General features: G+C 61.9%; 99 protein-coding genes, 6 tRNA genes, 4 rRNA genes and 3 pseudogenes (1 of these 112 running past the window's edge). 58 read left to right on the top strand and 54 right to left on the bottom strand.

Features of this window, described 5'->3' with window-relative positions; all coding sequences use genetic code 11:
* Nucleotides 1–378 carry the 3' portion of a non-ribosomal peptide synthetase gene (locus DK261_RS27595; RefSeq protein WP_110177041.1) on the top strand. 3,054 nt of this gene lie to the left of the window's left edge, so only the last 378 of its 3,432 coding nucleotides appear in the window; its start codon lies off the left edge, out of view; the stop codon is at nucleotides 376–378.
* Nucleotides 379–401: 23 nt separating this feature from the next.
* The gene (locus tag DK261_RS27590; protein ID WP_041989197.1) at nucleotides 402–866 is read left to right on the top strand and encodes an SRPBCC family protein; all 465 of its coding nucleotides are present in this window, start codon (nucleotides 402–404) and stop codon (nucleotides 864–866) included.
* 155 nt (nucleotides 867–1,021) lie between these two features.
* Here DK261_RS27590 and DK261_RS33995 read toward each other — a convergent pair whose 3' ends face one another.
* Nucleotides 1,022–1,807: a methyl-accepting chemotaxis protein gene (locus tag DK261_RS33995; RefSeq protein WP_370686837.1), complete on the bottom strand. Its 786-nt coding sequence runs from the start codon at nucleotides 1,805–1,807 to the stop codon at nucleotides 1,022–1,024.
* Nucleotides 1,808–1,876: 69 nt separating this feature from the next.
* Nucleotides 1,877–2,902, bottom strand: a pseudogene (locus DK261_RS33990) (cache domain-containing protein); the annotation flags it as partial.
* 313 nt (nucleotides 2,903–3,215) lie between these two features.
* Between DK261_RS33990 and DK261_RS27580 the strand changes: the two are divergent.
* The 5 genes and pseudogenes from DK261_RS27580 to DK261_RS27560 form a co-directional block, all read left to right on the top strand.
* Entirely contained in the window at nucleotides 3,216–3,716 is a 501-nt protein-coding gene (locus DK261_RS27580; protein ID WP_016705108.1) for a sigma-70 family RNA polymerase sigma factor, read from the top strand.
* Between the two features lie 5 nt (nucleotides 3,717–3,721).
* Nucleotides 3,722–4,732, top strand: coding sequence for a FecR domain-containing protein (locus DK261_RS27575; protein ID WP_110177039.1), 1,011 nt, complete (start codon nucleotides 3,722–3,724; stop codon nucleotides 4,730–4,732).
* A 103-nt stretch (nucleotides 4,733–4,835) separates the two neighbouring features.
* On the top strand, nucleotides 4,836–7,331 hold the full coding sequence (locus DK261_RS27570; protein WP_110177037.1) for a TonB-dependent siderophore receptor: 2,496 nt from the start codon (nucleotides 4,836–4,838) through the stop codon (nucleotides 7,329–7,331).
* A gap of 63 nt (nucleotides 7,332–7,394) precedes the next feature.
* Complete coding sequence (locus DK261_RS27565; RefSeq protein WP_110177035.1) at nucleotides 7,395–8,570, top strand: PepSY domain-containing protein; 1,176 nt, start codon at nucleotides 7,395–7,397, stop codon at nucleotides 8,568–8,570.
* 20 nt (nucleotides 8,571–8,590) lie between these two features.
* Nucleotides 8,591–8,743, top strand: a pseudogene (locus tag DK261_RS27560) (PepSY domain-containing protein); the annotation flags it as partial.
* A gap of 185 nt (nucleotides 8,744–8,928) precedes the next feature.
* Here DK261_RS27560 and rrf (DK261_RS27555) read toward each other — a convergent pair.
* The 12 genes from rrf (DK261_RS27555) to DK261_RS27495 form a co-directional block, all read right to left on the bottom strand.
* Nucleotides 8,929–9,044, bottom strand: a 5S ribosomal RNA gene (rrf, locus tag DK261_RS27555).
* 110 nt (nucleotides 9,045–9,154) lie between these two features.
* Nucleotides 9,155–9,270 (bottom strand): 5S ribosomal RNA (rrf, locus tag DK261_RS27550).
* 147 nt (nucleotides 9,271–9,417) lie between these two features.
* Nucleotides 9,418–12,309 (bottom strand): 23S ribosomal RNA (locus tag DK261_RS27545).
* 239 nt (nucleotides 12,310–12,548) lie between these two features.
* Nucleotides 12,549–12,624, bottom strand: a tRNA-Ala gene (locus tag DK261_RS27540).
* 26 nt (nucleotides 12,625–12,650) lie between these two features.
* Nucleotides 12,651–12,727: transfer RNA gene (locus tag DK261_RS27535), tRNA-Ile, on the bottom strand.
* A 65-nt stretch (nucleotides 12,728–12,792) separates the two neighbouring features.
* A 16S ribosomal RNA gene (locus tag DK261_RS27530) occupies nucleotides 12,793–14,329 on the bottom strand.
* Together the 16S, 23S and 5S rRNA genes with 2 tRNA genes alongside form the textbook arrangement of a ribosomal RNA operon.
* A gap of 543 nt (nucleotides 14,330–14,872) precedes the next feature.
* On the bottom strand, nucleotides 14,873–15,493 hold the full coding sequence (gene msrQ, locus DK261_RS27520) for a protein-methionine-sulfoxide reductase heme-binding subunit MsrQ (protein WP_009050874.1): 621 nt from the start codon (nucleotides 15,491–15,493) through the stop codon (nucleotides 14,873–14,875).
* Entirely contained in the window at nucleotides 15,493–16,506 is a 1,014-nt protein-coding gene (gene msrP, locus DK261_RS27515) for a protein-methionine-sulfoxide reductase catalytic subunit MsrP (RefSeq protein WP_028683401.1), read from the bottom strand. Before msrP ends, msrQ begins: the two co-directional genes overlap by 1 nt.
* A gap of 63 nt (nucleotides 16,507–16,569) precedes the next feature.
* Entirely contained in the window at nucleotides 16,570–17,427 is an 858-nt protein-coding gene (gene pssA, locus DK261_RS27510; RefSeq protein WP_009050877.1) for a CDP-diacylglycerol--serine O-phosphatidyltransferase, read from the bottom strand.
* A 145-nt stretch (nucleotides 17,428–17,572) separates the two neighbouring features.
* Nucleotides 17,573–18,589 (bottom strand): ketol-acid reductoisomerase, encoded by a 1,017-nt coding sequence (ilvC, locus tag DK261_RS27505; RefSeq protein ID WP_007959661.1) that lies wholly within the window; start codon nucleotides 18,587–18,589, stop codon nucleotides 17,573–17,575.
* 45 nt (nucleotides 18,590–18,634) lie between these two features.
* On the bottom strand, nucleotides 18,635–19,126 hold the full coding sequence (gene ilvN / locus DK261_RS27500; protein ID WP_007924620.1) for an acetolactate synthase small subunit: 492 nt from the start codon (nucleotides 19,124–19,126) through the stop codon (nucleotides 18,635–18,637).
* Nucleotides 19,127–19,128: 2 nt separating this feature from the next.
* The gene (locus tag DK261_RS27495; RefSeq protein WP_007924621.1) at nucleotides 19,129–20,853 is read right to left on the bottom strand and encodes an acetolactate synthase 3 large subunit; all 1,725 of its coding nucleotides are present in this window, start codon (nucleotides 20,851–20,853) and stop codon (nucleotides 19,129–19,131) included.
* A gap of 403 nt (nucleotides 20,854–21,256) precedes the next feature.
* Between DK261_RS27495 and DK261_RS27490 the strand changes: the two genes are divergently transcribed.
* The gene (locus DK261_RS27490) at nucleotides 21,257–21,679 is read left to right on the top strand and encodes a DUF4124 domain-containing protein (RefSeq protein WP_101283575.1); all 423 of its coding nucleotides are present in this window, start codon (nucleotides 21,257–21,259) and stop codon (nucleotides 21,677–21,679) included.
* An 18-nt stretch (nucleotides 21,680–21,697) separates the two neighbouring features.
* On the opposite strand, the gene DK261_RS27485 is transcribed toward DK261_RS27490, so the two are convergent.
* From DK261_RS27485 to mrcB, 3 genes are read right to left on the bottom strand one after another with little or no spacing between them, the layout of a single operon-like run.
* Nucleotides 21,698–22,033, bottom strand: a complete 336-nt coding sequence (locus DK261_RS27485; RefSeq protein WP_016703655.1) for a YqcC family protein — start codon at nucleotides 22,031–22,033, stop codon at nucleotides 21,698–21,700.
* Complete coding sequence (locus tag DK261_RS27480; protein WP_016703656.1) at nucleotides 22,033–22,764, bottom strand: M48 family metallopeptidase; 732 nt, start codon at nucleotides 22,762–22,764, stop codon at nucleotides 22,033–22,035. Before DK261_RS27480 ends, DK261_RS27485 begins: the two co-directional genes overlap by 1 nt.
* A 16-nt stretch (nucleotides 22,765–22,780) precedes the next feature.
* Complete coding sequence (gene mrcB, locus DK261_RS27475; RefSeq protein WP_009050881.1) at nucleotides 22,781–25,105, bottom strand: penicillin-binding protein 1B; 2,325 nt, start codon at nucleotides 25,103–25,105, stop codon at nucleotides 22,781–22,783.
* A 117-nt stretch (nucleotides 25,106–25,222) separates the two neighbouring features.
* Between mrcB and DK261_RS27470 the strand changes: the two genes are divergently transcribed.
* The 4 genes from DK261_RS27470 (at nucleotide 25,223) to DK261_RS27455 (ending at nucleotide 28,515) form a co-directional block, all read left to right on the top strand.
* Nucleotides 25,223–26,779, top strand: coding sequence for a bifunctional aminoglycoside phosphotransferase/ATP-binding protein (locus DK261_RS27470; protein ID WP_053269940.1), 1,557 nt, complete (start codon nucleotides 25,223–25,225; stop codon nucleotides 26,777–26,779).
* Nucleotides 26,780–26,869: 90 nt separating this feature from the next.
* The gene (locus tag DK261_RS27465; protein ID WP_009050883.1) at nucleotides 26,870–27,214 is read left to right on the top strand and encodes a pentapeptide repeat-containing protein; all 345 of its coding nucleotides are present in this window, start codon (nucleotides 26,870–26,872) and stop codon (nucleotides 27,212–27,214) included.
* A gap of 212 nt (nucleotides 27,215–27,426) precedes the next feature.
* Nucleotides 27,427–27,699 carry a TfoX/Sxy family protein gene (locus DK261_RS27460; protein WP_009050884.1) on the top strand — a complete coding sequence of 91 codons (273 nt, stop codon included), beginning with the start codon at nucleotides 27,427–27,429 and terminating at the stop codon, nucleotides 27,697–27,699.
* Nucleotides 27,700–27,714: 15 nt separating this feature from the next.
* Complete coding sequence (locus DK261_RS27455) at nucleotides 27,715–28,515, top strand: Crp/Fnr family transcriptional regulator (RefSeq protein ID WP_009050885.1); 801 nt, start codon at nucleotides 27,715–27,717, stop codon at nucleotides 28,513–28,515.
* Between the two features lie 235 nt (nucleotides 28,516–28,750).
* Here the strand turns inward: DK261_RS27455 and DK261_RS27450 are convergent, their stop codons facing one another.
* The 4 genes from DK261_RS27450 to DK261_RS27435 are packed head-to-tail and all read right to left on the bottom strand — an operon-like array spanning nucleotide 28,751 to nucleotide 32,324.
* Nucleotides 28,751–29,614, bottom strand: coding sequence for a ChaN family lipoprotein (locus tag DK261_RS27450; protein WP_110177033.1), 864 nt, complete (start codon nucleotides 29,612–29,614; stop codon nucleotides 28,751–28,753).
* A gap of 21 nt (nucleotides 29,615–29,635) precedes the next feature.
* The gene (locus DK261_RS27445) at nucleotides 29,636–30,403 is read right to left on the bottom strand and encodes a heme ABC transporter ATP-binding protein (protein WP_016703660.1); all 768 of its coding nucleotides are present in this window, start codon (nucleotides 30,401–30,403) and stop codon (nucleotides 29,636–29,638) included.
* Nucleotides 30,403–31,386, bottom strand: a complete 984-nt coding sequence (locus DK261_RS27440) for an iron ABC transporter permease (protein ID WP_164485215.1) — start codon at nucleotides 31,384–31,386, stop codon at nucleotides 30,403–30,405. The genes DK261_RS27445 and DK261_RS27440 overlap by 1 nt, the downstream gene beginning before the upstream one ends.
* Before the next feature lie 50 nt (nucleotides 31,387–31,436).
* Entirely contained in the window at nucleotides 31,437–32,324 is an 888-nt protein-coding gene (locus DK261_RS27435; protein ID WP_110177031.1) for a hemin ABC transporter substrate-binding protein, read from the bottom strand.
* Between the two features lie 213 nt (nucleotides 32,325–32,537).
* Here DK261_RS27435 and DK261_RS27430 point away from each other — a divergent pair, with 213 nt between their 5' ends.
* Nucleotides 32,538–32,855 carry a Rieske (2Fe-2S) protein gene (locus DK261_RS27430; RefSeq protein ID WP_009050890.1) on the top strand — a complete coding sequence of 106 codons (318 nt, stop codon included), beginning with the start codon at nucleotides 32,538–32,540 and terminating at the stop codon, nucleotides 32,853–32,855.
* Here the strand turns inward: DK261_RS27430 and sfsA are convergent.
* Nucleotides 32,852–33,565, bottom strand: coding sequence for a DNA/RNA nuclease SfsA (gene sfsA, locus DK261_RS27425; RefSeq protein ID WP_009050891.1), 714 nt, complete (start codon nucleotides 33,563–33,565; stop codon nucleotides 32,852–32,854). The two genes, DK261_RS27430 and sfsA, sit on opposite strands and share 4 nt — an antisense overlap.
* Entirely contained in the window at nucleotides 33,565–34,737 is a 1,173-nt protein-coding gene (locus DK261_RS27420; protein ID WP_009050892.1) for a pyridoxal phosphate-dependent aminotransferase, read from the bottom strand. The genes sfsA and DK261_RS27420 overlap by 1 nt, the downstream gene beginning before the upstream one ends.
* A 336-nt stretch (nucleotides 34,738–35,073) precedes the next feature.
* On the opposite strand from DK261_RS27420, the gene dksA reads away from it, so the two are divergent.
* The 16 genes from dksA to DK261_RS27335 all read left to right on the top strand — a co-directional run bounded on the left by dksA (nucleotide 35,074) and on the right by DK261_RS27335 (nucleotide 56,719).
* Nucleotides 35,074–35,514 carry an RNA polymerase-binding protein DksA gene (gene dksA / locus DK261_RS27415; RefSeq protein ID WP_007924645.1) on the top strand — a complete coding sequence of 147 codons (441 nt, stop codon included), beginning with the start codon at nucleotides 35,074–35,076 and terminating at the stop codon, nucleotides 35,512–35,514.
* Nucleotides 35,515–35,658: 144 nt separating this feature from the next.
* Nucleotides 35,659–36,555 carry a tRNA glutamyl-Q(34) synthetase GluQRS gene (gene gluQRS / locus DK261_RS27410; protein WP_009050893.1) on the top strand — a complete coding sequence of 299 codons (897 nt, stop codon included), beginning with the start codon at nucleotides 35,659–35,661 and terminating at the stop codon, nucleotides 36,553–36,555.
* Nucleotides 36,556–36,632: 77 nt separating this feature from the next.
* Nucleotides 36,633–36,809 carry a hypothetical protein gene (locus tag DK261_RS27405; protein WP_003176118.1) on the top strand — a complete coding sequence of 59 codons (177 nt, stop codon included), beginning with the start codon at nucleotides 36,633–36,635 and terminating at the stop codon, nucleotides 36,807–36,809.
* Nucleotides 36,793–39,747: a sensor histidine kinase gene (locus tag DK261_RS27400; RefSeq protein WP_009050894.1), complete on the top strand. Its 2,955-nt coding sequence runs from the start codon at nucleotides 36,793–36,795 to the stop codon at nucleotides 39,745–39,747. The genes DK261_RS27405 and DK261_RS27400 overlap by 17 nt, the downstream gene beginning before the upstream one ends.
* A gap of 22 nt (nucleotides 39,748–39,769) precedes the next feature.
* Nucleotides 39,770–41,206, top strand: a complete 1,437-nt coding sequence (locus tag DK261_RS27395; RefSeq protein ID WP_009050895.1) for a sigma-54 dependent transcriptional regulator — start codon at nucleotides 39,770–39,772, stop codon at nucleotides 41,204–41,206.
* A 734-nt stretch (nucleotides 41,207–41,940) separates the two neighbouring features.
* The gene (locus DK261_RS27385) at nucleotides 41,941–43,344 is read left to right on the top strand and encodes a polynucleotide adenylyltransferase PcnB (RefSeq protein ID WP_009050896.1); all 1,404 of its coding nucleotides are present in this window, start codon (nucleotides 41,941–41,943) and stop codon (nucleotides 43,342–43,344) included.
* Between the two features lie 4 nt (nucleotides 43,345–43,348).
* Complete coding sequence (gene folK, locus DK261_RS27380) at nucleotides 43,349–43,828, top strand: 2-amino-4-hydroxy-6-hydroxymethyldihydropteridine diphosphokinase (protein WP_016703665.1); 480 nt, start codon at nucleotides 43,349–43,351, stop codon at nucleotides 43,826–43,828.
* Nucleotides 43,829–44,064: 236 nt separating this feature from the next.
* Nucleotides 44,065–44,865: a 3-methyl-2-oxobutanoate hydroxymethyltransferase gene (gene panB, locus DK261_RS27375; RefSeq protein ID WP_016703666.1), complete on the top strand. Its 801-nt coding sequence runs from the start codon at nucleotides 44,065–44,067 to the stop codon at nucleotides 44,863–44,865.
* A complete protein-coding gene (gene panC, locus DK261_RS27370; RefSeq protein WP_110177029.1) occupies nucleotides 44,862–45,716 on the top strand; it encodes a pantoate--beta-alanine ligase in 855 nt (284 codons plus the stop codon). The genes panB and panC overlap by 4 nt, the downstream gene beginning before the upstream one ends.
* A 109-nt stretch (nucleotides 45,717–45,825) precedes the next feature.
* Complete coding sequence (gene panD, locus DK261_RS27365) at nucleotides 45,826–46,206, top strand: aspartate 1-decarboxylase (protein WP_007924662.1); 381 nt, start codon at nucleotides 45,826–45,828, stop codon at nucleotides 46,204–46,206.
* A 239-nt stretch (nucleotides 46,207–46,445) separates the two neighbouring features.
* Nucleotides 46,446–48,110, top strand: coding sequence for a glucose-6-phosphate isomerase (gene pgi, locus DK261_RS27360; protein ID WP_009050900.1), 1,665 nt, complete (start codon nucleotides 46,446–46,448; stop codon nucleotides 48,108–48,110).
* 172 nt (nucleotides 48,111–48,282) lie between these two features.
* A complete protein-coding gene (gene acs / locus DK261_RS27355) occupies nucleotides 48,283–50,220 on the top strand; it encodes an acetate--CoA ligase (protein ID WP_053269947.1) in 1,938 nt (645 codons plus the stop codon).
* Between the two features lie 39 nt (nucleotides 50,221–50,259).
* Nucleotides 50,260–51,126 (top strand): oxygenase MpaB family protein, encoded by an 867-nt coding sequence (locus DK261_RS27350; RefSeq protein ID WP_009050902.1) that lies wholly within the window; start codon nucleotides 50,260–50,262, stop codon nucleotides 51,124–51,126.
* 151 nt (nucleotides 51,127–51,277) lie between these two features.
* Nucleotides 51,278–52,456 (top strand): acetyl-CoA C-acetyltransferase, encoded by a 1,179-nt coding sequence (locus DK261_RS27345; protein ID WP_110176206.1) that lies wholly within the window; start codon nucleotides 51,278–51,280, stop codon nucleotides 52,454–52,456.
* A gap of 214 nt (nucleotides 52,457–52,670) precedes the next feature.
* Nucleotides 52,671–53,687: a class I SAM-dependent rRNA methyltransferase gene (locus tag DK261_RS27340; RefSeq protein ID WP_016703669.1), complete on the top strand. Its 1,017-nt coding sequence runs from the start codon at nucleotides 52,671–52,673 to the stop codon at nucleotides 53,685–53,687.
* Between the two features lie 113 nt (nucleotides 53,688–53,800).
* Nucleotides 53,801–56,719 carry a DUF748 domain-containing protein gene (locus tag DK261_RS27335; protein WP_177411736.1) on the top strand — a complete coding sequence of 973 codons (2,919 nt, stop codon included), beginning with the start codon at nucleotides 53,801–53,803 and terminating at the stop codon, nucleotides 56,717–56,719.
* A 202-nt stretch (nucleotides 56,720–56,921) separates the two neighbouring features.
* Here the strand turns inward: DK261_RS27335 and DK261_RS27330 are convergent, their stop codons facing one another.
* Together DK261_RS27330 and DK261_RS27325 are read right to left on the bottom strand one after the other, a co-directional pair.
* Entirely contained in the window at nucleotides 56,922–57,278 is a 357-nt protein-coding gene (locus DK261_RS27330; RefSeq protein WP_009050906.1) for a BON domain-containing protein, read from the bottom strand.
* Between the two features lie 287 nt (nucleotides 57,279–57,565).
* A complete protein-coding gene (locus DK261_RS27325; protein WP_009050907.1) occupies nucleotides 57,566–57,982 on the bottom strand; it encodes a pilin in 417 nt (138 codons plus the stop codon).
* 364 nt (nucleotides 57,983–58,346) lie between these two features.
* Here DK261_RS27325 and DK261_RS27320 point away from each other — a divergent pair, with 364 nt between their 5' ends.
* From DK261_RS27320 to yacG, 4 genes are read left to right on the top strand one after another with little or no spacing between them, the layout of a single operon-like run.
* A complete protein-coding gene (locus tag DK261_RS27320) occupies nucleotides 58,347–59,564 on the top strand; it encodes a type II secretion system F family protein (RefSeq protein ID WP_110177025.1) in 1,218 nt (405 codons plus the stop codon).
* Between the two features lie 2 nt (nucleotides 59,565–59,566).
* Entirely contained in the window at nucleotides 59,567–60,439 is an 873-nt protein-coding gene (locus DK261_RS27315; RefSeq protein WP_009050909.1) for an A24 family peptidase, read from the top strand.
* The gene (gene coaE, locus DK261_RS27310) at nucleotides 60,436–61,059 is read left to right on the top strand and encodes a dephospho-CoA kinase (protein WP_009045669.1); all 624 of its coding nucleotides are present in this window, start codon (nucleotides 60,436–60,438) and stop codon (nucleotides 61,057–61,059) included. The genes DK261_RS27315 and coaE overlap by 4 nt, the downstream gene beginning before the upstream one ends.
* Nucleotides 61,056–61,259 carry a DNA gyrase inhibitor YacG gene (gene yacG / locus DK261_RS27305; protein ID WP_009045670.1) on the top strand — a complete coding sequence of 68 codons (204 nt, stop codon included), beginning with the start codon at nucleotides 61,056–61,058 and terminating at the stop codon, nucleotides 61,257–61,259. The genes coaE and yacG overlap by 4 nt, the downstream gene beginning before the upstream one ends.
* A 4-nt stretch (nucleotides 61,260–61,263) precedes the next feature.
* Here yacG and DK261_RS27300 read toward each other — a convergent pair whose 3' ends face one another.
* The 3 genes from DK261_RS27300 to DK261_RS27290 form a co-directional block, all read right to left on the bottom strand.
* Nucleotides 61,264–61,479: a hypothetical protein gene (locus tag DK261_RS27300; protein WP_009050911.1), complete on the bottom strand. Its 216-nt coding sequence runs from the start codon at nucleotides 61,477–61,479 to the stop codon at nucleotides 61,264–61,266.
* Nucleotides 61,480–61,544: 65 nt separating this feature from the next.
* Nucleotides 61,545–62,234: an energy-coupling factor ABC transporter permease gene (locus tag DK261_RS27295; RefSeq protein WP_110177023.1), complete on the bottom strand. Its 690-nt coding sequence runs from the start codon at nucleotides 62,232–62,234 to the stop codon at nucleotides 61,545–61,547.
* Nucleotides 62,231–62,698 (bottom strand): hypothetical protein, encoded by a 468-nt coding sequence (locus tag DK261_RS27290; RefSeq protein ID WP_009050913.1) that lies wholly within the window; start codon nucleotides 62,696–62,698, stop codon nucleotides 62,231–62,233. The genes DK261_RS27295 and DK261_RS27290 overlap by 4 nt, the downstream gene beginning before the upstream one ends.
* 455 nt (nucleotides 62,699–63,153) lie before the next feature.
* On the opposite strand from DK261_RS27290, the gene DK261_RS27285 reads away from it, so the two are divergent.
* From DK261_RS27285 to DK261_RS27200, 18 genes are all read left to right on the top strand, one after another.
* Nucleotides 63,154–64,590, top strand: coding sequence for an undecaprenyl-phosphate glucose phosphotransferase (locus DK261_RS27285; protein ID WP_009050914.1), 1,437 nt, complete (start codon nucleotides 63,154–63,156; stop codon nucleotides 64,588–64,590).
* A complete protein-coding gene (locus DK261_RS27280) occupies nucleotides 64,590–66,050 on the top strand; it encodes a mannose-1-phosphate guanylyltransferase/mannose-6-phosphate isomerase (RefSeq protein WP_009050915.1) in 1,461 nt (486 codons plus the stop codon). Before DK261_RS27285 ends, DK261_RS27280 begins: the two co-directional genes overlap by 1 nt.
* On the top strand, nucleotides 66,050–66,961 hold the full coding sequence (locus DK261_RS27275) for a glycosyltransferase family 2 protein (protein WP_016703673.1): 912 nt from the start codon (nucleotides 66,050–66,052) through the stop codon (nucleotides 66,959–66,961). Before DK261_RS27280 ends, DK261_RS27275 begins: the two co-directional genes overlap by 1 nt.
* 6 nt (nucleotides 66,962–66,967) lie before the next feature.
* Complete coding sequence (locus DK261_RS27270) at nucleotides 66,968–67,792, top strand: polysaccharide biosynthesis/export family protein (RefSeq protein ID WP_009050917.1); 825 nt, start codon at nucleotides 66,968–66,970, stop codon at nucleotides 67,790–67,792.
* A gap of 67 nt (nucleotides 67,793–67,859) precedes the next feature.
* Nucleotides 67,860–69,842 (top strand): LPS biosynthesis protein, encoded by a 1,983-nt coding sequence (locus tag DK261_RS27265; protein WP_016703675.1) that lies wholly within the window; start codon nucleotides 67,860–67,862, stop codon nucleotides 69,840–69,842.
* Nucleotides 69,842–71,023 (top strand): glycosyltransferase, encoded by a 1,182-nt coding sequence (locus tag DK261_RS27260; RefSeq protein ID WP_110177022.1) that lies wholly within the window; start codon nucleotides 69,842–69,844, stop codon nucleotides 71,021–71,023. The genes DK261_RS27265 and DK261_RS27260 overlap by 1 nt, the downstream gene beginning before the upstream one ends.
* Nucleotides 71,020–72,369, top strand: a complete 1,350-nt coding sequence (locus tag DK261_RS27255) for a cellulase family glycosylhydrolase (RefSeq protein WP_110177020.1) — start codon at nucleotides 71,020–71,022, stop codon at nucleotides 72,367–72,369. Before DK261_RS27260 ends, DK261_RS27255 begins: the two co-directional genes overlap by 4 nt.
* 25 nt (nucleotides 72,370–72,394) lie before the next feature.
* Nucleotides 72,395–73,609: a glycosyltransferase family 4 protein gene (locus DK261_RS27250; RefSeq protein WP_016703678.1), complete on the top strand. Its 1,215-nt coding sequence runs from the start codon at nucleotides 72,395–72,397 to the stop codon at nucleotides 73,607–73,609.
* On the top strand, nucleotides 73,600–74,703 hold the full coding sequence (locus tag DK261_RS27245; RefSeq protein WP_009050922.1) for a glycosyltransferase family 1 protein: 1,104 nt from the start codon (nucleotides 73,600–73,602) through the stop codon (nucleotides 74,701–74,703). Before DK261_RS27250 ends, DK261_RS27245 begins: the two co-directional genes overlap by 10 nt.
* Entirely contained in the window at nucleotides 74,703–76,100 is a 1,398-nt protein-coding gene (locus DK261_RS27240; RefSeq protein WP_028683410.1) for an O-antigen ligase, read from the top strand. The genes DK261_RS27245 and DK261_RS27240 overlap by 1 nt, the downstream gene beginning before the upstream one ends.
* Nucleotides 76,097–76,918 carry an acyltransferase gene (locus DK261_RS27235; protein ID WP_028683409.1) on the top strand — a complete coding sequence of 274 codons (822 nt, stop codon included), beginning with the start codon at nucleotides 76,097–76,099 and terminating at the stop codon, nucleotides 76,916–76,918. Before DK261_RS27240 ends, DK261_RS27235 begins: the two co-directional genes overlap by 4 nt.
* Nucleotides 76,918–78,324, top strand: coding sequence for a lipid II flippase MurJ (locus DK261_RS27230; protein WP_016703681.1), 1,407 nt, complete (start codon nucleotides 76,918–76,920; stop codon nucleotides 78,322–78,324). Before DK261_RS27235 ends, DK261_RS27230 begins: the two co-directional genes overlap by 1 nt.
* Nucleotides 78,325–78,439: 115 nt before the next feature.
* A complete protein-coding gene (locus DK261_RS27225) occupies nucleotides 78,440–79,069 on the top strand; it encodes a DUF1780 domain-containing protein (RefSeq protein WP_007924708.1) in 630 nt (209 codons plus the stop codon).
* A 210-nt stretch (nucleotides 79,070–79,279) separates the two neighbouring features.
* Complete coding sequence (locus DK261_RS27220; protein WP_037006010.1) at nucleotides 79,280–79,453, top strand: DUF3094 family protein; 174 nt, start codon at nucleotides 79,280–79,282, stop codon at nucleotides 79,451–79,453.
* Between the two features lie 60 nt (nucleotides 79,454–79,513).
* Nucleotides 79,514–80,812 (top strand): NAD(P)/FAD-dependent oxidoreductase, encoded by a 1,299-nt coding sequence (locus DK261_RS27215; RefSeq protein WP_110177018.1) that lies wholly within the window; start codon nucleotides 79,514–79,516, stop codon nucleotides 80,810–80,812.
* Nucleotides 80,813–81,463: 651 nt separating this feature from the next.
* Complete coding sequence (locus tag DK261_RS27210; RefSeq protein WP_110177017.1) at nucleotides 81,464–82,057, top strand: fimbrial protein; 594 nt, start codon at nucleotides 81,464–81,466, stop codon at nucleotides 82,055–82,057.
* Nucleotides 82,058–82,107: 50 nt separating this feature from the next.
* Complete coding sequence (locus DK261_RS27205) at nucleotides 82,108–82,839, top strand: molecular chaperone (protein WP_110177015.1); 732 nt, start codon at nucleotides 82,108–82,110, stop codon at nucleotides 82,837–82,839.
* Nucleotides 82,840–82,951: 112 nt separating this feature from the next.
* Entirely contained in the window at nucleotides 82,952–85,444 is a 2,493-nt protein-coding gene (locus DK261_RS27200; protein WP_110177013.1) for a fimbria/pilus outer membrane usher protein, read from the top strand.
* Between the two features lie 158 nt (nucleotides 85,445–85,602).
* Here DK261_RS27200 and DK261_RS27195 read toward each other — a convergent pair.
* From DK261_RS27195 to rluD, 8 genes and pseudogenes are all read right to left on the bottom strand, one after another.
* A pseudogene (locus DK261_RS27195) lies at nucleotides 85,603–85,824 on the bottom strand (hypothetical protein); the annotation flags it as partial.
* Nucleotides 85,825–85,904: 80 nt separating this feature from the next.
* Nucleotides 85,905–85,981 (bottom strand) — tRNA-Pro (locus DK261_RS27190).
* A gap of 93 nt (nucleotides 85,982–86,074) precedes the next feature.
* A tRNA-Lys gene (locus DK261_RS27185) sits at nucleotides 86,075–86,150 on the bottom strand.
* A gap of 5 nt (nucleotides 86,151–86,155) precedes the next feature.
* Nucleotides 86,156–86,232 (bottom strand) — tRNA-Pro (locus DK261_RS27180).
* Between the two features lie 9 nt (nucleotides 86,233–86,241).
* A tRNA-Asn gene (locus DK261_RS27175) sits at nucleotides 86,242–86,317 on the bottom strand.
* A 314-nt stretch (nucleotides 86,318–86,631) separates the two neighbouring features.
* On the bottom strand, nucleotides 86,632–89,196 hold the full coding sequence (clpB, locus tag DK261_RS27170) for an ATP-dependent chaperone ClpB (protein WP_009050931.1): 2,565 nt from the start codon (nucleotides 89,194–89,196) through the stop codon (nucleotides 86,632–86,634).
* Between the two features lie 130 nt (nucleotides 89,197–89,326).
* A complete protein-coding gene (gene pgeF / locus DK261_RS27165; RefSeq protein ID WP_110177012.1) occupies nucleotides 89,327–90,052 on the bottom strand; it encodes a peptidoglycan editing factor PgeF in 726 nt (241 codons plus the stop codon).
* The gene (rluD, locus tag DK261_RS27160) at nucleotides 90,049–91,011 is read right to left on the bottom strand and encodes a 23S rRNA pseudouridine(1911/1915/1917) synthase RluD (protein ID WP_009050933.1); all 963 of its coding nucleotides are present in this window, start codon (nucleotides 91,009–91,011) and stop codon (nucleotides 90,049–90,051) included. Before rluD ends, pgeF begins: the two co-directional genes overlap by 4 nt.
* Nucleotides 91,012–91,163: 152 nt before the next feature.
* Between rluD and DK261_RS27155 the strand changes: the two genes are divergently transcribed.
* From DK261_RS27155 to DK261_RS27145, 3 genes are all read left to right on the top strand, one after another.
* Entirely contained in the window at nucleotides 91,164–92,186 is a 1,023-nt protein-coding gene (locus DK261_RS27155; RefSeq protein ID WP_009050934.1) for an outer membrane protein assembly factor BamD, read from the top strand.
* 134 nt (nucleotides 92,187–92,320) lie between these two features.
* The gene (locus tag DK261_RS27150) at nucleotides 92,321–92,554 is read left to right on the top strand and encodes a PP0621 family protein (protein ID WP_110177010.1); all 234 of its coding nucleotides are present in this window, start codon (nucleotides 92,321–92,323) and stop codon (nucleotides 92,552–92,554) included.
* A 273-nt stretch (nucleotides 92,555–92,827) separates the two neighbouring features.
* Nucleotides 92,828–94,156 carry a sigma-54 dependent transcriptional regulator gene (locus tag DK261_RS27145; RefSeq protein WP_009050935.1) on the top strand — a complete coding sequence of 443 codons (1,329 nt, stop codon included), beginning with the start codon at nucleotides 92,828–92,830 and terminating at the stop codon, nucleotides 94,154–94,156.
* Here DK261_RS27145 and thiO read toward each other — a convergent pair.
* Genes thiO through DK261_RS27110 form a run of 7 tightly spaced genes read right to left on the bottom strand, consistent with a single transcriptional unit; the run spans nucleotide 94,153 to nucleotide 100,898 of the window.
* Entirely contained in the window at nucleotides 94,153–95,253 is a 1,101-nt protein-coding gene (thiO, locus tag DK261_RS27140; RefSeq protein WP_103330734.1) for a glycine oxidase ThiO, read from the bottom strand. The two genes, DK261_RS27145 and thiO, sit on opposite strands and share 4 nt — an antisense overlap.
* Nucleotides 95,254–95,307: 54 nt before the next feature.
* Nucleotides 95,308–95,709: a type IV pilin protein gene (locus DK261_RS27135; RefSeq protein ID WP_009050937.1), complete on the bottom strand. Its 402-nt coding sequence runs from the start codon at nucleotides 95,707–95,709 to the stop codon at nucleotides 95,308–95,310.
* A gap of 13 nt (nucleotides 95,710–95,722) precedes the next feature.
* The gene (locus DK261_RS27130) at nucleotides 95,723–98,794 is read right to left on the bottom strand and encodes a pilus assembly protein (RefSeq protein ID WP_110177009.1); all 3,072 of its coding nucleotides are present in this window, start codon (nucleotides 98,792–98,794) and stop codon (nucleotides 95,723–95,725) included.
* Nucleotides 98,781–99,257 (bottom strand): PilX N-terminal domain-containing pilus assembly protein, encoded by a 477-nt coding sequence (locus DK261_RS27125; protein ID WP_231999306.1) that lies wholly within the window; start codon nucleotides 99,255–99,257, stop codon nucleotides 98,781–98,783. The genes DK261_RS27130 and DK261_RS27125 overlap by 14 nt, the downstream gene beginning before the upstream one ends.
* An 11-nt stretch (nucleotides 99,258–99,268) precedes the next feature.
* Nucleotides 99,269–99,979 (bottom strand): PilW family protein, encoded by a 711-nt coding sequence (locus DK261_RS27120; RefSeq protein WP_028683446.1) that lies wholly within the window; start codon nucleotides 99,977–99,979, stop codon nucleotides 99,269–99,271.
* Nucleotides 99,976–100,431, bottom strand: a complete 456-nt coding sequence (gene pilV, locus DK261_RS27115) for a type IV pilus modification protein PilV (RefSeq protein ID WP_009050941.1) — start codon at nucleotides 100,429–100,431, stop codon at nucleotides 99,976–99,978. Before pilV ends, DK261_RS27120 begins: the two co-directional genes overlap by 4 nt.
* On the bottom strand, nucleotides 100,428–100,898 hold the full coding sequence (locus tag DK261_RS27110) for a GspH/FimT family pseudopilin (RefSeq protein WP_028683445.1): 471 nt from the start codon (nucleotides 100,896–100,898) through the stop codon (nucleotides 100,428–100,430). Before DK261_RS27110 ends, pilV begins: the two co-directional genes overlap by 4 nt.
* 133 nt (nucleotides 100,899–101,031) lie before the next feature.
* Between DK261_RS27110 and DK261_RS27105 the strand changes: the two genes are divergently transcribed.
* Entirely contained in the window at nucleotides 101,032–101,556 is a 525-nt protein-coding gene (locus DK261_RS27105) for a GspH/FimT family protein (RefSeq protein WP_009050943.1), read from the top strand.
* Here the strand turns inward: DK261_RS27105 and ispH are convergent, their stop codons facing one another.
* The 6 genes from ispH to murJ all read right to left on the bottom strand — a co-directional run bounded on the left by ispH (nucleotide 101,557) and on the right by murJ (nucleotide 109,051).
* The gene (ispH, locus tag DK261_RS27100; protein ID WP_028683443.1) at nucleotides 101,557–102,504 is read right to left on the bottom strand and encodes a 4-hydroxy-3-methylbut-2-enyl diphosphate reductase; all 948 of its coding nucleotides are present in this window, start codon (nucleotides 102,502–102,504) and stop codon (nucleotides 101,557–101,559) included.
* A 139-nt stretch (nucleotides 102,505–102,643) separates the two neighbouring features.
* Nucleotides 102,644–103,081 (bottom strand): FKBP-type peptidyl-prolyl cis-trans isomerase, encoded by a 438-nt coding sequence (fkpB, locus tag DK261_RS27095; RefSeq protein ID WP_172833189.1) that lies wholly within the window; start codon nucleotides 103,079–103,081, stop codon nucleotides 102,644–102,646.
* 7 nt (nucleotides 103,082–103,088) lie between these two features.
* Nucleotides 103,089–103,601: a signal peptidase II gene (lspA, locus tag DK261_RS27090; protein WP_009045705.1), complete on the bottom strand. Its 513-nt coding sequence runs from the start codon at nucleotides 103,599–103,601 to the stop codon at nucleotides 103,089–103,091.
* Nucleotides 103,594–106,425, bottom strand: coding sequence for an isoleucine--tRNA ligase (gene ileS / locus DK261_RS27085; RefSeq protein ID WP_110177007.1), 2,832 nt, complete (start codon nucleotides 106,423–106,425; stop codon nucleotides 103,594–103,596). Before ileS ends, lspA begins: the two co-directional genes overlap by 8 nt.
* A gap of 13 nt (nucleotides 106,426–106,438) precedes the next feature.
* Nucleotides 106,439–107,383, bottom strand: a complete 945-nt coding sequence (ribF, locus tag DK261_RS27080) for a bifunctional riboflavin kinase/FAD synthetase (RefSeq protein ID WP_016703694.1) — start codon at nucleotides 107,381–107,383, stop codon at nucleotides 106,439–106,441.
* Between the two features lie 129 nt (nucleotides 107,384–107,512).
* Nucleotides 107,513–109,051 carry a murein biosynthesis integral membrane protein MurJ gene (gene murJ / locus DK261_RS27075; RefSeq protein ID WP_009050948.1) on the bottom strand — a complete coding sequence of 513 codons (1,539 nt, stop codon included), beginning with the start codon at nucleotides 109,049–109,051 and terminating at the stop codon, nucleotides 107,513–107,515.
* A gap of 253 nt (nucleotides 109,052–109,304) precedes the next feature.
* On the opposite strand from murJ, the gene rpsT reads away from it, so the two are divergent.
* Nucleotides 109,305–109,583, top strand: coding sequence for a 30S ribosomal protein S20 (gene rpsT, locus DK261_RS27065; RefSeq protein WP_009050949.1), 279 nt, complete (start codon nucleotides 109,305–109,307; stop codon nucleotides 109,581–109,583).
* A 154-nt stretch (nucleotides 109,584–109,737) separates the two neighbouring features.
* Here rpsT and DK261_RS27060 read toward each other — a convergent pair whose 3' ends face one another.
* The 5 genes from DK261_RS27060 to rplU form a co-directional block, all read right to left on the bottom strand.
* Nucleotides 109,738–110,202, bottom strand: a complete 465-nt coding sequence (locus DK261_RS27060) for a CreA family protein (RefSeq protein ID WP_053280991.1) — start codon at nucleotides 110,200–110,202, stop codon at nucleotides 109,738–109,740.
* Nucleotides 110,203–110,212: 10 nt separating this feature from the next.
* Nucleotides 110,213–111,331, bottom strand: coding sequence for a glutamate 5-kinase (proB, locus tag DK261_RS27055; RefSeq protein WP_110177006.1), 1,119 nt, complete (start codon nucleotides 111,329–111,331; stop codon nucleotides 110,213–110,215).
* A 150-nt stretch (nucleotides 111,332–111,481) separates the two neighbouring features.
* Nucleotides 111,482–112,705: an Obg family GTPase CgtA gene (gene cgtA, locus DK261_RS27050; RefSeq protein WP_007924745.1), complete on the bottom strand. Its 1,224-nt coding sequence runs from the start codon at nucleotides 112,703–112,705 to the stop codon at nucleotides 111,482–111,484.
* 195 nt (nucleotides 112,706–112,900) lie between these two features.
* Nucleotides 112,901–113,158, bottom strand: coding sequence for a 50S ribosomal protein L27 (gene rpmA, locus DK261_RS27045; RefSeq protein ID WP_003228360.1), 258 nt, complete (start codon nucleotides 113,156–113,158; stop codon nucleotides 112,901–112,903).
* 35 nt (nucleotides 113,159–113,193) lie between these two features.
* Nucleotides 113,194–113,505, bottom strand: coding sequence for a 50S ribosomal protein L21 (gene rplU / locus DK261_RS27040; protein ID WP_007924746.1), 312 nt, complete (start codon nucleotides 113,503–113,505; stop codon nucleotides 113,194–113,196).
* Between the two features lie 241 nt (nucleotides 113,506–113,746).
* Here rplU and DK261_RS27035 point away from each other — a divergent pair, with 241 nt between their 5' ends.
* On the top strand, nucleotides 113,747–114,715 hold the full coding sequence (locus DK261_RS27035; RefSeq protein WP_009045711.1) for a polyprenyl synthetase family protein: 969 nt from the start codon (nucleotides 113,747–113,749) through the stop codon (nucleotides 114,713–114,715).
* Nucleotides 114,716–114,861: 146 nt separating this feature from the next.
* Complete coding sequence (locus DK261_RS27030) at nucleotides 114,862–115,203, top strand: zinc ribbon domain-containing protein YjdM (RefSeq protein ID WP_007924748.1); 342 nt, start codon at nucleotides 114,862–114,864, stop codon at nucleotides 115,201–115,203.
* The last annotated feature ends 140 nt before the right edge of the window (nucleotides 115,204–115,343 follow it).

Here is a 115,343-nt window from a genome sequence, read left to right as displayed (position 1 = left end):
GTGGACTTCCTCGCCCGCTTCATCGCCTTCCACGCCAGCCGTTATCAGCCGGCCCACGCGGTGTTCAACCTGCACAACCCGCAGCCTTTGAGCTGGGAGGCCTATGTCGCCTCGTTCCGCGAGGCCGGGCGCGAGTTCCGCATGGTCAGCGTCGCCGACTGGCAGCGCCAGCTGGGCCGGGTCGACCGCGACAACGCGCTGTTCGGCGTCCTCGGCTTCTACCTCAATGGCTTCGAGGAAGACATCGGCGACATCTCGCTGATCGGCCACGCCAACGCCGAGGCCGGGGTGCGACGCATGGGCGCCGACTACCCGGCCAAGGACCCGGCGCTGCTGCGCAAGGGCTGCCAGTACCTGAAAGACATCCGCTTTATCTGAACCCACCCACGCTGGAGAACAGCATGAAAAACCTGCAACCCGACACCCTGATCAAGAACCCGAACGCCTGCGAGGTCCTGTCCACCGTGGACATCGGCGCCGATGCCCAAAGCGTCTGGGCCATCGTCGGCAACTTCGCCGGCTTCCCGGCCTTCATTCCCGCGCTGTCGCACATCGAGATGACCGGCGAGGGCGTGCGCTCGGTGCGCAAGAAGTTCTTCCACGACGGCAACATCGTCATCGAACAACTCAACTCACGGGACGACCAGGCGCTGTACATGACCTGGAGCCTGATCTACGACACCCTGGGCATCGGCAACCTGTGGGCGGCCATGAGCGTCGAGGCCCTGCCCGGCGAACGGGCGCGCGCCACCTGGCGCATCGTCGCCGACCCGGCCGAAGGCGGTGCCGAGGTCGCGGCCTTCCAGAAGTTCCTGCAGGGGTTTGCCGATGAGGCAATGGGGAATGTGCGGAGGATGTTCAAGTAAGGCGCTGAAACGCCTGCGCGGGTGCGGGCGCTATCGCGAGCAAGCTCGCTCCTACAGAGGGATCGTGGCTTTCTGTAGGAGCGAGCTTGCTCGCGAAAAAACCAAACGCGATGCGGTCAGGTAGACCGCATCGCGTTTTTTATGTCGCTCGCCGATCAGATCTTGAAGCTGTCCACCAGTTGCTTCAGGCGGTTGGCCTGCAGCGACAGGGCGTCGCAATCCTTCAGGGTTTCGTTGAGGTTGGCCACGCCCTGCTGGTTCAGCAGGTTGATCTGGCTGATGTCGACGTTGAGGGTTTCCACCACAGCGGTCTGCTCTTCGGTGGCGGCGGCCACCGACTGGTTCATGCCGTCGATCTCGGTGATGCGCTGGGTCACGCTGACCAGCCGCGCACCGGCCTGGTTGGCCACTTCAACGCTCTCTTCGCTGGACGCCTGGCTGGCGTTCATGGTCGATACCGCTTCGCGGGAGCCGATCTGCAGCGAGGTGATCATCTTGTGGATCTCCTCGGCCGATTCCTGGGTGCGATGGGCCAGGTTGCGGACCTCGTCGGCCACCACCGCGAAACCGCGACCGGCCTCACCGGCGCGCGCCGCTTCGATGGCCGCGTTGAGCGCCAGCAGGTTGGTCTGCTGGGAGATGCCTTTGATCACATCGAGGATGTGGCCGATGTTGTCGGTGCTGGCGTTCAGGGTTTCGATCTGGGTGCAGGACAGGCTGATCTTCTGCGACAGCTCGGTCATGGCCAGGATGGTTTGCTCCACCACCTGGCGGCCATCGTCGGCCTGCTCGCTGGCGCCGCTGGCGTGCTGCGACGCATCGGCGGCGTTACGGGCGATTTCCTGGGTGGCGGCGCCCAGCTGGTTGATCGCCGCGGCCACGCTGTTGGTGCGCGCGCTTTGCTCGTCGGAACCGATGATCGAAGCGTTGGACGACGCCATCACACGCTGGGACAGGTCGTGCACCTGGCGGGTGGCCGAGGACACTTCGGAAATCGACGCGTGAATACGCTCCACGAACTGGTTGAACGAGCCGCCCAGTACGCCGAATTCGTCCTTGCTCTCCACCACCAGGCGACGGGTCAGGTCGCCCTCGCCCTGGGCGATGTCCTGCATCGCGCGGCCCATGGTGGTCAGCGGACGCATCAGCACCTGGATCAGCAGGCTGAGCAGCACGGCAATCGCGGCCACGGCGATGAACATCGCCAGCAGCGCCGAGGTGCGGAACTTGCTCAGCGGGGCGAAAGCCTTGTCACGGTCGATGGACAGGCCGATGTACCACTCGGCATTCGGCAGGCCGGTCACCGGGGTGAACGACAGGATGCGTTCCTGGCCTTTGAGCTGCACCTCCTGGGTGCCCTTCTGGATGTGTACGTTGTCGCCCGGGTAGATATCCTTGAGGTTCTTCATCACCTGGTCTTTGTCCGGGCTGACGATCACCTGCCCGTCCGCGCTGACCAGGAAGGCATGGCCCAGGCCGCCGAAGTCCACCGAGTTGATGATCTTCACCAGGGTTTCCAGGCTCAGGTCGCCCCCCACCACGCCCAGCAGCTGGCCGTCCTTTTTCACCGGCATGGCGATGGTCACCACCAGACCGCCAACGGCCGCCATGTAGGGCGGGGTCAGCATGGTCTTGTCGGCCGCCACGGCCTGCTTGTACCAGGGACGCTGACGCGGGTCGTAGCCGTCGGGCATCTTCGCGTCAGGCCGCTGGGTGAACACACCGTTGGCCTGGCCCACGTAGGTGAACTGGAAGTTCGTGGTGAACGCCGGCTGGTCCACCAGCCCCGGGAAGTCAGCGTTGGCGCCCTGGTGGGCGACGTTCTGCGAGAGGTTCTCGAGCACCAGGATGCGTCCGCTCATCCAGTTCTGGACGCTGCTGGAAGTGAGGTCACCCGCCTGCTGGATCGACGATTCGAGGTTCTGGCGAATGGTGTTTCGCTGCAGATAGTCGTTGTACAAAGTGAACAACGCGAATGCCAGAACCACTACACCGGAGGCGGCCAAAAGGATTTTATGGCTGAACTTGAGATTCATGTCATGGGACTTCTTATGCCGAAAGTGGGGATGCGTACGGGATGCAACTTTCCATGTAACAGCGCAGGCGGCGTTCTACGACCGCTCTACTTTGGTGCACGCATGGGTCTCACTGTCTGTCGGCACGAGTCGGATAAATCTTAGCGATTTGTCAGAAATGTACGTGTTATCTGCAAAAAACCCGCTGAACGGCAGGCTAGAGCGGTCGCATCAGACTTTTCCATAGCCGGGCGCCCTGCGGCTGTTGCAAAATCCGAAACCCTTGATGACAATGCGACTAATTATCATTTGTGACACCCGGGCAGTCGCATCCATGTCATCACCTGAGTTCGCGGTACAGGCGCTTTACAGCCATCACCATGGCTGGCTCAACACATGGTTGCGCAGCCGGCTGGGCAATGCCGCCGATGCGGCCGACCTGGCGCAGGACACCTTCGTGCGCCTGTTGCAGCGCACCGAACGCCTCGAACTCAAGGCCCCGCGCGCTTTCCTGCGGACCATCGCCCGCGGCCTGGTGATCGACCACTGGCGCCGCGAGGAAATCGAACGCGCCTACCTGGAAACCATCGCCCATCTGCCAGAAGCCGAAGCCCCCAGCGAGGAAGCCCGTGCCCTGGTACTGGAGCTGCTGGAAAGCATTGCGCGCATGCTCGAAGGCCTGAAGCCGAAGGTGCGCAAGGCGTTCCTGCTGGCCCAGTGCGAAGGCCTGACCCACAAGCAGATCGCCGAACAGATGGGGCTGTCCCTGCGTTCGGTGGAGCGTTACGTGGCCGACGCGCTGTTCCACTGCTACCTGCTGCGCTATGAGGCGTGAGGGCTGTGGATAACCCTTCGATCAATCTGCGCCGGCCCGTGGACCCCAGGCACCTGGTGGTCAAGCAGGCCATCAACTGGATGCTGCGCCTGCGCAACAACGCCGGTAATCCCCGGCTGCTGCAGCAATGCGATACCTGGCGCGCAGCCCATCACGAACATGAGCTGGCCTGGCAACGGGTGCAATCGCTGCAACAGGAACTGCACAGCAACCTGCGGGCCGTACCCGGAGCCCAGGTGGCCTTCGATACCCTGGAAAACAGCGCCCAGCGCCTCGGCCGACGCCAGGCCCTGAAGCTGCTCGGCGGCGTCATGCTGGTGGGCTGCGCCGCGTGGCTGGGCAAGGAGCAACTGGCCTGGCAGCAATGGAGCGCCGACTTCGCCACCGCCACCGGCGAACGCCGCGGCTTCCAGTTGCCGGACGGCTCGCGCCTGGAGCTCAACACCGACAGCGCCGCCGACCTGGACTTCAATGCCCAGCAACGGCTGATCCGGCTCAGCCGTGGGGAAATCATGCTGACTTGCGGGCCAGACCCGCAGGCGAGCCCTTCCAGGCCGCGGCTGGTACGGACTCGCCATGGCCTGTTCGAAGGGTTCGACGCCAGTTTCGTGGTGCGCATGGAAGGCGGCTGCACGCGCCTGAGCGTCACCGCCGGCAGCGTCGCCATTCACTCGCCACACACCGCCGATGGCATCTCGGCCCGGGTACAGGCCGGGCAAAGCTATCTGGTCAGTGCGTCCCAGGCACTGCCGGTGCCACCGCTGGACATGGACGTGGGCGCCTGGGCCGATGGCCTGATCGTCACCCGCAACATGCGGCTGGCGGACTTCATCCACGAGGTCGGGCGTTATCGCCACGGTTACCTGGGCTGTGCCGACGAGATCGGCGACCTGCGCCTGTCCGGCGTGTTCCGCCTGGAGGACACCGACAAACTGCTGGCGATCCTCCCGCAAACCCTGCCCGTGCGCCTGCGTTATCGCACCCGCTGGTGGGTCACCCTGGAGCGCCTGGCCTGAGGCGCTGCAACTCGTTGAAATTTTTTTGGCGGCTTTTTCCCGTGAGTCCGGCTTAGACAGTAAGCACTTCCATCTGCCTTCAGCGACTCAACGGAACCCTTCCATGATTGTGCACTTGCACCACTTCTCTTCTGCACGGCCCGCCCTCGGCCTGCGCCATGCCGTGCGCGTGGCCCTGCTTTCCTCGGCGCTGGGCGTCGCCGCCCTGCCTGGCCTGGCCCAGGCGGTCGAGACGGGCGCGGCCAGCCTCAGCCACAGCTACAACATTCCTGGCGGCACCCTGAGCGACGTACTCAACCGCTTCGCCCGCGAGGCCGGCATCACCCTGTCGATGACCCCGGCGCAGCTCCAGGGCCGTCAGTCCGCCGGCCTGAAGGGCGAGTACTCCACCGACCAGGCCCTGGGCCAGTTGCTCAACGGCTCCGGCCTGGAAGCGCTGAGCCAGGACGGCAGCCGCTATGTGCTGCGGGCCTTGCCCGAGACCGGCGCCCTGGCGCTGCCGACCACCGACATCAAGGGTTTCGCCCTGGGCAATGCCTTGGGCAGCATGGAAGGCTACAACGCCACCCACAGCCAGATCGCCACCAAGACCAGTACCGCGCTGCTGGAAACCTCGCAAAGCGTGTCGGTGGTGACCCGCGAGCAAATGGACGACCAGGGCTCGCAAACCGTTTCCCAGACCATGCGTTACACCCCCGGCGTGCTGACCAACCCCTACGGCGCGACCCACAGGTACGACTACGTGGCCATGCGCGGCTTCAACGACGGCTCGGTGGACAACATCTACCTCGACGGCCTCAAGTCCATGGGCGACAGCGGCACCTACAGCACCATGCAGGTCGACCCGTACTTCCTGGAGCGGGTGGACATCCTCAAAGGACCTTCATCGGTGCTGTATGGCCGCAGTTCCCCCGGCGGCCTGGTGGCGCTGACCAGCAAGAAACCGCTGTTCGAGCCCTACCATCAGATCCAGGCCACGGTCGGCACCCAGGGCCAGCGCGGCATGGGCTTCGACTTCAGCGGCCCGGTGGACGACGACAAGCGCATCGCCTATCGCCTGACCGGGCTGGCGGACCGCTCCGACACCCAGTTCGACCACAACAAGGAAAAACGCTACGCCCTGGCACCGACCCTGAGCATCGACTTCACCGATGACACCTCGCTGACCCTGCAGGCGTACCTGCAACACGATCCGGATGGCGGCTACCACAGCGGCATGCCGGCCGACGGCGCGCTGCACCAGCGCAACGGCCAGCGGATTTCCGAGAATTTCTTCGAAGGCGAACCGGGCATCGATCGTTATGAGCGCGATCAGCAGTCATTCGGTTATCAGTTCGAACATCGCTTCAACGATGTCTTCACCGCGCGGCAGAACTTCCGCTACCTCGACTCCAAGGTGAAGCTGGATCAGGTCTACGGCTACGGCTGGACTACCCCGACCAGCAACGAGCTGAACCGCTACTACACCGGTGGCGACGAGAAGCTGCATGCGTTCATCGTCGACAACATGCTGCAAGCCGAATTTCTCACTGGCGCGACCAAGCACACGGTGCTGATGGGCGCGGATTACCAACGGCGCAAGACGGTGGTGGACTGGACCAGCGGCTCGGTGGCGCCGATCAATGCGTTCGATCCGGTCTATGGCAACTCGGCCATCACTTACTACGACCCGCTCAGCTATCTGCGTCGCCTCGAGCAGACTGGCGTCTACCTGCAAGACCTGATCGAGATGGACCAGTGGCGCTTCTCCCTGGGCCTGCGCCAGGACTGGGTGGAGACTTCGGACGAGAACCGCCTGGCCGAAGCCTCGCGCCCGGTGGGCACCGAGATCAATGACAAGCGCACCAAGCTGACGGGCCGCGCCGGGGCGCTGTACCTGTTCGATAACGGGCTGGCGCCTTATATCAGCTACTCCGAGTCCTTCAATCCCAACTCCTACGCGGACAGCGCCGGCAACCCGCTGGCGCCTACCGATGGCACCCAATGGGAACTGGGCCTGAAGTACCAGCCACCGGGCACGGATGACCTGTACACCGCGTCCCTGTTCCGCATCGACCAGGAAAACCTGGCCACCAAGCTGCCCCAGGAAAACTTCTATCGCGCGGTCGGCGCCGTGCGCTCCCAGGGCCTGGAACTGGAAGCGCACATGCAGTTGAACGACAACCTCAAGCTGCTCGGCAGCTACACCTTCACCGATATCGAGTACTCGAAGTCGATGATCAGCACCCTGAGCACCGCCACCGATATCATCGAAAACAAGGGTAACTCGCCGACCCAGGCGCCGCGGCACATGGCTTCGCTGTGGGCTGACTACAAGTTCGACAGCGGGTCGCTCGACGGCCTGCGCCTGGGTGGCGGTGTGCGGTATGTGGGCTACAGCTGGGCGGATGCGGAGAACACCATGAAGGTGCCGTCCTACACGTTGTTCGATGCCTCCATCGGCTACGACCTGGGCAAGGTCGGCCTGAAGGGCGTGGATGTCCGGCTCAATGCCAACAACCTGACCAACGAATCCTACATCGCTTCCTGTGCCAGCCTGAGCTTCTGCTACATGGGCGAGGAGCGGAACGTCGCCGCCACGGTCAGCTACCAATTCTAATTATTTGTCGTTCCCCCGAAGCCAGCGCACGCGCTGGCTTTGTCGTCTCTATGGGAAAATTCCATGCGCGCAATTCTGGTTCTACTGCATCGTTATATCGGCCTGGCCACCGCGGTGTTTCTGCTGTTGGCGGGGCTGACCGGCAGCCTGCTGGCCTTCAATCACGAGCTGGACGAGTGGCTCAACCCGGGGTTCTACGAGGCCCCTGCCGAGGGTCAGGCATTGCCGCCTGGAACCCTGGTCGACCAGGTGCAGGCGCAGCATCCACGCTTGCAGGTCTGGTACATGGAGTACCCCAACGAGCCCGGGCATACCGCGCTGCTCGCCGCAGTGCCGCGTAACGATCCGGCCACAGACAAACCGTTCAACGAACCCAACCAGGTGTTCTATCTGGACCCGGTCAGTGGCGAGCAGACCGGCAAGCGGTTCTGGGGCGCCTGCTGTTTTCAGCGGGAGAACCTCATCCCCTTCATTCTCGAGTTCCACTACAACCTGACGCTGCCGGGTAATTGGGGACTGGTGTTGATGGGGCTGGTGGCGATCTTCTGGGTCGTCGATTGCTTCATTGCGCTGTTCCTCACCCTCCCCCGTGGCCGGCCGTTCTGGAAGAAGTGGTCGACCGCCTGGAAGATCAAGGGCGGGCACGCCTATCGTCTCAACATGGATCTGCATCGGGCGGGCGGGTTATGGCTGTGGTTACTGCTGCTGCCGATCGCCATCAGCAGCGTGGCGATGAACCTGCCGAGCCAGGTGTTCAAGCCGGTGGTATCCCTGCTCTCGCCAATCGAACCGAGCGTCTATGAAGCCCGTGGGCGTATGCCCAGCGATCAGTTGGGAGTCACCCGACTCACCTATCAACAGGCTTATGAACGGGCCCAGGAAGAAGGCAAACGGCTGGGCCTGACGGCGGCGATCGGCGAGCTGTATTACAGCTTCGAATACAACTTTTATGGCGCCGGTTTCGGCCAGCACGATACCGAGGCCCATGGTAAGTCGTGGCTGTTCTTTCATGGCACGGATGGCCGCCTGCTGGGGCAGGAGATCGCCGGGCAAGGCACCTTGGGCGAACGCTTCTATCGGCTGCAACTGCCGATCCATGGTGGCCGGATCATCGGTTTTACCGGGCAGGTGCTGATTGCGGTGTTGGGGTTGGTGATTGCGGTGTTGTCCGTCACCGGGATCTATATCTGGTGGCGTAAATGGCTGGCTCGCAGAAGCAGCAAGATGCGTCAGCGGTGAAGTGAGAGGCGCTTCACTAACTGCCGATCCATGGTGGCCGGATCATCGGTTTTACCGGGCAGGTGCTGATTGCGGTGTTGGGATTGGTGATTGCGATGTTGTCCGTCACCGGGATCTATATCTGGTGGCGTAAATGGCTGGCTCGCAGAAGCAGCAAGATGCGTCAGCGGTGAAGTGAGAGGCGCTTCACTCTGTTCTGATGTTCTGATGTTCTGGAGTGGAGGTTGGGAGCCGGTGGGGGATTCAGGTCCCCCGCTGGGAAGCCTGGAGGCCTGACTCAGGTGTAAGCCCAGAGGCTTTCAGGCGTACAAAAACAAAACCCCTGTCTGCGTCAGCAGACAGGGGTTTCGGAATTCAATCTTGACGATGACCTACTCTCACATGGGGAAACCCCACACTACCATCGGCGATGCATCGTTTCACTGCTGAGTTCGGGATGGGATCAGGTGGTTCCAATGCTCTATGGTCGTCAAGAAATTCTGTGGCCGGACCGTTGGCTCAAGGGCCGAACGTGCCAGCAAAATCGGGAACTTCTACAAAAACAAAACCCCAATTGCTTTCGCAATTGGGGTTTCGGAATTTAATCTTGACGATGACCTACTCTCACATGGGGAAACCCCACACTACCATCGGCGATGCATCGTTTCACTTCTGAGTTCGGGATGGGATCAGGTGGTTCCAATGCTCTATGGTCGTCAAGAAATTCGGTGTGCCGAGTCGTCTTTCGACGCTTCAGCAAATTGGGTATGTAATAGCTTTGTGGTGCTTTTGTGAGCAGCGCAAACTTTCGGTTCGTTTCGTCTTCACACACCGCAACTCGCTCTTAAGCAAATTGCTTGGGTGTTATATGGTCAAGCCTCACGGGCAATTAGTATTGGTTAGCTCAACGCCTCACAGCGCTTACACACCCAACCTATCAACGTCGTAGTCTTCGACGGCCCTTCAGGGAACTCAAGGTTCCAGTGAGATCTCATCTTGAGGCAAGTTTCCCGCTTAGATGCTTTCAGCGGTTATCTTTTCCGAACATAGCTACCCGGCAATGCCACTGGCGTGACAACCGGAACACCAGAGGTTCGTCCACTCCGGTCCTCTCGTACTAGGAGCAGCCCCTCTCAAATCTCAAACGTCCACGGCAGATAGGGACCGAACTGTCTCACGACGTTCTAAACCCAGCTCGCGTACCACTTTAAATGGCGAACAGCCATACCCTTGGGACCGGCTTCAGCCCCAGGATGTGATGAGCCGACATCGAGGTGCCAAACACCGCCGTCGATATGAACTCTTGGGCGGTATCAGCCTGTTATCCCCGGAGTACCTTTTATCCGTTGAGCGATGGCCCTTCCATACAGAACCACCGGATCACTAAGACCTACTTTCGTACCTGCTCGACGTGTCTGTCTCGCAGTCAAGCGCGCTTTTGCCTTTATACTCTACGACCGATTTCCGACCGGTCTGAGCGCACCTTTGTACTCCTCCGTTACTCTTTAGGAGGAGACCGCCCCAGTCAAACTACCCACCATACACTGTCCTCGATCCGGATAACGGACCTGAGTTAGAACCTCAAAGTTGCCAGGGTGGTATTTCAAGGATGGCTCCACGCGAACTGGCGTCCACGCTTCAAAGCCTCCCACCTATCCTACACAAGCAAATTCAAAGTCCAGTGCAAAGCTATAGTAAAGGTTCACGGGGTCTTTCCGTCTAGCCGCGGATACACTGCATCTTCACAGCGATTTCAATTTCACTGAGTCTCGGGTGGAGACAGCGCCGCCATCGTTACGCCATTCGTGCAGGTCGGAACTTACCCGACAAGGAATTTCGCTACCTTAGGACCGTTATAGTTACGGCCGCCGTTTACCGGGGCTTCGATCAAGAGCTTCGCGTTAGCTAACCCCATCAATTAACCTTCCGGCACCGGGCAGGCGTCACACCCTATACGTCCACTTTCGTGTTTGCAGAGTGCTGTGTTTTTAATAAACAGTCGCAGCGGCCTGGTATCTTCGACCGGCATGGGCTTACGGAGCAAGTCCTTCACCCTCACCGGCGCACCTTCTCCCGAAGTTACGGTGCCATTTTGCCTAGTTCCTTCACCCGAGTTCTCTCAAGCGCCTTGGTATTCTCTACCCAACCACCTGTGTCGGTTTGGGGTACGGTTCCTAGTTATCTGAAGCTTAGAAGCTTTTCTTGGAAGCATGGCATCAACCACTTCGTCACCTAAAAGGTAACTCGTCATCAGCTCTCGGCCTTAGAACCCCGGATTTACCTAAGATTCCAGCCTACCACCTTAAACTTGGACAACCAACGCCAAGCTGGCCTAGCCTTCTCCGTCCCTCCATCGCAATAACTAGAAGTACAGGAATATTAACCTGTTTTCCATCGACTACGCTTTTCAGCCTCGCCTTAGGGACCGACTAACCCTGCGTCGATTAACGTTGCGCAGGAAACCTTGGTCTTTCGGCGTGGGTGTTTTTCACACCCATTGTCGTTACTCATGTCAGCATTCGCACTTCTGATACCTCCAGCAAGCTTCTCAACTCACCTTCACAGGCTTACAGAACGCTCCTCTACCGCATCACTTACGTGATACCCGTAGCTTCGGTGTATGGTTTGAGCCCCGTTACATCTTCCGCGCAGGCCGACTCGACTAGTGAGCTATTACGCTTTCTTTAAAGGGTGGCTGCTTCTAAGCCAACCTCCTAGCTGTCTAAGCCTTCCCACATCGTTTCCCACTTAACCATAACTTTGGGACCTTAGCTGACGGTCTGGGTTGTTTCCCTTTTCACGACGGACGTTAGCACCCGCCGTGTGTCTCCCATGCTCGGCACTTGTAGGTATTCGGAGTTTGCATCGGTTTGGTAAGTCGGGATGACCCCCTAGCCGAAACAGTGCTCTACCCCCTACAGTGATACATGAGGCGCTACCTAAATAGCTTTCGAGGAGAACCAGCTATCTCCGAGCTTGATTAGCCTTTCACTCCGATCCACAGGTCATCCGCTAACTTTTCAACGGTAGTCGGTTCGGTCCTCCAGTCAGTGTTACCTAACCTTCAACCTGCCCATGGATAGATCGCCCGGTTTCGGGTCTATACCCAGCGACTAAACGCCCTATTAAGACTCGCTTTCGCTACGCCTCCCCTATTCGGTTAAGCTCGCCACTGAATATAAGTCGCTGACCCATTATACAAAAGGTACGCAGTCACAGAACAAAGTCTGCTCCCACTGCTTGTACGCATACGGTTTCAGGATCTATTTCACTCCCCTCTCCGGGGTTCTTTTCGCCTTTCCCTCACGGTACTAGTTCACTATCGGTCAGTCAGTAGTATTTAGCCTTGGAGGATGGTCCCCCCATATTCAGACAAAGTTTCTCGTGCTCCGTCCTACTCGATTTCATGACTAAGAGACTTTCGCGTACAGGGCTATCACCCACTATGGCCGCACTTTCCAGAGCGTTCCGCTAATCTCAAAGCCACTTAAGGGCTAGTCCCCGTTCGCTCGCCACTACTAAGGGAATCTCGGTTGATTTCTTTTCCTCAGGGTACTTAGATGTTTCAGTTCCCCTGGTTCGCCTCTTGCACCTATGTATTCAGTACAAGATAACCATCTTATGATGGCTGGGTTCCCCCATTCAGACATCTCCGGATCAAAGTCTGTTTGCCGACTCCCCGAAGCTTTTCGCAGGCTACCACGTCTTTCATCGCCTCTGACTGCCAAGGCATCCACCGTATGCGCTTCTTCACTTGACCATATAACCCCAAGCAATCTGGTTATACTGTGAAGACGACATTCGCCGAAAATTCGCGATTAAACTCACAAATTTTACCTTAGCCTGAATAAACACCAGTGAAAGTGCTATCCAGTCTATCTTTCTATCACATACCCAAATTTTTAAAGAACGATTCTGATAAAGATCAGAAATCAACATTCATCGCCTATCAGCGGAATGCTCATTTCTAAGCTTTAAACGATGGACACCAATCTGTAATGGTGGAGCCAAGCGGGATCGAACCGCTGACCTCCTGCGTGCAAGGCAGGCGCTCTCCCAGCTGAGCTATGGCCCCGTATCGCTACAGGGTGCACCAGTAATTGGTGGGTCTGGGCAGATTCGAACTGCCGACCTCACCCTTATCAGGGGTGCGCTCTAACCAACTGAGCTACAGACCCAATCGTCTTCTTCAATGAATCAAGCAATTCGTGTGGGAGCTTATGAAGCAGCTGATGTCGTCGATTAAGGAGGTGATCCAGCCGCAGGTTCCCCTACGGCTACCTTGTTACGACTTCACCCCAGTCATGAATCACACCGTGGTAACCGTCCTCCCGAAGGTTAGACTAGCTACTTCTGGTGCAACCCACTCCCATGGTGTGACGGGCGGTGTGTACAAGGCCCGGGAACGTATTCACCGCGACATTCTGATTCGCGATTACTAGCGATTCCGACTTCACGCAGTCGAGTTGCAGACTGCGATCCGGACTACGATCGGTTTTATGGGATTAGCTCCACCTCGCGGCTTGGCAACCCTCTGTACCGACCATTGTAGCACGTGTGTAGCCCAGGCCGTAAGGGCCATGATGACTTGACGTCATCCCCACCTTCCTCCGGTTTGTCACCGGCAGTCTCCTTAGAGTGCCCACCATGACGTGCTGGTAACTAAGGACAAGGGTTGCGCTCGTTACGGGACTTAACCCAACATCTCACGACACGAGCTGACGACAGCCATGCAGCACCTGTCTCAATGTTCCCGAAGGCACCAATCCATCTCTGGAAAGTTCATTGGATGTCAAGGCCTGGTAAGGTTCTTCGCGTTGCTTCGAATTAAACCACATGCTCCACCGCTTGTGCGGGCCCCCGTCAATTCATTTGAGTTTTAACCTTGCGGCCGTACTCCCCAGGCGGTCAACTTAATGCGTTAGCTGCGCCACTAAGAGCTCAAGGCTCCCAACGGCTAGTTGACATCGTTTACGGCGTGGACTACCAGGGTATCTAATCCTGTTTGCTCCCCACGCTTTCGCACCTCAGTGTCAGTATCAGTCCAGGTGGTCGCCTTCGCCACTGGTGTTCCTTCCTATATCTACGCATTTCACCGCTACACAGGAAATTCCACCACCCTCTACCATACTCTAGCTCGCCAGTTTTGGATGCAGTTCCCAGGTTGAGCCCGGGGATTTCACATCCAACTTAACGAACCACCTACGCGCGCTTTACGCCCAGTAATTCCGATTAACGCTTGCACCCTCTGTATTACCGCGGCTGCTGGCACAGAGTTAGCCGGTGCTTATTCTGTCGGTAACGTCAAAATACTCACGTATTAGGTAAGTACCCTTCCTCCCAACTTAAAGTGCTTTACAATCCGAAGACCTTCTTCACACACGCGGCATGGCTGGATCAGGCTTTCGCCCATTGTCCAATATTCCCCACTGCTGCCTCCCGTAGGAGTCTGGACCGTGTCTCAGTTCCAGTGTGACTGATCATCCTCTCAGACCAGTTACGGATCGTCGCCTTGGTGAGCCATTACCTCACCAACTAGCTAATCCGACCTAGGCTCATCTGATAGCGCAAGGCCCGAAGGTCCCCTGCTTTCTCCCGTAGGACGTATGCGGTATTAGCGTCCGTTTCCGAACGTTATCCCCCACTACCAGGCAGATTCCTAGGCATTACTCACCCGTCCGCCGCTCTCAAGAGAAGCAAGCTTCTCTCTACCGCTCGACTTGCATGTGTTAGGCCTGCCGCCAGCGTTCAATCTGAGCCATGATCAAACTCTTCAGTTCAAACATCTTTGGGTTTTGAGAAAACCCTAAACTTGGCTCAGCAATCGTTGGTTACATCTTTGATTTCTCGCGGAGTAACTTGTGATGCTGATAATCTTTCTGACTATCAGTCTGACTCCACAAGCACCCACACGAATTGCTTGATTCAGTTGTTAAAGAGCGGTTGGTTAAGTCTTTCGTCTCAACCGAGGCGCGCATTCTACAGCAGCCTCTGTATCTGTCAAGCGGTTATTTTAAGAAGTTTTCAAAGTTTCCTTTGCAACTTCAACCACTTGCGCTTCCGATCTCTCGTCAGCGGGAGGCGAATTCTACAGCGTTACACGCTGCTGTCAACACCTCTTTTTCTCCGCTTTCGACCGAGAAGATCGAACCGTCAATCCGGCGAAAACACACTGCCGAACCGACTCCTTCGGGCTTCGATGAACTGAAGCGTAACCGCTGTCGAAAACCGCGTAACTCGTTGAATCTCAAGGAGTTTTCCGTTTCGACTGCGCCGGAAGTGGGGCGAATTATAGACTTCCAGAATCTGCCGTCAACCCCTAATTACGCTTTTGTTGCAGAAGATGGTTTTTTCACCATTAAACGGGGGATTCGACGTGTCACCGGCGGTAGCCGCAGCAGTAATAACAATGCGCCGATAGAAGCATAGATAGCCCATTCTTTAAGATCAGCCCGAACAATCCAGAGCATATGCAGTAGCCCCAGCCCAAGAATTAGATAGACCAACCGATGCAGTTTCTTCCAACGACTGCCCAGGCGACGCTGGCTGTATCTATTGGAAGTCACCGCCAAGGCCAACAACCCGAGAAAGCCCAGGCTTCCAACAATAATGTAGGGCCGCTTACGCAACTCCACTCCCAGCTGTGACCAGTCAAGCCCGAGGATAAATACGGCGTAGGCACTTAAATGCAGCACCACATAAGCAAAGCACCACAAACCGAGCTGTCGGCGTACCGCGATCCATCCCGCCCACCCCGTCAGTTTCTGCAGGGGGGTCATACTCAGGGTGATCAGCAAAAAGATCAGCGTCCCCAGCCCCAGACGATCGACCAGCACCTTCCCCGGATCGGGCCCGAGAGCAGAGGCCCAAGCCTGGTACAACCAGAGCAAAGGCCAGATGGCAGCAACGATGAAGACGCCAAGGCGCCAGAATGGATAGCGCATCAGTAGTTCTTCCGCAGATCCAGGCCGGTATATAAAGAAGCGACTTCATCCGCGTAGCCGTTGAACATCTGCGTCTCACGCACATTGGGACTGAACAGGCCACTAGGCAGGCGACGCTCGCGCGCCTGAGTCCAGCGAGGGTGATCAACCGTAGGATTCACGTTCGCGTAAAAGCCGTACTCATTGGCGGCGATGCTTTGCCAGGTGGTTTTCGGCTGCTCCTCCACCAGACTGATGCGCACGATGGACTTGATGCTCTTGAAGCCGTACTTCCAGGGCACCACCAAACGCAATGGCGCGCCGTTCTGGTTAGGCAGCTCGCGGCCATACATCCCCACGGCCAGAATCGCCAGCGGGTGCATCGCCTCATCCAGGCGCAGGCCTTCTACATAAGGCCAGTCGATCAGGGCAAAACCCGAACGCTGACCGGGCATGCTTTTAGGGTCCTGAAGGGTTTCGAAGCGGATGTACTTGGCCTTCGAAGTTGGCTCGACCTGCTTGAGCAACTCGGAAATCGGGAAACCGATCCAGGGAATCACCATGGACCAGGCCTCGACACAACGCAGCCGGTAGATCCGCTCTTCCAACCGATAAGGCTTCATGAAGTCTTCCAGCGCATAACGCCCTGGCTTACCCACCTCCCCGTCCACCACCACGCTCCAGGGTTCGGTTTTCAGCGCGCCGGCATTGGCAGCCGGGTCGCCCTTGTCGGTACCGAACTCATAGAAGTTGTTGTAGTGGGTGGCGTCCTTGAACGGGGTGATCGCCTCATCCTTGACGTTGACCGCCTGCCATTTTGTTTCCGGTAGTTTTTGCACAAACCATGACGGTGCCTTGCCAGGCTCGACATCCGGATAGCGCCCCGCGTCTTCGGCACTGGCCCAACGCGGCAGCGCACAGGCAGCCAGACCGGCAATGGCCCCGCCCAACAGGCTACGACGAGAGACATAAAGGGATTCAGGCGTGACATCCGACTCTTTGCAGTCAGACGACTTGGGGACTTTGATCAACATGGCAACTCCGCAGCATTGGAGGACTGATGCACCAATAGACTGCGGAGTATGGGGGAAATTACATTAAGGCAACGTTTTGCGCCGACGAAGATGCAACAAGTACTGAATCGGGCCAGAGGCCGCGTAGGCGAGGAAAACCAGCAGCAAAATCCGCGGCGGATCACTGAAGACCACGGCGAATACCAAAACCACGGCGAGGATCGCCACGAAAGGTACGCGCCCCTTCAGATCCAGCTCCTTGAAGCTGTTGTACTTGATGTTGCTGACCATCAGCATGCCGGCCGCCGCGACCATCAGCGCCACCAGGAACGACATCTTCGAACCCTGGATACCGTAATCGCTGAATGCCCAGACGATACCGGCCACCACACCCGCCGCGGCCGGACTGGCCAGGCCGATGAAGTAACGCTTGTCGGCAGTACCCACCTGGGTGTTGAAACGGGCCAGACGCAACGCCGCACCAGCTACATAGATGAAGGCGACCATCCAGCCGACCTTGCCCATGTCGCCCAGCGCCCAACCGAAGGCCAGCAAGGCAGGCGCAACGCCGAAGGCAACCATATCGGACAGCGAGTCATACTCAGCGCCAAAAGCGCTCTGGGTATTGGTCATGCGGGCTACGCGCCCGTCCAGGCCATCGAGCACCATGGCGACAAAGATCGCGATGGCCGCGAACGCGAAATACTTGCTCGCTCCTGCCGCGTCACCGGCGCTCAACGCGCTCTGGGCACTCATGGAATTGATGATCGAGTAGAAACCGGCGAACAGGTTCGCGGTGGTGAAGAGGTTCGGCAGCAGATAGATACCACGATGCCGGACTTTACGGCCTTCAGCGTCATGCCCCTCTTCGACATGCTCATCGATGGGTAGCAGGCTATCGGCGTCAGAGGCCTGGTTTGGCTCTTCGGGACGTTCGCTCATGGACATTACCTTGCAACGGTGTGAAAAGTTTCGACGATACCCAGGGTCATGATTGGACCACAAAGGATCCAGCTTTATACCAGAACCTGTCTATCCAAACGAAAAAACGCGGCCTAGGCCGCGTTTTCCCTGACAAGACTCGAACTTAGTTCTTGGCTTTGTCGACGATTTTGTTGGCACCGATCCACGGCATCATCGAACGCAGTTGTTCACCGATGATTTCGATACCGTGAGCGGCGTTGTTACGACGCTTGGCGGTCATCGATGGGTAGCCGGTGGCGCCTTCGCTGATGAACATCTTGGCGTATTCGCCGTCCTGGATGCGCTTCAGAGCGTTGCGCATGGCCTGACGGGATTCGGCGTTGATCACTTCAGGGCCGGTCACGTACTCGCCGTACTCGGCGTTGTTGGAGATCGAGTAGTTCATGTTGGCGATACCGCCTTCGTACATGAGGTCAACGATCAGCTTCAGTTCGTGCAGGCATTCGAAGTAGGCCATTTCTGGCGCGTAGCCAGCTTCGACCAGGGTTTCGAAACCGGCTTTGACCAGCTCGACGGTACCGCCACACAGAACAGCCTGCTCGCCGAACAGGTCGGTTTCAGTCTCGTCCTTGAAGGTGGTCTCGATGATGCCGGTACGGCCGCCGCCCACGCCAGCGGCGTAGGACAGAGCAACGTTCTTGGCGTTGCCGGAAGCGTCCTGGTAGATAGCGATCAGGTCAGGGATACCGCCGCCCTTGACGAACTCGGAACGCACGGTGTGACCCGGGGCCTTCGGCGCGATCATGATCACGTCGAGGTCGGCGCGCGGAACAACCTGGTTGTAGTGGATCGCGAAGCCGTGGGAGAAGGCCAGGGTGGCGCCCTTCTTGATGTTCGGCTCGATTTCGTTCTTGTACAGCTGGGACTGGAACTCGTCCGGGGTCAGGATCATGACCAGGTCGGCGCCGGCAACGGCCGCGGCAACGTCGGTCACTTTCAGGCCATGGGCTTCAGCCTTGGCAACGGTAGCCGAGCCTTTACGCAGGCCAACGGTCACGTCGACGCCGGAGTCTTTCAGGTTGCACGCTTGAGCGTGGCCCTGGGAACCGTAACCGATGATGGCAACTTTCTTGCCCTGGATGATCGAGAGGTCGCAGTCTTTATCGTAGAAAACTTTCATGAATTTCCCCTATATCAGGCCGTTCAGGCCGTTCGCTAATTTGAGTTAGATGCTGAGTACTTTATCGCCACGGGCAATGCCGGTGACGCCACTGCGTACGGTTTCCAGAATCGAGGCGGTGCCGATCGACTGGATGAAACTGTCGAGCTTGTCGCTGGTACCGGTCAATTGAACGGTATACACGCTGGCACTGACGTCGACGATCTGCCCACGGTAAATATCGGTAGTGCGCTTGACCTCGGCGCGCTGGGCGCCGGTGGCCTTGACCTTGACCAGCATCAGCTCGCGCTCGATGTGAGCGCTTTCCGACAGGTCGACCAGCTTGACCACTTCAACCAGCTTGTTCAGGTTCTTGGTGATCTGCTCGATGATTTCATCGTGCCCCACGGTGGTCAGCGTCAGACGCGACAGGGTCGGGTCTTCGGTCGGCGCCACGGTCAGGCTTTCGATGTTGTAGTTGCGCTGCGAAAACAGGCCAACCACACGAGACAAGGCGCCCGGTTCGTTTTCCAGAAGCAAGGAGATAATGTGCCGCATGATTAAGTACGCTCCGTCTTGCTCAGCCACATATCGCGCATGGAGCCGTCTTTGATCTGCATCGGGTAGACGTGCTCGCTGGTATCGACCTGGATGTCGAGGAACACCAGACGATCTTTCATGGCGAATGCTTCTTCCATCTTCGGCTTCAGGTCCTTCAGGTCCGTGACGCGAATGCCCACGTGCCCATAGGCTTCGGCCAGCTTGACGAAATCAGGCAGCGATTCCATGTAGGAATGCGAGTGACGGCTACCGTAGTTCATGTCCTGCCACTGACGCACCATACCCAGCGCACCGTTGTTCAGGTTGATGATCTTGACCGGCAGGTCGTACTGCAGGCAGGTCGACAGTTCCTGAATGTTCATCTGGATACTGCCCTCGCCCGTTACACAGGCAACGTCAGCATCAGGGAAACTCAACTTGACGCCCATGGCCGCAGGGAAACCAAAGCCCATCGTGCCCAGGCCACCGGAGTTGATCCAGCGATTGGGCTTGTTGAACCGGTAGTACTGCGCCGCGAACATCTGGTGCTGACCCACGTCGGAAGTCACATAGGCGTCGCCCTTGGTCACTTCGCAGAGGGTCTCGATCACGGTCTGCGGCTTGATGATGCTGCCGTCGCCCTTGTCGTAAGGGAACAGGCCGCGATCACCGCGCCACTCCTCGATCTGCTTCCACCAACTGGCGACTGTGTCCTTGTTCGGGGTTTCGCCGATTTCCTTGAGGGCCGCGACCATTTCGGTCAGGACGCTCTCTACCGGCCCCACGATCGGCACGTCTGCCTTGATGGTCTTGGAGATGGACGCCGGGTCGATGTCGACATGGATGATCTTGGCGTTCGGGCAGAATTTCGCCGGGCCGTTGATGACACGGTCGTCGAAACGCGCGCCGACTGCCAGGATCACATCGGCATGGTGCATGGTCAGGTTGGCGGTGTAGCTGCCGTGCATGCCGAGCATGCCAACGAACTGACGGTCGGTGCCAGGGTAGGCACCCAAGCCCATCAGGGTATTGGTGACCGGCAGGTTGAGCATTTGTGCCAGTTCAGTCAGCGGCGCGGAGCCGCCACCGAGGATCACGCCGCCGCCTGCGTACAGCACAGGACGCTTGGCCGCCAGGAGCATTTCTGCCGCCTTGCGGATTTGCCCGGAGTGACCGCGCACAGCCGGGCTGTAGGAGCGCAGCTTCGCTTTTTTAGGGAAAACGTATTCGAACTTTTCAGCCGGATTGGTCATGTCCTTAGGGACATCGACCACGACTGGACCCGGACGACCGGATTGCGCCAGGTAGAACGCCTTCTTCATGACTTCCGGGATTTCCGAAGCGTGCTTGATCATGAAGCTATGCTTCACGATCGGCCGGGAGATACCGATCATGTCGGTTTCCTGGAACGCGTCGGTACCGACCATGGTGCTAGGCACCTGACCGGAAATGATCACCATTGGAATGGAGTCCATATAGGCAGTGGCGATACCGGTGATGGCATTGGTCGCGCCAGGGCCGGAAGTCACCAGTACCACACCGGCCTTGCCGGTGGCACGGGCGTAGCCGTCAGCCATATGGGTAGCCGCTTGCTCGTGACGAACCAGGATGTGGGTCACTTCCGGTTCTTTGAACAGGGCATCGTAGACATGAAGGAGAGCACCACCCGGGTACCCATAGATATATTTGACGCCTTCGTCACGCAAAAAGCGGACGAGCATCTCACCGCCAGATAAAAGCTCCACGTTGTTCACCTCTAAAACGCCAGAATACCGCCCTCTTGAAAGGGGACGGGTCTTAATAGGTTTACTTCTCAGCAGAGCATGAGCGACGGTGGTCGCCGACTACGTCAGCACTGACTGAGCAAGTATTGGGAGTGCCCCAAGTGTTGCGGGGTTTTCCCACCCAGCGCGAGGTAACGCGTTGCGGGTGTAGCAGGTCGGCGCGGATGTGCGCCTCATGTTCTGCCGAGTGGGTCTGCTTCTGGCAGTCCCTCTACAGCGGACTTTGGATTCTTCTGTTTCGCCCTCTGCAAGTCAAGACGTCAATGTGCTTTATTCGAACTAAGCGCATGAGAACGCAAGAAAAAACCTGTAAACCGCGAGTGTCTGCGCTTCAATTGCGCAATCCTGGATAAGGAATTCAAAAATGCGAACCTTCGCCATGACCGCCGGCCTGCTGCTCGCCATGACTCTCCCGTGCCAGGCCGGGCAGATTTACAAATGGGTCGACGCCCAGGGAGTCACCCATTTCGACGCCCAGCCACCCCAAGGCGTGGCCAGCACCGTCATCACCCTGCCGAAAAACCCGAAAGGTGCGTCCCGTACGCCGTCACCCGACAAGCCGGGCACCCAGCAACAGGTCATGGACAACCAGGCCAAGCAACAGCTCGCCAGGCAGGAAGCCGAGCGCAGGCGTTTTTGCACACAGGCACGGGCCAGCCTGGCGCAGTTGCAGAACAACCCGCGCCTGAGCGAGAACACAGAGAAGGGAACGCGCCGCCTGACCGAGGAACAGCGTCAGCAGCGCATCGTGGAAACGCAGAAGGCGATAGACAACCACTGCCGCTAGGCAGTGGTTGCAGAGGGTTTAGCGGGTGGCGACGATCAGTTGGTCGAACTCTTTGAGCAGGATCTGCAACTGAAGATCCCGGCCCTGCATCGGGCGACCGGCGAATACCACTTCGGCCATTTCCTGGATGCCCGAGGCGCTGGGCAGCGGCAGGTCCTGTTCAAGAATCGCCTTCATCCGCGGCAGGAAGATCCACTGCAGCCATTGCTCGAACTCCAGTGTGTCCACGGCAAACGGCTCGATACTGGCCAGGGCCTCGGTGCTCGGTGGGGTGTCATCCCACAACCCCTGCAACCGCAGCTCACGCTCGATCAACAGCAACTGCTCGGCAATCTTTGGAAAACGCGCATCCATCACAGAGACACCTTGGCTTTCTGTCGGGCCTGAGCGGCACCGGCGGCATCGCCCTGTTTCTCGCGCGCCTGGGCGATCAATGCCCACAGGCTGGCCTGCAGGTCAGGACGACCGTTGGCGAAGCTCAGGCCGCGACGGGCAAACTGTTCAGCCTGCGCTGCATCGCCCTGGGCCATGCGTACCTGGGCCAGGCGATACAGCACCTGCGGCTCACGCGGTGCTACACGCTGGGCGCGCTCGAGGCTGGAGGAAGCACCGTTCAGGTCGCCACTCGCCTGTTGCTGCTGGGCCGTGGTCAACAGCGCCAGCACCGGACCGTCCAGTTGCTCATCGGCGGACAGCCCGCCAGAGCTGGCCGAAGGCACTCCGCTCGGCGTCGGCGGCAGGCTGTAGCTGCCCTGATTGATCGGCGCAGACTGGATCGGTGAGGTATCGATAGGTCCAGGCGTGATCGGGCCCGGGGTAATCGGCGCGCTGCTGATTGGCGCGGCAGTGGCCGCAGCCCCGCCCGGCACCATCACCACCACGCCCGAGTCCTGCGGAATACTTTGAGTCTGTGCCTGCGCCGGACGCTTGATGGTCGTCTGACGGAAGCCACCATTGGCCGAAATGCGCTCGCTATTGGACACGGCGGTACCGGAGTCCACCACCGGAATCGAGCCACGCTGCACGCTGGCGCAACCATTGAGCAAAGCCAGAGCTGTAATAGCTGGAATCCACCACTTGTTCACGTCAAACCCTCTTCGCTTAATTCATCCAGCCCTTGACCCAATCCATCACCGACTCGACAGGCGCCGGGACATCGCCGCCGCATGCAGGACCGGGTGGGGGTTCACTGCCGCGAATATACGGCATCTGCACGGCACCCGGACAGTTGGCATCCGAGCCTTGCCCGGTCCGCGAGTCGACCCAGGCCTGCACCACGTTATCCGGTTGCGGCATATCCAATGGCAGCGGGTCGGCCTTGCGCATGAAACTGGTCCAGACCTGCAACGCGCCAGTGGCGCCGGTGAACGGTGTCTTGCCGTTGTCATCACGCCCCAGCCAGACCACCGCCAGCAGATCCTGGCTGAAACCGGCGAACCAGCTGTCGCGGGAATCGTTACTGGTACCGGTCTTGCCCGCCAGCGCCAGGGAACGCGGCAACACGTTGTAGACCGAGCTGCCGGTGCCTTCGCGCATGACGCGCTGCATCGCGCTCTGGATCAGGTAGATCGAACCCGGGTCGAAACGTTGCTGGATCTGGAACGGATAACGCTTCAGCGGCTCGCCTTCGGCGGTCAGCACACTACGGATCCCGCGCATCGGGGTGTTGAAACCGCCGTTGGCCAGGGTCTGGTACATGGTGGCGACTTCCATCGGGCTCAAGCCCCCCGCCCCCAGCAGCATCGAAGGGAACGCCGGGAATTCGCGGGTGACGCCAAGGCGTCCCAGGGTCTTCAGCACGTTCGGCACACCGACTTCCAGGCCCAGGCGCGCGGTCGACAGGTTATAGGAATGGGCCAGCCCCTGATAAAGGAAGACCGTGCCATGGGAACGACGGTCGTAGTTCTGGGGTTTCCACACTTGCCCGTCGCCGCCTTTCACCGAGAAGGCCTCGTCGGAGAGCCAACTGGTCAGGGTGTACTGGCTGGGTTTCTCCAGTGCCGTCAGGTAAACCGCAGGCTTGATCAGGGAGCCGATCGGCCGCACCGCATCCAGCGCCCGGTTGAAACCGGCAAAACCGGCCTGACGGCTGCCGATCATGGCCTGGACTTCGCCGGTTTCCGGATTGGTCACCACCATCGCCGCTTCGACTTCATCCGATCCCTTGCGCCCGGCCAGACGCTTGAAAGTGTCACTGACCGAAGCCTCGGCCTTCATCTGCAGAATCGGGTCGAAACTGGTGAAAATCCGCAGGCCTTCCTCGGTCAAGTCTTCGTCGCGGTAATCCTCACGCAACTGACGCTTCACCAGGTCCAGGAAGCCGGGGAACGAGCTGTCCGCCAGGCTGCCGCGCTTGGTCACGCCCAAGGGCATTTTCTTCGCCGCTTCGACCTGCTCCGGCGTCGCCACACCCTGCTGCGCCAGCAGATCGAGCACCAGGTTACGCCGTTCCAGCGCGCGCTCCGGATAACGACGCGGGTTGTAATAGGACGGGCCCTTGACCATCCCTACCAGCAAGGCGATCTGATGCAACTTCAGTTCAGCCAGCGGCTGGCTGAAGAAGAACTGGCTGGCCAGGCCGAAACCGTGCACCGCACGCTGGCCGTCCTGACCGATGAAGACCTCGTTGAGGTACGCCTCGAGGATCTCGCGCTTGTCGTAATGCAGCTCAAGCAGCAGGGCCATCATCGCTTCGGTGAGCTTGCGGCTCAGGCTGCGCTCGTTGGTCAGGTAGAAGTTCTTGACCAACTGCTGGGTCAGGGTACTGCCGCCCTGGCGCATGGCACCGGACGAGGTATTGACCCACACCGCCCGGGCGATCGACTTCGGCGACACGCCAAAGTGGCTGTAGAAATCCCGGTCCTCGACCGCTACCAGGGTTTCCAGCAGATAAGGAGGCACCTGATCGATCTTGATCAGGATCCGGTCTTCAAGATTCTTCGGATACAGGCCGCCAATCAGCAGCGGCTCCAGGCGCACCACGGCCAGTTTCGAGCCTTTGCTGCCCGACAGCTCGGCCACGTAGTCGCCGGAGAAACGCACCCGCACCGGTTGCGCCTGTTCCATGCCTTCATAGAACTGGAAACCGCGGGTATTGAGTTCAACGGTGTTGCCACTGACCGACGCAGCACCAGGGCCGTTGACCACACTTTCGCGGCGATAGCCAAGTGCGTCGAGCTCGGTGAGGAAATCGTCCTTGCTGAGCTTCTGTCCGACGAACAGCTCCAGCGGGCGCGCATAGACCTTGGCCGGAATGGTCCAGCGCTTGCCGGAGAATTTCTCCTGGACCACGGCATCGAGATAAACCGCAAAGCCGGCGAGCACCACCAGAGCGACCAGACCGAGCTTCAAGGCCCAGCCCAGCCAGGGGCGCGGGCCACTAGACGGACGTTTTTTAGCGGAACGGGGGGATCGAGTACGAGTCATGGCGGCGGATTATACGCACTTTATTCATAGTCAACAGGAGCCGCCCGAGGTTTGCGTTAGCCCTGTCAGCGGCCATAATGACGCCCTTGAATTTTCCCCGACTCTGAAGGATCGCCTGTGAGCCAATCCCTGATCGCCGCCCTGCAAAACCCGGCCCTCTACCCGCATCCCGTAGACGGATTCCAGGTCATCGAGACCCATATTTCCTGGGTCCTGCTCACCGGCCCCTATGCCTATAAGCTGAAAAAGCCGGTCAACTTCGGCTTTCTCGATTTCACCGGCCTTGAAGCGCGTGGGCACTTCTGCGGTGAAGAGCTGCGTCTCAACCAGCGCCTGACCGATGATTTGTATCTGGAAGTGTTGCCGATCACCGGCACTGTCGACGCGCCGCAGATCGCAGGCGACGGCCCGGTCATCGAATACGCGCTGAAAATGCGCCAGTTCCCGCAAAGCCAACTGCTCAGCACCCTGCAAGCCAATGGCGAACTGACCACCGCGCACATCGACGAAATGGCCCGGCAGATTGCCAGGTTCCACCTCGACGCCCCGCGAGTTCCCGCAGCCCACGTAGCCGGCACCCCGGAAAGCGTAATGGAACCGGTACGTCAGAACTTCGAGCAGATCCGCCCGTTCCTCAGCGACAAGGCCGACCTGCAGCAACTTGAAGCCCTGCAAGCCTGGGCCGAAAGCAGCTTCGAACGCCTCAAGCCGCTCTTCGCCCAGCGCAAGGCCGAGGGCTTCATCCGCGAATGCCACGGCGACATCCATCTGGGTAACGCAACGCTCATCGACGGCAAGGTAGTGATCTTCGATTGCATCGAGTTCAACGAGCCGTTCCGCTTCACTGATGTCTATGCCGACGCCGGCTTCCTCGCCATGGACCTGGAAGACCGCGGCCTGAAATGCCTGGCACGCCGCTTCATCAGCCAGTACCTGGAACAGACCGGTGACTATCAGGGCCTGGAGCTGCTGAATTTCTACAAAGCCTACCGCGCCCTGGTACGGGCCAAGGTCGCCCTGTTCAGCATGCCGGCCGACGCCAGCCCGATGCAGCGCGCCACGGCCCTGCGCCAGTACCGCAACTACGCCAACCTGGCAGAGAGCTACAGCACCATTCCATCGCGTTTCCTGGCGATTACTTCTGGCGTTTCCGCCGTTGGCAAAAGCCATGTGGCCATGCGCCTGGTGGAGGCTTTGGGCGCCGTTCGCCTGCGTTCCGATGTCGAGCGCAAACGCCTGTTCGGCGAGCAGCAGGTACAGAACGATCCGAATGTCGGCATTTATAATGCCCAGGCCAACACCGCGACCTATGACCGCCTGCATGAACTTGCCGGTATCGTCCTGCGCGCCGGTTTCCCGGTGGTCATCGACGCCACCTACCTCAAGCGCGACCAGCGTGATGCTGCGGCCAAGGTTGCCGAAGCGACCGGCACCCCTTGCCTGATCATCGACTGCAACGCCCCGCAGGCCGTCATCGCCAGCTGGCTGGCGCAGCGCCAGGCCGATCGCAACGACCCGTCGGACGCAACCCTGGCCGTGATCGAACAGCAGCAAGCCAATCGCGAAGCCCTGAGCGCCGAAGAAGTACTGCGCAGCAAGCGCGTCGAGACCAATGAAAGCGGGAGCCTCGACGCCCTGGTCGCGAATATTCGCCAGCGTCTCCCAGGCTTGTAATCAACTATTTCAGCCGTGAAACCGCAAAGGCTTCACGGCTGAAAAATAGTGGCACTATACTGGCGTCATAATTCCAGCAGGTGACGCCCCATGAGTCAGCCCAAACTTCTCGACACCCCCCTTTACGCTTTGCTGCACAAAGACGACATCGACGGCTTTAACCGGGAGCGCCCGAAAGACCAGACTGTCGACATGCGCGGCGGCGATTTTCGTGGGCTCGACCTACGTGAACTGAACGCCGACGGCATCGACTTCACCGACGCCTACTTCCGCTCTGCCGACCTGCGCGGCCTCGACCTGCGCAATTCCGCCATGGAAGGCGCCAGCCTGGCCCATGCGCAAATCTCCGGCGCCTACTTCCCGCCCGAACTGACCGCCGATGAAATCCTGATGTCCGTCAATTTCGGCACTCGCCTGCGCTACCGCACCAAGTAATCGCCGTTTTTGCTCCAAGGTCCGGCGCTCTCTGCCTTACGCTGGACTTGGCCTGCCTCCTTCCCTCCCCTCCCTCTGCTTCTGACGTACTTTCCTCTGTCGCCTTAGAAGCTTTTGCGCCAAAGCCGACCAAAGAACAGCGCTTTTCCTACTGAGCGCTACACTCCTTTGAGACTTGCCCACGCACCATTCGGCCGTCGCAAGGAGGCTTGATGAATGATGAATTGCAACACCTTAAGAACCTTGGCAAGACGTCGGCACAATGGCTGCATGCGGTGGGCATCCATAGCGCTTCGGACTTGCGCCGCCTGGGGGCGGTGGACGCCTATCGAGCCGTGCGGACCCGAGGTTTTCGAGCCTCGAAGGTGCTGTTGTACGCCATCGAAGGCGCCCTGATGGATGTGCACTGGAATGACATTCCGGCAGAACGCAAGGAAGCACTCAATAAACAGCTGGACGCCATTTCTTCACGCCACAAGAACTGACCTGGCAGGCTTTTCATGTATCTACTGGGGGAACAACCGGCTTACGCCGACGCCTTGATCAATCGGCTGCAAAGCATCCCGCCGCGCCTGCTGGAAGGCCTGCTGCCGTCCGGCGACGTAATGGAAGTGGCCCCTTCCAAGGACCTCTCCAGCAGCCTTGCCGACAGCCAGCTGTTCCTGCTCGAAAGCGGCCAGGTACAAGCCAGTATCGATGAGCGCCCACTGTTTTATCTGCATGAAGGCGATCTACTCGGGCTACGTCGAGGAGCCGAGTTGCCGCGCTGGCAACTCAGCAGCGAGCAGCCGTTGAGCCTGATCCCCTATCAGCGTTCCGCGGTGTTCCAGCATCTGTATGCCGACGAACAGCGTTCCGAACTGTTTCTGCAGTACCTGATCGGACAAACCGCCCTGCTGTCCGATGCCGTTGCCCGCCTCAAGCAGCCCGAGTTGCGCAACAGCAACGGTTTTCAACGCGTGGCCAAGGGCGAGGTGCTGATCCGCCAGGGCGATGACGCCGATCATGTGTTCGTCATTATCGAAGGGCACGCCGAAGCCTTTGTCGACGGACACAAGGTCGGAGACGTGCCCAAGGACGAGATCTTTGGTGCGATGGCCATTTTCACCGGGGAGAAACGCAACGCCAGCGTGATTGCCAGCGAGCCATGCACCCTGATGCTGATCCCCAAGAGCCAGTTTCTCAGCCTGACTCAGAGCAATCCACGTATCGCCCATAGCCTGATCGAAAGCATGGCGCGGCGAATCGACCTGTTGAACAAGGAAGTCAGCCGCTTGCACAGCATGAGCGCCAACCTTTAAAGCCCCGTACTTACGGGCAATCCAAACGAGCGTTTGGCGGAATTCGCAGAAACAGGAAAAACCTTGTTGACTTGGAAATGAGAATCGTTATGATTATCACAACTGATCGCGAGATCAGTCGATAACCTGGAAGACCAGTGGTTCGGACTCTCAGATTATCTCCTCATCAGGCTAATCACGGTTATTTGACCCGGCTCTTGCCGGGTCTTTTTTTGGCCTGAAAAAAGCCATCCGCCTACTGGCGCATCTCGGCGCAGTAATCCTTCTCCGGCAGCCGCGCGCTGTACCACACATAATCCGCGCTTTGCGGCGATACCTGCGCGCCCTTCTGCGCCAGCATCAGCACCACGGCGCCGTTCGAGGCGCCAAGGTCCTGCAGGTGAACCGGCACCCCGACATCCTTGCGCGCATGAAAGGCCCCGGCAAAAAGCAGCGCCGGCGTCGGTGCCGCCAGCAAGCGCTCGGCCATGCGTCGGTCACGCTGCTGCTGAACCGCCAGCATCGCCGGCATCTGGCTTTCAGGGAGCAGGCCACAATGGGAGTCTCGGACTTGCTGCAACAACTCGTTACGCACCGACGCGGCATTCGAGTGTTCACCACTCAAGGCCGGTGCCTGGCGATAGATAGTGCGAACTTCGGAGCTGTCCAGATTGGCGGCCAGCAATGGATAAGGCTGGAATAACGCATAACGCACGATAGGTCCGTACAATGCCCAGGCCCAACCCGGCGACCAGGCCAGCGCGCCAGGCAGGTCATCAGGCAGCCCCTGCGTCGCCCGGTGTTGACGGAGTGAATCGACCCGCGGTTGCTGGTCCGGCGTGAGCATTTCCAATAGCAGGCTGCCTTGCGCGCGCTGGGTCGCCATCGCCTGCAACAGCCATAGCTGCAAGGCGTGATGTTCGGGGTGGCCATGCTGTTCGCCGACAATCACCCGAGATGCCCGGGACAGACGAATGACCAGCTCCTCCGGGGTCAGGGCCTTTCCACTGCGCAGGTCCAGAATCGCCGCGCTATCAGCCTGGACCGGAAGTTCAGGCATGACCGGCACGCCCTGGCAGGCGCCCAGCAGCAACACACTCAGGATCAATAGCACACGCATCTGGCGTCTCCGCGAATCGCCTCAGCGGGCGATGATCAAAGGGTGGCCGCGCTCGGGATGCGCCTGCACCAACACCTCCAGCCCAAACACGGCCTTGAGCGGTTCGGGCCGCAGCACCTGCGCCGGACTGTCCAGCGAGTGGGGCCGCCCGCCTTCGAGCAGCAACAGGCGATCACAATATCGCGCGGCGAGGTTCAGATCATGCAGGATCACCAGGACCGCGACCCCACGATCGGCAAACTCGCGGATGGCCTGCAAGGTGACATGTTGATGCAAAGGGTCGAGGGCCGAGGTCGGCTCATCGAGCAACAGGGTCTGGCCGGCCGCGCCCGGCCATAGCTGCGCCAACACCCGGGCCAGGTGCACGCGCTGACGTTCGCCGCCCGACAAGGCCACATAGCTGCGACCGTGCAGATGCCCGGCATCCGCCGCTTGCAGGGCTTGCATGACGATCTCGTCATCCCGTGCCCGGCCGCTTTGATAAGGCAGGCGTCCCAGGCCGACGACCTCCTCGACCCGGAAAGCGAACTCGAGTGTCGAACTTTGCGGCAGTACCGCCAGCCTTTGCGCCTTTTGCCCGCCGTCCCATCTGCAGAGTTCGCACTGATCCAGCCAGACCTGGCCGTGATCGGGTTTCAACTCGCCACACAAGGCCGCCAGCAAGGTGCTTTTACCTGCGCCATTGGGGCCCAGCACTCCCAGCACTTCACCGGGCTTGAGTTCAAGGTCGATCCCCTCCAGCACGGTTTTCCTGCCACGGCGCACCGCCAGATTTTCCGCTCGCAGCATCAGGCACGCCCTCGCAACAACAGAAACAAAAAGAAGGGCGCACCGATAAAGGCGGTCACGATGCCGATGGGCAACTCCGCAGGCGCCAGCGCCAGGCGCGCCACCAGATCGGCCAGCAACAGCAGGCTGGCGCCGGCCAGTATCGACGCTGGCAACAAGGTCCGGTGGTCAGGCCCCGCCAGCAGGCGCACCAGATGGGGTACCACCAGCCCGACAAAGCCGATCAGCCCGGCAGCGGCGACAGCCGCACCGACCCCCAGCGCAGTACAGAACACCAGTTCTCGCTTCAGCCGTTCGACATCGATCCCCAGGTGACCGGCCTCGGACTCGCCCAGCAGCAAGGCATTCAAGGCCTTGGCCCGGCGTGGCAGCCACAGTGCCACAGCCGCGCTGACCAGCAGCAGTGGCCACAATCTCGAATAACTGGCGCCGTTGAGACTGCCCAGGTTCCAGAACGTCAGGGTACGCAAGGTCGCATCGTCGGCCAGGTAGGTGAACAGGCCCACCGCCGAGCTGGCCAGCGCCGTCAACGCAATCCCGGCCAACAGCATGGTCGCCACATGGGTCTGGCCGTTGCGCCGCCCCAGGCGGTAGACCAGCCACGCCACCACCAGACCACCGAGAAAGGCGCAGAACGACAGCAGGTAAGGACCGATCGCTTCCGGCACGCCGCCCAGCAGCGAGCCACCGACGATGGCAAAGGCCGCGCCCAGCGCCGCGCCACTCGAGACGCCTACCAGCCCCGGGTCGGCCAAGGGATTGCGAAACAGCCCTTGCATCGCCACGCCGGACAGCGCCAGGACGCCCCCTACCGCCAACCCCAGCAAGGTGCGAGGCAAGCGAATCTGCCCGAGGATCAGTTCGGCCTGCTCCAGCCCCTGCCCCTCAATGGGCAAGCCCAGCAAACGCAGGGCGGCACGCAGGGTATCGAACAGCGGCAGGCTGACCGGCCCGAGCGCCAGGGACAACCAGATCGCCAACAGGCACAGCAGGCTCAGGCCAATGAACAACGCACGGGGTTTAAGCAAAGGGGTCATTGGGCGGTGCTGGCCTGGCCCGGCGCGGCTGGGTAGAAATCGGCTGACAGCCTTTTCAGGTTCTGTGGCAAGCGTGGCCCCAGGCCTCCCACCAGCAAGGTCGGATCAATCTCGAAGACCCGGCCGGCCTTCGCCGCACCGCTGGAGGCGAGAATCGGGTTTTCCTTGAACAGCGCGGCGCGGGCCGCCTCACCGCTCAGGCTGCGATCGGCAAACACCAGCACCTCGGGGTTGAGTTCGGCCAACGACTCCGTGGAAAAGGGTTTGTACCCCATGTGGGTGGCAAGATTGCGTCCACCCGCCTGCTGCAATAGCCAGTCGGCAGCGGTGTCCTTGCCGGCAATCAGAGGTTTGCCACCCGCATGCCCGAGCAACAGCAGCACACCCGGCGGCGCCTGCTTTTTCCGGGCCTGGCTGACCCAGGCCTGCTGCTGATCCAGTTGCTGCTTATATTGCTCAAACAGTTGCGTCGCCTTGTCTTCGCTGCCCAGCAACTTGCCCAGATGCTGCAGATTGCCCTGTAGGGTCGGCAGGTCGGCCTGGGCCGAGAACAGCTCGACCTGCACCCCGGCGCTGCGCACCTGCGAGAGCACCGGTGGTGGCCCCATCTCTTCGGTGCCCAGCAGAATCTGCGGACGCAGGCTGAGAATGCCTTCCGCCGACAGCTGGCGCTGATAACCGATGCTCGGCAGCTTCTTCAGGGATTCGGGATGCTGGCTGGTGGTGTCCACGCCCACCAGCTTCGACTCGGCGCCCAGCGCGCTCACCCATTCGGACAAGGCGCCACCGGCGCTCACCCAGCGTTGTGGCAACTCGGCCGCCACAGCGGCATGGCTGGCCAGAAGTCCGACACAGAGCGCGATTGCGCGGGCACTCGAACGCATAAAGGTATTCCTTCAGAGAGTGGGCCCACGGAAGCCGCCGTGCATGTGACATGCCCTGCAACCCAGGCATCGAAATAAGCAAGCGCCCCACAGGCGAAGCGGCCATTTGATAATTGTTTGCATTTGACCGTCAAGCACAGACATGTTTCATCAAGCGCCCGCAGGAAAACTGTGACAGCCTGAGCCCAGAGCCGTCGGTTACCGAGGATAGACATGAAGTTTCTTTGCCCCCCCGGCGATCTGCCGGAGGCTTCCAGCCGAGGTTTCAACCTCGAAGGCCAGCCACTTTTCGCGGTGCGCCGCGATCGAAAGGTCTACGTCTACACCAACCGCTGCCCCCATCGCGGGGTCGCCCTGGAGTGGCAGCCCGATCAGTTCCTCGATCCCAGCGCCAGCCTGATTCAGTGCGCCACCCACGGCGCGCTGTTTCTGATCGAAAACGGCGAATGCGTGGCCGGCCCTTGTGCCGGGCAGTCCCTGACGGCCATCCCCTGTCGGGAAGACAGCCAGGGCATCTGGGTTCAGATCTAGCCGTTGAGCAATACGTCCAGACGACGGTCGATACACACTTCCTCGGCAGTCAAGCGTACCCCATAGGCCAGTACCTCGACCCCGGACGCTACCGCCTCACGCAGCGCCGCGGCATAACCGGGGTCGATCTCTTCGGCCGGCCGCACCGCCTCGACACCCGACAGGTTGACGCAATACAACTGCACCGCCCGGATACCGTCACGCGCCAGGCAGGCCAACTCCCGCAAATGCTTGGCGCCACGCTGGGTCACCGCATCCGGAAACGCCGCGACCGCGGAGCCGTCGAAGCCCAGGGTGACGCTTTTGACCTCGACAAACGCCGGGACGTCCAAATAGTCCAGGCGAAAGTCGATACGGCTGTTTTCCTGGCCGTAGGACACTTCCCGCTTGAGCGCGGTAAAACCGTTCAACTCAGTGATCACCCCGGCGCGCAAGGCTTCTTCCACCAGCGTGTTGGCCCGCGCCGTGTTGACGCAAGCCAGCCGGCCCTGGGGCGTCTCGCTGATTTCCCAGGTCCCGGGCAATTTGCGCTTGGGGTCATTGGAACGGCTGAACCAGACCTGCCCGCCCTCGACCATGCAATTGAACATGGAACCGGTGTTGGGGCAGTGAATGGTCAGCAACTCGCCGCCAATGGTCTCGATATCGGCGAGAAAGCGCTTGTAACGACGCACCAGGCGACCTTCTTCGAGGGGAGGATGAAAACGCATCAGCCTTGCCAGCTCCGCAGGCCACGGGCAATCCGCTCCACCGCTTCCTGCAGGCGCGGCAGGCTCTGGGTGTAGGCGAACCGGACGTGGTGCCCGGCCTGATGGCGACCGAAATCCAGCCCCGGGGTAAAGGCAATGTGTTCGGTTTCAAGAAAGTGCCGGCAGAAGGCAAAGGCATCGCCGCCGAAGGCGCTGATATCGGCATACAGGTAGAACGCCCCTTCCGGCTCCACGGCGATGCCAAAACCCAGCTCGCGCAGGGCTGGCAGGAGGAAGTCGCGACGCCGCTGAAACTCGTTGCGACGCTCTTCCAGGATACTGATGGTGCCTGGCTCGAAGCAGGCCAGAGCGGCGTACTGGGCCATACTCGGGGCACTGATATAGAGGTTCTGCGCCAGTTTCTCCAACTCGCCGACCGCCGCCTGCGGCGCCACCAGCCAACCCAGGCGCCAGCCGGTCATGCCGAAATATTTGGAAAAGCTATTCAGGACAAAGGCGCCGTCATCGACTTCCAGCACGCTGGCGGCATCGCAGCCGTAGGTCAGGCCGTGGTAGATCTCGTCCACCACCAGATGGCCATTACGCGCCTTCACCGCGGCCGACAGCCCTGCCAGCTCGTCGCGGGTGAGCAAGGTGCCGGTCGGGTTGGCTGGCGATGCCACCAGGGCGCCGACGCTGTCCTGATCCCAGTAACGCTCCAGCAGATCCGGCGTCAGTTGATAACGCACGTCCGGTCCGACCGGCACCAACTGCGCCGCACCTTCCACCAGGCGCAGGAAGTGCCGGTTGCAGGGGTAGCCCGGGTCCGCCAGCAGCCAGTGCTTGCCGGGGTCGACCAGCAGGCTGCTGGCCAGCAACAACGCACCGGAGCCACCGGGCGTGATCATGATGCGCTCGGGGTCGATGTCCAGCCCGTAGCGCTGCCGATAGAAGCCGGAGATGGCCGTGCGCAGCTCGGGAATCCCGCGGGCGGCGGTGTAGCGAGTCTTGCCCGCCTCCAGCGCGGCCTGCCCGGCCTTGATGATCGGCTCAGCCGTGGTGAAGTCCGGTTCACCGATTTCCAGGTGAATCACATCGTGCCCGGCCGCTTGCAGCTCATTGGCGCGGGCCAGCAGGGCCATCACGTGGAAAGGTTCGATAGCGCGGCTGCGCGCACTGTAGGGCTGAGCCATTAGCCTTCCTTCATTGAAGTGAGCAAAAAAACGATTCTACCCAACCCCGGGGACAAGGGAGAGCCCAAAGCCTTCGAGCACCCGCCATCCCCCCAATAAAGAAGACGAACGCAAGGCCCAGGCTTGGCTAAAATCATTAATTGACCAGGCCCCCGAACTGACCAGGCCAGACGGCATCGACCTTTGCAAGCGCCGTGGGACGCGGGCTCGACAACCGGGAGTAGCGCCGTCCGATTTGATCTGGTAAGTTCGCCCGCTTGCAGTCGCAGGGCCGGCATGTGTCGGTGATGGAGCAATCCTGCGCAATGGATTACATGAGTAGAGGCGGTCCATTTCATGCCCACCCAAGCAAAGCAACAGAATCAATCGATCAGCGGCTTCGAGCCCTATGTTGAAACCGCGGGCGAAGAGTACATGGGCAAGCCCATGCGCGAGCACTTCACCAAGATCCTGAACAAGTGGAAACAGGACTTGATGCAGGAAGTCGACCGCACTGTTGATCACATGAAAGACGAAGCAGCCAACTTCCCAGATCCGGCCGACCGTGCCAGCCAGGAAGAAGAATTCAGCCTGGAACTGCGCGCCCGCGACCGTGAGCGCAAGCTGATCAAGAAGATCGACAAGACGCTGCAACTGATCGAAGACGAAGAATACGGCTGGTGCGAATCCTGCGGCGTCGAGATCGGTATTCGCCGCCTGGAAGCCCGCCCTACCGCCGACATGTGTGTCGACTGCAAGACCCTGGCGGAAATCAAGGAAAAACAAGTCGGCAAGTAATCGCCAGCTTGAATGAAAAACGGAGCGTGCGAACGCTCCGTTTTTGTTTCTGCCGCCTCCCCCCTGTAGGAACGAGCTTGCTCGCGATGGCGATCCTCCAGATGCCATCGTCACCTTGGGACCGAACGAAGTAACATCCTCTCCATGACCGCCTCTCACGCCTCTTCCTACATCGGGCGCTTTGCCCCAACCCCCAGCGGGCACCTGCATTTCGGCTCGCTGGTCGCCGCCCTGGCCTCCTACCTCGATGCCCGCGCCGCTGGCGGCCGCTGGCTGTTGCGCATGGAAGACCTCGATCCGCCTCGGGAAGAGCCCGGCGCCCAGGCAGCCATTCTCAAGGCCCTGGAAAGCTACGGCTTCGAGTGGGACGGCGAAATGGTCCGCCAGAGCGAGCGGCACGCGGCCTACGCCGAAGTCCTCGACCGCCTGTTCAACCAGGGCCTGGCTTACGCCTGCACCTGCTCGCGCAAGCAACTGGAGCCCTACCACGGCATTTATCCGGGCCTGTGCCGCAATGCCGGACACAGCCAGGAAGATGCCGCCATCCGTTTGCGCGTGCCGGAGCTGGAATATCGCTTCACCGACCGGGTCCAGGGCGAATTCCGCCAGCACCTGGGGCGAGATGTCGGCGACTTCGTGATCCGCCGCCGCGACGGCCTCTACGCCTATCAACTGGCGGTGGTGCTCGACGACGCCTGGCAAGGGGTGACCGATATCGTGCGCGGCGCCGACCTGCTGGACTCCACCCCCCGCCAGCTGTACCTGCAGGAACTGCTCGGCCTGCCGCAGCCGCGTTACCTGCATGTGCCGCTGATCACCCAGCCGGATGGGCATAAACTGGGCAAATCCTACCGCTCCCCGCCGCTGGCCGAGGACCAGGCCACACCACTGCTGCTGCGCGCCTTGCGCGCCCTGGGGCAGAAAACCGACAGCGAAATGGTCCATGCCAGCCCTCGGGAAGTGCTGAGCTGGGGCATCGAACACTGGGATGCTTTACTGATCCCACGCACACTGAGTGTGCCCGAAGCGCAAATACGCTGACGCCCCTTGCAGGTTGGCGCCCATCCGTTACCATCGCCGCACGTTTTCGGGCACGCACACAATAAAGAGAGGCCGAGATGTACATCTATCGCTTGGTCCTGCTGCTGGTAGTGGGGATCTATCTGTTCTCCCCCGCCATCATGGATTGGTGGATCGATGCTACGGGCGCCTGGTATCGCCCGTATCTGCTCTGGCTGATCCTGATCGTCGTGACCTTCATCCTGCAGAGCCAAAAAGATGCCGATGAGCTTTAGCCTGACCCAGATGATCCTGATCAGCGCCGCGTACCTGCTGGTGCTGTTCGGGGTGGCCTGGATCAGCGAACGCGGCATGATCCCGCGCTCGATCATCCGCCACCCGCTGACCTACACCCTGTCTCTGGGGGTCTACGCCAGCGCCTGGGCCTTTTACGGCACGGTTGGCCTGGCCTATCAGTACGGCTACGGTTTTCTTTCCAGCTATCTCGGGGTTTCCGGCGCCTTCCTGCTGGCGCCGGTGCTGCTTTACCCGATCCTGAAAATCACCCGCACCTATCAACTGTCGTCGCTGGCCGACCTGTTCGCCTTCCGTTTTCGCAGCACCTGGGCCGGTGCGCTGACCACGGTGATCATGCTGGTCGGCGTATTGCCCCTGCTGGCCTTGCAGATCCAGGCGGTCGCGGACTCCATCGGCATCCTCACCCGCGAACCGGTGCAGCACCGGGTTGCCCTGAGCTTCTGTGCGCTGATCACTCTGTTCACCATCTTCTTCGGCTCCCGGCACATTGCCACCCGGGAAAAACACGAAGGCCTGGTGTTCGCCATCGCCTTCGAATCGGTGATCAAGCTGATCGCCATCGGCGGTGTCGGCCTCTATGCCCTGTACGGCGTGTTCGATGGGCCACAACAGCTGGAACTCTGGCTGCTGCAGAACCAAACCGCCCTCGCCGCCCTGCATACACCGCTGCAGGAAGGGCCGTGGCGCACCCTGCTGCTGGTGTTCTTCGCCTCGGCGATCGTGATGCCGCACATGTACCACATGACCTTCACCGAGAACCTCAACCCGCGCTCGCTGGTCAGTGCCAGCTGGGGCTTGCCGCTGTTCCTGTTGCTGATGAGCCTGGCGGTGCCGCTGATCCTCTGGGCCGGCCTGAAACTGGGCGCCACCACCAACCCCGAGTACTTCACCCTCGGCATTGGTATCGCCGCCAACAAACCGGCATTGGCCTTGATGGCCTACATTGGTGGGCTTTCCGCCGCCAGCGGCCTGATCATCGTCACCACCCTGGCGCTGTCGGGGATGGCCCTCAACCATCTGGTGCTGCCGCTGTATCAGCCACCAGCCGAAGGCAACATCTACCGCTGGCTGAAATGGACCCGCCGCGCGCTGATCGTGGCCATCATCATGGCTGGCTATGCCTTCTACCTGCTGCTGGGGGCCGAGCAGGACCTGGCCAACCTCGGCATCGTGGCCTTTGTCGCGACCCTGCAGTTCCTTCCCGGCGTGCTCTCGGTGCTGTACTGGCCGACCGCCAACCGGCGCGGCTTCATCGCCGGGCTGATGGCCGGGACGCTGGTATGGCTGGTGACCATGCTGCTGCCGCTGATCGGCAACCTGCAGGGCTTCTATATACCGCTGCTGAACATGATCTACGTGCTGGACGATACCAGCTGGCACATGGCGGCCATCGCCTCGCTGGCCGCCAACGTCCTGATGTTCACCCTGATTTCGCTGTTCACCAACGCCAGTTCCGAAGAAGCCAGCGCCGCCGAAGCCTGTGCGGTGGACAACGTGCGCCGGCCGCAACGTCGCGAACTGCATGCCGCCTCGCCCCAGGAGTTCGCCACCCAACTGGCCAAGCCCCTGGGCGCCAAGGCCGCGCAGAAGGAAGTCGAGCAGGCGCTGCGCGACCTGTACCTGCCCTTCGACGAGCGCCGCCCCTATGCCCTGCGCCGTTTGCGCGACCGCATCGAAGCCAACCTGTCCGGCCTGATGGGCCCCAGCGTGGCCCAGGACATGGTGGAAACCTTCCTGCCCTACAAGGCCGGCGGCGAAAACTACGTGACCGAAGACATTCACTTCATCGAAAGCCGGCTCGAGGACTACCACTCGCGCCTGACCGGCCTGGCCGCCGAGCTCGATGCCTTGCGCCGCTACCACCGCCAGACCTTGCAGGAACTGCCGATGGGCGTCTGTTCCCTGGCCAAGGACCAGGAAATCCTCATGTGGAACAAGGCCATGGAAGAGCTGACCAGCATTCCGGCGCAGCATGTGGTCGGTTCGCGCCTGAGCACCATCGCCGATCCCTGGAGGGAGCTGCTGCAAGGTTTCATCAACGTCCCCGATGAACATCTGCATAAACAGCACCTGGCCCTCGACGGCCAGACCCGCTGGCTGAACCTGCACAAGGCCGCCATCGACGAACCCCTGGCCCCGGGCAACAGCGGCCTGGTGCTGCTGGTGGAAGACCTGACCGAAACCCAGATGCTCGAAGACAAGCTGGTGCATTCCGAGCGGCTGGCCAGCATCGGCCGCCTGGCCGCCGGCGTGGCCCACGAAATCGGCAACCCGATCACCGGTATCGCCTGCCTGGCGCAGAACCTGCGCGAAGAGCGCGAAGAAGACGGCGAACTCACCGAAATCAGCGGCCAGATCCTCGAACAGACCAAACGCGTGTCACGCATCGTCCAGTCGCTGATGAGCTTCGCCCACGCCGGCAGCCACCAGCACAACGACGAAGCCGTGTGCCTGGCCGAGGTGGCGCAGGATGCCATTGGTCTGCTGGCGCTGAATCGACGCAATTTCGAGGTGCAGTTCTTTAACCTGTGCGATCCGGACCACTGGGTCGACGGCGACCCGCAGCGGCTCGCCCAGGTACTGATCAACCTGCTATCCAATGCCCGCGACGCCTCACCGGCGGGCAGCGCGGTACGGGTCAAGAGCGAGGCCGGCGAACACACGATCGACCTGATCGTCGAAGACGAAGGCAGCGGTATCCCGTCGAGCATCATGGATCGACTGTTCGAACCCTTCTTCACCACCAAGGATCCTGGCGAGGGTACCGGACTGGGCCTTGCACTGGTCTATTCCATCGTTGAAGAGCATTATGGACAAATCACCATCGACAGCCCGGCTGACACCGAAAGCCAACGCGGCACCCGTATCCGGGTGACTTTACCGCGTCATGTCGAAGCGACGTCCGCTGTGAACTGAGACCGTCGAGAGAATCGAATCAATGCCGCACATTTTGATCGTCGAAGACGAAACAATTATCCGCTCCGCCTTGCGCCGCCTGCTGGAACGCAACCAGTACCAGGTCAGCGAAGCCGGTTCCGTGCAGGAAGCACAAGAGCGTTTCAGCATTCCCACGTTCGACCTGATCGTCAGCGACCTGCGCCTGCCAGGCGCCCCCGGCACCGAACTGATCAAGCTCGGCCAGGGCACCCCGGTGCTGATCATGACCAGCTACGCCAGCCTGCGCTCGGCGGTCGATTCGATGAAGATGGGCGCGGTGGACTACATCGCCAAGCCTTTCGATCACGACGAAATGCTCCAGGCCGTGGCGCGCATCCTGCGCGACCGCCAGACCGCGCAGAGCAGCCCCAACGAGCGTCCGGCCGCCAAGTCGGGCAACGGCGCGGACAAGGCCGGTGCCAACGCCAGCAACGGCGAAATCGGCATCATCGGCTCCTGCCCACCGATGCAGGACCTGTACAGCAAGATCCGCAAGGTCGCCCCGACAGACTCCAATGTACTGATCCAGGGTGAATCCGGGACCGGCAAGGAACTGGTGGCCCGCGCCCTGCACAACCTGTCCAAGCGCGCCAAGGCGCCGATGATTTCGGTGAACTGCGCGGCCATTCCGGAAACCCTGATCGAGTCCGAGCTGTTCGGTCACGAAAAAGGCGCCTTCACCGGTGCCAGCGCCGGGCGCGCCGGCCTGGTGGAAGCGGCGGACGGCGGCACCTTGTTCCTCGACGAAATCGGCGAATTGCCACTCGAAGCCCAGGCCCGCCTGTTGCGCGTGCTGCAGGAAGGCGAGATCCGCCGGGTCGGCTCGGTGCAGTCGCAGAAGGTCGATGTGCGCCTGATCGCCGCGACCCACCGCGACCTCAAGAGCCTGGCCAAGATCGGCCAGTTCCGTGAAGACCTGTATTACCGCCTGCACGTGATCGCCCTGAAACTGCCAGCCCTGCGCGAACGCGGCGCCGACGTCAACGAAATCGCCAATGCCTTCCTCGCCCGCCAGAGCGCGCGTGTGGGCCGCACGGACCTGAAGTTCGCCCCGGACGCCGAGCAAGCCATTCGCCACTACTCTTGGCCAGGTAACGTTCGCGAACTGGAAAACGCCGTCGAGCGCTCGGTCATCCTGTGCGAAAGCCCGGAAATCTCCGCGGAGCTGCTGGGTATCGATATTGAACTGAGCGACCTGGAGGACGACGAATTCATCGGCCTGGCGCCCCAGGCCGCCAACGCCAACAACAGCAGCCATGAGCCGACCGAAGACCTGTCGCTGGAAGACTACTTCCAGCATTTCGTTCTCGAGCACCAGGACCACATGACCGAGACCGAACTGGCCCGCAAACTGGGCGTCAGCCGCAAATGCCTGTGGGAACGTCGCCAGCGCCTGGGCATCCCACGGCGCAAGACCGGGGTCGCCAGCGAAAGCTGAAGTCCGGCGGTAACGGGTTGCGGGTAACACGCGATCTTGTGAAAAAACTGTTACCTCAGTCATTTCACGTAACAAAAGCCGGGGCTTACGGTAACGAAGCCCCGGCTTTTTTTCGCCTGGAGAAACCTCATAACCGCGCCTAACCCCTTGTTTTACTGGGCCTCGCAAAAGTTGGCACGGCACCTGCTATATGTTTGGTACAAGAACAATAACAAGCAATGCATAAGACAATAAAAATAAGACGAATCGACTCACGCACAATAAAAACAACACGGCGGAGGCGCAGCTAACTGATTCTTTTGGAGAGGCGTTGTCATTGGGGCTTGCCCCACAACCAGGCCGAGAACAACAAAAACTGCCCTAAGGCAGAGCCTGAACTGGTTGGATCACTGATCATTGCAACACAGCGACCAAAGCAATCCGTTTGCTCTTGGCTCCCGATTGGGAGGGTCACTCTGGGTTAACCAGGTGACAAGGGCGTTAAACAAAAACAAGAAGCCCGAAACCAATAATAAAAATAGAGCACGCAAACACTTCTGGGGGAGCTTCGGCTCCCCTTGTGGTTTCCGCGATTGCGATTTTACTGGCGAAAAGCCCCGCCAACCCGCGTCCCAAAGCGCCGCGCACGACTCGCCGCAGCTTCCTACACCATCCCCCGACTAAATGCTAGAATCCCCGCCCATCATGCGGTCATTCTTCGTTATGGCCGAACATTCCTTCAAACAGTGCATCCCATGCTGAAGAAGTTGTTCCAGTCATTCCGTTCTCCCTTGCGTCGTACGCAACACAAACGCAGCACGCCTGAAGTGCTCAACAGCAGCCAACACTCGCTGCAACGCGCCCAGTTCAGCCGTTATGCGGTGAACATCGTCGAACGCCTGCAGAACGCCGGCTACCAGGCCTACCTGGTCGGCGGTTGCGTGCGCGACATGCTGCTCAATATCACCCCCAAGGATTTCGACGTCGCCACCAGCGCCACGCCGGAACAGGTGCGGGCCGAATTCCGTAACGCCCGGATCATCGGTCGTCGGTTCAAGCTGGTGCATATCCACTTCGGCCGCGAAATCATCGAGGTCGCGACCTTCCGCGCCAATCACCCGCAAAACGATGAAGAGGAAGACAGCAACCAGTCCTCGCGCAACGAAAGCGGGCGCATCCTGCGCGACAACGTGTACGGCACCCTCGAAGAGGACGCCCAGCGCCGCGACTTCACCATCAATGCTCTGTATTACGATCCGGTCAGCGAGCGCATCCTCGACTACGCCAACGGCGTACACGACATCCGCAATCACCTGGTCCGCCTGATCGGCGATCCGCGCCAGCGCTACCAGGAAGATCCGGTACGCATGCTGCGGGCCGTGCGCTTCGCCGCCAAGCTGGATTTCGGCATCGAGAAACACACCGCCACGCCGATCCGCGACCTGGCGCCCATGCTGCGGGAAATCCCTTCGGCACGGCTGTTCGAGGAAGTGCTCAAGCTGTTCCTGTCCGGTCATGCCGCCGACACCTTCGAGATGCTGGTCGACCTGCAACTGTTCGATCCGCTGTTCCCGGCCAGCGCCGAGGCACTGGAGTACAACCCGACCTACACCCATACCCTGATCAGCGAAGCCCTGATCAATACCGACCTGCGCATCAAGCAGAACAAGCCGGTCACCCCGGCTTTCCTGTTCGCCGCGCTGCTGTGGCCTGCCCTGCCGGCTCGCGTGCTGCGCCTCCAGGAACGCGGCATGCCGCCGATTCCGGCGATGCAGGAAGCCGCTCACGAATTGATCAGCGAACAGTGCCAGCGCATCGCCATTCCAAAACGCTTCACCATGCCGATCCGCGAAATCTGGGACATGCAGGAACGCCTGCCACGTCGCAGCGGCAAGCGCGCCGACCAGTTGCTGGACAACCCGCGGTTCCGCGCCGGTTATGACTTCCTGCTGCTGCGCGAAAGCGCTGGCGAGCAGACCGATGGCCTGGGCGAATGGTGGACCGACTATCAGGACGCCAACGATGCCGGTCGCCGCGACATGATTCGCGATCTGAGCGGCAAGGACGAAGCCGGCACAGGTCCGCGCAAGCGTCGTCGCAGCAGTGGCGCCAAACGCAAGCGCGCCACCGCCGGCGCACCGAGCGCTTCCGGCGAATAACCCGATGGAACGCATCTACATTGGCATGGGCAGCAACCTGGCTGCCCCGGCAGAGCAATTGCGCAGTGCGATCGACGCGCTGGCGCAGTTGCCACACAGCCAACTGGCAGGCGTCTCGGCCTTCTATCAAAGCGACTCCCTGCTGCCCGGCCAACCGCGCTACACCAACGCCGTGGCCGCCCTGGACAGCAGCCTCGCGCCTCTCGAACTGCTGGACGCGCTGCAAGCCATCGAAAACGGCCAGGGCCGCGAGCGCCTCGAGCGCTGGGGGCCGCGCACCCTGGACCTGGACATCCTGCTGTTCGGCGATCGCCTGATCGACGAACCGCGGCTCAAGGTCCCGCATTACCACATGCAGGCCCGGGCCTTTGTCCTCTATCCCCTGGCCGAACTGGCCCCCGCCGACCTGCAACTGGCCGACGGTCGTCACCTGCACGATCTGCTCGCCGCCTGCCCATTTGTCGGCCTGGAACGTCTGGCCTGACTGCTGAAACGCATCAGTTACGGCGGTAACACTCACGCCGTAACAATGCGGTAACACATGCAATTGACTTCCCGAGTTCTCCTCACGACTATAGGCGTCCCGTTGCCGCCAACACGGCGTTACAGGGCGCAATCCAGGCCTTATAAGCACGACAACAGACCGTGCGCCTGTATAGATAAGAATCACGCGCGTTACTCGCAGCAGTTTCCAGAGCGCCTGAATGAGGACCCTTTTTCATGCCAGACATCACCCTGACCACCCTGCAAGGCCTCAAGCAGAAAGGTGAGAAAATCACCATGCTGACCTGCTATGACGCGACCTTCGCCCACACCTGTTGCCAGGCCGGCGTTGAAGTACTGCTGGTGGGCGACTCCCTCGGCATGGTCTTGCAAGGGCACGACAGCACACTGCCAGTCACTACCGACGAGATGGCCTACCACGTCGCCGCAGTCAAACGCGGCAACAGTGGCGCCCTGATCCTCGCCGACCTGCCGTTCATGGCCTACGCCACCACCGAACAGGCCCTGAACAACAGCGCCCAGTTGATGCAGGCCGGTGCGCACATGATCAAGGTCGAAGGCGCGTTGTGGCTGGCCGAATCCATCCGCCTGCTGGCCGAGCGCGGTATCCCGGTCTGCGCCCACATGGGCCTGACCCCGCAATCGGTGAACATCCTCGGCGGCTACAAGGTTCAGGGACGTAACGAAAACCAGGCCCGGCAGATGCGTGCCGACGCCATCGCCCTGGAAGCGGCCGGCGCGGCGATGCTGCTGCTCGAATGCGTGCCGAGCGAACTGGCGGCGGAAATCACCCAGGCGGTGAATATTCCGGTAATCGGCATCGGTGCCGGCAGCGCCACCGACGGTCAGGTGCTGGTTCTGCACGACATGCTGGGCCTGTCCCTGAGCGGTCGCGCACCGAAGTTCGTGAAGAACTTCATGGCCGGCCAGGAAAGCATCCAGGCCGCCCTGAGCGCCTATGTCAGTGAGGTCAAGGCCGTGACCTTCCCAGGCGCCGAACACGGGTTTTCTGCATGAATACTGTAAAAACCGTACGTGAACTGCGTGCCGCCGTGGCCCGTGCCCGCAGCGAGGGCAAGCGCATCGGCTTCGTGCCAACCATGGGCAACCTGCACAGCGGTCATGCCGCCCTGGTGACCAAGGCGGCCCAGCGAGTGGATTTCGTGGTGGCGAGCATCTTCGTCAACCCGCTGCAATTCGGCGCCGGCGAAGACCTCGACAAGTACCCGCGAACCCTGGCCGCCGACCAGGAAAAGCTCCTGCAAGCCGGTTGCCATCTGCTGTTCGCCCCTAGCGTCGAAGAGATGTACCCCGACGGCATGGACGGCCAGACCCGGGTCAGCGTGCCGCAACTCTCCGAAGGCCTGTGCGGCGCCAGCCGTCCCGGGCATTTCGAAGGGGTGGCCACGGTGGTCAGCAAGCTGTTCAACATGGTGCAGCCGGACCTTGCGGTCTTCGGCCAGAAGGACTTCCAGCAACTGGCGGTGATCCGTGCCCTGGTGCATGACCTGAACATGCCGATCCAGATCATCGGCGAGCCCACCGTGCGCGCCGCCGACGGCCTCGCGCTGTCGTCGCGCAACGGCTACCTGAGCGAAGAACAACGTGCCATCGCCCCGGCGATCTATCGTGGCCTGACCCAGATCGCCCAGGCCATCAGCCAGGGTGAGCGGGACTATCCAAAGCTGCTGGACGAACAGAAACAAGTGCTCGAAGCCGCCGGCTTCCGCCCGGATTACCTGGAAATCCGCCACGCCCGGACCCTGCGCCCGGCCACCGCGCAAGACCGCGACCTGGTGATTCTGGCGGCGGCCTATCTGGGCGCTACCCGCCTGATCGACAACCTGCATCTGGACCTCGACGCCTAGGTCCCAAAGGCCGATTGCCCGAAGCCCGACCTTCGGGCAAACTGCCGCCGCCCGGGGCCTGCAGCGATGCTGCGGGCCCTGTTCAAGGATCCGACCGAGAGAACCACTCATGCACGCCATCATGCTCAAGGCCAAGCTGCATCGCGCCGAAGTCACCCACGCTGTGCTCGACTACGAAGGCTCCTGCGCCATCGACGGCGAATGGCTGGACTTGTCCGGTATCCGTGAGTACGAACAGATCCAGATCTACAACGTCGACAATGGCGAACGCTTCACCACCTACGCCATTCGTGGCGAGGAAGGCTCGCGCATGATCTCGGTCAACGGCGCCGCCGCGCACAAGGCCAAGGTTGGCGACCGGGTGATCATCTGCGCTTACGCTCACTACAGCGAAGCCGAACTGCTCAACTTCAAGCCGCGCATGCTCTATATGGCGCCGGGCAACGAGCTGAGCCACACCAGCCATGCCATTCCGGTTCAGGTCGCCTGAGCCCCAGTCATTCTCACCCCTGAAATCCTGCTCGTTGCGCGGCTCTGAGGCGCCGGTATAAAAAAGTACCGGCCGCAGGTCAGACAAAGCCAAGACAGATCAGCACGCGAGAGTTACTGTAATCGCCCTGCGTGCTTAATCGTGTCAGCGCAGGTTTGACCGAACGTTATTCTTCAAGCAGGACGTTCCGGGCTTTTCAGTGTCCAACAGGCAGTTCAAGTAAAAGGAAAACCGCAGCGATGGCGTACTACCGCACTCCTCACGACGTTACCGCTCTGCCCGCCTGGCAAGCGTTGAATGACCACCGCCAAGCCATGCAGGATTTCAGCATGCGCGAGGCCTTCAATGCCGACCCGCAGCGCTTTCATCAATTCAGCCTCAGCGGCTGTGGGCTTTTTCTCGATTACTCGAAGAACCTGATCACCCCCGAAACCCGCAACCTGCTGGTGGGCCTGGCCAATGAAGCCGGTCTGCAGGATGCGATCAAGGCGCTGTTCGCCGGTGAGCTGGTCAACTCTTCCGAAGGCCGTCCGGCCCTGCACACCGCCCTGCGCCGTCCAGTGGGCGACAAGCTGTCGGTCAACGGCGTCAACGTGATGCCGGAAGTGCACAAGGTGCTGAACCAGATCACCGAACTGGTCGGGCGCATCCATGACGGCCTGTGGCGCGGCTACACCGAGAAGCCGATCACCGACGTGGTCAACATCGGCATCGGCGGTTCGTTCCTCGGCCCCGAGCTGGTGTCCGAAGCCCTGTTGTCCTACGCCCAGAAAGGCGTGCGTTGCCATTACCTGGCCAATATCGACGGCAGCGAATTCCACGAACTGTCGTCGAAGATCCGCGCCGAAACCACGCTGTTCATCGTCTCGTCGAAATCCTTCAACACCCTGGAAACCCTGAAGAACGCCCAGGCCGCACGCGCCTGGTACCTGGCTCAGGGCGGCTCCGAGGCCGAGCTGTATCGCCACTTCATCGCGGTATCGAGCAACAACGCCGCCGCCGTGGCCTTCGGCATCCGCGAAGAGAACATCTTCCCGATGTGGGACTGGGTCGGCGGTCGTTATTCGCTGTGGTCGGCCATCGGCCTGCCGATCGCCCTGGCCATCGGCATGTCCAACTTCAAGGAACTGCTGTCCGGCGCCTACACCATGGACCAGCACTTCCAGACCGCGCCGTTCGAGCAGAACATGCCGGTCCTCCTGGCCCTGCTGGGCGTGTGGTACGGCAATTTCTGGGGCGCGCAAAGCCACGCGATCCTGCCGTACGACCACTACCTGCGCAACATCACCAAGCACTTGCAGCAGCTGGACATGGAATCCAACGGCAAGAGCGTGCGCCAGGACGGCACGCCGGTTTCCACCGACACCGGTCCGGTGATCTGGGGTGGCGTGGGCTGCAACGGTCAGCACGCGTATCACCAACTGTTGCACCAGGGCACCCAGCTGATCCCGGCCGACTTCATCGTGCCGATCGTCAGCTTCAACCCGGTCGCCGACCATCACCAGTGGCTGTACGCCAACTGCCTGTCGCAAAGCCAGGCGCTGATGCTCGGCAAGACCCGCGCCGAAGCCGAGGCCGAGCTGCGTGAAAAAGGCATGAGCGAGGCCGAAGTCCAGAAGCTGGCACCGCACAAGGTGATCCCGGGCAACCGTCCGAGCAACACCCTGGTGGTCGAGCGCATCAGCCCGCGCCGCCTGGGCGCGCTGGTGGCGATGTACGAACACAAGGTTTTCGTGCAGAGCGTGATCTGGGGCATCAACGCCTTCGACCAATGGGGCGTGGAGCTGGGCAAAGAGCTGGGCAAGGGCGTCTACAACCGCCTGGTCGGCAGCGAAGAAACCCCGGCCGAGGATGCTTCGACCCAGGGCCTGATCAACTACTTCCGCGGTCGCCACCGCGGCTGATAGCCCGCTGAAATCCCCCTTCGCGAACCGGCCCGCTGCTACGCAAACCCCATCCATTGCGTAGCGGCGGGCCGATTTGCGATCGGTCGCCCAAGACCGCCCTCCCCTTGAACCCCTTCCGATCAAGGCGCATCTTTATTACTTGTCGCTAAAACAAGAATAAGGAACCGTCATGTTCGATATCAGCATGTTCCCCCAAGCCGATGCCGTCCGCCGGGCTGCGCAATTGAGTCAGGACGACTACCAGCGGCTGTACCGCGAATCCATCGAGCACCCCAGCACCTTCTGGGCCGAACAGGCCACCCGCTTTCTCGACTGGAGCGCCCCCTGGCAAACCGTGCAGCGCTATGACCTGAAAACCGGCGCCGCCAGCTGGTTCGCCGGCGGCCAGTTGAACGTCAGCTACAACTGCATCGACCGCCACCTGGAAAAACGCGGCGATCAGGTGGCGATCATCTGGGAAGGCGACGACCCCGCCGAGTCGCTGCAAATCACCTACAAAAAACTCCATCACTACGTCTGCCGCCTGGCCAACGTCCTGAAAAGCCGCGGCGTGAAAAAAGGCGACCGGGTCTGCATCTACATGCCGATGATTCCCGAGGCGGCCTACGCCATGCTCGCCTGCACCCGTATCGGCGCAGTGCACTCGGTGGTCTTTGGCGGATTCTCTCCGGACGCGCTGCGTGACCGCATTCTCGATGCCGACTGCCGCACTGTGATCACCGCTGACGAAGGGGTACGCGGCGGCAAGTTCGTGCCCTTGAAAAACAACGTCGACAAGGCCCTGCAAAGCTGCCCGAACGTCAGCACGGTGGTGGTGGTCGAGCGCACCCAGAACCCGGTGAACTGGGTCGAAGGCCGCGACCTCTGGTATCACCAGGCCCTGCGCGGCGTCGAAGACGACTGCCCGCCGCAACCGATGGACGCCGAAGACCCGCTGTTCATCCTCTACACCTCCGGCAGCACCGGCAAACCCAAAGGCGTGCTGCACACCACCGGCGGCTACTTGCTGCAAGCGGCGATGACCTTCAAATACGTACTGGACTACCGCGAAGGCGAAGTCTTCTGGTGCACCGCCGATGTCGGCTGGGTCACCGGCCACAGTTACATCGTCTACGGCCCGCTGGCCAATGGCGCGACCAGCCTGATCTTCGAGGGCGTGCCCAGCTACCCAAGCAGCTCGCGCTTCTGGGAAGTCATCGACAAGCACCGGGTGAACATCTTCTACACCGCCCCCACCGCCTTGCGCGCACTGATGCGCGAAGGCCCCGAGCCGCTGCAGCACACCTCGCGCAGCAGCCTGCGCCTGCTGGGCAGTGTCGGCGAGCCGATCAACCCGGAAGCCTGGGAGTGGTATTTCAATAGCGTCGGCGAGCAGCGCTGCCCGATTGTCGATACCTGGTGGCAGACCGAAACCGGCGGCATCATGCTCAGCCCGCTGGTCAGCGCCAGCCACATCAAGCCGGGCTGCGCTACCCGCCCGATGTTCGGTGTGCAGCCGGTGCTGCTGGACGAGCACGGCAAGGAAATCAGCGGCGCCGGCAGCGGCATCCTGGCGATCAAGGCCAGTTGGCCGGCGCAGATCCGCAGTGTCTACGGCGACCCGCAGCGCATGGTCGAGACCTATTTCAAACCCTACCCGGGCTACTACTTCACCGGCGACGGCGCGCGGCGCGATGAAGACGGCGATTACTGGATCACCGGACGCATCGACGACGTGATCAACGTCTCCGGGCATCGCATCGGTACCGCCGAGGTCGAGAGCGCCCTGGTCCTGCATGACAGCATCGCCGAGGCCGCGGTGGTCGGTTATCCCCATGACCTCAAGGGCCAGGGCATCTATGCCTTTGTCACCCCGATGAACGGCGTCGAGCCCAGCGGCGAGTTGAAGAAGGAGCTGTTGAGCCTGGTCAGCCGCGAGATCGGCAGTTTCGCCAAGCCGGAGTTGATCCAGTGGGCGCCGGCCTTGCCGAAAACCCGCTCGGGCAAGATCATGCGGCGTATCCTGCGCAAGATCGCCTGCAACGAACTCGACAGCCTGGGCGATACCTCGACCCTGGCCGACCCGAGCGTGGTCGAGGGCCTGATCGATAAACGCCTGAACCTCTGAGCGAGGCCTCGGGCCTCAACCAAGGAACAGCCAAGCGGTATGGAATTCATTCGCAGTCGTATCGAAACCCAGGTGATGAGCCTGGGTGGCCTGTCACTGGGTCAGCTCGACCTGGACAACCCCAAGGGCGACCCGGGCCTGTTCGGTCCGGACGCTATCTGCTGGCAGGTACATGGCGATTTCAGCAGCATGCTGATCGGCGGCATCAGCGCCTTGTTGATGCAGGCCCTGCACCCGCTGGCCCTGGCCGGGGTCTGGGATCACTCGAATTTCCGGGAAGACATGATCGGGCGCCTGCGGCGTACCGCACAGTTCATTTCCGGCACCACCTTCGGCTCGCGGCAGGATGCCGAATGGCTGATCGACAAGGTGCGCACCATTCACCTGCAGATCGTCGGCCACGCGCCAGACGGCCGGCCCTATGCCGCCAGCGATCCGCAGTTGCTGACCTGGGTGCATGTGGCCGAGGTCAGCAGCTTTCTGGCGGCGCATCTGCGCTATCGCAATCCGCAGCTGTCGCCTGCCGACCAGGACCGTTACTACGGGGAAGTCGCGCTGATCGCCGAGCGTCTTGGCGCCAGTGATGTGCCGCGCTCGCGCCGGGCCGTGGCGGCTTACCTGGCCGGGATGCGCCCCCAGTTGCTTTGCGATGAACGCAGCCGCGAAGTGCTGCGTTTGCTCTTGGCGGCACCTGCCCCAAGCCGCCTGGCCAAGCCATTCGGCTCGTTGATGATGCAGGCCGGCATCGACCTGCTGCCCGACTGGGCCAGCGACATGCTGGGCGTCAACCAGGGTCTGCTGCAACGCCAGCTGATCCGCGCCAGCGTCAACCGCAGTGCGCCGATGCTGCGCTGGGCGGTGCGCAATGGCTCGATACATCGCGCACGCCGGCGCATGGGCCTGTAATACCCGACCGGGCGAACAGAACGCGACCCATCGGTTCGCGATTGGCGGCGTCGCGACCTTCTATGCAACCATGATTTTCCAAGTTCTCGCGCATCGGTCCCCTGTCCATAGCCACCGACCGATGCCGCCCATAGCAATGAGGATTCGCGCCATGCAAGACGTCGTAATCGTTGCCGCCACCCGCACCGCGGTCGGCAGTTTCCAGGGTTCGCTGGCCAATATCCCCGCGGTCGATCTCGGCGCCGCGGTGATCCGCCAGCTGCTGGCCCAGACCGGCCTGGACGGCGCCCAGGTCGATGAAGTGATCATGGGCCAGGTGCTCACCGCCGGCGCCGGGCAGAACCCCGCACGCCAGGCCGCGATCAAGGCCGGCCTGCCCCACGCCGTGCCGGCGCTGACCCTGAACAAGGTCTGCGGCTCCGGCCTCAAGGCCCTGCACCTGGGCGCCCAGGCGATCCGCTGCGGCGACGCCGAGGTGATCATCGCCGGCGGCCAGGAGAACATGAGCCTGGCCAACTACGTGTTGCCCGGCGCCCGCACCGGCCTGCGCATGGGCCACAGCCAGATGATCGACAGCATGATCAGCGACGGTCTGTGGGACGCCTTCAACGACTACCACATGGGCATCACCGCCGAGAACCTGGTGGACAAATACGGCATCAGCCGCGAAGCCCAGGACGCCTTTGCCGCCGCCTCGCAGCAGAAGGCCGTGGCCGCCATCGAGGGCGGGCGTTTTGTCGATGAGATCACCCCGATCCTGATTCCCCAGCGCAAGGGCGACCCTGTGGCCTTCGCCACCGACGAGCAGCCGCGCGCCGGCACCACCGCCGAATCCCTGGGCAAGCTCAAGCCAGCCTTCAAGAAAGACGGCACGGTCACCGCCGGCAACGCCTCGTCGCTGAACGACGGCGCTGCCGCGGTGATCCTGATGAGCGCCGCCAAGGCCAAGGCCCTGGGCCTGCCGGTGCTGGCGAAGATCGCCGCCTACGCCAACGCCGGCGTCGACCCGGCGATCATGGGCATCGGCCCGGTGTCGGCCACCCGTCGCTGCCTGGACAAGGCCGGCTGGTCCCTGGAGCAACTGGACCTGATCGAAGCCAACGAAGCCTTCGCCGCCCAGTCGCTGTCGGTGGGCAAGGAACTGGGTTGGGATGCGAGCAAGGTCAACGTCAACGGCGGCGCCATCGCCCTCGGCCACCCGATCGGCGCCTCGGGCTGCCGGGTGCTGGTGACCCTGCTGCACGAAATGCTCAAGCGCGATGCCAAGAAAGGCCTGGCGACCTTGTGCATCGGTGGCGGCCAGGGCGTGGCATTGGCCATCGAACGCTAAGCCCATCTGTAGGAGCGGCCGGTCGACGCTCGATTGCCCGCGAAAGAAACGTCATGACACCTCAGTGTTACAGACATGACGCGTCATCGTTGACGATTTATCGCGGGCAAGCCTCGCTCCTACAGAACCATGCCCCACTCCTCGACCGGCCGTGCCTACAGGGGGTTGCCGAAGCTGGTAAACTGCCCCGCCCAATCATCCGCAAGGCGCCCGCATGTCTTCCTTGAATCAGGCGCTGCGCGCCGCCCTCGATCATCGCCAGGACCTGCTCGCCGAGCTGCATCAACAAGGCACCGACTGCTATCGGCTGTTCCATGGCAGCCAGGAAGGCGCCGGGGGCCTGACCATCGACCGTTACGGCCCACAGCTGCTGGTGCAGAGTTTTCACCAGACGCTGGAACGCGAGGCCTTGCTGCAATTGCACGAGACCGTCCAGAAGCAGCTGGGCCTGGACACCCTGCTGGTCTACAACGACCGCTCCCGGGGCAATTCACGCATCGACCGCGAAGACCCGGTTTACCGCGCCGAAGAACAGGCGCTGCAAGACCTGGTCGGCCACGAATGGGGCTTGAACTATCGGGTACGCGGTCGCCATGCCGGCCAGGACCCGCTGCTGTTTCTCGACCTGCGCAACGCCCGTGGCTGGGTCAAGGCCCACAGCGCCGGCAAGAGTGTGCTGAACCTGTTCGCCTATACCTGCGGCGTCGGCCTGAGTGCCGCGGCAGGTGGCGCCCGCGAGGTGTGCAACCTGGACTTCGCCGAGGGCAACCTGGCGGTCGGCCGCGAGAACGGCCAGCTCAATCCGCAATTGCCGGCCATGCAGTTCGTGCAATCGGATTACTTCCCGGCGATCCGGCAACTGGCCGGCCTGCCTATCACCCAGCGCCGTGGGCAAAAGCTGCCCGGCTACCCACGCCTGGAACAGCGCCAGTACGACCTGGTACTGCTCGACCCGCCGGCCTGGGCCAAGAGTGCATTCGGCACCGTCGACCTGCTGCGTGACTATCAGAGCCTGCTCAAGCCGGCCCTGCTGGCTACCGCCGACAATGGCGTGCTGATCTGCTGCAACAACCTGGCGAAAGTCACCCTGGACGACTGGCGCGAACAGGTGCTGCGCTGCGCCGAAAAAGCCGGGCGCCCGGTACGCGAATGGCAGGTGCTGACACCCGGTCGCGACTTCCCCTCCATGGACCAGCAACCGCCGCTCAAGACCCTGATCCTGCATCTCTGATCTCCCGCGAGGAATCTGAACAATCCTGTTTGCGACAGTCATGGGATTGTTTCGGAACCGGAAACGCATGCCATACTCCAACGCACTTCCGATTCAGATAGATGAAGCCTCGCATGTCCAAAGGATTGATCCGCGCTATCGGCGCCTTGTTGACCGCTCTCGCCCTGTACAGCCTGCTGGGCTTTCTGATTTTGCCGGGCATCGCCCTGCGGGTGGCCAATCAACAGTTGGCCAACTACGCGACGGTACCGGCAAAGATCCAGCGCATCGAACTCAACCCGTTCAGCCTCGAACTGACGCTCTGGGGCCTGAACATCGGTGAGCCGGGCAAGGAGCAGGTGGCCTTCGAGCGTCTCTACGCCAACCTGCAACTGGACAGCCTCTGGACCCGCGCGCTGCACCTGGCCGATATCGAGCTGGACAAACCCAAGAGCGAGATCCTGTTCGCCAAAGACGGCAAGCTCAACCTGCTGGGCCTGTTCAACCTGCCCGCCAGCGAACCGACTCCGGACGACCCCGAGGCCAAGCCGTTCCCGCTGCGTATCGAGCGCATCAAACTGGCGGGCGGTTATGTGCACTTCCAGGACACGCGGCCCAGCGAGCCCATCGATTTCCTCTACGACAAACTCGATCTCGAGCTGAAGAACCTCAGCACCCTGCCCGATGACAGTGCCGACATGACTCTGGTCGCCGCGGGCCCCGCGGGCGGTCAGATCGATTGGAGCGGTAATTTCAGCCTGACCCCGATCGCCTCCGAAGGCACCCTGAAAGTCACCGACGGCCAGATGAAAGCCTGGTGGCCCTATGTCCGCGATGCCTTGCCCCTGGTCCTCGAAGACGGCGTGCTGAACCTCAACACCCGCTACAAGCTGAACCTGTCCAAGGAAACCGAACTGCTGCTCAGCGATGCTTCGGTAAGCGTCGCGCCTTTTGCCATCAAGACCCCGGACGGTCGGCCACTGGCCCGCCTGGAGCGCCTGGACGTCAGTGAGACCACGGTCGACCTGGCCAAGCAGCAAGTGGTGGTCGGCAAGATCCGCAGCCAGAAACTGGAAACCTGGGCAGCCCTGGAAGCCGATGGCCAACTGGACTGGCAGAAACTGTTCGCCAGCCAGCCGGCCAAACCGGCGGCCAAGCCCGCTCCGGCCGCCGCCGATAGCCCGCAGCCGGCGCCCCCGGCGCCAGGCAAACCCTGGCAGGTGCTGCTCAAGGACGTGCAACTGCGCAATTACCAGGTGCACCTGGCGGACCGCCAGGCCAAGCCGGCGGTGGCGCTGGAGGTCGGGCCGCTGAACGTCGACGTGCAGAACTTCGACAGCCTCAACCAGTCGCCCTTCAACCTCAAGCTCGACACCGGGGTGGGCAAGCAGGGCAAGATCCTCGCCAGCGGTGTGGTCAACCTGCAACCGGTCACCGCCAAGCTGGCGGTGCAGACCAAGGACATCGACCTGCGGGTCGCGCAGTCCTACATCAGCCCGTTCATTCGCCTGGAGCTGCGCAGCGGCATGCTCGGCAGCGACCTGGCGGTGGACCTGAAAAACATCGATCCCCTGACATTCAGCGTGACCGGCCGCGCCCAGGTCGACCAGTTGCACACCCTGGACACCCTGAAAACCCGCGACTTCGTGAAATGGCAGCAACTGGTGCTCGAAGGCCTGAACTATCAGCACGGCGACAGCCTGACGATCAACAAGGTCAACCTGCTGCAGCCCTATGCGCGCTTCATGATCAACGATGACCGCACCACCAACATCGATGACTTGCTGATCCCGCAACCGGCCGACAGCGCACCGAAAAGTGCCGCCAAGCCGGCCGCCAAGGAAAAACCCCTGGGCATCCATATCGGCCAGATCGCCATCAACGATGGTTCGGCCAACTTCGCCGACTTCAGCCTGACCCCCAACTTCGCCACGGCCGTCCAGCAACTCAACGGCCAGATCGGCACCATCGACAGCCGCCAGGCCAAACCGGCCAGTGTCGATATCAAGGGTAAGGTCGATCGTTATGCGCCGGTCACCATCAAGGGCAGCGTGAACCCGTTCGATCCAATGGCCGCGCTGGACATCGCCACCAGTTTCAAACGCGTCGAACTGACCACCCTGACCCCCTACTCCGGCAAGTTCGCCGGCTACCGTATCCGCAAGGGCCGGCTCAACCTCGACCTGCACTACGTCATCACCAACGGCCAGCTCAAGGCCGAAAACAAAGTGGTGGTCGAACAACTGGAGCTGGGGGAAAAAGTCGACAGCCCGGATGCCGTGAGCCTGCCCCTGAAACTGGCGGTCGCCCTGCTCAAGGATGTCGACGGCAAGATCTCCATCGAACTGCCGGTGACCGGCGACCTCAACAACCCGCAATTCAGCGTCATGCCGATTGTCTGGCAGACCCTGCGCAACCTGATCGTCAAGGCTGCCGCCGCGCCCTTCAAACTGATTGGCGGGCTGGTCGCGGGCAGTGGTTCGGAAGACCTGGGCAGCGTCTCGTTCGCCCCGGGCTCGAGCGAGTTGAGCCCGGAATCGGAAGCGGCGCTGGTCAAGCTGTCCAACGCGCTCAAGGAGCGTCCGGCCCTGCGCCTGGAGATCGAAGGTACCGCCGCGCAGAGCAGCGATGGCCCGCTGATCGCCGAGCAACGCCTGGAGCGGGAATACCAGTACAACTACTACAAGATGCTCCAGCGTCGCGGCGACAAGGTGCCGGCCCAGGCATCCTTGCTGAAGGTGCCGGAAGGCGAGAAAGGTCCGCTGCTGGAAGGCATCTATCGCACGCGCCTCAAGACCCAGCCACCGGCCGAATGGAAGGATCTGGGCAAGGAAGAACGCACCGCGAAAATGCGTGAAGGCGTGATCCAGTTCTGGAGTGGCAGCGATGCGCTGTTGCGCCAGCTGGGCCAGGAACGGGCCAGCAGCATCAAGGACTTCCTGGTGGACAAGGGCCAACTGGCGGACGACCGGGTCTACTTCATCGACGCCAACCTCGGCCAGGCCGAAAGCGACGGTCGGGTCATTACCCCCATGCACCTGGACGCCGAATAACCACCCTCCCCGCCGACCCGGAAACGGGTCGGCCCTGCGGTTCTCCCCGCCATAAACAGAACAGGCCCCGACACACTGTGCCGGGGCCTGTTCTGTCTACAAAAGGAGCCACCTCCCTGTGGCCATTCGCATGAACCTTCAAGGAAGCGGTAGATGAACCATCTACCGCCTCTTCTCCCTGTCCAGGAAAGACGCTTGCGGCTTACTCGGTTTTCAAACCGTCAGCCGATACCGCCTTCACGCCCTTGATATTCTTGGCGATGTTGACTGCGGTTTCTTTTTGCGCCGCGGTCAGAGCAGTGGTGGAGGACAGGGAAACCACACCCTTGTTGGTTTCGACCTTGATGTCGGTGCCAGGAATGCCTTTTTCAGTTACGAGATCCGCTTTGACTTTGGTGGTGATCCAGGTGTCGGAAGTGGCTTCCTTGGCCTTGGTCACTTCACCCGCCGCGAGCACCATTGGCGCCTGAGTAGCTTGAGTGGTCTGGGCAAATGCAACGTTAGCCATGGTCAGGGTCAGAGCGGTAGCAGTTGCAGCAGCGATAGCGAACTTCTTCATACGAGTAACTCCTGTTCTTCTGGAAAACCTGCTCCAAGTCCTGGCAGCAGGGTTACTTAAGTAGATTGCAGGCGTTATGCCAAGTTCAGAAAAACAACAAAACCCTTAAATATCAATTACTTATAAAAATAACGAAACACTCGCGATCATGCAAAATGCATGATCGGCAAGTAATCTGCATGCAAGTTGCATTTCCAGTGGCGAGCTAACCTCCTGAATTTCCGACACTTTCCCAGAAGGCGCCGTGGCGCGTGGTGTTTCACGCGCCGAGCAGGCAAGCACCGACCTCAACTGCCACTGGCGGTGCAGCCCTTGGGGGAGTAATCGGCGGGGACAGTGGTGGTGCAGACCCAGCCATCGGCCGTGGTGCGAGTCAGGGTGACGGTCTTGTTCAGCACCGGCGCCGGTGCATTGAGGATGGTGCAGCCAATGCTTCCCGCTCCTGTCGAGGCGGAGCCCGCGGCGGTCATGGTGCAGTTCGACGTCGCCGCCTTGCCCCCCACCAGCTCCAGGGTCGGGTCGCTGCCCTGGTTCAGCACGTCCTCGAAGTTGACCTTCAGCGCCGAGGCTTCGGCCAATGCCGCGGTGACCTTGGCCCGCGCCTGGTATTTGGAATACAGCGGCATGGCAAAGGTGGCCAGGATGCCAATGATCGCCACGACGACCAGCAACTCGATCAAGGTAAAACCTTTCTGATACTTCATTTATCTGCTCCAAGCAGGGGATATCCAGGGGTCTGGGCACTCACCAGACAGCCATAGCACAGCCTGTGCCAGCGCCTGCGGCCCCGGGCGAACGGGGTTTTGGCGACACCGACCTGCGGCAGTGAGCGCCAGAAGTCGCACTATCTGACACTTTTTGTCAGCCGAGTGCCCTGGGCCGGTCGTCGTGACGGGCTACGCTGTCACTCGACCCTCGATTGCATTCACTGCCCGCCGCCGTCCAAGGAACGTATCGGGCCATTCAAACTCTATGAGCCGGACGCCGCGCCCCGCGCAGCGGTCCACTCGCTAACGCACAGGGCATTGCCGGCCCTGAGGACATCCATCACAACCGGGACTCGACACCATGGCGGTCAAAGCAGCAAAAGTCAGTGTTTACCTGTGGGAAGGCACCGACAGGCAAGGCAGCAAACTGCGCGGCGAATTGAGCGGCCATACCCCCTCGCTGATCAGGGCCCAGTTGCGCAAGCAAGGCATCAGCCCAGCCAGGGTCAGTAAGAAATCCAGCTCGCTGTTCCAGCGCACGCCCCCGATCAAGGCTCGCGACATCAGCCTGTTCACCCGGCAGTTGGCGACCCTGATCAAGGCCGGCGTACCGCTGCTGCAATCGTTCGACATCATTGCCGAGGGCTTCGATAACCCGAACATGCGCAAACTGCTGGGCGAGCTGAAACAGGACATCGCCGCCGGCAGCAGCTTCACCAGCGCACTACGCAAGAGGCCGCGGTATTTCGACGAGCTGTACTGCAGCCTGGTGGATGCCGGCGAGCAGGCCGGCGCCCTGGAAACCCTGCTGGAGCGGGTGGCGACCTACAAGGAAAAAAGCGAAAACCTCAAGACCCGAATCCGCAAGGCCATGACCTATCCCCTGGCGGTGATCTGCGTGGCGCTGGTGGTCACGGGGATCCTGCTGGTCAAGGTGGTGCCGCAATTCCAGTCGATGTTCCAAGGCTTCGGCGCGCAACTGCCGGTGTTCACCCAACTGGTCATCGCCCTCTCGGAATTCGTGCAGCACTGGTGGTGGCTGCTGGCGGGCGCTCTGTTGCTCAGCGTGTTCGGCCTGCGTCATGCCCACCGGCGCTCACCGCGCTTTCGCCACTGGCTGGACGCGGCCCTGCTGAAACTGCCGTTGGTAGCGCCGCTGCTGTACAAGTCCGCGGTGGCCCGCTACGCCCGCACCTTGTCCACCACCTTCGCCGCCGGGGTACCGCTGGTGGAGGCCCTGGGCTCGGTGGCCGGGGCCACCGGCAACCAGGTATTCAAGCATGCGGTGAACCGCATCAGGCAGGACGTGGCGACCGGCATGCAGTTGCACTTTTCCATGCGCGCATCCGGCATTTTTCCCGGCATGGCGATCCAGATGACCGCCATCGGCGAAGAATCCGGGGCCCTGGACGGCATGCTGGAAAAAGTCGCGATCCACTACGAGGAAGAAGTCGATACCCTGGTCGACACCCTGAGCAGTCTCATGGAGCCCGTGATCATGGTAGTTTTGGGCACCCTCGTCGGCGGCCTGGTGGTCGCCATGTACTTACCCATCTTCCAACTCGGCACAGCGATCTGAACATGTCATTGACTGAGGTCCTGGCCAGCTACCCGCTGGTCTTCGTAGCATCGATGCTGGTCCTGGGCCTGATTGTCGGCAGCTTTCTCAATGTGCTGATCTGGCGTCTGCCAAAGATGCTCGAGCGCGACTGGCACGCCCAGGCCCGTGACATCCTGGGGCTGCCCGTCGAACCTGCCGGGCCGACCTACAACCTGCTGCTCCCGCATTCCCAGTGCCCTCACTGCGCACATTCGATCCGCCCCTGGGAAAACATCCCGGTGTTCAGCTACCTGCTGCTGCGCGGACGCTGCTCCGCGTGCCAGGCACCGATCGGCCGGCGCTACCCGCTGGTGGAGCTGACCTGCGGCCTGGCCTCGGCGTTCGTGGCCTGGCATTTCGGCTTTGGCTGGCAGGCCGTCCTGATGCTGCTGCTGAGCTGGGGCCTGTTGGCGATGAGCCTGATCGATGCCGATCATCAGCTGTTGCCCGACGTGCTGGTGCTGCCGCTGTTGTGGCTGGGCCTGATCGTCAATGGCTTCGAGCTGTTCGTCAGCCTCCACGATGCGCTGTGGGGCGCCGTGGCCGGCTACCTGTGCCTGTGGTCGGTTTACTGGTTGTTCAAGCTGCTGACCGGCAAGGAAGGCATGGGGCACGGTGATTTCAAGCTGTTGGCCATGTTCGGCGCCTGGGGCGGCTGGCAGATTCTGCCGATGACCCTGCTGCTGGCCTCACTGACGGGAGCCCTGGCGGGGATCGCCCTGCTGCGCCGCAACCGTGCGCAAATGTCCACGCCTATCCCTTTCGGTCCCTTTCTGGCCATTGCCGGCTGGATTGCCTTGCTCTGGGGTGGTCAAATAACCGGCTCCTATTTGCAGTTTGTCGGTTTCAGATGACCAAGCCTGTTTTCAAACCCTGGATCCTCGGCCTTACCGGCGGTATCGGCAGTGGCAAAAGTGCTGCGGCCCAGCACTTCATCGACCTGGGCATCCATGTGGTGGATGCCGATCACGCTGCCCGCTGGGTGGTGGAACCCGGCCGTCCGGCCCTGGCCCGCATTGCCGAGCATTTCGGCGACAGCGTGCTGCAGGCCGATGGCCAGTTGGACCGCGCGGCGCTGCGCAAGCTGATCTTCGAGGTGCCGCAACAACGCCTCTGGCTGGAGGCCTTGCTGCATCCGTTGATTGCCGATGAAATCGCCGCGCACCTGGCCCGCGCCGAGTCGCCCTACGCGATTCTGGTGTCACCGCTGCTGATCGAATCCGGACAATACGCGATGACCCAACGGATCCTGGTGATCGATGTGCCGCAACAACTGCAGATCGAGCGGACCCTGCAACGCGACCGGATCAGCGAACAGCAGATCCAGGCGATTCTCAAGGCCCAGGCGACTCGCGAAGATCGCCTGAGCCATGCCGACGATGTGCTGGTCAACGACCGCGACCTCGCCTGGCTGCACAGCGAGGTCGAACGCCTGCATCACTTTTACCTTACCTTGCGTGGAGGCCAGTCATGAGCCAACCCCTGACCGTGGAATGTCCAACCTGCGGTGCGCCCGTGGAGTGGACCGCGAGCAACGTCAACCGTCCGTTCTGCTCGGACCGCTGCAAACTGATCGACCTCGGCGCCTGGGCCGCCGAAGAACACAAGATTCCGGTCAGCCCGGATGCCGAGGACGATCTGTTTTCCGACGACCTGCCGCCTCGCGCCCACTGAAGCCTCAAGGCCGCATGAAACCGTAGTCCTGCGTATCGTCGAGGTTCTCCGCGAGAAACTGCAACTCGTCGGCCAGATCCTCGGCGCTGCGCACCCGCCGACTCTCCTGCACCACCGCGCTGAGCAGGGCGCGCAGGCTCAAGCCCGGTTCGAAACCCTCTTCCTGCGCAGTATCCAGACTCCTGCGTATTTCCTGCCGCGCCCATTCATACACACTCATGACCCTGCTCCCGAACGGTTTTTGCCGAGCATGGGACCGCGTCTGCCGAACGTGTTTGATATGGATCAAGAACGCGGATCGTCGTCCTTCCAGGGCGCCGAGAGGTAACGAGTGCGGTTGAAGGTTTCCAGCCATTCGGGGCAGAACACCACCAGGGCGCTGATCACCATGCCGTTGATGAAAGCCTCGGGAAAGATGATCAGCCACAGGTAGCCGATGAAGTCTTCCAGCCATTCCGGCATGGCAAAACGCCCGTCGAACCACAGCAGCCCCAGGCCCACCAACAGGCACAGCAAGGCCGACAGCGCGGCGGCAAAAAAACCGGAACAGAAGATATACACAAAGGGATTACGCGGCTGCGCGCGCTCCACCAGGATCGCGCAGCATTCGGTGACCAGCACCGGCAGCAGGATCAGCAAGGCGCCGTTGATGCCGACCGCAGCCAGGTCCTGGCGGCCCAGCGCGACCAGGCCCACCTGGGCAATCAGCCCGCCGACGATCGCCAGCGGCCAGTCCAGCAACAGGGTCACGGCCGTCATGCCGATGAAGTGATAGGACACGCCGGTATCGAAATCCCGGCGCACCAACCACAGCATGAACAAGGCGAACACCGTACCGAACAGCAGATGCTGGCGTCGGCTGTCGCTGAACAGCTCGACCCAGGGCGCGCGCCAGGCGGCCCAGACCAGCACCGGCACATAGATCAGCCAGCCGACGCCGAGGGTGAGCGGCGACAGCAGCGCGGCGCTGATCATGGCTGCGCCTGCTCCAGCGCCGCACGCAGTTCGGCGGCCGTGCCGTACTCCCGTTGAGCCACCAGCCGGCCATTGTCGAGTTGCAGCCACAGGACTTTATCCACAGCCCCGGCGTAGCGCGGCGCTACCCGCCCGTCACGGTCGAGCATGATCCGGTAGCCATAATCACGCATCGCCGGCACCGCAAACATCCTGGCGATCACCGCCGGCATACGCTGGATGTCCGCGACAAATACCGTGTGTCGCGCCTCCAGATAACCCGCAGGACGATCCTGCAAGGCGGTGTTGACCAGCTTGGCGCCGTCCATGCTGCGCGCCACCAGCAGGGTCCGGGTCTGCCCGTCGAGGCTATAGGCCCGGTCGAATTGATCGAGCAAGGTCCAGGGCGCCAGACGCTCGCCGACTTCCACTGCATGCGCCAGCAAGGGCATGCAACCCAGCAACAGCAATGACCAATACCTCACAGTTTTTCCCCTGCCTTTGGTTAGTCCACAAGCGTTCAGTCTACACCGCCAGGGCATCCGCCCGAGGGCTGCGCCAGCTTTCAGGAAGCCCGCAATCCCGGGCGAAAAGGAATAAATCGCCACGGGTTGGACAAGAGTCCCCCCCTGAACAACACTCCATTTTATCCGTCACGCCTCGCTCACGAATGAGCCAACTTCGTGACACATGCCCAGGCTGCCATTCGTCCTGGATGCGCAAAACCGTCAAAAAACCGATGCATAATGCAAAAAAAAGGTTAATCTGCCAGAATTAGTCAATTACTTGACCATCAAAGCAGAAAAGCAGTATTGTTTGGCCATCATAGGCCGCCAAAAAACAGACTTTTTTTGCAGTAAGCCTTAGTTTTTTCAGCCTGCCTCTGTAGTGGCTTCACCCTTAACAGAGCTGGGTTTTTACCTGGCAGCGACGGGATTCGATGCTTACGAAATCGATTGATAGCAGGTTTCTGACCCGAACCGGATTCATGGAACTCTTCATTTCGGGGGTGAAACTGACGCACGCCCTGTCCGCCGCCCTGCCTGGAATCCTGCTGCTCCTGAGTCTTGAATCCGCCAGTGCGGATGTCTGGCCAACCGTCCTTGGCCTGCTGCTGTTCTTTGCCGTGATCACCGTCATCCTGTTCCAGGCCCAGGGGGTCTACTCCGAAGAGTTCTTCAGCAATCGCCTGCGCCTGCGCACGATGCTGGTGGCCTGGACCTCCGCCTTCTGCATCCTGCTGGTCATGTACCTGGGGCTGCACCTGCTGCCGGTCTTCAGCCTACAGGACCTGGCTGTCTGGTTCATCGCCAGCCTCGTGCTGTTTGGTATCGAGCGTCTGTTCCTGCTGCGCCTGTTCCACTCGTGGATGGCCAGCGGCAAATACCTGCAACGCACGGTGATCCTCGGTTTCAGCGAGAGCGCGCTGTTCCTTGCCGAACACATGCAGCGCCACGGCGATATCCGCTCCGGCCTGATCGGTTTCATCGACGATCGCAGCGACCGCGTGCCCAAGGCCTTCTGCGACCTGCCCTTTCTGGGCAACACCCAGAACCTGGAAGAGCTGATCCGTTCCGAGCAGGTCAACCAGGTCCTGATCGCCCTGCCCTGGGCCGCGCACGCGCGCATCGGCGAGCTGGTGCAGCGGCTGCGGCAGTTGTCAGTGAATGTCGCGCTGGTGCCCGACATCACTACCCTGCGCTTCGGCCACAACCGCATGACCGATGTCGGCGGCATCCTGATGTTCAACACCTCGGAGTTGCCGTTGCGCGGCTGGGCGCCGCTGATCAAGCGCTGCGAGGACATCATCCTCGCCCTGCTGGGCCTGGTGCTGCTGTCCCCTGTGCTGCTGGCCACCGCCGTGGCGGTGAAACTCGATTCCAAGGGCCCCGTGCTGTTCCGGCAAAAGCGCTACGGCTACAACGACCGGCTGATCCGCGTGTTCAAGTTCCGCTCGATGTATGTCGAGCAGGCGGACCTCAATGCCGAACGGCAGACCACCCGCGAAGACCCGCGGATCACCCGGGTCGGACGCTTCATTCGCAAGACCAGCATTGATGAGTTGCCCCAGCTGTTCAATGTGCTGATGGGCAACATGTCGATTGTCGGGCCTCGCCCCCATGCCACCGCCACCAAGGCGGCGGGCGTGCCGTTCGAACAGGCGGTGCGCGAATACAGCTCGCGCCACCGGGTCAAGCCCGGTATCACCGGCTGGGCGCAGATCAATGGCTACCGGGGAGAAACCGACACCCTGCAGAAAATCCAGAAACGAGTGGAGTACGACCTCGATTACATCTCCAAGTGGTCGGTCTGGCTGGATCTGTACATCGTTTTCATGACGGTTCCGGCCGTCCTTTCGACGAAGGAAGTCTACTGATGAGCGCATTCACTGGATTGATCCCTTGCATTATTTCCGGCGGCTCGGGCTCGCGCCTGTGGCCTGTCTCTCGACAGAACATGCCCAAGCCATTCATCCGCATGCGCGATGGGCAGAGCCTGCTGCAAAAAACCTTCGTCCGCGCCAGCAACCTGGCGGACGTCAGTTGCGTGGTCACGGTGACCAACCGCGAGCTGTTGTTCCGCTCGCTGGACGAATACCGCAACGTCAATCAGGGCAAGCTGGACCTCGACCTGCTGCTCGAGCCGTTCGGGCGCAATACCGCCGTGGCCATTGCCGTGGCGGCCCTGCATGTGCGCGAGTACTGGGGTGACGAGGCACAGCTGCTGATCCTTCCGGCCGACCATCTGATCCTCGACCAGGATGCCTTCGCCGCCGCCGTGAGCAAGGCGCGCAGCCTCGCCGAAGACGGTTACCTGGCGACCTTCGGCATTCAACCCGACAAACCCGAGACCGGTTTTGGCTACATCGAACAGGGCCCGGCGCTGAAGGAAGGTTTCCAGGTCGCGCGCTTCGTCGAAAAACCCAACCTGGCCACCGCCCAGGCCTATGTCGACAGCGGCAACTACCTGTGGAACGCCGGGATGTTCTGCTTCCGCGCCGATACCCTGCTGCAGGAACTGACCCTGCACGCCCCCGAAGTGCTGAGCGCCGCCCAGGCCTGCCTGGAACAAGGCATGACCCTGGACAACAAGCACTGCCGCCAGCGCGAACTCGATGCCGATAGCCTGGCCCGCGCCCCGGACGTTTCGATCGACGTGGCCCTGATGGAACGCTCCGAGCGGGTCGCCGTGGTGCCTTGTGACCTGGGCTGGAGCGACATCGGTTCCTGGGATGCGTTGCGCCAGCTGACCCCGAGCGACGCCGCCGGCAACCAGGTCAACGGCGAAGCCATCCTGCATGACGTGAGCAATTGCTATATCGACTCGCCCAAGCGTGTGCTCGGCGCTGTTGGCGTCAGCGACCTGATCATCGTCGACACCCCGGACGCGCTGCTGGTGGCCGACGCCTCGCGGACCCAGGACGTGCGCCATATCGTCACCGAACTCAAGCGCCTGGGCCACAGTGCCTACAGCCTGCACCGCACGGTCACCCGGCCATGGGGGACCTACACCGTGCTGGAGGAAAGCAGCCGCTTCAAGATCAAGCGCATCATGGTCAAGCCCAAGGAGTCGCTGTCGCTGCAGATGCACCATCACCGCAGCGAGCACTGGATCGTGGTCAGCGGTGCCGCCCTGATCACCAATGGCGACCTGGAGGTCCTGCTCAACAGCAACGAATCCACCTATATCCCCGCCGGCCATAAACACCGCCTGAGCAACCCCGGGATCATCGACCTGGTGATGATCGAAGTGCAAAGCGGCGAGTACCTGGGCGAAGACGACATCGTGCGTTTCGAAGACGTCTATGGCCGTGCCCCGGCGCAGGTCAAACCATGATGAAGGTGGCGCTGATCATTCCCGCCCGCAACGCCGGAGCGCACCTCGATCGGTTGCTGCCGGCGCTGGCCGCCCAGACGCTGCAACCGGACACCGTGCTGGTGGTCGACAGCAGCTCGACGGACGACACCGTCAGCCGCTTCCGGCAGTTCGGTGCCCGGGTGGAGGTCATCGCCGCCCAGCAGTTCAACCATGGCGGCACCCGCCGCTGGGCGAGCGAACAGGTGGACGCCGACGCGCTGATCCTGCTGACCCAGGATGCGATTCCGGCCACGCCCCAGACCTTCGCCAACCTGATCCAGGAACTGGAAGAAGACCCGCGGATCGGCCTCGCCTACGGTCGTCAGTTGCCGCACCCCGGCGCCGGGATTCTCGAAGCGCAGTCGCGCCACTTCAACTACAGCCCGCAGAGCCGCAGCAAAAGCCTGGCCGACGCCGGGGAGCTGGGGATCAAGACCTGCTTCAGTTCGGACTCGTTTTCCGTCTACCGGCGCAGTGCCCTGCAAGCAGTGGGCGGCTTTCCCGAGGACGTCATCGGCAGCGAGGACGCCCACGTCGCGGCGCGCATGCTGCTCAACGGTTATCTGGTGCGCTACGCCGCCAGTGCGTGCGTACAGCATTCGCACAGCTACAGTCTGATGCAGGAGTTCCGCCGTTATTTCGATATCGGCGTGTTTTATGGCCGCGAGCCCTGGATCCGCGAAGCCTTCGGCAGCGCGGGTGGAGAAGGCAAGCGTTACGTCCAGGCCGAGTTGCGCGCCTTGCGTGACGCCGGCCAGTTGCAACGTGTACCCGAAGTGCTGCTGCGCAGCGCGCTGAAGCTGTTGGGCTATCGCCTCGGCCACGCCGAACAGCATCTGCCGACACCGCTCAAGCGTCGCTTGAGCATGTTCTCAAACTACTGGACCTGAGCTGTCATGATGACTATTAACCGACCTTCCCGGCTTTGTCTGTTGAGCATCCTGACCGCCTCCCTGTGGCTGGGCGGCTGCTCGACCCCCGCCCATGTCGCGCTCCCTGACAGCGACACCCTCAAGGCCCGCCACGCGGCGGCACTGACCCTGGCCGACCTGCCGCCAGCCCAGGTGCTGATCCAGAGCGGCGACACCCTGCGCATCGTGCGCGATGCCCAGGAGCCGGCCGCCACCGACGACATGACGCTGTTCGTGGTGCGCCCGGACGGCTTCATCTCGATGCCCAACATCGGCCGGATCAAGGCCGCGCTGCTGACCCCGGAAGACCTGGGCAAGGAAATCACCAAACGCTACACCCGTGTCTACCGCGAGCCCGAAGTGACCGTGAACATCGCCATTGCCCCAAGCAACCGGGTGTTCATCGGCGGCGCGGTGGCCAACCCGTCGTTCTTCAACCTCGCCGGCACCGTGTCGGTGGAGCAGGCCCTGCTCAGCTCTGGCGGCGTCCTGCCGTCGGCCGACAGCTCCAACATCGCCCTGCTCCGGACCGGCCCCGACGGCAAGTACAAGATGTACTTCGTCGACCTCAGCAACATGCTCAGCAACCCCAACCATCCGCTGGTCGCCCTGCAGCGCGGCGACCTGATCTACGTGCCGCAATCGACCATCGGCAGCACGGTGGAAGCGGTGGACATGTACTTCACCAAGCTGTTCCCGGTTAACAAAGGGATCGGCCTGGGCTTCAACTACGACTTGAACAGCCAGGATGTAAGAAACAGCGGCAACAGCACGACCAACATCGAAAACGTCAATAACATTTCTCAGTAGACAGGAGTGATGCGTTTGATCGGCCTCCATCAGCCACTGCTACAAGTACTTTCAACGGAGTGATCCCGTGATCGAAATACGCTCTCTACGCGACCTGTTGCGCCTGTTCTTCATATTCCGCCGCGAGTTCAAGCTGGCGGTCGTCACCACCATCGTGGTCGCGGTACTGGGCGCCTTCCTGCTGCCGACGCGCTACGAGTCGGACGCGCGCCTGCTGGTCAAGCCCGGGCGCGACAGCACCACGGTGCCGATCGAGGCCAGCAATCGCCAGACGCTGATCTCGCCCAGCACCCAGCACGACCCGATCGTCGATGAGGAGAAGATGCTCACCGGCCGGCCGATCGTGCACATCGTCGCCCAGCGCTACCTGGAACTGAGCGCGGCTGCCGAACCCCAGGGTTTCTGGAAGACCCTCAAGTTCTACGCCAAGAAGGCCATGGGCACGGCCATCGATGCGCTGCGCAGCCTGCTGCAACTGGTCGGCCTGTCGGAGCCGCAGAGCCCGCAGGACCGCCTGGCGACCCGCCTGGAAAAGAACTTCCAGGCCAGCCATGAAGCGGGCTCCTCGGTGATCGATATCAGCTTTACCTGGGACGACCCGGAAGTCGCGCAGCAGGTGGTGAAAATCTGGGTCGACACCTTCCTCGAGGAACGCGCCCGGGTCCTCGGTCGCAAGAGCCTCTACGCCTTCTATGAGGGCGAAGGCAACAAGGTGGCCGCGCAGATCCTCAGCCTCAAGGAACAGTTGCAGGGCCGCCTGAAGCAGATCGATTCGATCAGCGTCGATGCCCGCCTGGAAAACCTCACCAGCCAGATCGACCGGCTGACCGACGCCCGGGTCAATGCACAGAACCAGCTGTCCGGGATCAGCAGCTTCCTGATCAACGCTCGCCAGCAGATCCTCGATCAGCCCGGCGAAGTGGTGACCAGCCGCGAGACCAGCCTCAACCCGACCCAGCTCGACCTCAAGCGCCAGCTCAATACCCTGCAAGTGGAGCGCGCACGCCTGCTGCGCACCTATTTGCCCGAGGCGCCGGCGGTCAAGCAGATCGAACAGAACATCCAAGACCTGCAGGCCCTCAGCGCACAGGAAGAGACCCGCCTGGAACGCTCGAAGAACACTGCGCCCAATAGCCTGGTGACCAACGTCAAGCAGCAGGTCATCGATGCCCAGCTGCAACAGCGCCGGCTGACCGGGCAGATCGAGAACTACGACAAGACCCTGGCCACCCTGCGTGCCGAGCGCGACCGGGTCCTGACCGACGAGCCTGAACTCAACCGCCTGACCCAGCAGTTGCGCACCGCTGAAAAGAGCTACGCGCTGTACTCGGAAAACCTGGAACAGGCGCGCATCGACCACGAGCTCGACAGCAGCCAGATCAGCAATATCGCGATCATCGAGCACGCCACCTTCAACCCGGCGCGGGTCTTCCCCAAGAGCCTGCTGATCCTGCTGTTCGCCATTCCCGCGGGGATCGCCGTGGGTCTTTTGACCATCTATGTCTGCTACTTGCTGGACCAGCGCATCCACGACGGCTCGCGCCTGCCGGAGCTGTTCCAGGTGCCGCTGTGGGGCAGCGTGCCGGACCTCGAGGACGCCACCCCGGCGGCGATGACCGCGAGCATCTACCGGCTCTACAGCCTGTTGCCCATGGACCGTATCGAGAGCCAGGGCCTGACCCTGGGCCTGACCTCGGCGCGCCATGGCGAAGGCGTGAGTTTCATCCTCGAACGCCTGCGCCGCCTGCTGGAAGAACGTGGCCAACGCGTGCGGGTCAACGACAGCGCGCCGGCCCAGCCCGGTGAAGTGCTGCTGCTGGACGCCTCGGCCCTGTTGTCGAACCAGGAGGCCTTCCTGATCCTGCGCCGCGCCGACCTGATCGCCCTGGTGATCGAGGCTCGGACCAGCACTGTGCCGATGATCGAGAATGCGCTGTCGCTGCTGACCACCGCCTTCGGCAAGGTCGACGGGCTGATCCTCAACCGTCGCCGCTTCGAAGTGCCGTCCAGGGTGCTGGAGCGGATCAACAGCTGGCGCGGTGCGGCCTGATGCGTATTGCCTTGCTGGCCCCGCTGCCGCCGGAACAGACCGGTATCGCCGACTACGCCGCGCATTTCAGCAATGCGCTGCGCGGCCTTGGCATCGAGGTGCTGACGCCGCTGGCCGGCTGTCACGATCCTGCGGAACAGCTGACGCGCCTGCGCGCCTTCGACTGGACGGGCGTCGACCTGGTGCACGCCGAACTCGGGGGTGGCCGCTTCGGCGAATTCCAGGCGCTCGACTACCTGAGCACCGAACAACCGCGGATCCCGCGCACGGCCACCGTGCATGACCCGGAGCGCCTGATCTGGCGGCGCGCCCGGCTGTTCTGGCCGCTGACCCTGCTCGAACGCCTGCCACACCCGCTGCCGCAAGCGGCGGCGCTGCTCGCCGACCCGCTGACCCTGCATGAAGAACGGCGCCTGGCCCGCGGCATGCGCCGGCTGATTACCCTGACCCGGCTGGGCGGCGACTGCCTGCGCCAGCGCATGGGCCTGCAGCCGCAACAGGTAGCGGTGATCGCCCACGGCAACCTGCCGATCCCGGCAGCCGAACTGCCGCCGCTGGTGCCGCTGCGCCTGCTGTACTTCGGCTTCATCTACCGCGGCAAGGGCATCGAGGACCTGATCGAAGCCCTGGCCCGCACCCTGGCGGCCAACCCGCAGTGCCGTGGCCAGGTCCGCCTGACCCTGGCCGGCGGCACCGCCCCGGAAATGACCTTCGACCCGGCCGGCAACTACCTCGACGGCCTGCGCCAGCGCATCCGCGAACTGCAACTGGACGATGTGGTGGACTGGCAACTGGACCTGCCGTCCGCCGAGATCGCCCGCACCATCCAGGCCCACCATGTGATGGTGCTGCCGTACCGGGAATCGAAAAAGCTCGCCTGGCTCGGCCAGATGCGCGGCACCAGCGGCGCCCTGTCCTGGGCCAATGCCTGCGGTCGCGGGGTCGTCACCTCCAATGCCCGGGCCTTTGCCGAAGAGGTTGCCGGCGGCAATGGCGTGACCTATCAGCAAGGCGATGTCGAAGCGCTGAGCCAGCACCTGAGCCGCCTGGTGCTGGAGCCCGAACTGGCCCGCCAGTGGGCCGCGCGGGCCAGCGAGGCCGGGCACCAGCGTGAGTGGAGCGCGACCGCGCGCCGTTTTGCCGAACTGTTCAATGAAGTGTGCAAGGAGCGATCGATATGAAGACCCGACCAGGCCTCGAACGTCGCCCGCTATTGCGCTATCTGCCGCTGGTGGCCGCGCTGGCGGTGGGCGGCGCCCTGCTGCTCAGCGAACAAGTCGATGCCACGCCGATCAACCTGGCTCCCGATCGTACCCTGGTGTGGAAGGACTACCTGGGGGTCAACGCGCACTTCCTGTGGTTCACCCCGCGGCAATACCGCAAACAGATCGCCGCCTATAAACAGCTCGGCCTGCAATGGGTGCGGGTCGACCTGCACTGGGACCGGCTCGAGCCCACCGAAGAGGGTTACCAGCTCAGCACCCTCGACGAACTGGACCGGACCCTGAGCGACGCGAAACTCAAGTCGCTGTTCTACCTCGTCGGCTCGGCGCCCTTCGTGACCACCGCTCCCAAGGGCGGGTCCTTTCAGGATCAGTACCCGCCGCGCGATCCGAAAGTCTTCGCCACACGCATGGCGATGCTGGCCCAGCGTTACCCGAACATCGACGCCTGGCAGGTGTGGAACGAACAGAACATCCCCAACAACTGGCGGCCGAAACCCGATGCCAAGGGCTACGGCGAGTTGTTGCTGGCGACTCATCAGGCGCTGAACCAGGTGGCGCCGGACAAGACCCAGGTCATGGGCGGCATGGCCTACTACAGCCAGATGCCGACCCAGCGCAACGCGCTGATGTTCGAAAAACTCGGCGAACTGGGCGTGCAGAGCTTGGGCATGGTCGCCGCCTACCACCCGTATTCGGAAACCCCGGAAACGGATGAGCCAGGCAAGAACGAAGTGCTGCTGCGCGGCAAGCAGCTCAACGACATGCTGCACGGCGCCGGCCTGAAGAGGGTCTGGGCCACCGAGTGGGGCTGGTCGAGCTACGCCGGGCCCAAGGAGATGCAGCGGCTGATCGGCGTCGACGGCCAGGCCGACTACACCCTGCGCCGCCTGGCGTTGATGAGCGACCAGGACTACGAGCGGATCTTCCTCTTCGCCCTTTCCGATCTCGACTCGCGCGCCTCGGCCCGCGACCAGCATTACGGCCTGCTCGACCTCAACGGCGAACCCAAGCCGGTGTACAAGGCGCTCGCGCGGTTTCTCGAGATCACCGGCGCGCGTCTCAAACCCGGCAAGACGCCCGTGTTGGAAAACCTGCCCGACACCTTCTACAGCGTGTCCTGGACCCGCGACGACGGTAAGCGCCTGCTGATGTTCTGGAGCGCCAAGGGCGGCACCATCAAATTGCCGCAAGTGCGCCAGGCCGAGCTCTACGATCCGCTCAGCGGAACCCGGGCCAGTCTCGACGCCGCGGACGGCATCCAGCCGACCGTGAAATCGTCCCTGCAGATTCTCGTGTGGTAATCGATCTCGACCTGGAGTGCCGTACGTGAAGATTCTCTGGATTCTCCCCTACCTGCCCTGGCCCATGACCAGCGGCGGCAAGACTCGCCAGTTTCACTTGCTGCGGACCTTGAGCGAGCGGGGTCATCGCATCACCTTGCTGGTGCAGTCGAAGACCGAGGCCGATGCCGCCACCCGCGCCACCCTCGAGCCCTGGCTGGAGCGCCTGATCGTGGAGCCCCGGCGCCCGCTGAAACATCCGGTCACGCTGCTGGCCGGGCTGTTCGCGCCCTGGCCGCTGCTGACCACAGTCAACGGTGTGTCACGTCCGTTGCGCGAGCGCTTCGACAGCCTGCTGCAGGAGCCCTGGGATGTGATCCAGGTCGAGCACAGCTACAGCCTGCAACCCTATCTGCAACCGCTGCTGCGGGCCGGCCGGGACTTCGTGCTCACCGAGCACAACCTCGAATCCAGCCTGGGCGGCGCGACCTATGACCGCTTCCCGGCCTGGGCCAGCCTCTTCGTGCGCTATGACCAATGGCGCTGCCGGCAGTGGGAACGCAAGGCGTTCGATTCGGCCCGCCAGGTAGTCGCGGTGACCGAAAGCGATGCCCAGGCCATGCGCCAGCTGACCCGTACCCCGGTCGAGGTGGTGGTCAACGGCGTCGACAGCCGCAGCTTTGCCGAAGTCTCGGCCGACCCGCAGAGCCAGCGGGTGCTGTTTGTCGGCAACTACGAATACGCGCCGAACCTGGACGCCGTGCAGTGGATGCTCGACGAGATTTTCCCGCGGGTCTGGAGCCACTGCCCCGAGGCGCGCCTGGCGGTGACCGGGTATGCCTTGCCGGCCAACTGGCCCGAACGCTGGACCGACAGCCGCATCGAGTGGGTCGGCTTCGTGCCGGACCTGCCCGATCTGCAACGACGTTGCGCGCTGTTCATCGCGCCGTTGCGCCAGGGCGGCGGCTCCAAGCTCAAGGTGCTCGAAGCCATGGCCGCCGGCCTGCCGCTGGTCAGCACCGCACAAGGCGCCTCGGGCCTGGCCATCCGCCCCGAGGAACATTACCTGGCAGGCGACAATGCCCAGGCCCTGGCCGATGCCGTGATTCGCCTGTTGAGCGAGCCGACCCTGGCCGCCCAACTGGCCGGCGCCGCCCGCCTGTATGCCCGCCAGCATCATGACTGGGCCGTAGCCGGCGACGAGCTGGAACAGATCTACCGGACCCTGCCTTCCACACAGGAGCATCCCGCATGCGTGTAGCCCTCGATTATCGTCCGGCCACGGTCGCTCCCTCTTCGGGCATCGCCCGTCAGGTCAAGGCACTGGAACAGGCCCTGCGCGCCCGTGAAGACACCGAATTGCTGCTGGTGAGCGAAGCGCCACTGGAGCATGAGCAACGCCAGACCGCCTTCTGTCCGGCCTGGCCGAGCCCCCTCGATGGCGTGCAACGCCCCGGCGTGCGCCTGCGCTTCGAACGCAAATTCTTGCCGGCGACCATTCGCGAGCAGTCGGTCGACCTGTACATCGCCACCGCCAACATGGGCCTGCCCATCGGCCACAAGCCGGCGGGTACCCGTTATGTGCTGATCCTGCATGACCTGTTCCAGCTGACCCAGCGCAACTTCCACCGCTCGCAACTCAAGGCCCTGGCCTATCGGCTGATCGATGCCGTGTCGATCGCCTGGTCGATCTGGATCGCCGATGAAGTCTGGTGCCCTTCGCGGTTTTCCTGCAGCGAAGCGGCCCGGCTGTTTCCCTGGGCGCGGCCGAAGTTCCGCGTGCTGAACAACCTGGTGCCGGAGTTTCAGGGCGCCATCGGCCCACTGCCGGCGGGCCTGCCTGAGCGCTACTGGCTGGCCGTCGGGACGCGGGAGCCGCGCAAGAACATGCCGTTCTTCATCGAGCAGTGGCAGCGCTGCCGCCAGGAAAACCCGCAAGTACCGGAGCTGGTCCTGGTCGGCCACGCCAGCGACCTGCCGGCGAACCTGAGCCAGTTGCCCGGCCTGCATTGGGTCAATGGCGTCAGCGACGAGCAGTTGCAGGCCCTGTACCAGCATGCCGACTGCCTGTGGCAACCCTCCTACGCCGAAGGCTTCGGCCTGCCGGTGGTCGAGGCGCTGTGGCAGGGCACGCCGGTGGCGGTGGCCAGGGGCTCGGCCCTCGACGAAGTGTCTCCGCCCGGCGCGCGACGCTTCAATGCCCGTGATCGCGCCAGCCTGCGCAACGCGCTGATCGAACAGGCCCAGGACAGCAACAGGCCGGATCCGGACAGCCTGCGCGACTGGGCCCGGCAATTTGCCGAACCGACCTACCGCCAGCGCCTCGATACCTTGCTCACAGGGCTCTTTCACTGATGCTGCCAGGAAAATTCATTGGCCTGACCCTGGGGTTGATCTTCGGGGTTCTGTTGTGGGCCCTGCCACCGGCAAAAGTCATCTTCGTGGTGATCGGCCTGGCCGTGACCCTGACGCTGATCCGCAAGCCGCTGTGGGGCCTGCTGATCTTCGCCGTGCTGGCCACCTGCATTCCTTACACCACGCTGCAACTGGGGATTCGCACCACGGTCAGTGAAGCGGTGCTGGGCCTGACGTGGGTCGGGTTGTTCTGGCAATCGTTCATCGGCAAGACCCGCAACCTCATGCTCTGGCGTCCCACCGAACGGGCCATGGCCTGGCTGATGCTGTTCAGCGCCATTCCCTTTGTCTGGGGCATGCTGATCATTCATGCCGAGGGCAACGGCCCGGTGAACTGGGTGCGCTGGCTGATGAACCTGTCGCTGCTGTTCATGGTGCCGCTGCTGCTGCGTACCGATGCCGACCGCGACAAAGTGGTGATCGCCCTGCTGCTGGGCACCCTGCTGATGCTGCTGTTGTCGATCGGCATGTTCATCAAGTCGCGCAACGCGATGTCGATGATCCCGATCCTCACCGACCTCAAGTACGCCCACCCGGAAGCGGTGAAGGACATCTTCTCCGCCAACTACCAGCGCATGGCGTCGCCCTGGGTTCACCCCAACCTCACGGGCGGCGTGCTGGTGCTGTTCATTCCCCTGGCGCTGCTCTATGGCTGGACCCGCACCGGCGCGCGTCGGGCCCTGGGGCTGGCGGTGGCAATCCTCGGTTGCGCCGGGCTGCTGCTGAGTATTTCCCGCGGGGCGATCCTGGCCCTGGCCCTGGTGCTGATCTGGCTGACCTACAAGCGCGTGCCCTACAGCGGCCGGATCATCGGCCTCGGGGCGGCTTTCGCGGTGGCCCTGGTGATGTTCTATCCGCCGCTGCAGGAACGCCTGATGACCATGTTCTCGGCGACCAACGCCAGTACCGAAGTGCGTTTCGACGAGTACGCGAAATTCCCCGAGGCAATGATGCGCTACCCGCTGGGCATCGGCTTCAAGGTCGATCCGCCGGTACCGGGCACCGACCTGCCGGGCATCTCCAACCTGTGGCTGAACTTCATCTACAAGATCGGCATTCCGGGGATGCTGCTGTTCATCGCCGTCACCCTGTTGTGGTGGCGCGAGGTGCGCCCGCTGGCGCCGATCCGTCAGGTGACCGCTGACAACGCGCTGTGGCTGGGCTGCATTTCCGGCCTGCTGGCAGCGTTGCTGACGGGTCTGTTCGACCACTACTTCAGCTTCACTTTCGTGCTGATCGGTCTGTTCTGGCTGTTGATGGGCATAAGCCTGCAACAGGTCCGGTTACGCCCGGCCATCACCCTCCCCCTCATCAACCCCAAGGATCGCCAAGCATGAAACACCGTATTTTCCATTCTGCGGATCTGCCGGAACGCCTGCCGGCCCTGGCCTCGGAGCTGGGCGTCAGCCACGATGAACTGCTCGAGGCCTACAGCTGGGGGCTGAACAACGACGTGCTGTTCGTCGAGGGCGACGGCGAGCAGGCGCGCTACAGCGTCTGCGCGGTGGACATCGAACAGATCATCGAGCATCCCCTGGCCCGACGCCTGTATGGTCGTTTGAAGCAGGACATCCCCACCACCCTGGTGCCGCGCTACGGCAAGAACCTGGCTACCCTCAAGGACCGCTGGTTGCGGGCCTGGGAACAGGCCTACAACATCCTGATCAACAAGATCCCCAGCCATCACGTGCGCATCGCCTGGCTGCGCCTGGGCGGCGCGAAAATCGGCAAGGGCTCGACCATCTGGCGCAACACCGAGGTGCTGGGTGTGGAAAACCTGGTGATCGGCGATGACAGCGTGATCGCCTGGCATTGTCAGATCGACGCCCGGGCCGGGCTGATCATCGGCGATCATGTGACGATCGCCTCTCACGTGCTGATTCTCGCCGGCGGCCATGACCCGATGAGCCCCGAGTTCTGGTCGGTGTCCGCGCCCATCTACATCGATGACTACGCCTGGATCGCCACCCGGGCGCTGCTTGCCCATGGTTCGCATATCGGTCGCGGGGCGGTAGTGACCGCCAACACCCTGGTGGCCAAGGCCGTCCCCCCCTACAAGATCATCGGTGGCAGCGGTGCCAAACCCATGGGCGAGCGCCCTCACGACCTGAACTACAAGGTGGGTGGCAAAGGCCTGTTCACCCTGTTCTATTGATGCTCGGCAGCACCCTGCTGCTGACCCTGGCGACCCTCGCCGGGCTGCTCGCCGGCTTTGCCCGCGAATGGCTGCTGGTGGCGGCCTGGGGCGCGGGCAGCCGCAGCGATGCGTTCCTGGTCGCGGTGTTCATTCCCGAAGCCCTGCGCATGACCCTGGCGGCCGGTATCCTGGCGGCCGCGGCCCTGCCGCTCTATCAGGAGCGCGACGCCCGGCGCCAGCACGCCTGGCTGGCCGGCCTGAGTCCGCGCCTGCTGGGCCTGGGACTGGGGCTGTATGCCCTGCTGGCCTTGAGCGCGCCGCTGTGGATCCGCCTGATCGGTCCCGGGCTCGACAGCGCAGCCCAGGCCGAAGCCGCCGCCAACCTGCGCAGCCTGGCCGCCTGTATCCCCGGCCTGCTCCTGCATGCGCTGTTCAGCATTCCGCTGCATGCCCGGCAACGTTTTGTCCTGCCGGGGCTGGGTTCGCTGCTGTTCAACCTGCCACCGGTGCTTTATCTGTTTTTCTACGGCCAGGCGAGCCTGGGCTCCGGCCTTTCGCTGGCGTTTTTTCTCGGCAGCCTGCTGATGTGCCTGTCGCTGGTGCCGGCGATCTGGCAAACCGGCTGGCGCCCCTGGCAGGTCCGCGGGGACGCCGGGGCCAGCCGTGAATTGCTGGTGCGCCTCGGCCCGCTGCTGACCAGCAACCTGGCCAGCCAGGGCCTGGCGCTGGTGGAACGGGTGGTCGCCAGCTACCTGGGCGAAGGCGCGGTGACCTGGGTCAACCTGGCGCGCAAGCTGATCAACTTGCCGTTGATTGCCTTGATGAGCCTGAACCAGGTCCTGCTCGGCCTGATGAGCGGCAAGTCCGGCGATCAACGCCTGGGGCTGCTGCATCGCGGGCTCGACGCCGCGACCCTGCTGAGCCTGCCTGCGGCCCTCGGCCTGGTGGGCGCCAGCCCGGCGCTGATCCATTGGTTGCTGCCCGCCCAGAGCGCCGACGGACCACTGCCGGCGCTGCTGGGCTGGTTCGCCGTGTCCCTGGTGTTCGGCGCCTGGAACGCCATGCTCGCGCGCTACGCCTATGCCGCCGGCGATACCCGAACGCCGCTGTACTGCGAACTGCTCGGCAGCCTGCTCAACGCCTTGCTGCTGGCGGGCTTGCCGCTGATTGCGGGGCTGAATGCGATTCCCCTGGCCGCCCTCGGCGGCGTGATCCTGACCAACCTGTTGCTGATGCAGCGCCAGCAGTTGCTCAGCCTCATCAGCTGGCCAGTGCGCTGGGCGGTCAGCGCCGTCCTGCTGGGTGCCGCGGCACTGCTGTTGCATCCGCTGCCGAACGTCTGGCTGCAACTGGGGCTCAGCACCGTGGCCGGGCTGCTCCTGCTGATCGCCCTGGGCCTCTGGCTGAAACCCTGGCGGGCGTGAACGAGCGGCAGAGGGTTGACCTGATGTCACACTTATCCGTTATAAGTGCAGTCAGCCCCCGCCGACCCGGCAGAGTGTATTTCTTGGATCAGCGTTTGGACGCTAAGCTTGGACTATGGATGACTCAGATTACCTGCGCCTGCTCACCATTCAGGCCGAACAAGCCAACGCGTTCCTGTCCAATGCGCGCAAATGGGAGCGTGAGCGTTGGGTCTGCCAGCGCCTGCTGCAAGGCTTGAACATCCCCTACCGTGCCGACGAATTCACGCCCGCCGGGCAGGAGCCGCCGGACGTACTGTTTCGCGAGGCCTGTTTCGAGGTGTTCTTCGTGCTGGACGAAGGCCGTCGCCTCAACGATGAATGGCGCGACGAGTTGCAACGGCGCCGCAGTGCCTTCTCCCTCAGCCAACTGGTGCGGCGCGAGGCCAAGCCCAAGCGCATTCCGGCCAACGAACTGTTGCTCAGGCTGGCCCCGACCCTGCGCAAGAAAGCCCACAACTACAAGGAACGTGGCATGGACCTGGGGGAGCTGGACATCATCGCCTTCGCCAGCCTCAAGCGCGAAGTGCTCGACCTCAACAGCCATTTCCCGCCGCCGACCGAGTATCTGCGCCAGGGTTGGCGCTCGTTGTCGCTGGTCGGACCGACCTTCGCCCGCGTACTGTTCGCCCATCCCGACGCGCCGGACTTCCTGCGCGGCAACCTGGGGCGCAGCATCCTCTTCGACGTCGGGATCAGCCTGTAGGTCGTTTAGCGAAGGGTTTTCCGGCCCCCCTTCAGACCGTTGTGGCATGGCGCAAACACCCTGCGAGTGTTACAAAGCGCAATCACCCGCGCGATGACAAGGTCCGCATCCGCGAGCAGCTATGCTCCGTTCCATACCGCATAGCCCGACAAGATGGCACTGCGCTGTAACCTTCATACTTTTCGCAACGTCTAGCTGACGAGGCTTTTTATGACCAGCCGCCTGAACCCCGACGACCAACGCCATGTCGAAGAATACCTGCAACTGGCCCAGCACCGAGTCGAGCGCCGGCCCTTCCGGCCGTGGATGCTCCTCGTGATAGTCCTGACCATCACCATTGGCCTGGGCCTGCTGAGCCGACTTATCAGTTACCTGACGCTATGAGCTGCATTGCGCTCGCTCGGGTAACCGTACCGATTTCTTTTAGCCTTGCGAGATATCCCCATGACTCATCGTATTGTCATCGTTGGCGGCGGCGCCGGCGGTCTGGAGTTGGCTACCCGTCTGGGTAAGACTCTGGGCAAGCGCGGCACCGCCAGTGTGATGCTGGTCGACGCGAACCTGACCCACATCTGGAAGCCCTTGCTGCACGAAGTAGCCGCCGGCTCGCTGAACTCTTCCGAAGACGAACTCAACTATGTCGCCCAAGCCAAATGGAACCACTTCGAGTTCCAGCTGGGCCGCATGAGCGGGCTCGATCGTCAGCAGAAGAAAATCCAGCTGGCCGCCACCTACGATGAAAATGGCGTGGAGCTGCTGCCGGCCCGCGAGCTGGGGTACGACACCCTGGTGATCGCCGTGGGCAGCACCACCAACGACTTCGGCACCCAGGGCGCCGCCCAGCATTGCCTGTTCCTCGACACCCGCAAGCAGGCCGAACGCTTCCATCAGCAACTGCTCAACCACTACCTGCGCGCCCACGCCGGGCAGACCGATGTGGTCGAGCAGATCAGCGTGGCCATCGTCGGTGCCGGCGCCACGGGCGTCGAGCTGGCCGCCGAGCTGCACAATGCCGCTCACGAACTGGCGGCTTACGGCCTGGACCGGATCAAGCCAGAAAACATGCACATCACCCTGATCGAGGCAGGCCCACGGGTACTGCCAGCCCTGCCGGAGCGGATTGGCGGACCGGTACACAAGACCCTGGAAAAACTCGGGGTCAAGGTAATGACCAACGCCGCGGTCAGCGAAGTGACCGCCGACAGCCTGATTACCGCCGATGGCCAGGTGATTGCCGCCAGCCTGAAAGTCTGGGCCGCCGGGATTCGCGCACCAGGTTTCCTCAAGGACATCGACGGCCTGGAAACCAACCGCATCAACCAGCTGCAAGTCCTGCCGACCCTGCAGACCACCCTCGACGAGAATATCTTCGCCTTTGGCGACTGCGCCGCCTGCCCGCAACCGGGCACCGATCGCAACGTTCCACCGCGGGCCCAGGCGGCTCACCAGCAGGCATCGCTGCTGACCAAGTCGCTGAAACTGCGCATCGAAGGCAAGGCCCTGCCGGAGTACAAATACACCGACTACGGTTCGCTGATCTCGCTGTCGCGTTTTTCCGCGGTGGGCAACCTGATGGGCAACCTGACCGGCAGCGTGATGCTCGAAGGCTGGCTGGCGCGGATGTTCTATGTGTCGCTGTACCGCATGCACCAGATGGCGCTCTACGGCCCGTTCCGGACCGCCATGCTGATGCTCGGCAGCCGGATCGGCCGCGGCACCGAGCCACGACTCAAGCTGCACTGAGTCAATCGTTCAAGACAGGAATGCCCCGAGCGATCGGGGCATTTTTTTGCATCCTGTTCAAGTTTGGCTCAAGCCTTTGTCCAGCTCGGGACCCACAGGGGAGTTGCCAGAGTTCGAAGAAAAAAGAAACTTCCCTTAGTTGATATACGAATTTTCTGAACATTACACAACCAATCTACCGACTGAATAAAAAGACTTTTCCGACTTCATCCCTAGCGTTCAAAAGTTGCTCCCTCCAGCGCAAACAATGCGTACCCCTGCTTCCAGCAGCACCTTTTAAAGCAACATATACAGACTTGATCCAATAAGCATTCAAGGCAACAACCACGTCCCATCTAGTTGTATCGGCAGTTAGCTTAGCCCTCCTCTCGACTCGCCCATCACCCAATGAATCTGCCTTCCTGGCTGGTCCTACAACGGCCGAAGGCGATAAGAATCGCTCCCCTGCTTACCAGACCAGACAGACAATCCCCTTCAATAAAATCGTCACAAGACAACACTTTAAGAATCTTCTTATTGAAACCCCGTCAATCAACAAAGTATTAGCAGCCATTCAAAACCATAAACCAATCAACACTTTAAGAATGGTCTTATTGTAACGACCGAAGTGAAGATACAAGATTGCACCTCCAACTTTAGCAGGTACATGAAATGTCCAAACTTCTCAAAAGCATCGTCTCCATGGCTATCGCTGGCGCAGTCAGCACTTCCGCTCTCGCGGCAGACGGCACCATCAACTTCACCGGCGATATCGTCGCTGCATCCTGCGAGATCACCGGCGGCTCCGGCACCAACGTTGGTGGTGACAAGGGCGCCAAAGCCGTCACCGTCAACCTCGGCAAGGTCAGTAGCGACTCGCTCGCCGGTACTGCTGGCGGCGGCATCGTCGGCGGTAAGAACATCAACCTGAGCCTGGATTGCGGCGGTACCGCAAAAGGCCTGACTAGCGTCAAGCTGCAGTTCGACCCGAACAGCGGCTCCGGCATCGACAGCAAGAACGGCATGCTGCTGAAAACCACCGGTGACGCAGAGGGCGTGGGCATCGGTATTTACGACGGCAGCAACAAACTGCTGAACATCGCCGCGAACGAAACCATCAACGGCACACTGGTGGAAACCAAGGACGGCGAAACCACCAAGTACAAGGCCGTACTGGACATGCGTGCAGGTTATGTGGCGAACGGCGCGACCATCAAGCCAGGTATGGCGAACGGCACCCTGCCGTTTACCCTGACCTACGAGTAACCCGCGCCAAAGGGAGGGGCCTGCGCCCCTCCCTCCGACCTGGAGCCGCTATGAAAACCCCACTATTGACACGTCTTGCACTCGCCAGTGCCATGACGCTCTTTGCGTCGATGGCCAGTGCCGGTATTACACTGGATGGCACACGCGTCGTCTTTGCTGCGCCAGCCAAGGAAACATCCGTCGTCGTCAGGAACCAGGACTCGAGCGACATCATGGTCCAGTCCTGGGTCGAGCCAGACAGCAGCGGGTCCGCGACCGACGTACCGTTCGCCATTACCCCTCCCCTCGTTCGCCTTGGAGGCAACAAGCAGCAAGTCCTGCGCATCCTCTATCAAGGCCAGGGGTTGCCGACCGACAAGGAGTCCGTGTTCTGGCTCGCCGTGCAAGAGATTCCGCAAAAAGCCAAGGACCAGAACAGCCTGCAGATCGCCATACGCCAGCGCGTAAAACTGTTCTATCGCCCAGCCAACCTGCCGGACACCGCGGCCAATGCAGCCAAGAGCCTGCAATGGAAACTGGTGGAACAAGGCGGTAAAACCGCGCTTTCAGTGACCAACCCTTCCGCGTACCACGTGTCCTTTTCCGGTAGCACCGTGAAACTGCTCACTGGCAAGGGGGCTGGCACCTATACCGCTGCCGCAGAAATGCTCGCGCCGGGAGCAACACGTGTCGTCGCGATCAAAGGTTCGCCCAGCGTGAGTTCCGGAGCCGCAACGGTGGAATTCGAAAGCATCAACGATTACGGCGGGCTGGACCGCATCACCAGCAAGCTTTCCAACTAACGAAAGCACAGCCGTCATTCGCGCCGCTCGCCAGCGCGCAAAGCTTTACCTATCCGACTTTTTACTCAGGTCAGTGCCTCGGCTACCCGATGCATGATCGAAAGGATTTCGCATGCCCATTTTTCAGAGAGAGCTCAGCTTCAGGATCGCCCGACGGGCGTGCGCGACCTGCCTCATGGCAGTGGGACTGACCTCGAAGCTGTCCGCCGCAGAGGTCGAGTTCAGCGAGTCCTTCCTGAAAATGGAGGGTGCTCCGGTGGACCTCAAGTATTTTGAGAAAGGCAGCGCCGTTCCGCCAGGCACCTACAGCGTCGACCTTTACCTGAACAACGTGCTGATCAAGCGCCAGGAGATCACCTTCAGTGCCGACGCATCCGGGCAGGCCAAACCCGTCCTTTCGCTCGGGCTGCTCAAAGAGCTCGGGCTCAACGCGGGCAAAGCCCAACAGGACGGGCTTATCGCCGCCGATGCCAAGGATGAGCTGCCGTTCGACGTCAGTTCCCAGATCGCCGGCGCAGCAGTGGACTTCGACGTCACCAACCTGGCCTTGCAGCTCAGCATTCCGCAGGCCTACGTCCAGCGCTATTCCCGTGGTTACGTCGACCCGTCGGTCTGGGACGACGGCATCACCGCCTTCTACAGCGACTACCAGGCCAACTTCAACCGCAACACCAACCGGGGAACGAAGAGCGACTACCACAACCTGAACCTGCGCAACGGCTTCAATATCGCCGGCTGGCGCTTTCGCAACGAATCCGCCCTGACCGGCGGCACCGGGACAAAAAGCGAGTTCAAGAGCAACCGTACCTATCTGGAACGCGATGTTCAGCGCCTGAAAGGCAAGTTTTCGATGGGCGAGCTGTACACCCCCGGCGAGATCTTCGACAGCGTGCGTTTTCGCGGCGCCCAGATCGCTTCGGACCTCGGCATGCTGCCTGACAACGAGGTTGGCTACGCACCGGTGATCCGCGGCATCGCTGAAACCAATGCCACCGTCGAAGTACGGCAAAACGGCTACGTGATCTATTCCGCGTCGGTGCCGCCTGGCGCCTTCGAGTTCACTGACATCTATCCCAGCGGCTCCAACGGCGACCTGCAGATCAAGATCATCGAAGCGGACGGTCGTGTACGCGAATACCAACAGTCCTACGCCTACCAGCCGGTCATGACCCGCCGCGGTAACCTTCGCTACGCCTTCACTGCCGGTGAATATCGCTCCAACGACCAACCGTCGCCGTCGTTCACCCAGGGCACGGCGGTCTACGGCGTGACGGATAACCTGACCGGCTATGGTGGCGCGCTGCTTGCGCAAGACTATCGCGCCGTCAACCTTGGCGCGGGTGTGAACTCCAGCATCGGCGGTATATCCTTCGACGTCACCAGCAGTGAATCGAAAACCCTGAACGGCAGGAGCAACAAGGGGCACAGTGCGCGCTTCCTGTACTCCAAGACGCTGAACGCCACCGATACCACCTTCACCATGGCCGGCTACCGCTACTCCACCGAAGGCTATCGCAGCTTCAGCCAGCATGTGGACGACCTCATGTACCAGGAGCGTGCCGGCTTCAGCGCACAAAAGAGCCGAATCAACCTCCGGGTGAACCAGAGCCTGTCACAGCGAGGCTCGCTGTATCTCAGCATGGATGAAACCAACTACTGGAAACAGCAGGGCCGCACACGCAACTGGCAATTTGGTTATGGCAGCAGCATCAACAGCGTCAGCTACAACCTGGCGGTGTCACGCACCCAGAGCGATCCCATGAACGGTGGTTCGGATACACAACTTACCGCCAGCATCAGCCTGCCGCTGGGAGGGAGAAGCAGTTCTCACCGCCTCTCCAGCAATGCCATCAGCTCGAGCAAGGGCGACTCCTCGCTGCAGTCGAACGTGTCCGGCTACCTGGACGACCAGGCCACTCTCAGCTACTCGGCACAGGCCGGACACAGCAAAAGAAACGGCAGCACAGCCGGCGCCGGCCTGGACTGGGATACCCCCGTCGCCAAGCTGCGGGGTGGCTATAGCCAGGGTCGCGATGACAAGCATATCGACCTGGGTGCTTCTGGCTCGCTGCTGGTACACAGCGGCGGCGTTACCCTCGGCCAGCCGCTTGGCGAGACCTTCGGCCTGCTGGAAGTTCCGGGTGTCGACGGGGTCGGGGTATCCGGCTGGAACGGCGTGCGCACCAACGGCAAGGGTTACGCGGTGGTGCCCTATATGCAGCCTTATCGTTACAACTGGCTGAACCTGGACACCCAGACCCTGGGCACCGATACCGAGATCAACGAAACCTCCAAGGTGCTGGTGCCGACCCGTGGCGCCATCGTCAAGACAACCTACGCCGCACAGACCGGTCGCCGCCTGCAGTTCGTCCTGCGTGCGGAGCAAGGCGGCAGTATCCCCTTCGGCGCCCAAGGCTACGACGAGCAGGGCAAGCCCCTGGGCATGGTCGACAACCTGTCGCGCCTGCTGGTCTTCGGCGTTGCCGACAAGGGCCGACTGGAAATTCGCTGGGCCGAGGGTTCCTGCACGGTGGACTACACACTCCCGGCGGCAAACAAGGAGCTGGCATACGAGCGCGTGGATGGCCTTTGCCGGGCCTTGTGAGCACCGTAAACGCCCCTCGCAACGAGGGGCCGGCAAGGGGATATGCACAGAACGACAACGGACAACCCAAATCTCCTCCCAAAAAAGCCCCGAATTATCGGGGCTTTTTTTGCTTCACGCCCAAGGCACGAAACCATCTTCAGCAAGCCAGTATGTGCGCCTGCGCTCCAATCCTGCCGACCGTGCTTTGTATACAGCCACATCAGAACGGTCGTCTTGCCTTGAATGCCGTAGCGCGCCTGAGCCTCTTTATGACTCGGCTCCTTTTCAACCTGGTCGACGACCGGCAATTTAATAGTCAGCGTGTAATCACGCTGACAGCGCCTTTTCCCGCTTCCATCATGCCCTCCTGAGAAGAGATCAGAAGGTGTAAACCTCATTCAGGAAGAGACAGACACAACCGCCGCCGAATTCCGGGCAAAAAAAATCCCCGTATCTTTCGATACGAGGATTTTCAGTATGGTCGGGGTAAGGGGATTCGAACTCCTGACATCCTGCTCCCAAAGCAGGCGCGCTACCGGACTGCGCTATACCCCGGTAAAAAAAAGGCACCTTTTAAAGGCGCCTTCTGCGAACAGAGCTTTTGGCGTCTGATCTTAAGATTCGATTCCAGCGAGCTGGTCTCAAAAATGGTGGGTCGTGTGGGATTCGAACCTACGACCAATTGGTTAAAAGCCAACTGCTCTACCAACTGAGCTAACGACCCAAATATGGTCGGGGTAAGGGGATTCGAACTCCTGACATCCTGCTCCCAAAGCAGGCGCGCTACCGGACTGCGCTATACCCCGGTTTGAAATTGGCTCCGTGACCAGGACTCGAACCTGGGACCCAATGATTAACAGTCATTTGCTCTACCGACTGAGCTATCACGGAACTGAACATTTCAATTTACAGCTTTTACAGCAGGCTTTTATTTCTAGAAGCCTCCTCGTTGACCCTGCCCGTATCGCTACGTTCGTGTCTCTGAGGCGCGCTATTCTACAATCTTAAAAACCTCTGTCAACCCCCTAAATTGCTTTCAAGACAATGATTTGCAACTTATTTCAGTTTTTTCCTCGGGGAGGAAAAACCCTTGGGGTGACTTACTGCGGGGCGCACTTTACAAGCCTTTGCCTTACAGTTCAACGCCCTATGCAAAAAAAGGCCTCGCAATGCGAGGCCTCCTTCCCAATGACACCCTATTTGGCTCAGGCGAAGACGATTTCGTCGTTTTCCACCTTGGCCGTCACAGTGACTCCCGGCAGGAAACTGCCAGACAGAATCAACTGCGCCAGCGGGTTCTCGATCCAGCGCTGGATCGCTCGTTTGAGCGGGCGCGCGCCATAGACCGGGTCGTAGCCCACGGCAATCAGTTTGTCCAAGGCCTCGCCACTCAGCTCCAGCTTGAGCTCTCGCTCCGCCAGGCGGCCGCGCAGGCGGCCCAGCTGGATCTCGGTGATGCCGGCGATCTGGTCCCGAGCCAATGGCTCGAAGATCACCACTTCGTCGATCCGGTTGATGAACTCCGGACGGAAATGGCTCGACACCGCATCCATCACCGCCGCCCGCTGTGCTTCGCGATCCCCCACCAGTTCCTGGATCTGCACCGAGCCCAGGTTGGAGGTCATGACGATCACCGTATTGCGGAAATCCACGGTACGCCCGTGGCTGTCCGTCAGGCGGCCGTCTTCCAGCACCTGCAGCAGGATGTTGAACACGTCTGGATGGGCCTTCTCGACCTCGTCCAGCAGGATCACCGAATAAGGCTTACGACGCACCGCCTCGGTCAGGTAACCGCCCTCCTCGTAGCCGACGTAGCCTGGAGGCGCACCGATCAACCGAGCCACGGAATGTTTCTCCATGAATTCGGACATATCGATCCGCACCATCGCCTCTTCGGTATCGAAAAGGAATTCGGCCAGCGCCTTGCACAGCTCGGTTTTACCCACACCGGTCGGGCCAAGGAACATGAACGAGCCACTTGGCCGGTTCGGATCGGACAACCCGGCACGGGAACGCCGCACGGCGTTGGCCACCGCCACCACGGCTTCGTTCTGGCCGATGACACGCTGGTGCAGCAGGCTTTCCATCTTCAGCAGCTTGTCGCGCTCGCCTTCGAGCATCTTCGACACTGGAATACCGGTCCACTTGGACACGACCTCGGCGATTTCCTCTTCGGTCACCTTGCTGCGCAACAGCTGGTTCTCGCTTTGGCCATGCTGGTCGACCATCTGCAGGCTGCGCTCCAGGTCCGGGATCACCCCGTACTGCAACTCGGCCATGCGGTTCAGGTCGCCTTTGCGGCGCGCGGCTTCCAGTTCCTGGCGGGACTGCTCGATCTTCTGCTGAATCTGCGCCGAACCCTGCACTTCGGCTTTCTCCGAGGTCCAGACTTCTTCCAGGTCGGCGTATTCGCGCTCCAGGCGGGTGATTTCCTCCTGGAGTTTCTCCAGGCGCTTGATCGCCGCTTCGTCGTCTTCCTTCTTCAGGGCCTGGGACTCAACCTTCAGTTGAATCAGGCGCCGCTCAAGACGGTCCAGCACTTCCGGCTTGGAGTCGATCTCCATTCGGATACGGCTGGCAGCTTCGTCGATCAGGTCGATCGCCTTGTCCGGCAGCTGCCGATCGGTGATGTAGCGATGACTGAGCTTGGCCGCGGCAATGATCGCGCCGTCGGTGATCGCCACCTTGTGGTGCACCTCATAACGCTCTTTCAGGCCACGCAGGATGGCGATGGTGTCTTCTTCGCTCGGCTCATCCACCAGGACTTTCTGGAAGCGCCGCTCGAGGGCCGCATCCTTCTCTATATATTGGCGGTACTCGTTGAGCGTGGTGGCGCCGACACAATGCAACTCGCCTCGGGCCAGGGCCGGCTTGAGCATGTTGCCCGCATCCATCGAGCCTTCGCCCTTGCCGGCGCCGACCATGGTGTGCAGTTCGTCGATGAACAGAATGATCTGCCCTTCCTGCTTGGAGAGCTCGTTGAGCAGGGATTTCAGGCGTTCTTCGAACTCGCCGCGGTACTTGGCGCCCGCGATCAGCGCGCCCATGTCCAGGGACAGCAGGCGCTTGCCTTTCAGGCCGTCCGGCACTTCGCCATTGATGATGCGCTGGGCCAGGCCTTCGGCAATCGCGGTTTTACCCACGCCAGGCTCGCCGATCAGCACCGGGTTGTTCTTGGTCCGGCGTTGCAGCACCTGGATGGTCCGACGGATTTCGTCGTCACGGCCGATCACCGGGTCGAGCTTGCCGTCTTCGGCACGCTTGGTCAGGTCGACGGTGTATTTATCCAGGGCCTGGCGCGACTCCTCGACGTTGGCGTCATTCACCGCCTCGCCGCCACGCAGGTTATTGATGGCGTTTTCCAGCGCTTTCTTGCTGACGCCCTGGCCCAGCAGCAATTTGCCGAGCTTGCTGTTTTCGTCCATGGCCGCCAGCAGCACCAGCTCGCTGGAGATGAACTGGTCGCCCTTCTGTTGCGCCAGGCGATCGGCCTGGTTCAGCAGGCGCGCCAGATCCTGCGACATGTTCACGTCGCCGGTGGGATTCTGGATTTTCGGCAAGCGGTCGAGCTCTTTGCTCAACTCCTTGCGCAGGCTGTTCACGTCGAAGCCCACTTGCATCAGCAGCGGCTTGATCGAACCGCCCTGCTGCTCGAGCAGGGCCTGCATCAAGTGCGCCGGCTCGATGGCTGGGTGGTCGAGGCCGACCGCCAGGGATTGAGAATCGGATAATGCCAGCTGCAGCTTGCTGGTTAATCGGTCTATACGCATTAGTCACCTTCCTTTTGAGCAGGTCGGAGCGATGGACACACCTAAATAGAGAAACCTGCCAGATACCCCTGTAGATGCGGTCGATTCTGGAAGATTCAAGCCTGTCGAGCTTGACACAGGTCAGAAGAGTCTAGCGTTCCAGCCAGATCAGGGAAGCGAAGCGCCCGGTACGCGGGCTGCGGCGGTAGGAATAGAAACGCGGATCGCTCACGGTGCAGAAACCACCGCCATACACGGCCGTGACGCCGCATGCCGCCAGGCGCAGGCGGGCCAGCGTATAGATGTCAGCCATAAGCTTGCCGGGATTGTGGCTCGGCACAAAGGCCTGCTCGGTGTGCGGCAAGTGGCGGACGAACGCCTCACGGACTTCCGGCCCGACTTCGAAGGCTTGCGGACCGATGGCCGGCCCCAGCCAGACCAGTACATCCTCAGGCGCAACCTTCAGGCTAGCGAGCGTCGCCTCCAGCACTCCGGCCGCCAACCCGCGCCAACCGGCATGGGCCGCCGCCACACGAGTACCGGCGCGGTCGCAGAACAGCGCTGGCAGGCAATCGGCGGTCATGGCGCTACAGGCGATTCCGGGCGTGGCCGTCCAGCTGGCATCGGCGGTGGCGACGACGGACGGATCCGCCTCGACCACATCAATACCGTGGACCTGCTTCAGCCAGGCTGGCTGTATGGAGAAATGATCGGTCAGGCGGCGGCGGTTTTCGGCTACTGCCTGCGGATCGTCGTTGACATGATCGCCCAGGTTGAGGCTGTCGAACGGCGCCAGGCTGACGCCGCCCGCACGGGTGGTGACGCAGGCTTTGACCCCGGCCGGCGCAGGCCAGTCAGGAATCAGCCAGTCACTCATCCGACGAAGGCCTCGCGGTCCTGCTTGAGCAGGGTCAGCAGCCAGACGAAGTCTTCCGGCAGCGGCGACTCCCAGCTCATGCGTTCACCGGTGGTTGGATGATCCAGCTCCAGGAAACGCGCATGCAGCGCCTGACGCGGGAAGTGCTTCAGGGATTCGACCATGGTCGGGCTCGCCGCCGGCGGAATGCGGAAGCGGCCGCCGTAGGCCGGATCGCCGACCAACGGGAAGTTGATGTGCGCCATGTGCACGCGAATCTGGTGGGTACGGCCGGTTTCCAGCTTGACCCGCACATGGGTGTGGGAACGGAAACGCTCGAGCACGCGGTAATGGCTGACGGCCTGCTTGCCACCTTCCATCACGGCCATGCGCTGGCGCTGCTGGCCATGCCGGCCGATCGGCGCATTGATCTTGCCACCGGCGGTGACCACACCGATCACGATGCATTCATAGATGCGGCTGACGCTGCGGCTCTGCAACTGGGCAACCAGCTGGGTCTGCGCCTGGATGGTCTTGGCCACCACCATCAGACCGGTGGTGTCCTTGTCCAGGCGATGGACGATGCCGGCGCGCGGCACGTTGATGATGTCCGGGACATGGTGCAGCAGTGCATTGAGCAGCGTGCCATCGGCGTGACCGGCGGCGGGGTGGACCACCAGGCCGGCAGGCTTGTTGATGACCAGGATATCGTCGTCTTCATAGACGATATCCAATTCGATGTCCTGAGCGATCCATTCTCCCTGAGCTTCCTGCTCGGCGGTCAGCTCAAGAACCGCGCCGCCATGGACGATGTCTCGCGGGCGGATAACCGCTCCATCCACAGTCAGGCGGCCGTCTTTGATCCAGGCGGAAAGGCGCGAGCGCGAGTGCTCAGCGAATAATTGGGCGGCGACTTGATCGAGGCGTTGGCCGCCCAGTTCGGACGGCACCTCTGCGCGAAGTTCAATTTTATCGGACATGCTCAGACTAGGCGTCGGCACAGCCTTTGGTTTCGGCTGCGCGCTTGTGGTTAAATACGGCGTCTTTTGCCCCGAGGCTTTTTCAACGGGGCGCTCATCATAACAGGACGGCCCCGCCCAAGACAGCGGCCGTCATAGGGACGCAAGCCGCCATGCAAGTGAAACACCTGCTGCTGATCGCCATCCTCGCACTGACCGCTGCTTGCTCATCGAAGGAAGTCGTTGACGAAAACCTGAGCGAGGTCGAGCTGTACCAGCAGGCGCAGACCGACCTGGACAACAACAGCTATACCAGCGCCACCGCCAAGCTCAAGGCCCTGGAGTCGCGTTATCCGTTCGGCCGCTACGCGGATCAGGCACAACTCGAACTGATTTATGCCAACTACAAGAACGCCGAGCCGGAAGCTGCCAAGTCCGCCGCCGAGCGTTTCATCCGCCTGCATCCACAACACCCGAACGTGGACTACGCCTACTACCTCAAGGGCCTGACCTCCTTCGACCAGGACGTCGGCCTGCTGGCGCGCTTCCTGCCGCTGGACATGACCAAGCGTGACCCGGGTGCCGCGCGCGACTCCTACAACGAGTTCGCCCAGCTCACCAGCCGCTTCCCGAACAGCCGCTACGCGCCGGACGCCAAGCAGCGCATGATCTACCTGCGCAACCTGCTGGCCTCCTACGAAATCCATGTGGCCGACTACTACCTGACCCGTCAGGCCTATGTAGCCGCCGCCAACCGTGGCCGTTACGTGGTGGAAAACTTCCAGGAAACCCCGTCGGTGGCCGATGGCCTGGCGGTGATGACCGAGGCTTACCAGCGTCTGCACCTGGACGAACTGGCCGCCACCAGCCTGGAAACCCTGAAGCTCAACTACCCCGATCACCCGAGCCTGGTCGACGGCCAGTTCGTGCCACGGGTCGCCGAGGCGGACAACCGCTCCTGGCTGAGCAAGGCCACCCTGGGCCTGATCGAGTCCCGTCCACCGCTGCCGCCGGGAGAAACCCGCGCCAACCAGGACGTGATGAAGCAATACCAGGACGCCAAGGACGCAATTCCGGCCGAGCTCAAGCCTAAAGACGCCAATGGCGACGCTGTCGAAGAAGAACAGCACGAAGCCGAAGGCAACAACAGCGATCGCTCGTGGTTCAGCTACATGACCTTCGGCGTGTTCGACTGACACCGCCGCGGTTAGCCAAAAGGGAGACTTTCGAGTCTCCCTTTTTTTGTCCGCGGATTTCAGCGCTGATTGCACTGTGCGCCCGGCATGACCTTGGCTAAACTGCCGGTTCCTCACTCACATAGCTGGCTACCATGCTTCGTTTACTGTTCTGGATCGCCCTGATTGCCGCTGCGGTATGGCTCTGGCGCAAATTCAAGCAGCCCGCCTCCGGCACCGCTGCTCCCCGCGACCCCAGCACCACGCCCATGGTGCGCTGCGCCCATTGCGGCGTGCACCTGCCCCGTGACCGGGCGCTGAGCCTCGAGCAACAGTGGTATTGCAGCCAGGCCCACCTGGAGCAAGGCCCGATCTCCCGCGATCGCTGAGCCTCGACCGGCAGTGGTGCAGATGACGTCGAAAGCGCGTTGTTTGCACCGCTGAATAATTCGCTACAAAAAAGCCTCCAGCCCACCCTCGTCTCATATCCGGCCGGCAACCCTCGGCAAACCGGGCATATGCCCTGCACATCATCCTGAACCCGGCCAAACAACCCGGCCCTGAGCAGGGCCAACGACCTCAAGCCTGCCTAGACTTCACGACACGCCAGGATGGCGGGTGCTCTCGCACCTCTTTCGCTCACGGATGAAGCAGTAAGCAGCATGAGCCCACAGCAAAAAGTCCTGATCGTCGATGACGATCCAGGCATTCGCGAATATCTGGAAATCAGCCTCGGCCGGATGCAGCGCCATACCCGTAGCGCCCGCACCCTGGGTGAAGCGCGTCACTGGCTGGCCCGGGAAGGTTTCGACCTGTGCCTGAGCGACCTGCATCTGCCCGACGGCACGGGGTTGGAATTACTCGAGCATATCCAGCGCCACCGGCTGCGAATGCCACTGGCCATCCTCAGCACCTGCGCCCGCCAGGAAACCGCGGTCCGGGTCCTGAAGGCCGGCGCCATCGACTTCCTGAGCAAACCCGTGGCCCTGGCCCGCTTGCGCGAGCTACTGAACGGCGCCCTGCCCAAATCGATACCACCGAAGCCTGTTACTGGCCCCTTGCTGGGCAATTCGACCGCCATGCACAAACTGCGTGGACAGATCCACAAACTGGCCCAGAGTCAGGCCTCGGTCTATATCAGCGGAGAGTCCGGCAGCGGCAAGGAACTGGCCGCCCGTGCGATTCACGACCAGGGACCACGGGCCAGCCAGGGCTTCGTGCCGATCAACTGCGGGGCTATTCCGCCGGAACTGATGGAGAGCGAGTTTTTCGGCCATCGCAAAGGCAGCTTCAGCGGTGCCGTCGAAGACAAACCCGGCCTGTTCCAGGCAGCGCACGGCGGCACCCTGTTTCTCGATGAGGTGGCCGATCTGCCACTGGCAATGCAGGTCAAATTGCTCCGTGCGCTCCAGGAGAAGGCGGTGCGCTGTGTCGGCGGACAGCAGGAGGTCCAGGTTGATGTGCGCATTCTCTGCGCCACCCACAAGACGCTGCAGGCGGAAGTGCATGCCGGACGCTTTCGCCAGGATCTCTACTACCGCCTCAACGTGATCGAACTGGCGGTGCCACCGCTACGGGCGCGCAAGGCTGATATCGAACCCTTGGCCACAGCCATCCTCGAGCGCCTGGCACAGGGCAACGGCCAACAGTTGGCGCGGCTCCAGCCAGGCGCGCTGCTGGCACTCCAGGGCTACGACTTTCCCGGCAACGTGCGCGAGCTGGAGAACCTGCTCGAACGGGCGCACACCCTGTGCGAGAACCGGCAGATCGAAGCACGCGACCTGCAACTGACACCAAACGGCGCACACCCGGCCATCGCGCCCGGCCCGGCACAGGTGATCGACCTTGAAGGTTATCTGCAGGAAGTCGAGCGCCGGCTGATCCTCCAGGCCCTGGAGCACACCCGCTGGAACCGCACGGCGGCGGCCCAGCGCTTGAGCCTGTCGTTTCGTTCGATGCGCTACAGGCTGAAGAAACTCGGCCTGGATTAGATGCGCCCACTGGGCGCATAAGGCGCCGGGTCGATGATCGGCTCCCGGCCCAGCATCAGGTCGGTGAACAGCTGGCAGGACGCGGGCGCCAGGACCAAGCCATTGCGGTAATGCCCGCAGTTCAGCCACAGCCCCTCCAACCCCGGCACCGGGCCGATATAGGGAATGCCTTCGGGCGAACCCGGACGCAAGCCCGCCCAATGCCCCACCACCTCGGCCTGCGCCAGTGCCGGGATCAACTCGATGGCCGAAGCCTTCAGGCTTTCCAGGGCCGATGCGGTCGGGGTCTTGTCGAAGCCTTCGTGCTCCAGGGTGCTGCCGATCAGGATATGGCCGTCGCGCCGGGGAATCGCATAACGCCCCTTGGCCAGGACCATGCAGGAAAGAAAGTCCGAGGCGCACTTATAGAGAATCATCTGGCCTTTGACCGGCTCCACCGGCAATGCCAGGCCCAGGCTCTTGAGCAATTCGCCGCTCCAGGCTCCTGCCGCCAGCACCACCTGGTCGCCACGGATTTCGCCCAGGGAGGTCTGCACCCCGAGGACTCGCTCACCTTCGCGGATAAACCCGCTGACTTCGCAGTGCTCGTGAATGGTCACCGCCGGCAACGCCGACAGTGCGGCCTTCAGCGACTTGACCAGGCGCGGATTGCGCACGTTGGCCACGTCGGCCATATAGATCGCCCGCGAAAAACCGCCGCCGAGCACCGGCACCGCGTCATGAGCCACTGAGATATCCACAGCGCTCAATGGCCGCTGTTCGCGCTGGGCCCAGGCCAGCGCTTCGGCTTCGTCGTCCAGGTCCAGCCAGTACAGGCCGGTGGTATGCACTTCGGGATCGACACCGGTGGTGGCGAACAGGTGTTCGGCCAGCTGTGGATAAAAGTCCTGCGACCAATGCGCCAGCGCCGTGACTGCCGGGCTGTAGCGCCAGGGGTAGAGCGGCGAAACGATCCCGCCGCCGGCCCAGGAGGATTCCTGGCCGACATTCGAACGCTCGAGCAGCACCACCTGCTGCCCGGCGGACGCCAGGTTGAACGCGGTCAGCAGGCCGATCACTCCACCGCCAACAATCACCACTTGCTGTTGCTTTGCCATAGTCCAGTCCAGGAAGAAAAAACACCGGGCACCGCCAGCACCCGACAAGGTTGCTCAGCGTCCCCAGCAGTCTTTGCTGGTCACCCCGTCGGCCATATTGTTGTTGCCCATGGCACCGGTGTGGCTAAGGGTGAACTCGCCGCACTTGTCGCCGGCCATCATGCTCTCGCTTTTCGGCGTCGCGGTCAGGGTGAAGCTCTGGTCGGCCAACACTGGCGTGATGCTGTAGTCATCGTTGCCGGCACTGAGGCCCGGAGCGTTGCTGTAGACACCGCCCTTGGAGTGGAAACGCTCGAGGCTCTGCGCCTGCTCCGACAGCAGGCCGGCGATTTGCGTGCGATGGGTTTTCTTCACGTACTCGGTGATGCTGGGAAGGCTCAGGGTGACGACGAGCCCGATGATCGCAATCACGATCATGATTTCGATCAGGGTAAAACCTTGGTTGGATCTACGCATGCCTCACTCTCACTTACTGTATTTGTCGCCACATGATGCGGCGGCTGCCACCGCCCGGTTTCTCGACCAGGGAGGCAATACCGCCGCCGGAATCGCTGACAATTTTGCGGGTAGCGCGGTTAAGCACAGCGCTCAACGCAGGAATGCCGCCGGTGAAAATGACACCGCTGGAAGGCGTGTCCAGGCCATCGACCACTTCGTCGCCGTTGGTGTCGAGCACCGCGTCATCGAGCATCTTACCGCTGAATGCCTCCAGCTCGACCAATTTGCCGTTGCCCGCGCTGGAACAAGGGTCGCTCGCCTCGACGGCAGCGGTGCTGAAGACAATGCGACCCGCCACCAGCGTGGCCGGGTTGATGACCCGCTCACCGCTCGACGCCTCCCCCAGCGGCAGGTACCAGCCCTGCTCGGCCGGATAACTGACGTCCGCCTGGGTGCTGGTGATATAGGAACCCGCACTGCCGGCAAACAGCCCGGTGATCGCTTGCGCCTGCAGGTCAGCCACGGTGATCCGACCTGCCCCGCCCGGGGCATCCCAGACCGCGTAGAAGCCCTGGGCATCCTTGCTGCGCTTGTCGGCCAGTTCACTGAGCTTGCCGGTGCCAAACAGCACCAGCTTGCCGCCCTCGGGATGATCCACCAGCAACGGCTGCGCGGTGATCGGCTGAGTCGCGCCACCCGGAGCGCTGAATAACGGAGCGCCGCCAAAGGCCAGCCCCCAACTGTCCGGCGCCGGACCGCTCAAATCGAACTTCCACAGATGGCCCTGGAGGTCGCCACCATAGGCCGCCTGGACCACATTCTGGCTGTCCACCCGCAATTTCACCGAGGACAAGCCGTTCTCCTGCCCATTGCCATCGACCGGGATTTTGCTGATCAGCGAGCCATCGCGAATATCCACCACATACAAGGCAGCGACCCCGGAATGGCTGCCATAACCATTGCCGATGAAGGCCGCCCAGCGCCCGTCGGCCAAGCGTGCCACTTCCGGACGGGCGTAGGCATAACCCAGGTCATTGAATGGGTGATTGATATCGGCTAACGCAGGCGCGGCGATTTCCCACAGCGCCTGGGGCGTATTGCCGGCCTGGCCATACAGCTGCACCGCGTAAAACGCCTTGCCGCCGGCTCCCGTGCCCGCCAGCGCCAGGGTTGCCCAGGCCGTGCCGAGCTGGGCATCGACTACCGTCACCGGTCCATCGGCCAGGAACCGGTGACGATCGCCATTGGCATAGCCGGGGTCGGCGATGTGATGCAGCAGCGGTAAGGCACTGGAGGGCATATAGGCGTAGCGACGCCGGCCATTCTCCGCGTCGATCAGCGAAAGCAGGCCGTCATTGGCGTTGACCAGCAAGCTCGGGGTCATGCCTTGGGCCTTGCTCGCCAGGTAGGCGCTGTAGTCGCTGTCGCCCTGCAGATCGGCGGCGTCCTGGGCGGTCGGCGCCGCCATGACCAGCGGCGAGTTGACGATGTCCCCCAGCAATCGGGTACGCACCTTGAGCCCTGCCCTGTTAGCCCCCTGGCTCCAGGCCAAGAGATCGGCTGCGCTGATGCCGGGCGGCAGATCCTGGGCGAGCGCGGCCTGCTGTGCGCCGGACAGCTGGTCATGGCGCAAGGCAACGGCGGTCCGAGTGGCGCTGTTCCAGGTATGGAAGATTCCCGGCGATGCATCGGGAACCAGGGTCGAGTCCGTGCTCCATAGCGGCGTGCTGGTATCGACCGCGCCGGCGGGGCTGATGCCGTACGCCCTGATGGTGCCGTGCCAATCGCCGGGGTCATAAGACGCCTGGAAATAACTCGAACCGCTGGCCAGCCCGGCGGCACCCGCCGTGGCGCTCCCCGCCTGGGCCGCGGAAGCCGAAACCTCGCCCAGGGCCGAGGCCAGTGCGGCGTCGAGCCCCAGCTTGTCAGTCACCGGGTAGAACTTGCCCCGGCCATAGTTCGCCGCATCCGCCAGCATGGGGTACTGCGCGTTGAGACCGATGGTGTAGGTGTTCATGTGCTGTTGCGCGAAACCCGTCGAATCCCAGCTTTTCCCCGCGATATCCAGGCCCGCTGCGCGCATGTCGATATCCACCGCCAGCTTGGCGATGTCATCCAGATACAGGCTGCTGCCCTCCTCGTTGCCGCCAGGATCAATGCCGTCATTGGGCACCCCATCCCAATCTGGCAGGCTGGCCGCCCCCTGGGGTTCACGGGAGGGAAAACTGTGGTCGTAACTGGGCAGGCCATCGGTCACCACCAGGCCGTAATTGCACTGGCAGCGGTACTGGATCGGGCTGCCATAGGTGGACGGAGAGCTGTTGTAGTAAGGCGTCAGGCCCCGAAAATAACGACTGATCTCGTAATAGGTTTCCGCCAGCGGCGCCTCGGCCGAGGCCCTGAGCCCGCCGATGGCGGACAGCAATGCCTGGTAGTTTGCGTCGGCCTGAGCCTGGCTGACCTGGTCGCTGACTGGTGCCAGATCGCTGATGGCGCGCACGATACGCCCGCCCGGCGCCAGATCGCCGCCTGCTGGCGGGTTGAAGCTCGCCAGGCCGATGCGCAGCGCGCGGTTGTCAGCCACCAGCTTGCTGGCGGCCTCACGGACCAGGGCCATCCGGTCCTGAGCGGGAATCGAGCCATCGGTGAAATCCCGGTCGCGGCCGTCGGCCAGGGCAAGCAGATAGGCCAAATAGGCAGCCGAATAACGGGTGCTGCCACGCCCTGCCGGATCAGGCAGCTTGAGGCACTGAGGCCGAGCATTGTCGCGATAGAACCCGACATAACCACTGGTGCAGCCCGCCTGGCTCAGCGCTGAAAGGGCAATCGACTCCGTACTCAAACTGGCTCCAGCCAGGCATTCGCCCGCCTGCATCCGGCAGGGCCGTACCGGCGCCCGCGCCAGCCCGGGATCGAAACCCGGGGCATAGACGATGCTGTTCATGCTCTGCGAATCGTCGAGCAGCAGCATCACATTCGGCGCCACCGCCGCCGCATTCGCCAAGGGCGCCTGGGCCGGGGTGAAGCCATAGGCTGGAGCACTCAGATACAGGCCCAGTAAAGCGCCAGCCAGCAATCCCCCAGGCCTTTCAGTACTTGGCATAGATGCTCTCCAGCACACTGCGCGAATGGCCGGCCAGCCCGACGGCAGTCACCCGGTACAGGGTCGCGGAAGTGTTGCTCGGCACATTGACCGCCCCCAGCGCCGTACCGATGTTCTGCACGCCGTAAAAGCCATTACCGGTGGCGATCCAGGTCACGCCCGAATGGCCGTTGTGGCCCGCGGCGCTGATGACCGCGGACTCGCCGGGCGGCGCGCACTGGCCGCCGGTACAGACCGGCAACGAATAACTGTCCTGCTGCACCGCGCTCTCACCGATGCGCAGGGCCATCTCCGCCGCCTGGAACGACTGGTTGCGCAGCCACAGGCCGCCGGACATCTTTTCCTGCAACGTGGCGTTCTGCATCGACGAAATGCCAATCAAGGTCAGCAGCAACAGGAACACCAGGCTCATCAGCAGCGCCATGCCGCGCTGCGCCCCCGGAGCCGTTCGATACGAAGTCATCGGCAACTCACTCACAACAGGCGATTGCGCAAGGCGGCCACCACATTGAACGTCTGCGGCCGCACGCGTGCCTGAGGATCGCTCAGGGTCAGGCTCAAGCGCACGCTGCGAATCCGCGCCGGGTCGCCTGGATCGCGACTGTAGCGGGAGGCCGCGATATCCGTGGCGGTGCTGGCGATACCGAACGACACCTCGAAGGCACTGACATTGTTCACCAGCACCGCCTGACTGGAGCCAGTGCCGGTGCCCATCAGCAGTTGATCGTTCTTCAGGCTGTACACCAGGCGCCGCACCGCAAACGCCTGCTGCCCCGTGGGGGCCTTGCGGGCGCCAGTGTAGGCGGTGGCGCTGTTGCGGCAATCGGTCAGCACGGTCCAGGTCGGGGCGCCACCGCTGTCGCCGATATCGGCCGTGACCAGCGTCAGCCGGTGGTTGGCGTTGTCCCAGCGGATCGGTGTCTGTGCATGGCCGGCGAAGTCCGAGGCGGTGCTGGAATCGGCGATGCTCTGCAGGCAGCCGAACATGCCGACCATGCGTATTTCCTGGATCATCTTGCTCAGCACGAAACGCGCGTCCTCTTGCAGGCCGGCCGAGGCGCTCTGGCTGAGGTAGGTGTTTTTGGCCGAGATGAAAATCTGCGTCACACCCAAGGCCACAATCAGGCTCAACGCCAGCGCCACCAACATTTCGATCAGGCCGAAACCGCTGTTCTCGCGTCTCATCGCTTATCCCCCGGATCCACCGCCACCCGGCTGCTCACGACAAAACTGCGGGAGCCTTCAGCAGGCGGGTCTGAGACATGGGCGGCGCGGGAGTCATCCCAGGTGATGCTGATGGTGAACACACCCTGCTTGAGGCTGATATGGCCCTCGGCGGTCGGCCCGCCAAAGCTCTCGACATTGCGCTTGAAGTCATACAGGTCCTGGTCCCGAACCACGCTGAAATTGCCGGTATCGGGCGCCGCCACGGTGTAGTCCGCGGCGCTGTTGGCGCGGATGCGATCGAGCATGTCATAGGCGATGAAGCTGGCCTGGCTGGCCATCAAGGCACTGTCGGTGTAGCGCAGGGCATTGAGCTGGACCGCCGCCGCACCAAGCAGGCCCACGCCGAGAATCAGCACCGCCACCAGCACCTCGATCAGCGTCATCCCGGCCTGCACGCTCCTGCCCGTCATTGGCACTCCCCGTTTACCGCTATCCGTCCGTTCAGGCACAGCGTGATCGTCCTGTGTTGTGCGCCCAGCACATAGGTCATGACCGGCGGAACCGCTGCCGATACGCCACCCAGCGCGTTGAATCCGATGCTGTCGAATTCAGAGGTTAGCGTCAGCCGGGCGCCGCGACTGACCGCGGGAACAACCCGCAATACATTCGTCGCCGGTCCGTCGCCTTGATAAATCGACAGCCCCCGGCTCCAGTCCGAATCCACGGCGGCCGGGCGCAGATGAATGGGCAAGCCACGGTCGATCGCCTCCAGACGCGCGTAATTCAAGCTGCGCAGCAGTTCGCTGATGTCGCTGTCGGCCTTGGCGCGCTGCGCCATCTGACTGAATGCCGGAACCACCAGGGTCAACAAAATCGCCGAAACTGCCAGGGCGACCAGCAATTCGATCAGCGTGAACCCTTCTGTGCGGTAACGCATGCCATCCCCTTGAGCGGCCAGCGGCTATAACTGGCTCTAGCACTTCGAACCTTCATAGACCGAAGGTTCGCGGTTTTGCTCAATGGCCGGGCAAGGATTGTCCGGGCCTGCCGCACTCCATGGAGGGAGAACCATGCCGCAAAAGGGTTTCGGCCTGATCGAAATAATCGTGGGGCTGGCGCTTGCCAGCCTGTTGATGCTGTTCGCCACCACCTCATTCGGGGAGTTGTTCCAGTCGACTCGCCGGCTGGATGCCGCACAGATGCTTGCCAGCGGCATCCGCAATGCGCGCACCGAAGCCATCCTGCGCCAGCAGCGAATCGTCATTCACGGGTTGAACGACGACTGGAGCCAGGGTTGGCGGATCATTCTGGATATCAGTGGCGAGGGCTCGCAGGACGGCGATAACCCGGTGCTGCTCGAACGCCGGGGAGACGCCCGGGTGGCGATTGTCGGCAATCGCCCGGTGCAGCATTTCGTGCGTTTCAGTGGCCTGGGCGATCCGCTACTGCCCAGCGGGGCCTTTCAGGCCGGGACGCTGCACATCTGCGGGGCCGATCCGGGAACGAGCCAGCATCAGGTGGTGCTTTCCCGCAGCGGGCGGGTCAGCCTGCGCAGCGACAAGGCCGCGCAGGCGTTATGCGACAGCCAGGGCTGATCAGAGCAGCGAACGAACGCGCAGCTCTTTGGGCATGGAGAAGGTGATGTTTTCTTCGCGGCCGGCCAGTTCGTCGGCGCCGGTGGCGCCCCAGGCGTGCAATTGGTCGATCACGCCCCGCACCAGCACCTCGGGAGCCGACGCCCCAGCGGTGATGCCGATGCGCTCGACGCCGTCGAACCAGCTGCGCTGCATATCCTCGGCACCATCGATCAGGTATGCCGGGGTGGCCATGCGCTCGGCCAGTTCACGCAGGCGGTTGGAGTTGGAGCTGTTCGGGCTGCCCACCACCAGTACCACATCGCACTCGTCGGCCAGTTGCTTGACCGCGTCCTGACGGTTCTGCGTGGCGTAGCAGATATCGTCCTTGCGTGGCCCGCCAATGGCCGGGAAACGCTGGCGCAGGGCATCGATGACCCGGCTGGTGTCGTCCATCGACAAGGTGGTCTGGGTCACGAACGCCAGCTTTTCAGGATTGCGCACCTGCAGGTTGGCGACGTCGTTCTCATCTTCCACCAGGTAGATCGCGCCGCCATTGCTGGCATCGTACTGGCCCATGGTGCCTTCGACTTCCGGGTGGCCGGCATGGCCGATCAGGATGCATTCGCGACCGTCGCGGCTGTAGCGCGCCACTTCGATATGCACCTTGGTCACCAGCGGGCAGGTCGCATCGAAGACTTTCAGGCCACGGCCCGCCGCTTCGCTGCGCACGGCCTGGGAAACGCCGTGGGCGCTGAAGATCACGATGACGTCATCCGGCACCTGGTCCAGCTCCTCGACAAAGATCGCTCCGCGCGCGCGCAGGTCTTCGACGACAAATTTGTTGTGCACCACTTCATGACGCACGTAGATCGGCGGTCCGAAGACCTCCAGGGCGCGATTGACGATTTCGATCGCGCGGTCCACGCCAGCGCAGAAGCCACGGGGGTTGGCGAGTTTGATTTGCATGCTGTGCCTCGTGTCTTGCGCTGTAGGAGCGAGCTTGCTCGCGAAGAACTCAAAGACACCGCGGTCATTCAGAATGCCAGCGTTATCGTTGAAGAACTTCGCGAGCACGCTCGCTCCTACAGCAGGCCGGGTTCGTTAGTTACAGCGCTTTAACGTCGATGATTTCGACATCAAAGGTCAAGGTTTTACCGGCCAACGGATGGTTGAAGTCAACCGTCACCTGGGCATCGTCAAAGGCTTTGACCACACCTGGCAGCTCGGTATTGGCCGCATCGTTGAAGATCACCAGCAGGCCTTCGGACAGCTCCATATCCTGGAACTGCGAACGCGGGATGATCTGTACATTTTGCGGGTTCGGCTGGCCAAAGGCGTTTTCCGGTTCGATGGTCAGGTTACGCTTGTCGCCCGCCTTGAAACCGAACAGGGCCGCTTCAAAACCTGGCAACAGGTTGCCGTCACCGACCTTGAAGGTCGCCGGGGCCTTGTCGAAGGTGCTGTCCACCGTGTCGCCATTCTCCAGGCGCAATGCGAAATGCAAAGTGACTTCCGTGTTCTGGCCGATGCGTTGTTCAGCCAATACCTGTTCAGTCATGAACGGCTTCTCCGGTTTTCTTGCTTTTGAACATATCCAGCGCAAGCATCACCGCACCCACGCTGATGGCGCTGTCGGCGAAGTTGAACGCCGGGAAATACCAGCGGTTCTGCCAATGCACCAGGATGAAATCGATCACATGGCCCAGGGCGATGCGGTCGTACAGGTTGCCCAGCGCGCCACCCAGCACCAGGGCCAGGGCGACCGCCAGCCAGGTTTCGTTGCGCCCCAGGCGCTTGAGCCAGACCACCAGCACCGCGCTGACCACCACCGCAATCAGGGCGAACAACCAGCGCTGCCAGCCCGAGCTGTCCGCCAGGAAGCTGAACGCCGCGCCGGTGTTGTAGGCCAGGGTCCAGCTGAAGTAATCCGGGATCACCACGATCTGCTGGTACATCGACAGCGAGCTTTCGAAGTGCAGCTTGCTGGCCTGGTCGATGACCAGGACCAGCACGCTCAACCACAGCCAGCCCAGACGGCCGAAACGGCCCGTGGCATTAGGCATAGTGACGAACCTCGCCTTCGCCGCTGATGTTGTCGACGCAGCGACCGCAGATTTCCGGGTGCTCAGGGTGCACGCCGACATCTTCACGGCAGTGCCAGCAACGGGCGCACTTGGCGAAGCTCGACTTGACCACTTTCAGCTTGAGGCCGGCGACTTCGGTTTCCACCGCATCCGTCGGGGCCTGCGCGAAAGGCGCGACGCTGGCGGTGGAGGTGATCAGCACGAAACGCAGCTCGTTGCTCAGCTTGGCCAGGTCGGCGCTCAGCGCTTCTTCGGCATACAGGGTCACTTCGGCTTGCAGGTTGCCACCGACGGCCTTGGCCGCGCGCTGGATTTCCATTTCCTTGTTGACCGCGACCTTGACCGCCATGATCCGCTCCCAGTAGGCACGGTCCAGCTCGAAGCCTTCCGGCAGCTCGCTGAGGCCCTGGTACCAGGTGTTGAGCATCACCGATTCGTTGCGCTCGCCCGGCAGGTACTGCCACAGCTCGTCGGCGGTGAAGGCGAGGATCGGTGCGATCCAGCGCACCAGCGCTTCGGAGATGTGGAACAACGCGGTCTGGCACGAACGACGGGCCTTGCTGTTGGCGCCGGTGGTGTACTGGCGGTCCTTGATGATGTCCAGGTAGAAACCGCCCAGCTCCTGCACGCAGAAGTTGTGGACCTTGGAGTAGACGTTCCAGAAGCGGTATTCGCCGTAATGCAGTTCCAGCTCGCGCTGCAGCAGCAGGGTACGGTCCACGGCCCAACGGTCCAGGGCGAGCATTTCTTCGGCCGGCAGGATATCGGTGGCCGGGTTGAAGCCGCTCAGGTTGGAAAGCAGGAAGCGCGCGGTGTTGCGGATACGCCGGTAGGCGTCGGCGCTGCGCTGCAGGATCTGGTCGGAAACCGCCATTTCACCGGAGTAGTCGGTGGCCGAGACCCACAGGCGCATGATGTCGGCGCCCAGGGTGTCGTTGACCTTCTGCGGCGCGATGACGTTGCCCAGGGACTTGGACATCTTGCGACCGTTCTCGTCGACGGTGAAACCGTGGGTCAGCAGTTCGCGATACGGCGCATTGCCATCGATCGCGCAGCCGGTCAGCAGGGACGAGTGGAACCAGCCGCGGTGCTGGTCGGAACCTTCCAGGTACAGGTCGGCACGCGGGCCGCTGGCGTGGCCCATCGGGTGCGAGCCGCGCAGTACGTGCCAGTGCGTGGTACCGGAGTCGAACCAGACGTCCAGGGTGTCGCTGATCTTGTCGTATTGCGAGGCTTCATCGCCCAGCAACTCGGCCGCGTCCATCTTGAACCAGGCTTCGATGCCTTCGTGCTCGACACGTTTGGCCACTTCTTCCATCAGTTCGACAGTACGTGGGTGCAGCTCGCCGCTTTCCTTGTGCAGGAAGAACGGGATCGGCACGCCCCAGTTGCGCTGACGGGAGATGCACCAGTCCGGACGGTTGGCGATCATCGAATGCAGGCGCGCCTGGCCCCAGGCCGGAACGAACTGAGTCTCTTCGATGGCCTGCAACGCGCGCTGGCGCAGGGTGTTGCCGCTGGTTGGCTGCTTGTCCATGCCGACGAACCACTGCGCGGTGGCGCGGTAGATCAGCGGGGTCTTGTGGCGCCAGCAATGCATGTAGCTGTGGCTGATGGTTTCGGTGTGCAGCAGCGCACCGACTTCGGTCAGCTTGTCGACGATGGCCGGGTTGGCCTTCCAGATGAACTGGCCGCCGAAGAACTCCAGCGAGCTGGCGTACACGCCGTTGCTCTGCACGGGGTTGAGGATGTCGTCGTTGACCATGCCGTAACGCTTGCAGGTCACGAAGTCATCTTCGCCGTAGGCTGGCGACGAGTGAACCACGCCGGTACCGGCGCCCAGCTCGACGTAGTCAGCCAGGTACACCGGCGACAGGCGATCGTAGAACGGGTGACGGAAGTTGATCAGCTCCAGCGCCGAACCCGGGGCGGTGGCGATCACCGAGCCTTCCAGGTTGTAGCGGGCCAGGCAGGACTCCACCAGCTCTTCGGCCAGGACCAGCAGCTTGTCGCCAGCATCGACCAGGGCGTAGTTGAACTCAGGGTGAACGTTCAGCGCCTGGTTGGCCGGGATGGTCCACGGAGTGGTGGTCCAGATCACGATCGAAGCCGGCTTGCTCAGCTTGGCCAGGCCAAAGGCGGCGGCCAGCTTGTCTGCGTCGGCAATCGGGAAGGCCACGTCGATGGTCGAGGACTTCTTGTCCTGGTACTCGACTTCCGCTTCAGCCAGGGCCGAGCCGCAGTCGAAACACCAGTTCACCGGCTTGAGGCCCTTGAACACGAAACCGCCCTTGACCATTTCCGCCAGGGCACGGATTTCCCCGGCTTCGTTGGCAAAATCCATGGTCTTGTACGGGTTGGCCCAGTCGCCCAGCACACCCAGGCGGATGAACTCGGCCTTCTGGCCTTCGATCTGCTCGGTGGCGTAGGCGCGGCACAGCTCGCGGGTCTTGTCCGAGGACAGGTTCTTGCCGTGGGTCACCTCGACCTTGTGCTCGATCGGCAGGCCGTGGCAGTCCCAGCCCGGAACATAAGGCGCGTCGAAGCCCGCCAGGGTCTTCGAGCGGATGATCATGTCCTTGAGAATCTTGTTGACCGCATGACCGATGTGAATCGAGCCGTTGGCGTAGGGCGGACCGTCGTGAAGAACGAACTTCGGACGATCCTTGCCAATTTCGCGCAACTTACCGTACAGGCCAATGCTGTCCCAGCGCTGCAGAATCTGCGGTTCGCGCTGAGGCAGGCCGGCCTTCATTGGGAAGGCGGTGTCCGGAAGGTTTAGCGTGGCTTTATAGTCGGTCATTTAAGGCTCTTCATTAGCGATTGGCGCTATGGGTACGTGCAACTTCGGCACGGGCGGCGGCGACATCCGCGTTGATCGCCGTCTTCAGCGCCTCCAGAGAGGCGAAACGCTGCTCTTCACGCAGCTTGTGGTGGAAAACCACCGTCAAACGCCGGTCATACAGATCGCCGGCAAAATCTAAAAGATGGACTTCCAGGTGGGCCTTGCCATCACCTGCCACCGTCGGCCGCACGCCAATGTTGGCGACGCCCGGCCAGGTCTTGCCGTCGATGTCGACATTGACCAGGTACACCCCGGACAGCGGTACACGGCGGCGCTTGAGCTGCACATTGATGGTTGGCGTACCTAATTGGCGCGCCAGCTTCTGTCCGTGCAGGACCCGCCCGGCGATGCGGAACGGGCGACCGAGCAGACGCTCGGCCAATACGAAATCGGCAGCCGCCAGGGCATTGCGGACCTGGGTGCTGCTGACGCGCAGGCCATCCAGCTCGACAGTCTGCGCGGCCTCGACGGTAAAACCGTGGGTGATACCGGCCTTTTGCAGGAAGTCGAAGTCACCGACCCGGTCGCAACCAAAACGAAAATCGTCGCCGACTTCCAGATGCTGCACACCCAGGCCATCGACCAGGATGGTCTCGACGAACTCGCTGGCGCTGAGCTTGCTCAAGCGCTGGTTGAACGCCAGGCACAAGACCCGGTCGACGCCCTCCTCGGCCAGCAGCTGCAGCTTGTCGCGCAAGCGTGCCAGACGGGCAGGAGCGGTATCCGGAGCGAAGAATTCGCGCGGCTGCGGCTCGAATATCACCACGCAGCTGGGCACGCCCAACTCAAGCGCACGCTCACGCAGCCGGCCCAGGATAGCCTGGTGGCCACGGTGAACACCGTCGAAGTTGCCAATAGTGGCGACACAGCCCCGATGCTGGGGGCGCAGATTGTGGAGGCCTCGGACCAGCTGCATAACGCGCTTCTTGCTCATAAAGTGGTCGATTATAACCACACCCGACGGCCGGTGACAGGCAACAGCACGCGCCAAAGTGATCGAACCGACAAAACCACTGCCTCGCTGGCGTTCAAGCGCCCCCGGACCTCAGTGCAACGCCTTGCGATTGAAGTCGCGCAGGCGGAAACCGAACAAGGCCAGCATGCCGAAATAGGCCACTACGCCGGCCACCACCAGCACGCCCAGACGCAGGAAACGCGCAAGCATATGCCCCTGATCCCAGGCCGGCATGAACTGCATCAGCCCCAACAACACCGCCGACATCACGCTCACCGCAACGACCAGTTTGAGGGCAAACTTGCCCCACCCTGGCTGCGGCAGGAACATCTGCTGTTTGCGCAGTTGATAGAACAGCAGACCGGCGTTGATACAGGCCCCGGCGCTGATCGCCAGCGCCAGGCCCGCATGCTTCAGCGGACCGATGAACGCCAGGTTCAGCAGTTGCGTGACAATCAGCGTGAAAATCGCGATTTTTACCGGGGTACGAATGTTCTGCTGGGCGTAGAAGCCCGGTGCCAGCACCTTGATCACAATGATCGCGAGCAAGCCGACCGAATACGCGACCAACGCCCGCTGGGTCATCGACGCATCGAAGGCGCTGAACTGGCCGTACTGGAACAGCGATACCGTCAGTGGCTCGGCCAGAATCCCCAGCGCCAACGCGCAAGGCAGCACCAGCATGAAGCACAGGCGCAGGCCCCAATCGAGAATCCGCGAATATTCATGCCGGTCCTTGTTGGCGTAAGTCTTGGCCAGTGTCGGCAGCAGGATCGTGCCCAGCGCTACCCCCAGAACCCCCGAAGGCAGCTCCATCAGGCGATCGGCGTAATACATCCAGGACACCGAGCCGGCCACCAGGAACGAGGCGAAGATGGTGTTGATGATCAGCGAAATCTGGCTTACCGAGACCCCGAGAATGGCCGGCAGCATCTGCTTCAGCACCCGCCAGACCCCGGTGTCGCGCAGGTTCAGGCGCGGCAGCACGAGCATGCCGATCTTCTTAAGATGCGGCAGCTGATACAGCAACTGCGCCAGGCCACCCGCCAGCACCGCCCAGCCCAGTGCCATGACCGGCGGATCGAAATAAGGTGTCAGGAATACCGAGAACACGATCATGGCGACGTTCAGCAACGTCGGCACGAACGCCGGGACCGAAAAGCGGTTCCAGGTATTGAGGATCGCCCCCGCCAGGGAGGACAACGAGATCAGCAATATATAAGGAAAGGTCACGCGCAACAGATCGGTGGTCAGCGTGAATTTTTCCGGAGTGTCGACAAAACCTGGCGCCGTCGCCCAGATCACCCAGGGCGCGGCGATGATCCCCAGCGCCGTCACCAGCGCCAGCACCAGGGTCAGCAGGCCGGACACATAGGCAATAAAGGTACGGGTCGCTTCCTCTCCCTGCTGGCTTTTGTATTCCGCCAGGATCGGCACGAAGGCCTGTGAAAAGGCGCCCTCGGCGAAGATGCGGCGCAGCAGGTTGGGCAGCTTGAAGGCGATGAAGAAGGCGTCCGTCGCCATTCCGGCGCCGAACGTACGCGCAATGATGGTATCGCGCACGAACCCCAGAACCCGGGAAAGCATGGTGATAGAGCTGACAGCGGCCAACGACTTGAGCAGGTTCATGGAAAGGTTTTTTGCCTGTAGATAAACAGCAGGCGAACAATGCGCCCACTTGTGCGATACTCCGCGCCGCAACAGCACAGAGCCAAAGCTCGCGAGTTTACAGGTCAAGCGCCGGAAATAAATATCCCGCCTCTTCAGATCCAACCACTCAGCGGAACGCATCAGCTGCCCTTGACAAGCCTTCAACTCATCGGCATGATTCGCGGCCTATTTTGTTTGCTATTTCCCAAAAAGTCTTTCGAGGAGCTCGACGGTGGCCAACTCACCTTCCGCCAAAAAACGTGCAAAACAGGCTGAGAAGCGTCGCAGCCACAACGCCAGCCTGCGTTCCATGGTTCGTACCTACATCAAGAATGTAGTTAAAGCCATCGACGCAAAAGACGCTGAAAAAGCGCAAGCTGCTTATGTTCTGGCCGTGCCAGTTATCGACCGCATGGCCGATAAAGGCATCATCCACAAGAACAAAGCTGCTCGCCATAAAGGCCGCCTGAATGGCCACATCAAGGCTCTGAAGCTTGCTGCTGCAGCCTAAGCGACACGCTTGTTAAAAAACCGACCCCAGGGTCGGTTTTTTATTACCTGCGATTTGCTGCTTTGAGTACTGAACCGCTATCACCAGCAATCGAGCGCCGACCGGCCGCCCCTGCAGGAATGACACAACCTGCAGGAGCAAGCCCTGAAGGCCTTTACGGGTTCTGCGCCCAAGGCAGGATCGGAATCGCCGTCACCGCATTCTGCGGACTACCCTCGATCAACCGATCGCTATAGACCAGGTACACCAGGGTATTGCGCTTCTTGTCGAGGAAACGCACCACCTGCATGGTCTTGAACACCAGCGAAGTGCGCTCCTTGAACACCTCCTCGCCATCCTTGAGCTCACCCTTGAAGCTGATTGGGCCGACCTGCCGACAAGCGATGGAGGCCTCGGCACGATCCTCCGCCAACCCCAGCCCACCCTTCACGCCACCGGTCTTGGCGCGCGACAGGTAGCAGGTCACGCCCTCCACCTTCGGATCATCAAAGGCCTCGACCACAATGCGATCGTTGGGCCCGACAAACTTGAACACCGTCGACACCTGGCCGATCTCTTCAGCGGAGGCCAGCAGCGGCATCGCCAGCAGCAACCCCAACAACCCTTTTGCTACACGCATTGGTTTTTCCTTAGACCAGAATCAGGTTGTCACGGTGAACCAACTCGGGCTCGGCCATGTACCCCAGCAAACCGACAATCGCATCAGAAGACTGACCGATGATTTTTTGCGCCTCCAGGGCGCTGTAGTTGGCCAGGCCGCGAGCGATTTCACGCCCGTCTGGCGCCACGCACACCACCATCTCGCCACGGCGGAAGCTGCCCTGCACCAGCTTGACCCCCACCGGCAGCAAGCTCTTGTTGCCTTGGGACAGGGCCGACACCGCACCATCATCCAGCACCAGGGTGCCACGGGTTTGCAGGTGCCCAGCCAGCCATTGCTTGCGCGCCGCCAGCATGCCGCGCTCAGGCGACAGCAAGGTACCCAGGCGCTCGCCCGCCTTGAGGCGATCCAGCACCCGCTCCAGGCGCCCACCGACAATGATGGTGTGCGCCCCGGAACGGGCCGCCAGGCGCGCCGCGCGCAGCTTGGTCTGCATGCCACCACGCCCGAGCGCACCACCGGTACCGCCCGCCACCGTATCCAGCGCCGGGTCGTCGGCGCGCGCCTCGTAAATCAGTTGGGCATCGGGGTTGTTACGCGGGTCCGCATCGAACATGCCGTCGCGGTCAGTGAGGATCACCAGCAGATCGGCCTCGACCAGGTTGGCCACCAGGGCCGCCAGGGTGTCGTTGTCACCGAAGCGGATCTCATCGGTAACCACGGTGTCGTTTTCATTGATGACCGGAATCACCTTGAGTTCGACCAGCGCACGCAAGGTGCTGCGGGCGTTCAGGTAACGCTTGCGGTCGGACAGGTCGTCATGGGTCAGCAGGATCTGCGCAGTGTGCAGGCCGTGCTCGGCAAAGCTCGATTCCCAGGCCTGCACCAGCCCCATCTGGCCGATGGCCGCGGCCGCCTGCAGCTCATGCATCGCACTCGGTCGTGCGGTCCAGCCCAGGCGACTCATGCCGGCCGCGACCGCACCGGAGGAAACCAATACCAGCTCGACGCCAGCCTCATGCAAGGCCACCATCTGCTCGACCCAAACGCCCATTGCCGCGCGATCCAGCCCTTTGCCGTCCGCCGTCAGCAGTGCGCTGCCGATCTTCACGACCCAGCGCTGCGCACCTGTCACCTTACTCCGCATCTTCTTCAACCTTAGCTTGAGAGCCACGCGACCGAGCGCGCCCATAAGTTATTCGTGGCTACGTTTCTTGATACTAAGCTTCTTGATACTACGTTTCCTGGATACTAAAACGCCGCTCAGTGAGCGGCGCTTGTAGTTTACTGCAACGAATCAGTCGCGGACGTAAATGATTTCCGGACCATCTTCGTCATCCACATCTTCCTCGTCCCAGTCATCGTCGCCGATGTCATGCACGCTCTTCACGCCGCTGCGGCGCAGGGCACGCTGGTCGTCCAGAGCCTGCAGCTGGGCACGCGCCTCGTCTTCGATGCGCTGATCGAGCTCAGCCAACTCGTCGGCATAAGCCGGGTCGGCAGCCAGGCGATCGGCACGATCTTCCAGATAACGCATGATGTCGCGGCTCAGGCGCTCGGTACCGTCTTTGGAAATGGCCGAGATCACGTACACCGGACCGGTCCACTCCAGGCGATCGACGATCTCCTTGACCCGCGCCTCATGCTCCTCCTCGAGGATCTGGTCGCATTTGTTCAGCACCAGCCAGCGATCACGCTCAGCCAGGGACGGGCTGAACTTGGTCAGCTCGTTGACGATCACTTCCGCAGCATCGGCCGGGCTGCTTTCATCCAGTGGCGCCATGTCCACGAGGTGCAGCAGCAGGCGAGTACGCGCCAGGTGCTTGAGGAAACGGATACCCAGGCCCGCACCATCCGAAGCGCCCTCTATCAGACCCGGGATGTCGGCGATCACGAAGCTTTTCCAGCGGTCGACACTGACCACGCCCAGGTTCGGCACCAGGGTCGTGAACGGATAGTCGGCCACTTTCGGCTTGGCCGCGGAAACCGAGCGAATGAAGGTGCTCTTACCGGCATTCGGCAAGCCCAGCAGACCGACGTCCGCCAGCACTTTCAGCTCCAGTTTGAGGTCACGCTGCTCACCCGGCTTACCCGGAGTGGTCTGGCGCGGCGCGCGGTTGGTACTGGATTTGAAACGGGTGTTACCCAGACCGTGCCAGCCGCCCTGCACCACCAGCAAACGCTGACCGGCCTTGGTCAGATCACCGATCACTTCCTGGGTACCGGCGTCGATCACCGTGGTGCCGACCGGTACGCGCAGCTCGAGATCCTCACCTTTCTTGCCGGTGCAATCGGTACTGCCGCCATTGGAGCCACGCTCGGCGTCGAAATGGCGGGTGTAGCGGTAGTCCACCAGGGTGTTGAGGTTTTCGTCGGCGATCATGTAGATCGAGCCGCCATCACCACCATCACCACCGTTCGGACCACCGTTTTCGATGAACTTTTCCCGACGGAAACTCATGCAGCCATTGCCGCCGTCGCCAGCTTTTACTCGGATCGAAACTTCATCAACGAACTTCATAACAAAACGCCTCTCGCCGCACGGGCGAGCCGAAAAACACTAAGACATAAGACTCTTGCAAAAATGAGCGCAGCGACCCCGATCAACGGCCGTAACATCCAGCGCTGGCAGCCCATACAAACAGTTTTGCAAGAGACTCACCCCACAAACGAAAAAGCCCCGTCGCAAGACAGGGCTTTTCCAGCGATCGCGCAATTAAGCCGCGACAACGCTCACGTAACGACGACCGAAGGCGCCTTTTACTTCAAACTTGATCACGCCTTCGATTTTCGCGAAGAGGGTGTGATCTTTACCCATGCCAACGCCGTAGCCAGCGTGGAATTGGGTGCCGCGCTGACGCACGATGATGTTGCCGGCCTTGATGACCTGGCCGCCATACATCTTCACGCCAAGGCGTTTGGCTTCTGAGTCGCGACCGTTACGGGTACTACCACCAGCTTTTTTGTGTGCCATGAGTTCAATTCTCCTAGTGAGGAATTAGGCTGAAATTAAGCCTGAATACCGGTGATTTTGATCTCGGTGAACCACTGGCGGTGGCCCATACGCTTCATGTGGTGCTTACGGCGACGGAACTTGATGATGCGGACTTTATCGTGACGACCTTGGGAGATCACTTCAGCCTTGACGGTTGCGCCAGCAACAACAGGTGCGCCGATGTTCACGTCGTCGCCATTGGCAACCAACAGAACGCGGTCAAAAGTCACGGATTCGCCAGTGGCGATTTCCAGTTTTTCGATCTTCAGGTATTCACCTTCAGCGACCTTGTATTGCTTACCGCCGGTAACGATTACTGCGTACATGGTATTTCTCCGATAATCCTGCTCACCCAGCTCTTTATAAGAAGAGGTATTGGCTGGCATGGCTGCATGGGGCTGGAACGGCCCAAGTGCAATTGCGTAAGGCAGGTGCTGCCCAGGAAGTTCAGGGTGCGCGATTGTACGCAAGCTGTCTTGGCGATGCAAGGGGCCGTCCATCGCGCCTTGACAGCCCCGGACGTGGGTCCTAGCATGCCGCGCAACCCTTCTGGAGCACCTGTCGCTGATGCAACCCCAAGCTTTCTACCGCGCGGTGGCGGACGATTTTAGCGCCGTCGACGGCATCATCAAGAAGCAGCTGACCTCCCGAGTGCCGCTGGTATCGAAAATCGGCGACTACATTACCTCGGCCGGGGGTAAACGCCTGCGTCCTTTATTGGTGCTGCTGTGTGGCAAGGCCCTGGGTCGCGAAGGCGACGACCTGCGCCTGCTGGCCGCCACCATCGAATTCCTGCACACCGCCACCCTGCTGCATGACGACGTGGTCGACATGTCCGGCATGCGCCGTGGCCGCTCGACCGCCAACGCCATGTGGGGCAATGCCCCGAGCGTGCTGGTGGGCGACTTCCTGTACTCGCGCTCCTTCGAGATGATGGTCGAGCTGGGCTCGATGCCGGTGATGAAGATCCTTTCGCAAGCCACCCGCATCATCGCCGAAGGCGAAGTGCTGCAGCTGTCGAAAGTCCGTGACGCCAGCACCACCGAAGAAACCTACATGGAAGTCATCCGCGGCAAGACCGCGATGCTCTTCGAAGCCTCGACCCACAGCGCCGCCGCCCTGGCCGGCGCCACCGAAGAGCAGAGCGAAGCCCTGCGCACCTTCGGCGATCACCTGGGCGTGGCCTTCCAACTGGTGGACGACCTGCTCGACTACCGCGGCGACGCGGAAACCCTGGGCAAGAACGTCGGCGACGACCTGGCCGAAGGCAAGCCGACCCTGCCGCTGATCTACACCATGCGCGAAGGCACGCCGGAACAGGCTGCCCTGGTGCGCCAGGCGATCCAGAAAGGCGGTATCGAAGACCTGGAAAGCATCCGCGCGGCCGTGGAAGCCTCCGGCTCCCTGGACTACACCGCGCAACTGGCCCGCGACTATGTCGCTCGCGCCATCGCCTGCCTGGAAGCCCTGCCGCCGAGCGAATACCGCGACGCGCTGGTGGAACTGAGCGAATTCGCTGTAGCCCGCACCCACTAAGATTCGATCGCCAGCCCGCTCCAGCCCTGCGCAGGAGCGGGCTGGCTCGCGATGCTTTCTCGCCCAATCCCCCGCGATACCCCTTCCCCGGGCAAAACCCTATATAATGTGCGCTTTTTTAGCCTTCCTGAATCCGAGGAGTCTTAGTGAGCACGTTGCCACCCTGCCCAAAATGCAATTCCGAATACACCTATGAAGACGGCGCCCAGTTGGTCTGCCCGGAATGCGCCCACGAATGGTCCGCCAACGGCGAAGCCGAGGCCGCATCCGATGAAACCGTGAAAAAAGACTCGGTCGGCAATGTCCTGCAAGACGGCGACACCATCACCGTGATCAAGGACCTCAAGGTCAAGGGCACCTCGCTGGTGGTCAAGGTCGGTACCAAGGTCAAGAACATCCGCCTGTGCGATGGCGACCACGACATCGACTGCAAGATCGACGGTATCGGCCCGATGAAGCTCAAGTCCGAGTTCGTCCGCAAGGTCTGATATTCCGGCTATCGCCCCGTGCCAGCCACGGGGTGAAGCCCTCCCCGCTCCCGCCTGATTCCCCGCCTCTCCCGCCACCTATCAAAAGGCCAGCCCTTTTGACTCACAACAATTTCCATACAGAAAAAAGCAGAAACCGC

Source organism: Pseudomonas sp. RW409, assembly GCF_003184125.1.
Classification (GTDB): domain Bacteria; phylum Pseudomonadota; class Gammaproteobacteria; order Pseudomonadales; family Pseudomonadaceae; genus Aquipseudomonas; species Aquipseudomonas chlororaphis_I.
This window is presented reverse-complemented; position numbering and strand designations above follow the sequence as displayed.

Coding starts and splice junctions, on each gene's coding strand:
- DK261_RS27590 (WP_041989197.1), top strand. CDS start 402: ATGAAAAACCTGCAACCCGACACCCTGATCAAGAACCCGAACGCCTGC.
- DK261_RS33995 (WP_370686837.1), bottom strand. CDS start 1,807: ATGGCGTCGTCCAACGCTTCGATCATCGGTTCCGACGAGCAAAGCGCG.
- DK261_RS27580 (WP_016705108.1), top strand. CDS start 3,216: ATGTCATCACCTGAGTTCGCGGTACAGGCGCTTTACAGCCATCACCAT.
- DK261_RS27570 (WP_110177037.1), top strand. CDS start 4,836: ATGATTGTGCACTTGCACCACTTCTCTTCTGCACGGCCCGCCCTCGGC.
- DK261_RS27565 (WP_110177035.1), top strand. CDS start 7,395: ATGCGCGCAATTCTGGTTCTACTGCATCGTTATATCGGCCTGGCCACC.
- msrQ (WP_009050874.1), bottom strand. CDS start 15,493: ATGCGCTATCCATTCTGGCGCCTTGGCGTCTTCATCGTTGCTGCCATC.
- msrP (WP_028683401.1), bottom strand. CDS start 16,506: ATGTTGATCAAAGTCCCCAAGTCGTCTGACTGCAAAGAGTCGGATGTC.
- pssA (WP_009050877.1), bottom strand. CDS start 17,427: ATGAGCGAACGTCCCGAAGAGCCAAACCAGGCCTCTGACGCCGATAGC.
- ilvC (WP_007959661.1), bottom strand. CDS start 18,589: ATGAAAGTTTTCTACGATAAAGACTGCGACCTCTCGATCATCCAGGGC.
- ilvN (WP_007924620.1), bottom strand. CDS start 19,126: ATGCGGCACATTATCTCCTTGCTTCTGGAAAACGAACCGGGCGCCTTG.
- DK261_RS27490 (WP_101283575.1), top strand. CDS start 21,257: ATGCGAACCTTCGCCATGACCGCCGGCCTGCTGCTCGCCATGACTCTC.
- DK261_RS27485 (WP_016703655.1), bottom strand. CDS start 22,033: ATGGATGCGCGTTTTCCAAAGATTGCCGAGCAGTTGCTGTTGATCGAG.
- mrcB (WP_009050881.1), bottom strand. CDS start 25,105: ATGACTCGTACTCGATCCCCCCGTTCCGCTAAAAAACGTCCGTCTAGT.
- DK261_RS27465 (WP_009050883.1), top strand. CDS start 26,870: ATGAGTCAGCCCAAACTTCTCGACACCCCCCTTTACGCTTTGCTGCAC.
- DK261_RS27460 (WP_009050884.1), top strand. CDS start 27,427: ATGAATGATGAATTGCAACACCTTAAGAACCTTGGCAAGACGTCGGCA.
- DK261_RS27455 (WP_009050885.1), top strand. CDS start 27,715: ATGTATCTACTGGGGGAACAACCGGCTTACGCCGACGCCTTGATCAAT.
- DK261_RS27450 (WP_110177033.1), bottom strand. CDS start 29,614: ATGCGTGTGCTATTGATCCTGAGTGTGTTGCTGCTGGGCGCCTGCCAG.
- DK261_RS27445 (WP_016703660.1), bottom strand. CDS start 30,403: ATGCTGCGAGCGGAAAATCTGGCGGTGCGCCGTGGCAGGAAAACCGTG.
- DK261_RS27435 (WP_110177031.1), bottom strand. CDS start 32,324: ATGCGTTCGAGTGCCCGCGCAATCGCGCTCTGTGTCGGACTTCTGGCC.
- DK261_RS27430 (WP_009050890.1), top strand. CDS start 32,538: ATGAAGTTTCTTTGCCCCCCCGGCGATCTGCCGGAGGCTTCCAGCCGA.
- sfsA (WP_009050891.1), bottom strand. CDS start 33,565: ATGCGTTTTCATCCTCCCCTCGAAGAAGGTCGCCTGGTGCGTCGTTAC.
- DK261_RS27420 (WP_009050892.1), bottom strand. CDS start 34,737: ATGGCTCAGCCCTACAGTGCGCGCAGCCGCGCTATCGAACCTTTCCAC.
- dksA (WP_007924645.1), top strand. CDS start 35,074: ATGCCCACCCAAGCAAAGCAACAGAATCAATCGATCAGCGGCTTCGAG.
- gluQRS (WP_009050893.1), top strand. CDS start 35,659: ATGACCGCCTCTCACGCCTCTTCCTACATCGGGCGCTTTGCCCCAACC.
- DK261_RS27405 (WP_003176118.1), top strand. CDS start 36,633: ATGTACATCTATCGCTTGGTCCTGCTGCTGGTAGTGGGGATCTATCTG.
- DK261_RS27400 (WP_009050894.1), top strand. CDS start 36,793: ATGCCGATGAGCTTTAGCCTGACCCAGATGATCCTGATCAGCGCCGCG.
- DK261_RS27395 (WP_009050895.1), top strand. CDS start 39,770: ATGCCGCACATTTTGATCGTCGAAGACGAAACAATTATCCGCTCCGCC.
- DK261_RS27385 (WP_009050896.1), top strand. CDS start 41,941: ATGCTGAAGAAGTTGTTCCAGTCATTCCGTTCTCCCTTGCGTCGTACG.
- folK (WP_016703665.1), top strand. CDS start 43,349: ATGGAACGCATCTACATTGGCATGGGCAGCAACCTGGCTGCCCCGGCA.
- panB (WP_016703666.1), top strand. CDS start 44,065: ATGCCAGACATCACCCTGACCACCCTGCAAGGCCTCAAGCAGAAAGGT.
- panC (WP_110177029.1), top strand. CDS start 44,862: ATGAATACTGTAAAAACCGTACGTGAACTGCGTGCCGCCGTGGCCCGT.
- panD (WP_007924662.1), top strand. CDS start 45,826: ATGCACGCCATCATGCTCAAGGCCAAGCTGCATCGCGCCGAAGTCACC.
- pgi (WP_009050900.1), top strand. CDS start 46,446: ATGGCGTACTACCGCACTCCTCACGACGTTACCGCTCTGCCCGCCTGG.
- acs (WP_053269947.1), top strand. CDS start 48,283: ATGTTCGATATCAGCATGTTCCCCCAAGCCGATGCCGTCCGCCGGGCT.
- DK261_RS27350 (WP_009050902.1), top strand. CDS start 50,260: ATGGAATTCATTCGCAGTCGTATCGAAACCCAGGTGATGAGCCTGGGT.
- DK261_RS27345 (WP_110176206.1), top strand. CDS start 51,278: ATGCAAGACGTCGTAATCGTTGCCGCCACCCGCACCGCGGTCGGCAGT.
- DK261_RS27340 (WP_016703669.1), top strand. CDS start 52,671: ATGTCTTCCTTGAATCAGGCGCTGCGCGCCGCCCTCGATCATCGCCAG.
- DK261_RS27335 (WP_177411736.1), top strand. CDS start 53,801: ATGTCCAAAGGATTGATCCGCGCTATCGGCGCCTTGTTGACCGCTCTC.
- DK261_RS27330 (WP_009050906.1), bottom strand. CDS start 57,278: ATGAAGAAGTTCGCTATCGCTGCTGCAACTGCTACCGCTCTGACCCTG.
- DK261_RS27325 (WP_009050907.1), bottom strand. CDS start 57,982: ATGAAGTATCAGAAAGGTTTTACCTTGATCGAGTTGCTGGTCGTCGTG.
- DK261_RS27320 (WP_110177025.1), top strand. CDS start 58,347: ATGGCGGTCAAAGCAGCAAAAGTCAGTGTTTACCTGTGGGAAGGCACC.
- DK261_RS27315 (WP_009050909.1), top strand. CDS start 59,567: ATGTCATTGACTGAGGTCCTGGCCAGCTACCCGCTGGTCTTCGTAGCA.
- coaE (WP_009045669.1), top strand. CDS start 60,436: ATGACCAAGCCTGTTTTCAAACCCTGGATCCTCGGCCTTACCGGCGGT.
- yacG (WP_009045670.1), top strand. CDS start 61,056: ATGAGCCAACCCCTGACCGTGGAATGTCCAACCTGCGGTGCGCCCGTG.
- DK261_RS27300 (WP_009050911.1), bottom strand. CDS start 61,479: ATGAGTGTGTATGAATGGGCGCGGCAGGAAATACGCAGGAGTCTGGAT.
- DK261_RS27295 (WP_110177023.1), bottom strand. CDS start 62,234: ATGATCAGCGCCGCGCTGCTGTCGCCGCTCACCCTCGGCGTCGGCTGG.
- DK261_RS27285 (WP_009050914.1), top strand. CDS start 63,154: ATGCTTACGAAATCGATTGATAGCAGGTTTCTGACCCGAACCGGATTC.
- DK261_RS27280 (WP_009050915.1), top strand. CDS start 64,590: ATGAGCGCATTCACTGGATTGATCCCTTGCATTATTTCCGGCGGCTCG.
- DK261_RS27275 (WP_016703673.1), top strand. CDS start 66,050: ATGAAGGTGGCGCTGATCATTCCCGCCCGCAACGCCGGAGCGCACCTC.
- DK261_RS27270 (WP_009050917.1), top strand. CDS start 66,968: ATGATGACTATTAACCGACCTTCCCGGCTTTGTCTGTTGAGCATCCTG.
- DK261_RS27260 (WP_110177022.1), top strand. CDS start 69,842: ATGCGTATTGCCTTGCTGGCCCCGCTGCCGCCGGAACAGACCGGTATC.
- DK261_RS27255 (WP_110177020.1), top strand. CDS start 71,020: ATGAAGACCCGACCAGGCCTCGAACGTCGCCCGCTATTGCGCTATCTG.
- DK261_RS27245 (WP_009050922.1), top strand. CDS start 73,600: ATGCGTGTAGCCCTCGATTATCGTCCGGCCACGGTCGCTCCCTCTTCG.
- DK261_RS27240 (WP_028683410.1), top strand. CDS start 74,703: ATGCTGCCAGGAAAATTCATTGGCCTGACCCTGGGGTTGATCTTCGGG.
- DK261_RS27235 (WP_028683409.1), top strand. CDS start 76,097: ATGAAACACCGTATTTTCCATTCTGCGGATCTGCCGGAACGCCTGCCG.
- DK261_RS27230 (WP_016703681.1), top strand. CDS start 76,918: ATGCTCGGCAGCACCCTGCTGCTGACCCTGGCGACCCTCGCCGGGCTG.
- DK261_RS27225 (WP_007924708.1), top strand. CDS start 78,440: ATGGATGACTCAGATTACCTGCGCCTGCTCACCATTCAGGCCGAACAA.
- DK261_RS27220 (WP_037006010.1), top strand. CDS start 79,280: ATGACCAGCCGCCTGAACCCCGACGACCAACGCCATGTCGAAGAATAC.
- DK261_RS27215 (WP_110177018.1), top strand. CDS start 79,514: ATGACTCATCGTATTGTCATCGTTGGCGGCGGCGCCGGCGGTCTGGAG.
- DK261_RS27210 (WP_110177017.1), top strand. CDS start 81,464: ATGTCCAAACTTCTCAAAAGCATCGTCTCCATGGCTATCGCTGGCGCA.
- DK261_RS27205 (WP_110177015.1), top strand. CDS start 82,108: ATGAAAACCCCACTATTGACACGTCTTGCACTCGCCAGTGCCATGACG.
- DK261_RS27200 (WP_110177013.1), top strand. CDS start 82,952: ATGCCCATTTTTCAGAGAGAGCTCAGCTTCAGGATCGCCCGACGGGCG.
- clpB (WP_009050931.1), bottom strand. CDS start 89,196: ATGCGTATAGACCGATTAACCAGCAAGCTGCAGCTGGCATTATCCGAT.
- pgeF (WP_110177012.1), bottom strand. CDS start 90,052: ATGAGTGACTGGCTGATTCCTGACTGGCCTGCGCCGGCCGGGGTCAAA.
- rluD (WP_009050933.1), bottom strand. CDS start 91,011: ATGTCCGATAAAATTGAACTTCGCGCAGAGGTGCCGTCCGAACTGGGC.
- DK261_RS27155 (WP_009050934.1), top strand. CDS start 91,164: ATGCAAGTGAAACACCTGCTGCTGATCGCCATCCTCGCACTGACCGCT.
- DK261_RS27150 (WP_110177010.1), top strand. CDS start 92,321: ATGCTTCGTTTACTGTTCTGGATCGCCCTGATTGCCGCTGCGGTATGG.
- DK261_RS27145 (WP_009050935.1), top strand. CDS start 92,828: ATGAGCCCACAGCAAAAAGTCCTGATCGTCGATGACGATCCAGGCATT.
- thiO (WP_103330734.1), bottom strand. CDS start 95,253: ATGGCAAAGCAACAGCAAGTGGTGATTGTTGGCGGTGGAGTGATCGGC.
- DK261_RS27135 (WP_009050937.1), bottom strand. CDS start 95,709: ATGCGTAGATCCAACCAAGGTTTTACCCTGATCGAAATCATGATCGTG.
- DK261_RS27130 (WP_110177009.1), bottom strand. CDS start 98,794: ATGCCAAGTACTGAAAGGCCTGGGGGATTGCTGGCTGGCGCTTTACTG.
- DK261_RS27125 (WP_231999306.1), bottom strand. CDS start 99,257: ATGACTTCGTATCGAACGGCTCCGGGGGCGCAGCGCGGCATGGCGCTG.
- DK261_RS27120 (WP_028683446.1), bottom strand. CDS start 99,979: ATGAGACGCGAGAACAGCGGTTTCGGCCTGATCGAAATGTTGGTGGCG.
- pilV (WP_009050941.1), bottom strand. CDS start 100,431: ATGACGGGCAGGAGCGTGCAGGCCGGGATGACGCTGATCGAGGTGCTG.
- DK261_RS27110 (WP_028683445.1), bottom strand. CDS start 100,898: ATGCGTTACCGCACAGAAGGGTTCACGCTGATCGAATTGCTGGTCGCC.
- DK261_RS27105 (WP_009050943.1), top strand. CDS start 101,032: ATGCCGCAAAAGGGTTTCGGCCTGATCGAAATAATCGTGGGGCTGGCG.
- ispH (WP_028683443.1), bottom strand. CDS start 102,504: ATGCAAATCAAACTCGCCAACCCCCGTGGCTTCTGCGCTGGCGTGGAC.
- lspA (WP_009045705.1), bottom strand. CDS start 103,601: ATGCCTAATGCCACGGGCCGTTTCGGCCGTCTGGGCTGGCTGTGGTTG.
- ileS (WP_110177007.1), bottom strand. CDS start 106,425: ATGACCGACTATAAAGCCACGCTAAACCTTCCGGACACCGCCTTCCCA.
- ribF (WP_016703694.1), bottom strand. CDS start 107,383: ATGCAGCTGGTCCGAGGCCTCCACAATCTGCGCCCCCAGCATCGGGGC.
- murJ (WP_009050948.1), bottom strand. CDS start 109,051: ATGAACCTGCTCAAGTCGTTGGCCGCTGTCAGCTCTATCACCATGCTT.
- DK261_RS27060 (WP_053280991.1), bottom strand. CDS start 110,202: ATGCGTGTAGCAAAAGGGTTGTTGGGGTTGCTGCTGGCGATGCCGCTG.
- proB (WP_110177006.1), bottom strand. CDS start 111,331: ATGCGGAGTAAGGTGACAGGTGCGCAGCGCTGGGTCGTGAAGATCGGC.
- cgtA (WP_007924745.1), bottom strand. CDS start 112,705: ATGAAGTTCGTTGATGAAGTTTCGATCCGAGTAAAAGCTGGCGACGGC.
- rpmA (WP_003228360.1), bottom strand. CDS start 113,158: ATGGCACACAAAAAAGCTGGTGGTAGTACCCGTAACGGTCGCGACTCA.
- rplU (WP_007924746.1), bottom strand. CDS start 113,505: ATGTACGCAGTAATCGTTACCGGCGGTAAGCAATACAAGGTCGCTGAA.
- DK261_RS27035 (WP_009045711.1), top strand. CDS start 113,747: ATGCAACCCCAAGCTTTCTACCGCGCGGTGGCGGACGATTTTAGCGCC.